This is a genomic window from Sphingomonas sp. Root241 (genome assembly GCF_001428865.1).
In the GTDB taxonomy this organism is placed as follows: Bacteria; Pseudomonadota; Alphaproteobacteria; order Sphingomonadales; family Sphingomonadaceae; genus Sphingomonas.
Window position 1 is genome coordinate 477,094 of sequence record NZ_LMIV01000001.1, and the last position, 114,127, is coordinate 591,220.

Annotated in this window: 102 protein-coding genes, 3 tRNA genes and 4 pseudogenes (2 of these 109 running past the window's edge); 52 read left to right on the forward strand and 57 right to left on the reverse strand. The window is 65.2% G+C overall.

Features of this window, described 5'->3' with window-relative positions:
* Positions 1 to 94 carry the 3' portion of a M16 family metallopeptidase gene (locus ASE13_RS02375; RefSeq protein WP_235536815.1) on the forward strand. It extends 2,759 nt beyond the left edge of the window, so 94 of the gene's 2,853 nt are visible here — the last part of the coding sequence; its start codon lies beyond the left edge, outside the window; it ends in the stop codon at positions 92 to 94.
* A gap of 22 nt (positions 95 to 116) precedes the next feature.
* Positions 117 to 416, forward strand: coding sequence for a hypothetical protein (locus ASE13_RS02380; RefSeq protein WP_056610902.1), 300 nt, complete (start codon positions 117 to 119; stop codon positions 414 to 416).
* 192 nt (positions 417 to 608) lie between these two features.
* Here ASE13_RS02380 and ASE13_RS02385 read toward each other — a convergent pair whose 3' ends face one another.
* The 3 genes from ASE13_RS02385 to gpmA all read right to left on the reverse strand — a co-directional run bounded on the left by ASE13_RS02385 (position 609) and on the right by gpmA (position 3,056).
* Entirely contained in the window at positions 609 to 1,697 is a 1,089-nt protein-coding gene (locus tag ASE13_RS02385; protein WP_056610905.1) for a 5-(carboxyamino)imidazole ribonucleotide synthase, read from the reverse strand.
* Positions 1,694 to 2,179 carry a 5-(carboxyamino)imidazole ribonucleotide mutase gene (gene purE / locus ASE13_RS02390; protein ID WP_056610908.1) on the reverse strand — a complete coding sequence of 162 codons (486 nt, stop codon included), beginning with the start codon at positions 2,177 to 2,179 and terminating at the stop codon, positions 1,694 to 1,696. The genes ASE13_RS02385 and purE overlap by 4 nt, the downstream gene beginning before the upstream one ends.
* Positions 2,180 to 2,369: 190 nt before the next feature.
* Positions 2,370 to 3,056, reverse strand: a complete 687-nt coding sequence (gene gpmA, locus ASE13_RS02395) for a 2,3-diphosphoglycerate-dependent phosphoglycerate mutase (protein ID WP_056610911.1) — start codon at positions 3,054 to 3,056, stop codon at positions 2,370 to 2,372.
* Between the two features lie 70 nt (positions 3,057 to 3,126).
* Between gpmA and ASE13_RS02400 the strand changes: the two genes are divergently transcribed.
* The gene (locus tag ASE13_RS02400) at positions 3,127 to 3,846 is read left to right on the forward strand and encodes a dienelactone hydrolase family protein (protein ID WP_056610914.1); all 720 of its coding nucleotides are present in this window, start codon (positions 3,127 to 3,129) and stop codon (positions 3,844 to 3,846) included.
* 197 nt (positions 3,847 to 4,043) lie between these two features.
* Here ASE13_RS02400 and ASE13_RS02405 read toward each other — a convergent pair whose 3' ends face one another.
* The 6 genes and pseudogenes from ASE13_RS02405 to ASE13_RS19120 all read right to left on the reverse strand — a co-directional run.
* Positions 4,044 to 5,306: a PQQ-dependent sugar dehydrogenase gene (locus ASE13_RS02405; protein WP_082596327.1), complete on the reverse strand. Its 1,263-nt coding sequence runs from the start codon at positions 5,304 to 5,306 to the stop codon at positions 4,044 to 4,046.
* Between the two features lie 441 nt (positions 5,307 to 5,747).
* Positions 5,748 to 6,866: a glycosidase gene (locus ASE13_RS02415; RefSeq protein ID WP_056610919.1), complete on the reverse strand. Its 1,119-nt coding sequence runs from the start codon at positions 6,864 to 6,866 to the stop codon at positions 5,748 to 5,750.
* Complete coding sequence (locus ASE13_RS02420; RefSeq protein WP_056610922.1) at positions 6,863 to 7,639, reverse strand: SDR family oxidoreductase; 777 nt, start codon at positions 7,637 to 7,639, stop codon at positions 6,863 to 6,865. The genes ASE13_RS02415 and ASE13_RS02420 overlap by 4 nt, the downstream gene beginning before the upstream one ends.
* A gap of 46 nt (positions 7,640 to 7,685) precedes the next feature.
* Positions 7,686 to 9,926 (reverse strand): hypothetical protein, encoded by a 2,241-nt coding sequence (locus ASE13_RS02425; RefSeq protein WP_056610926.1) that lies wholly within the window; start codon positions 9,924 to 9,926, stop codon positions 7,686 to 7,688.
* A 206-nt stretch (positions 9,927 to 10,132) separates the two neighbouring features.
* Positions 10,133 to 10,606, reverse strand: a complete 474-nt coding sequence (locus ASE13_RS02430; RefSeq protein ID WP_082596328.1) for a four-helix bundle copper-binding protein — start codon at positions 10,604 to 10,606, stop codon at positions 10,133 to 10,135.
* Between the two features lie 14 nt (positions 10,607 to 10,620).
* Positions 10,621 to 10,737 (reverse strand): annotated as a pseudogene (locus ASE13_RS19120) (plasmid stabilization protein); the annotation flags it as partial.
* Between the two features lie 194 nt (positions 10,738 to 10,931).
* Here ASE13_RS19120 and ASE13_RS02435 point away from each other — a divergent pair.
* From ASE13_RS02435 to ASE13_RS19645, 5 genes are all read left to right on the forward strand, one after another.
* Positions 10,932 to 11,540, forward strand: coding sequence for an SRPBCC family protein (locus tag ASE13_RS02435; RefSeq protein ID WP_056610929.1), 609 nt, complete (start codon positions 10,932 to 10,934; stop codon positions 11,538 to 11,540).
* Complete coding sequence (locus ASE13_RS02440; protein WP_056610932.1) at positions 11,540 to 12,730, forward strand: zinc-dependent alcohol dehydrogenase; 1,191 nt, start codon at positions 11,540 to 11,542, stop codon at positions 12,728 to 12,730. Before ASE13_RS02435 ends, ASE13_RS02440 begins: the two co-directional genes overlap by 1 nt.
* 5 nt (positions 12,731 to 12,735) lie before the next feature.
* Positions 12,736 to 13,521: an SDR family NAD(P)-dependent oxidoreductase gene (locus tag ASE13_RS02445; protein ID WP_056610935.1), complete on the forward strand. Its 786-nt coding sequence runs from the start codon at positions 12,736 to 12,738 to the stop codon at positions 13,519 to 13,521.
* A 562-nt stretch (positions 13,522 to 14,083) separates the two neighbouring features.
* Positions 14,084 to 14,329: a hypothetical protein gene (locus ASE13_RS02450; RefSeq protein ID WP_056610937.1), complete on the forward strand. Its 246-nt coding sequence runs from the start codon at positions 14,084 to 14,086 to the stop codon at positions 14,327 to 14,329.
* A 52-nt stretch (positions 14,330 to 14,381) separates the two neighbouring features.
* Positions 14,382 to 14,528: a hypothetical protein gene (locus ASE13_RS19645; protein WP_200955551.1), complete on the forward strand. Its 147-nt coding sequence runs from the start codon at positions 14,382 to 14,384 to the stop codon at positions 14,526 to 14,528.
* Between the two features lie 900 nt (positions 14,529 to 15,428).
* Here ASE13_RS19645 and ASE13_RS02455 read toward each other — a convergent pair.
* From ASE13_RS02455 to ASE13_RS02490, 8 genes and pseudogenes are all read right to left on the reverse strand, one after another.
* A complete protein-coding gene (locus ASE13_RS02455; protein ID WP_056610940.1) occupies positions 15,429 to 18,371 on the reverse strand; it encodes a DEAD/DEAH box helicase family protein in 2,943 nt (980 codons plus the stop codon).
* A complete protein-coding gene (locus ASE13_RS02460) occupies positions 18,371 to 20,332 on the reverse strand; it encodes a site-specific DNA-methyltransferase (RefSeq protein ID WP_056610942.1) in 1,962 nt (653 codons plus the stop codon). Before ASE13_RS02460 ends, ASE13_RS02455 begins: the two co-directional genes overlap by 1 nt.
* Complete coding sequence (locus ASE13_RS02465; protein ID WP_056610946.1) at positions 20,333 to 20,530, reverse strand: hypothetical protein; 198 nt, start codon at positions 20,528 to 20,530, stop codon at positions 20,333 to 20,335. It lies immediately after the preceding gene.
* A gap of 225 nt (positions 20,531 to 20,755) precedes the next feature.
* Entirely contained in the window at positions 20,756 to 21,520 is a 765-nt protein-coding gene (locus ASE13_RS02470; protein WP_056610949.1) for a DUF4391 domain-containing protein, read from the reverse strand.
* Positions 21,517 to 24,627 carry a helicase-related protein gene (locus ASE13_RS02475; RefSeq protein ID WP_056610953.1) on the reverse strand — a complete coding sequence of 1,037 codons (3,111 nt, stop codon included), beginning with the start codon at positions 24,625 to 24,627 and terminating at the stop codon, positions 21,517 to 21,519. Before ASE13_RS02475 ends, ASE13_RS02470 begins: the two co-directional genes overlap by 4 nt.
* A gap of 321 nt (positions 24,628 to 24,948) precedes the next feature.
* Positions 24,949 to 25,398 (reverse strand): annotated as a pseudogene (locus tag ASE13_RS02480) (IS110 family transposase); the annotation flags it as partial.
* 223 nt (positions 25,399 to 25,621) lie between these two features.
* On the reverse strand, positions 25,622 to 26,305 hold the full coding sequence (locus ASE13_RS02485) for a hypothetical protein (RefSeq protein ID WP_156404692.1): 684 nt from the start codon (positions 26,303 to 26,305) through the stop codon (positions 25,622 to 25,624).
* A gap of 132 nt (positions 26,306 to 26,437) precedes the next feature.
* On the reverse strand, positions 26,438 to 26,755 hold the full coding sequence (locus ASE13_RS02490; protein WP_056610959.1) for a hypothetical protein: 318 nt from the start codon (positions 26,753 to 26,755) through the stop codon (positions 26,438 to 26,440).
* An 85-nt stretch (positions 26,756 to 26,840) separates the two neighbouring features.
* Between ASE13_RS02490 and ASE13_RS19650 the strand changes: the two genes are divergently transcribed.
* The 3 genes from ASE13_RS19650 (at position 26,841) to ASE13_RS02500 (ending at position 30,358) form a co-directional block, all read left to right on the forward strand.
* On the forward strand, positions 26,841 to 27,017 hold the full coding sequence (locus ASE13_RS19650) for a hypothetical protein (protein ID WP_156404693.1): 177 nt from the start codon (positions 26,841 to 26,843) through the stop codon (positions 27,015 to 27,017).
* 69 nt (positions 27,018 to 27,086) lie between these two features.
* The gene (locus ASE13_RS02495) at positions 27,087 to 29,456 is read left to right on the forward strand and encodes an AAA family ATPase (RefSeq protein ID WP_056610961.1); all 2,370 of its coding nucleotides are present in this window, start codon (positions 27,087 to 27,089) and stop codon (positions 29,454 to 29,456) included.
* A gap of 506 nt (positions 29,457 to 29,962) precedes the next feature.
* On the forward strand, positions 29,963 to 30,358 hold the full coding sequence (locus tag ASE13_RS02500) for a hypothetical protein (RefSeq protein ID WP_056614590.1): 396 nt from the start codon (positions 29,963 to 29,965) through the stop codon (positions 30,356 to 30,358).
* Here the strand turns inward: ASE13_RS02500 and ASE13_RS02505 are convergent.
* From ASE13_RS02505 to ASE13_RS02515, 3 genes are read right to left on the reverse strand one after another with little or no spacing between them, the layout of a single operon-like run.
* On the reverse strand, positions 30,355 to 31,401 hold the full coding sequence (locus ASE13_RS02505; RefSeq protein ID WP_235536816.1) for a HEPN domain-containing protein: 1,047 nt from the start codon (positions 31,399 to 31,401) through the stop codon (positions 30,355 to 30,357). The two genes, ASE13_RS02500 and ASE13_RS02505, sit on opposite strands and share 4 nt — an antisense overlap.
* Complete coding sequence (locus tag ASE13_RS02510) at positions 31,367 to 31,582, reverse strand: hypothetical protein (protein WP_156404694.1); 216 nt, start codon at positions 31,580 to 31,582, stop codon at positions 31,367 to 31,369. Before ASE13_RS02510 ends, ASE13_RS02505 begins: the two co-directional genes overlap by 35 nt.
* On the reverse strand, positions 31,579 to 32,490 hold the full coding sequence (locus tag ASE13_RS02515) for an ArdC family protein (RefSeq protein ID WP_056610967.1): 912 nt from the start codon (positions 32,488 to 32,490) through the stop codon (positions 31,579 to 31,581). The genes ASE13_RS02510 and ASE13_RS02515 overlap by 4 nt, the downstream gene beginning before the upstream one ends.
* A 728-nt stretch (positions 32,491 to 33,218) precedes the next feature.
* Between ASE13_RS02515 and ASE13_RS02520 the strand changes: the two genes are divergently transcribed.
* Positions 33,219 to 33,431: a helix-turn-helix transcriptional regulator gene (locus tag ASE13_RS02520; protein ID WP_056610969.1), complete on the forward strand. Its 213-nt coding sequence runs from the start codon at positions 33,219 to 33,221 to the stop codon at positions 33,429 to 33,431.
* Here the strand turns inward: ASE13_RS02520 and ASE13_RS02525 are convergent.
* A complete protein-coding gene (locus ASE13_RS02525; protein ID WP_235536817.1) occupies positions 33,428 to 34,657 on the reverse strand; it encodes a hypothetical protein in 1,230 nt (409 codons plus the stop codon). The genes ASE13_RS02520 and ASE13_RS02525 overlap by 4 nt on opposite strands.
* A 169-nt stretch (positions 34,658 to 34,826) precedes the next feature.
* Here ASE13_RS02525 and ASE13_RS02530 point away from each other — a divergent pair, with 169 nt between their 5' ends.
* Both ASE13_RS02530 and ASE13_RS02540 read left to right on the forward strand, forming a co-directional pair.
* The gene (locus ASE13_RS02530) at positions 34,827 to 35,012 is read left to right on the forward strand and encodes a hypothetical protein (RefSeq protein WP_056610973.1); all 186 of its coding nucleotides are present in this window, start codon (positions 34,827 to 34,829) and stop codon (positions 35,010 to 35,012) included.
* Positions 35,013 to 35,290: 278 nt separating this feature from the next.
* Positions 35,291 to 35,821: a hypothetical protein gene (locus tag ASE13_RS02540; RefSeq protein WP_156404695.1), complete on the forward strand. Its 531-nt coding sequence runs from the start codon at positions 35,291 to 35,293 to the stop codon at positions 35,819 to 35,821.
* A gap of 7 nt (positions 35,822 to 35,828) precedes the next feature.
* Here the strand turns inward: ASE13_RS02540 and ASE13_RS02545 are convergent, their stop codons facing one another.
* A complete protein-coding gene (locus ASE13_RS02545) occupies positions 35,829 to 36,821 on the reverse strand; it encodes a helix-turn-helix transcriptional regulator (protein ID WP_056614598.1) in 993 nt (330 codons plus the stop codon).
* A 65-nt stretch (positions 36,822 to 36,886) separates the two neighbouring features.
* Between ASE13_RS02545 and ASE13_RS02550 the strand changes: the two genes are divergently transcribed.
* The 7 genes from ASE13_RS02550 (at position 36,887) to ASE13_RS02580 (ending at position 46,679) form a co-directional block, all read left to right on the forward strand.
* Positions 36,887 to 40,222, forward strand: a complete 3,336-nt coding sequence (locus ASE13_RS02550) for a TM0106 family RecB-like putative nuclease (protein ID WP_056610982.1) — start codon at positions 36,887 to 36,889, stop codon at positions 40,220 to 40,222.
* Between the two features lie 49 nt (positions 40,223 to 40,271).
* Positions 40,272 to 40,532 carry a hypothetical protein gene (locus ASE13_RS02555; protein ID WP_056610985.1) on the forward strand — a complete coding sequence of 87 codons (261 nt, stop codon included), beginning with the start codon at positions 40,272 to 40,274 and terminating at the stop codon, positions 40,530 to 40,532.
* A gap of 14 nt (positions 40,533 to 40,546) precedes the next feature.
* Positions 40,547 to 41,347: a DUF1883 domain-containing protein gene (locus ASE13_RS02560; RefSeq protein ID WP_056610988.1), complete on the forward strand. Its 801-nt coding sequence runs from the start codon at positions 40,547 to 40,549 to the stop codon at positions 41,345 to 41,347.
* A gap of 25 nt (positions 41,348 to 41,372) precedes the next feature.
* Positions 41,373 to 41,570 carry a hypothetical protein gene (locus ASE13_RS02565; protein WP_056610992.1) on the forward strand — a complete coding sequence of 66 codons (198 nt, stop codon included), beginning with the start codon at positions 41,373 to 41,375 and terminating at the stop codon, positions 41,568 to 41,570.
* Positions 41,571 to 41,872: 302 nt separating this feature from the next.
* Complete coding sequence (locus ASE13_RS02570) at positions 41,873 to 42,274, forward strand: DUF4268 domain-containing protein (protein ID WP_056610995.1); 402 nt, start codon at positions 41,873 to 41,875, stop codon at positions 42,272 to 42,274.
* A complete protein-coding gene (locus tag ASE13_RS02575) occupies positions 42,274 to 45,384 on the forward strand; it encodes an AAA family ATPase (protein WP_056610998.1) in 3,111 nt (1,036 codons plus the stop codon). Before ASE13_RS02570 ends, ASE13_RS02575 begins: the two co-directional genes overlap by 1 nt.
* The gene (locus tag ASE13_RS02580) at positions 45,381 to 46,679 is read left to right on the forward strand and encodes an McrC family protein (protein WP_056611001.1); all 1,299 of its coding nucleotides are present in this window, start codon (positions 45,381 to 45,383) and stop codon (positions 46,677 to 46,679) included. The genes ASE13_RS02575 and ASE13_RS02580 overlap by 4 nt, the downstream gene beginning before the upstream one ends.
* A gap of 76 nt (positions 46,680 to 46,755) precedes the next feature.
* Here the strand turns inward: ASE13_RS02580 and ASE13_RS02585 are convergent, their stop codons facing one another.
* The 6 genes from ASE13_RS02585 to ASE13_RS02605 all read right to left on the reverse strand — a co-directional run bounded on the left by ASE13_RS02585 (position 46,756) and on the right by ASE13_RS02605 (position 51,488).
* On the reverse strand, positions 46,756 to 47,358 hold the full coding sequence (locus ASE13_RS02585; RefSeq protein ID WP_056611003.1) for a hypothetical protein: 603 nt from the start codon (positions 47,356 to 47,358) through the stop codon (positions 46,756 to 46,758).
* Entirely contained in the window at positions 47,355 to 48,143 is a 789-nt protein-coding gene (locus tag ASE13_RS02590; protein WP_156404696.1) for a PD-(D/E)XK nuclease family protein, read from the reverse strand. Before ASE13_RS02590 ends, ASE13_RS02585 begins: the two co-directional genes overlap by 4 nt.
* A 56-nt stretch (positions 48,144 to 48,199) precedes the next feature.
* Complete coding sequence (locus ASE13_RS02595; protein WP_056611007.1) at positions 48,200 to 49,420, reverse strand: tyrosine-type recombinase/integrase; 1,221 nt, start codon at positions 49,418 to 49,420, stop codon at positions 48,200 to 48,202.
* Between the two features lie 163 nt (positions 49,421 to 49,583).
* A tRNA-Leu gene (locus ASE13_RS02600) sits at positions 49,584 to 49,670 on the reverse strand.
* Between the two features lie 542 nt (positions 49,671 to 50,212).
* Positions 50,213 to 50,428: a hypothetical protein gene (locus ASE13_RS19655; protein WP_156404697.1), complete on the reverse strand. Its 216-nt coding sequence runs from the start codon at positions 50,426 to 50,428 to the stop codon at positions 50,213 to 50,215.
* A gap of 652 nt (positions 50,429 to 51,080) precedes the next feature.
* Positions 51,081 to 51,488, reverse strand: a complete 408-nt coding sequence (locus ASE13_RS02605; RefSeq protein ID WP_056611011.1) for a CHRD domain-containing protein — start codon at positions 51,486 to 51,488, stop codon at positions 51,081 to 51,083.
* A 231-nt stretch (positions 51,489 to 51,719) separates the two neighbouring features.
* On the opposite strand from ASE13_RS02605, the gene ASE13_RS19660 reads away from it, so the two are divergent.
* Positions 51,720 to 52,076 (forward strand): GIY-YIG nuclease family protein, encoded by a 357-nt coding sequence (locus tag ASE13_RS19660; RefSeq protein ID WP_156404698.1) that lies wholly within the window; start codon positions 51,720 to 51,722, stop codon positions 52,074 to 52,076.
* A 251-nt stretch (positions 52,077 to 52,327) separates the two neighbouring features.
* On the opposite strand, the gene ASE13_RS02615 is transcribed toward ASE13_RS19660, so the two are convergent.
* The 3 genes from ASE13_RS02615 to ASE13_RS02625 form a co-directional block, all read right to left on the reverse strand.
* Positions 52,328 to 55,639, reverse strand: coding sequence for a polysaccharide deacetylase family protein (locus tag ASE13_RS02615; RefSeq protein WP_056611017.1), 3,312 nt, complete (start codon positions 55,637 to 55,639; stop codon positions 52,328 to 52,330).
* Positions 55,640 to 55,939: 300 nt separating this feature from the next.
* A complete protein-coding gene (locus ASE13_RS02620; protein ID WP_156404699.1) occupies positions 55,940 to 56,257 on the reverse strand; it encodes a hypothetical protein in 318 nt (105 codons plus the stop codon).
* Positions 56,258 to 56,286: 29 nt separating this feature from the next.
* Positions 56,287 to 57,690, reverse strand: coding sequence for a winged helix-turn-helix domain-containing protein (locus ASE13_RS02625; protein ID WP_414885309.1), 1,404 nt, complete (start codon positions 57,688 to 57,690; stop codon positions 56,287 to 56,289).
* Here ASE13_RS02625 and ASE13_RS20455 point away from each other — a divergent pair.
* The 3 genes and pseudogenes from ASE13_RS20455 to ASE13_RS20215 all read left to right on the forward strand — a co-directional run.
* Complete coding sequence (locus ASE13_RS20455; protein ID WP_414885299.1) at positions 57,583 to 57,834, forward strand: SgcJ/EcaC family oxidoreductase; 252 nt, start codon at positions 57,583 to 57,585, stop codon at positions 57,832 to 57,834. The genes ASE13_RS02625 and ASE13_RS20455 overlap by 108 nt on opposite strands.
* 204 nt (positions 57,835 to 58,038) lie before the next feature.
* Complete coding sequence (locus tag ASE13_RS02635) at positions 58,039 to 58,584, forward strand: hypothetical protein (RefSeq protein ID WP_156404702.1); 546 nt, start codon at positions 58,039 to 58,041, stop codon at positions 58,582 to 58,584.
* Between the two features lie 20 nt (positions 58,585 to 58,604).
* Positions 58,605 to 58,790 (forward strand): annotated as a pseudogene (locus ASE13_RS20215) (integrase); the annotation flags it as partial.
* Between the two features lie 128 nt (positions 58,791 to 58,918).
* Here ASE13_RS20215 and ASE13_RS02640 read toward each other — a convergent pair.
* A pseudogene (locus tag ASE13_RS02640) lies at positions 58,919 to 60,134 on the reverse strand (tyrosine-type recombinase/integrase).
* Between the two features lie 146 nt (positions 60,135 to 60,280).
* A tRNA-Thr gene (locus ASE13_RS02645) sits at positions 60,281 to 60,356 on the reverse strand.
* A gap of 201 nt (positions 60,357 to 60,557) precedes the next feature.
* Between ASE13_RS02645 and ASE13_RS02650 the strand changes: the two genes are divergently transcribed.
* Positions 60,558 to 61,808, forward strand: a complete 1,251-nt coding sequence (locus ASE13_RS02650) for a hypothetical protein (protein WP_056611034.1) — start codon at positions 60,558 to 60,560, stop codon at positions 61,806 to 61,808.
* A gap of 85 nt (positions 61,809 to 61,893) precedes the next feature.
* On the forward strand, positions 61,894 to 66,516 hold the full coding sequence (locus ASE13_RS02655; RefSeq protein ID WP_056611037.1) for an NAD-glutamate dehydrogenase: 4,623 nt from the start codon (positions 61,894 to 61,896) through the stop codon (positions 66,514 to 66,516).
* Positions 66,517 to 66,652: 136 nt separating this feature from the next.
* On the opposite strand, the gene ASE13_RS02660 is transcribed toward ASE13_RS02655, so the two are convergent.
* Together ASE13_RS02660 and cobT are read right to left on the reverse strand one after the other, a co-directional pair.
* Entirely contained in the window at positions 66,653 to 66,922 is a 270-nt protein-coding gene (locus ASE13_RS02660; protein WP_056611041.1) for a ribbon-helix-helix domain-containing protein, read from the reverse strand.
* Positions 66,919 to 68,742, reverse strand: coding sequence for a cobaltochelatase subunit CobT (gene cobT, locus ASE13_RS02665; RefSeq protein ID WP_056614601.1), 1,824 nt, complete (start codon positions 68,740 to 68,742; stop codon positions 66,919 to 66,921). Before cobT ends, ASE13_RS02660 begins: the two co-directional genes overlap by 4 nt.
* Positions 68,743 to 68,870: 128 nt before the next feature.
* Here cobT and ASE13_RS02670 point away from each other — a divergent pair, with 128 nt between their 5' ends.
* Entirely contained in the window at positions 68,871 to 69,665 is a 795-nt protein-coding gene (locus tag ASE13_RS02670; protein WP_056611044.1) for a hypothetical protein, read from the forward strand.
* Positions 69,666 to 70,174: 509 nt separating this feature from the next.
* Here ASE13_RS02670 and cobS read toward each other — a convergent pair.
* Both cobS and ASE13_RS02680 read right to left on the reverse strand, forming a co-directional pair.
* Positions 70,175 to 71,182: a cobaltochelatase subunit CobS gene (gene cobS / locus ASE13_RS02675; protein ID WP_056611047.1), complete on the reverse strand. Its 1,008-nt coding sequence runs from the start codon at positions 71,180 to 71,182 to the stop codon at positions 70,175 to 70,177.
* A gap of 82 nt (positions 71,183 to 71,264) precedes the next feature.
* The gene (locus ASE13_RS02680; RefSeq protein WP_056611049.1) at positions 71,265 to 71,960 is read right to left on the reverse strand and encodes a winged helix-turn-helix transcriptional regulator; all 696 of its coding nucleotides are present in this window, start codon (positions 71,958 to 71,960) and stop codon (positions 71,265 to 71,267) included.
* A 77-nt stretch (positions 71,961 to 72,037) separates the two neighbouring features.
* Here ASE13_RS02680 and ASE13_RS02685 point away from each other — a divergent pair, with 77 nt between their 5' ends.
* The 8 genes from ASE13_RS02685 to ASE13_RS02720 are packed head-to-tail and all read left to right on the forward strand — an operon-like array spanning position 72,038 to position 76,928.
* Positions 72,038 to 72,748, forward strand: coding sequence for a DUF899 family protein (locus ASE13_RS02685; RefSeq protein WP_056614604.1), 711 nt, complete (start codon positions 72,038 to 72,040; stop codon positions 72,746 to 72,748).
* A 14-nt stretch (positions 72,749 to 72,762) separates the two neighbouring features.
* Positions 72,763 to 73,203 carry a VOC family protein gene (locus ASE13_RS02690; protein ID WP_056611052.1) on the forward strand — a complete coding sequence of 147 codons (441 nt, stop codon included), beginning with the start codon at positions 72,763 to 72,765 and terminating at the stop codon, positions 73,201 to 73,203.
* Between the two features lie 23 nt (positions 73,204 to 73,226).
* A complete protein-coding gene (locus ASE13_RS02695; RefSeq protein WP_056611055.1) occupies positions 73,227 to 73,709 on the forward strand; it encodes a VOC family protein in 483 nt (160 codons plus the stop codon).
* A gap of 10 nt (positions 73,710 to 73,719) precedes the next feature.
* Positions 73,720 to 74,382 (forward strand): glutathione S-transferase family protein, encoded by a 663-nt coding sequence (locus ASE13_RS02700; RefSeq protein ID WP_056611058.1) that lies wholly within the window; start codon positions 73,720 to 73,722, stop codon positions 74,380 to 74,382.
* Between the two features lie 42 nt (positions 74,383 to 74,424).
* Positions 74,425 to 74,784, forward strand: a complete 360-nt coding sequence (locus ASE13_RS02705) for a DUF1428 domain-containing protein (RefSeq protein ID WP_056611061.1) — start codon at positions 74,425 to 74,427, stop codon at positions 74,782 to 74,784.
* 54 nt (positions 74,785 to 74,838) lie between these two features.
* Complete coding sequence (locus ASE13_RS02710; protein ID WP_056611064.1) at positions 74,839 to 75,609, forward strand: VOC family protein; 771 nt, start codon at positions 74,839 to 74,841, stop codon at positions 75,607 to 75,609.
* The gene (locus tag ASE13_RS02715) at positions 75,606 to 76,256 is read left to right on the forward strand and encodes a glutathione S-transferase family protein (RefSeq protein ID WP_321164344.1); all 651 of its coding nucleotides are present in this window, start codon (positions 75,606 to 75,608) and stop codon (positions 76,254 to 76,256) included. Before ASE13_RS02710 ends, ASE13_RS02715 begins: the two co-directional genes overlap by 4 nt.
* 12 nt (positions 76,257 to 76,268) lie before the next feature.
* Positions 76,269 to 76,928 (forward strand): dihydrofolate reductase family protein, encoded by a 660-nt coding sequence (locus ASE13_RS02720; RefSeq protein WP_056614607.1) that lies wholly within the window; start codon positions 76,269 to 76,271, stop codon positions 76,926 to 76,928.
* Here ASE13_RS02720 and ASE13_RS02725 read toward each other — a convergent pair.
* Complete coding sequence (locus ASE13_RS02725) at positions 76,925 to 77,488, reverse strand: J domain-containing protein (protein ID WP_414885310.1); 564 nt, start codon at positions 77,486 to 77,488, stop codon at positions 76,925 to 76,927. The two genes, ASE13_RS02720 and ASE13_RS02725, sit on opposite strands and share 4 nt — an antisense overlap.
* Positions 77,489 to 77,578: 90 nt before the next feature.
* On the opposite strand from ASE13_RS02725, the gene ASE13_RS02730 reads away from it, so the two are divergent.
* The 4 genes from ASE13_RS02730 to ASE13_RS02745 all read left to right on the forward strand — a co-directional run bounded on the left by ASE13_RS02730 (position 77,579) and on the right by ASE13_RS02745 (position 80,710).
* Positions 77,579 to 77,863, forward strand: coding sequence for a BolA family protein (locus tag ASE13_RS02730; protein ID WP_056611074.1), 285 nt, complete (start codon positions 77,579 to 77,581; stop codon positions 77,861 to 77,863).
* Between the two features lie 2 nt (positions 77,864 to 77,865).
* A complete protein-coding gene (locus ASE13_RS02735) occupies positions 77,866 to 78,567 on the forward strand; it encodes a glutathione S-transferase (protein ID WP_056611077.1) in 702 nt (233 codons plus the stop codon).
* 78 nt (positions 78,568 to 78,645) lie between these two features.
* Positions 78,646 to 79,545 carry a pirin family protein gene (locus ASE13_RS02740; RefSeq protein WP_056611082.1) on the forward strand — a complete coding sequence of 300 codons (900 nt, stop codon included), beginning with the start codon at positions 78,646 to 78,648 and terminating at the stop codon, positions 79,543 to 79,545.
* A 274-nt stretch (positions 79,546 to 79,819) separates the two neighbouring features.
* Positions 79,820 to 80,710 (forward strand): alpha/beta fold hydrolase, encoded by an 891-nt coding sequence (locus ASE13_RS02745; RefSeq protein ID WP_056611085.1) that lies wholly within the window; start codon positions 79,820 to 79,822, stop codon positions 80,708 to 80,710.
* 182 nt (positions 80,711 to 80,892) lie between these two features.
* Here ASE13_RS02745 and ASE13_RS02750 read toward each other — a convergent pair whose 3' ends face one another.
* Positions 80,893 to 81,270, reverse strand: a complete 378-nt coding sequence (locus ASE13_RS02750) for a DUF6157 family protein (protein WP_056611088.1) — start codon at positions 81,268 to 81,270, stop codon at positions 80,893 to 80,895.
* 1 nt (position 81,271) lies between these two features.
* Positions 81,272 to 82,354 carry a DUF2332 domain-containing protein gene (locus ASE13_RS02755; RefSeq protein WP_056611090.1) on the reverse strand — a complete coding sequence of 361 codons (1,083 nt, stop codon included), beginning with the start codon at positions 82,352 to 82,354 and terminating at the stop codon, positions 81,272 to 81,274.
* A 49-nt stretch (positions 82,355 to 82,403) separates the two neighbouring features.
* On the opposite strand from ASE13_RS02755, the gene hisG reads away from it, so the two are divergent.
* The 5 genes from hisG to ASE13_RS02780 all read left to right on the forward strand — a co-directional run bounded on the left by hisG (position 82,404) and on the right by ASE13_RS02780 (position 88,155).
* The gene (gene hisG, locus ASE13_RS02760) at positions 82,404 to 83,054 is read left to right on the forward strand and encodes an ATP phosphoribosyltransferase (RefSeq protein WP_056611093.1); all 651 of its coding nucleotides are present in this window, start codon (positions 82,404 to 82,406) and stop codon (positions 83,052 to 83,054) included.
* Positions 83,051 to 84,340, forward strand: coding sequence for a histidinol dehydrogenase (gene hisD, locus ASE13_RS02765; RefSeq protein WP_056611096.1), 1,290 nt, complete (start codon positions 83,051 to 83,053; stop codon positions 84,338 to 84,340). Before hisG ends, hisD begins: the two co-directional genes overlap by 4 nt.
* Positions 84,341 to 84,396: 56 nt before the next feature.
* Positions 84,397 to 84,858: a transcription antitermination factor NusB gene (nusB, locus tag ASE13_RS02770; RefSeq protein ID WP_056611100.1), complete on the forward strand. Its 462-nt coding sequence runs from the start codon at positions 84,397 to 84,399 to the stop codon at positions 84,856 to 84,858.
* A 141-nt stretch (positions 84,859 to 84,999) separates the two neighbouring features.
* Positions 85,000 to 85,848 (forward strand): thiamine-phosphate kinase, encoded by an 849-nt coding sequence (gene thiL / locus ASE13_RS02775; protein WP_056611103.1) that lies wholly within the window; start codon positions 85,000 to 85,002, stop codon positions 85,846 to 85,848.
* A 102-nt stretch (positions 85,849 to 85,950) separates the two neighbouring features.
* Positions 85,951 to 88,155: a sodium-translocating pyrophosphatase gene (locus ASE13_RS02780; protein WP_056611106.1), complete on the forward strand. Its 2,205-nt coding sequence runs from the start codon at positions 85,951 to 85,953 to the stop codon at positions 88,153 to 88,155.
* A 64-nt stretch (positions 88,156 to 88,219) separates the two neighbouring features.
* On the opposite strand, the gene ASE13_RS02785 is transcribed toward ASE13_RS02780, so the two are convergent.
* From ASE13_RS02785 to ASE13_RS02800, 4 genes are all read right to left on the reverse strand, one after another.
* Positions 88,220 to 89,368 carry an acyl-CoA dehydrogenase family protein gene (locus ASE13_RS02785; RefSeq protein ID WP_056611109.1) on the reverse strand — a complete coding sequence of 383 codons (1,149 nt, stop codon included), beginning with the start codon at positions 89,366 to 89,368 and terminating at the stop codon, positions 88,220 to 88,222.
* 141 nt (positions 89,369 to 89,509) lie between these two features.
* Positions 89,510 to 90,289, reverse strand: a complete 780-nt coding sequence (locus ASE13_RS02790; protein ID WP_056611112.1) for an SDR family NAD(P)-dependent oxidoreductase — start codon at positions 90,287 to 90,289, stop codon at positions 89,510 to 89,512.
* A 10-nt stretch (positions 90,290 to 90,299) separates the two neighbouring features.
* On the reverse strand, positions 90,300 to 91,394 hold the full coding sequence (locus tag ASE13_RS02795; protein ID WP_321164326.1) for a CaiB/BaiF CoA-transferase family protein: 1,095 nt from the start codon (positions 91,392 to 91,394) through the stop codon (positions 90,300 to 90,302).
* A 133-nt stretch (positions 91,395 to 91,527) separates the two neighbouring features.
* The gene (locus tag ASE13_RS02800) at positions 91,528 to 92,679 is read right to left on the reverse strand and encodes an acetyl-CoA C-acetyltransferase (protein ID WP_056611117.1); all 1,152 of its coding nucleotides are present in this window, start codon (positions 92,677 to 92,679) and stop codon (positions 91,528 to 91,530) included.
* Positions 92,680 to 92,893: 214 nt separating this feature from the next.
* Here ASE13_RS02800 and infA point away from each other — a divergent pair, with 214 nt between their 5' ends.
* The 5 genes from infA (at position 92,894) to ASE13_RS02825 (ending at position 94,928) form a co-directional block, all read left to right on the forward strand.
* Positions 92,894 to 93,112 (forward strand): translation initiation factor IF-1, encoded by a 219-nt coding sequence (gene infA / locus ASE13_RS02805; RefSeq protein WP_003049127.1) that lies wholly within the window; start codon positions 92,894 to 92,896, stop codon positions 93,110 to 93,112.
* Positions 93,113 to 93,123: 11 nt separating this feature from the next.
* Complete coding sequence (locus ASE13_RS02810; protein WP_056614610.1) at positions 93,124 to 93,693, forward strand: Maf family protein; 570 nt, start codon at positions 93,124 to 93,126, stop codon at positions 93,691 to 93,693.
* Positions 93,686 to 94,651 (forward strand): ribonuclease E/G, encoded by a 966-nt coding sequence (locus ASE13_RS02815; RefSeq protein ID WP_056611120.1) that lies wholly within the window; start codon positions 93,686 to 93,688, stop codon positions 94,649 to 94,651. Before ASE13_RS02810 ends, ASE13_RS02815 begins: the two co-directional genes overlap by 8 nt.
* A complete protein-coding gene (locus ASE13_RS02820) occupies positions 94,638 to 94,823 on the forward strand; it encodes a DNA gyrase inhibitor YacG (protein WP_056611123.1) in 186 nt (61 codons plus the stop codon). The genes ASE13_RS02815 and ASE13_RS02820 overlap by 14 nt, the downstream gene beginning before the upstream one ends.
* 29 nt (positions 94,824 to 94,852) lie before the next feature.
* Positions 94,853 to 94,928, forward strand: a tRNA-Phe gene (locus tag ASE13_RS02825).
* A gap of 134 nt (positions 94,929 to 95,062) precedes the next feature.
* Here ASE13_RS02825 and ASE13_RS02830 read toward each other — a convergent pair.
* The 10 genes from ASE13_RS02830 to ASE13_RS02875 form a co-directional block, all read right to left on the reverse strand.
* Positions 95,063 to 95,791, reverse strand: a complete 729-nt coding sequence (locus ASE13_RS02830; protein WP_056611127.1) for an SDR family oxidoreductase — start codon at positions 95,789 to 95,791, stop codon at positions 95,063 to 95,065.
* A 14-nt stretch (positions 95,792 to 95,805) separates the two neighbouring features.
* Positions 95,806 to 96,831: an aldo/keto reductase gene (locus tag ASE13_RS02835; RefSeq protein ID WP_056611130.1), complete on the reverse strand. Its 1,026-nt coding sequence runs from the start codon at positions 96,829 to 96,831 to the stop codon at positions 95,806 to 95,808.
* Positions 96,832 to 96,854: 23 nt separating this feature from the next.
* Positions 96,855 to 97,715 carry an amidohydrolase family protein gene (locus ASE13_RS02840; protein WP_235536818.1) on the reverse strand — a complete coding sequence of 287 codons (861 nt, stop codon included), beginning with the start codon at positions 97,713 to 97,715 and terminating at the stop codon, positions 96,855 to 96,857.
* Positions 97,716 to 97,886: 171 nt separating this feature from the next.
* Entirely contained in the window at positions 97,887 to 98,825 is a 939-nt protein-coding gene (locus ASE13_RS02845) for a DMT family transporter (protein WP_056611132.1), read from the reverse strand.
* Between the two features lie 301 nt (positions 98,826 to 99,126).
* Complete coding sequence (locus tag ASE13_RS02850) at positions 99,127 to 99,915, reverse strand: rhamnogalacturonan acetylesterase (RefSeq protein ID WP_056611143.1); 789 nt, start codon at positions 99,913 to 99,915, stop codon at positions 99,127 to 99,129.
* On the reverse strand, positions 99,915 to 101,501 hold the full coding sequence (locus ASE13_RS02855; protein WP_056611147.1) for a family 43 glycosylhydrolase: 1,587 nt from the start codon (positions 101,499 to 101,501) through the stop codon (positions 99,915 to 99,917). Before ASE13_RS02855 ends, ASE13_RS02850 begins: the two co-directional genes overlap by 1 nt.
* A gap of 4 nt (positions 101,502 to 101,505) precedes the next feature.
* Entirely contained in the window at positions 101,506 to 103,839 is a 2,334-nt protein-coding gene (locus tag ASE13_RS02860) for a glycosyl hydrolase family 95 catalytic domain-containing protein (protein ID WP_056611150.1), read from the reverse strand.
* Positions 103,840 to 103,843: 4 nt separating this feature from the next.
* Positions 103,844 to 105,061 carry a family 43 glycosylhydrolase gene (locus ASE13_RS02865; RefSeq protein WP_156404703.1) on the reverse strand — a complete coding sequence of 406 codons (1,218 nt, stop codon included), beginning with the start codon at positions 105,059 to 105,061 and terminating at the stop codon, positions 103,844 to 103,846.
* A 90-nt stretch (positions 105,062 to 105,151) separates the two neighbouring features.
* The gene (locus ASE13_RS02870) at positions 105,152 to 108,616 is read right to left on the reverse strand and encodes a TonB-dependent receptor domain-containing protein (protein ID WP_056614617.1); all 3,465 of its coding nucleotides are present in this window, start codon (positions 108,614 to 108,616) and stop codon (positions 105,152 to 105,154) included.
* Positions 108,617 to 108,966: 350 nt separating this feature from the next.
* Positions 108,967 to 109,659 carry a helix-turn-helix transcriptional regulator gene (locus ASE13_RS02875; RefSeq protein ID WP_056611152.1) on the reverse strand — a complete coding sequence of 231 codons (693 nt, stop codon included), beginning with the start codon at positions 109,657 to 109,659 and terminating at the stop codon, positions 108,967 to 108,969.
* An 86-nt stretch (positions 109,660 to 109,745) separates the two neighbouring features.
* Here ASE13_RS02875 and ASE13_RS02880 point away from each other — a divergent pair, with 86 nt between their 5' ends.
* Positions 109,746 to 110,150 (forward strand): GFA family protein, encoded by a 405-nt coding sequence (locus ASE13_RS02880; RefSeq protein ID WP_056611163.1) that lies wholly within the window; start codon positions 109,746 to 109,748, stop codon positions 110,148 to 110,150.
* Here ASE13_RS02880 and ASE13_RS02885 read toward each other — a convergent pair.
* From ASE13_RS02885 to ASE13_RS02895, 3 genes are all read right to left on the reverse strand, one after another.
* Positions 110,147 to 111,025, reverse strand: a complete 879-nt coding sequence (locus ASE13_RS02885) for an NAD(P)H-hydrate dehydratase (RefSeq protein ID WP_056611167.1) — start codon at positions 111,023 to 111,025, stop codon at positions 110,147 to 110,149. The two genes, ASE13_RS02880 and ASE13_RS02885, sit on opposite strands and share 4 nt — an antisense overlap.
* The gene (locus ASE13_RS02890; protein ID WP_056611171.1) at positions 111,022 to 111,792 is read right to left on the reverse strand and encodes a histidine phosphatase family protein; all 771 of its coding nucleotides are present in this window, start codon (positions 111,790 to 111,792) and stop codon (positions 111,022 to 111,024) included. The genes ASE13_RS02885 and ASE13_RS02890 overlap by 4 nt, the downstream gene beginning before the upstream one ends.
* A gap of 457 nt (positions 111,793 to 112,249) precedes the next feature.
* Positions 112,250 to 113,782, reverse strand: coding sequence for a hypothetical protein (locus tag ASE13_RS02895; RefSeq protein WP_056611174.1), 1,533 nt, complete (start codon positions 113,780 to 113,782; stop codon positions 112,250 to 112,252).
* Positions 113,783 to 113,916: 134 nt separating this feature from the next.
* Between ASE13_RS02895 and ASE13_RS02900 the strand changes: the two genes are divergently transcribed.
* Positions 113,917 to 114,127, forward strand: partial view of a hypothetical protein gene (locus ASE13_RS02900; RefSeq protein ID WP_056611177.1) — the 5' portion only. It continues 191 nt past the right edge of the window; the window shows 211 of its 402 coding nt (coding positions 1-211); it begins with the start codon at positions 113,917 to 113,919; the stop codon falls past the right edge of the window.

The window sequence follows — 114,127 nt, forward strand, 5'->3', positions numbered from 1 at the left end:
GGTCAAGCCGCAGCTTGACAGCCTCGGCCTGCCTGTCGAGGTGGTCCCCACAGCGTCGGTAGCGGGCTCTACCGCTGCCGCCGCGTCGAAGTAATTTCGGGATCAGGAGAGACGATATGGCGAATGTCGATGGCAGCTGGAACACGGTGACCAAGTCGCCGATGGGCGACCAGCAGGCAGTGCTCACGGTGCAGAGCGCGGGCGACAGCTTCACCGGAAATTTCTCGGGCGGCCTCGGCACCACCGACATCAAGGACGGCAAGGTCGATGGCGACACGCTGAACTTCTCGCTCGACATCACCGTGCCGATGCCGATGACGCTCACCGTCGAGGCGACCGTCGATGGCGACAACCTCAACGGCACCGTCACCGCGGGTGCGTTCGGCAGCTTCCCGATCACGGGCACGCGCGGCTGAGGTTTCGCTTGGAGTGAAAGAAAAGGGGCTCGCTTCCGAAAGGAGGCGGGCCCTTTTCTTTTGGGGTGATCGCTAACCAAAATCGTCACCCCGGCCTTGTGCCGGGGTCCACTATGCCGCTGGCGAGGCCCTCACACCTCGAGCCCTTCGCTCGGGTGCCCGGTGGATCCCGGCACAAGGCCGGGATGACGGCTAGCTATCCCGCGCGAGCTGCCGCCTCACCCGCGTCACATGCCCCATCTTCCTGCCCGGCCGGGCATTACCCTTGCCATAGAGATGCAGATGCGCCGCCGGTTCGGCGAGCAGCTCCGCCCATTGGTCGGCATCGCTGCCGATCAGGTTGATCATCTCGACATGGCTGCCGGTGAGCGCTGTGGAGCCCAGCGGCAGGCCGCAGATCGCGCGGATATGGTTCTCGAACTGCGAGGTCTCGGCGCCTTCGATCGTCCAGTGCCCCGAATTGTGCACCCGCGGCGCCATCTCGTTGAACACGGGGCCATCGTCGGTCGCGAAGAATTCGAGCGTCAGTACGCCGACATGACCGAGCGCCTCCGCGACGCGTCCGGCGAGCGTGGCGGCTTCGGTCCAATGCCGCGCGATCTCGGCGGGGGCGGGGAGCGAGGAACGGGCGAGGATTCCCTCCTTGTGTTCGTTCCATGGCGGCGGATAGCTGGTCAGCGCGCCGTCGAGCCCGCGCACCGTGATGATCGAGAATTCGTGGCTGAACTGCACGAACCCCTCGAGGATCGCCGGCCGCTCGCCGATTTCGGCCCAGGCCGCCTCGGCCTCGGCGGCGTCGCGGATGCGCACTTGGCCCTTGCCGTCATAGCCCAATCGCAGCGTCTTGAGGATCGCCGGTGCGCCGATCTGGTCGACGGCTGTCTCCAATTCTTCGAGCGTCGAGACCGGCGCCCAGGGTGCGGTCCGCCCGCCCAGCGCGCCGACGAAAGCCTTTTCGCGCGCACGGTCCTGCGCGATCGACAGGCTCTGCGGGCCGGGCCGCACCGGCACCTTGCCCGACAGATATTCGACCGGTCCGATCGCGATATTCTCGAACTCGTAGGTCACCACGTCGGTCTGGCCGGCAACTTCGTCGAGCACGATGCGGCTGTGATAATCTGCCCGGGTGTAGCTGGACGCGGTCTGCGCGGCGACGCTTTCGGCATCGGGTGCGAGGACGTGGGTGCGGTAGCCGAGCTGCGCCGCGGCGACCGCGAGCATCCGCCCGAGCTGGCCGCCACCGAGAATGCCGATGATCGATCCGGGAGGCAGCGCAGTCATTCCGGGTCGGTCGCCACGTTCTCGGTCTGCGCCGCGCGCCACGCCTTGAGCCGCGCCGCGAGCGCCTCGTCCGAAGTCGCGAGGATCGCCGCCGCCAGCAGCCCCGCATTGATCGCGCCGGGCTTGCCGATCGCCAGCGTGCCGACGGGCACGCCGCCGGGCATCTGGACGATCGAATAGAGGCTGTCGACGCCCTTCAGCGCCTTGGACTCGACCGGTACCCCGAGCACCGGCAGATGCGTCATCGAAGCTGCCATGCCCGGCAGGTGCGCCGCGCCGCCCGCGCCGGCGATCACCACCTTGAGCCCGCGATCGGCGGCCGTGTTGGCGTAATCGTAGAGCCGCTGCGGGGTGCGGTGCGCCGAGACGACCCCGGTCTCGTGCGGCACGCCGAGTTCGTCGAGCACGCGCGCGGCATGGCGCATCGTCTCCCAATCGGAAGTGCTGCCCATGATGATGCCGACTAGAGGTGCGTCCGACATGCCTGCCCCGTCTTCAGGAAGCGTGGGTTGTTAGAGGGGAGGGAACAACAAGACAATCCTCCCCGGGACGGGGAGGGGGGCCATGCGCAGCATGGTGGAGGGGGCTCTCCGCCACGGACTCCCTTGCGACACTCCCCCTCCACCACTCGCTACGCGAGCGGTCCCCCTCCCCGTTCCGGGGAGGATCTGATTATCGCTCGCTCAGATAATAGCGGTCGGTCGCCGTCAGCCCCTCGTCCAGCTCGTAGACGATCGGCTGGCCCGTCGGGATCTCGAGATTGACGATCTCCTCGTCCGGGATCCCCGACAGATGCTTGACCAAGGCCCGCAGCGAATTGCCGTGTGCCGAGATCAGCACGCGCTTGCCCGCGCGGATCTCGGGCGCGATCCGCTCTTCCCAATACGGCAGAACCCGCGCGATCGTGTCCTTCAGGCTCTCGGTCTGCGGGATCGGCACGCCGTGATAGCGCAGGTCCTTCGCCAGGTCCCAGGGCGAACCCTCCTCGGGCAGCGGCGGCGGGATGTCGAAGCTGCGGCGCCAGATCTTGACCTGCTCGTCGCCGTGCAGCGCCGCGGTCTCGGCTTTGTTGAGCCCGGTGAGCCCGCCATAATGGCGCTCGTTCAATTTCCAGCTCTTCTCGGTCGGCAGCCACAGCCGCCCCATCGCCTCGAGCGAAAGGTTCAGCGTCTTGATTGCTCTGGACTGGAAGCTGGTGAAGGTCAGGTCGAAATCGAGCCCCTTTTCCTTCATCAGCTCGCCCGCCGCCCAGGCTTCCTTGACGCCCAGCTCGGTCAGGTCGACGTCCCACCAACCGGTGAAGCGGTTCTCGAGATTCCAGGCCGACTGGCCGTGGCGGATCAGGACGAGCTTGGGCATGGGGCCTCCTTGCAACACTTTGCGCAGGTCCTTAGCGACTGCGGCGGCGCGAACAAGCGGGAGACAGCCAATGGCGATCGTTCGGCAGACCCTGGTCTATGACGGCCCCGGCGGTCCGTTCGAGGGCGTGGCGGCATGGGACGATGCAGTCGCGGGGCCGCACCCCTGCGTGCTCGTATTGCCCAATGTGCTGGGCCAGAAGGAGGCGGATAACCTCAAAGCCGATGCGCTGGCCGGTCTGGGCTATGTCGCGCTCGCCGCCGATCTGTTCGGGCAGGGCAAGCGCACCACGCTGCAGGTCGAAGACCGCAGCCGCTACATGGACGAACTGAACGCCGATCGCGCGTTGCTCCGCGATCGCCTGGCGGTCTCCCTCGCGGCGCTCACTGGACTGCCTCAGGCGGACCCTGACAAGGCCGCCGCGATCGGCTTCTGCTTCGGCGGCAAATGCGTGCTCGACATGGCGCGCGCCGGGCTCGGCATTCGCGGCGGTATTTCCTTCCACGGCGTGTACGACCCACCCGAACATGCCGGCGTATCGCCGATCACGGCGAAATTGCTGATCTGCCACGGCTGGGACGATCCGATCTCGCCGCCCGAGGCGACGGTCGCACTTGCCGAGGAACTCACGACGCGCGGCGCCGACTGGCAGCTCCATGTCTATGGCCATGCCGGCCATGCCTTCACCGATGTCGGCAGGGCGGGTCCGGGCAATATCGCTTACGAACCGCGTGCCGATCGCCGCAGCTGGCAGGCGATGGCGGACTTCCTCGCGGAGTTGTTTCGCTAGGCGCCATCTCGCTGCGGTCACTGGCTGAGCCGTCTAGTCGTCCACCGCACCACCGCGACGTTCAACCATGCGAAGAGGCTCGCCCGAACATCGGCCGTGAGCGGCCGTTCCGCTATCGGCTCATCTGCAGTCGATGGGAGGTAGGCTTCCGAGCATAGGGAGCTTTCGTGATACGCGTGCGGACATGGTCGACTTGATCAACCGCCGCGCTCGGTGGCGAGCCGCAACAGCCGTCCATTGCTGGCATCTTCTAGGAGCCACAACGCACCGTCCGGAGCGACCATGACGGCGCGAATGCGCGCGCCCATGTCCCAGCGCTCGGCCTCCCGCGCGGCCGTACCGGTGAAGGCGATGCGGATCAGCGCCGTCGATGCGAGGCCGCCGATGAACGCCGAGCCGCGCCACTGCGGGAACATGTTGCCACGGTAGAAAGCAAGGCCAGCGGGCGCGATGACCGGATCCCAATAGAGCGCGGGTTCATGGAAGTCGGGGCGGGTGGGGTGCCTGGCGATCGGCGTGCCGTCGTAATTCTTGCCGTACGACACCAGCGGCCAGCCGTAATTGCTGCCCGGCTCGATCAGGTTGAGCTCGTCGCCGCCCTGCGGACCCATCTCGGTTTCCCACAGCCGCCCCTCGGAATCGAAGGCGAGACCATAGGGATTGCGGTGGCCGGTCGACCAAGTTTCGGCGGGCGTCAAATTGGGGCTGGGGATCGCGACCTGGCGCGCCTTCGCCTTGGCGGCGGCGCCGGTATTTTCGGGCGGATCGATCACGCCGATCGTGGTCGATCCGGTCTTGCCCGCGCCGGGATTGCCCGGCGCGGGCTTGCCGTCGAGCGTGAGCCGCAAGATCTTGCCCAGCGCCTGATCTGGGTCCTGCGCCGGATCGAAGCGCTGGCGCTCGCCCGAGGTGAGGAACAGATATTGCCCGTCGGGCGAGAAGGCGATGTACCCGCCGAACTGTCCGCCCGCGCCACGCGGCAGCTGGCGCCAGATCACTCGCAGGTTTTGCAGCACCGGTCCGCCCGCCGCCGTGGCGAGCGTCGCCTTTGCGAGCGCCAGGCCGTCGCCGCCCTCGCCCGGCTCGGAATAAGTGAGATAGATTTGTCGATCCTGCGCGAACGCGGGTGAAGTGGCGACGAACAGCAGGCCGCCTTGCCCTTCGTAATGTACGGTGGGGACGCCGCCGATTTCGGTCTTGCCGCCCGCTGGCGTGACCAGCCAGAGATACCCGGTCTTTTCGGTCACCAGCATCGTCCGGTCGGGCAGGAAGGCAAGCGCCCAAGGCATGTCGAACGTCGCGACAGGCGTCGTCTTGAACGGCTTGTTCGCACTGGGCTTCGACGCGCCGTAATTGACCGGCGGCGAGGCCTTTTCGGCCTTGGGTGCCGGGTCATTGGCGGACGAGCCGCACCCCGCCAGCGAGAGCAGGACAAGACCGGTCAGGGCAGGACGCAACATCGAGGATCCTTCGGCAGGAGTGGAGGACGTACCCGGCAGACGCGATCAGGCCAACGCGGCATCCGGCAGCGCCCGGATCGGTTCGTTCCACAAGGTTAACCCGGATATCACTGCGGCGATCACCGCCAGCACCTTACCCAGCGTTATCCACCTGCGCCGGACTGCCGCAGATTCCGCAGCGCGCGCCTCGGCTTTCGCACTCGCTGCGACTGTGTTCATATTATCAGATGGGCGATGACTCTGGCTCATAATGTCTTCCACCACCTGCCGCGCAGACCGTCAAGCAATCGCCAATAGAGTTCTTGCGCCGGCCGCTGAGCCTCCGGCGGTCGCGGATGGCGAGCCCGGAGGGCCGTCATTCGATCAGCTTTGCGCGGAACGGCAGCCAACGACCCAATCGGTCCGTCGAGGCGATACGCGAAAGCGGTCTTCCCGCCGCATTCAGGCGAACGCGCTCTTGGGAATATGCGTGATGCGGCACGCGAGATCGGCCTCGCCCGACGCGACGACATAGTGGTCGCCGACATCCGCGATCCCGGTCGTGAACACCACGTCCCGGACATACATCTTGTCCTCGATCGGGCGGGTGAGATCAGGCGCCGCTTCCAGTAGCGGCCGATGCTCGGTCCGTAACACCTTCGCCGGGTCGTCCCGATCCAGGATCGACCAATAGGTGCGATAGATGCCGACGATCTCCTTGGGCTCGACACCATGCCAGAGCGTCAGCCAGCCCTGATCGGTGAGGATCGGCGGCGTGCCGCCGCCCATGCGTGCGGTGGCGATCGTTGCGGCGTGCGGTCGAATGCCGGGCTCGCGATGCGGCTTCCAGTGCAGCGCGTCGGGCGAAGTGGCGAGGTTGATCGCAGGGCCGGCGCGCCATTCGCTGCCCGGCGGATAGGCGAAATAGAGATCGCCGAGCGGCCGGGTCTGCGCCCAGAACTTGCCGCCGATCAGCCCCTCGAAGATCAGCATGTCCTTGTTCTGGTGATCGAGCACCACGTCCTCGAAGGCGAAGTCGAGGCCGTTCCGGGAGCTGTACAAGGTAGTGGAATGGCGCTCGGGGCTGACCGAGCAGGTCGTCATCAGCCAGCGATCGCCGACTTTCGACACCCGCGCGTCCTCCACGCCATAGCATTGGAAGCTGCCCTGCGGCGCGATCGCCTTGTCATAGTGCACCGCGACGACCTCGAGTCCGTCGGGTGTCAGTTCGACCGGCAGGATCCACGACAGAGAGGTGAGGGCCATCACCTTCCAGCGTCCACCCCGGATCAGGAACTTCCGCGGATCGGAGGTATCGACGAGCTCTAGCGGCCAGGCATCGAGCACGAACTTGCCTTCGTGCCATCGGATCGCGTGGATGTGCCCGTCGAATATCGGCTGGCGCAAAGCCTCGGCGACGCGGACGAAGATCGCGAGATTGCCGTTGGGCAGCCGGGTCAGCCCCGGATTGAAGGCGCCGAGCACATAGGTGTCGGCGTCCAATTGCCCGGCCAATGGCGAGCGCCACAGGTCTACGTCGTCGGGGCCGAAGACCAGTCGATCGACGGGGAAACCGCTCATTCGGCGATGCGGGGCTCCACCCGCATCGTGGAGACGACGGTGCGCCGCGGCTGCGTGAGCATGAAGTGGGCGGCGGCGGCGATGTCCTCGGCGCGGAGCATCTTCGCCTCGGCGATCATCGCGCGCTGCTTGTCGACCGGAATGTCGGGAAGCTGCATGTCGGTGCCGACCAGCCCGGGCTCGATGATTCCGACCTTGATGTCCTTCTTCGCGAGCTCCTTGCGCAGCGCGTCGGCAAAGGCCTCAACCCCGGTCTTGGTCGCGGTGTAGACCGTCGAGCTGGCCTCGCGGGAGACCGCGGACATCGAGCCGATGATGACGATGTCGCTGCCCGCCTCGAGATGATCGAGCGCACGACGGCCGGTGGTGAGGAAGGAAGTCAGGTTGGTGTCGACGAGGTAGCGGATGTTCTCGACCTCGGCCTCTTCGAGCGCGCCGATCGGCAGGCCGGCGTTGAGCACGAGGATGTCGAGACCGCCCAGAAAGCGCACCCCTTCCTCGACGAAACGGTCGATATCCTCCTGGCGAGTAAGATCGATGTTGATTCCGTCGCCTTCGCCCACTTCGCGGATGCGCGCTAGCGCGTCGTCGAGATGCTCGGGGGTGCGCCCGCAGACGAAGACTTTGGCGCCCTCGCTCGCGAGCAGGATGGCGATCGCCCGGCCGATGCCGGTGGTGCCGCCGGTGATCAGCACGCGCTTGCCGGAAAGCCCCGGCTGCTCGGTATGCGCATCGGACAAGTCGCGGACGGGCGGTTCGGCAAGGTCGGTCATATGCTCTCCTTTGCAGTCGTTACGCCGTGTGCCGCCGTCGGTTCCCTCACCAGGCGAGGGTGATGCGGCTATCGGCCGGAACGCGGTATTCGATGCGATCGGCGGTGCTGTGGCGCGGACGAATCCGGTCGCCATCGGCAGTAGTCACCGTGAAGCTCGGCAATTTGGCGCGACCGATGCGAATCAGGCTCAGGCTCGCCTCCCGGCCCTCGCCGCCGCCCAACTGGAAGCTCAGCGCGCGCTCCGACGGACGTTCGCTGGCGAGCAGGAAATGATCGCAGAACATCCTGAAAGGCGCGTCGCGAACGCTATGGAAACAGCGGCTGGCGAACACGAACGCCGCGCCGGCGCCGTATATCTCCTGCCCGACCTGCCCGGCCTGCTGGCCGTCGACATAGAGATCCTCGACGGGGAAGGAGAGCTTGCGGTCGACATGGCCGTTTTTCTCGCGCTGTTCGGGCGAAACCGCTTCTTCGGGCAGCGCATCGGGATAATAGAACCAGGCCCGATCGAGCGCATGCCGGCAATATTCGCTGAGCAGTAGCCGCACCGCGGGATCGAGGTCGGGGCCGCTGTCCTTCAGATAGCGTTCGAACGCGGCGAAGCTGTCGAAGCATTCGTACATCGCCATATAAGGTGCGTCGTGGAGCGCAGTGACGCCCAGGAAATTGTGATAATGCCGGGCGTGCCCGATCTCGGACTCCCACATCACGGTATTGTGGAAGAAGCTCGCCAGATAGACATAGCTCTGGCGCAGATACTTCTCATGATCGGTGATCCGCCATAGCCGCATGCAGGCCGCGGCGCCCCACGCAGTCAGATTGGCCTGATAGTTGAGCTCGAAGCGCATCCCCTCGGCCGCGTCGATCGCGGTACGGGCTTCGTCGAGATAGCGCTTGTCATCGGTCAGCTCGAACGCCTGGAGCATGACATAGGCGTAGATGCCGCCGACATCGGTCTGGCCGAGCCCCTGGTCGTCGCGGGCTTCGGTGATCACCCGAAAGTCGCGAATATCGTACTGGATCGGCCATTTATAGTTGAAATGGTGGGCGGCCCTGATGCCGAAATCGACCGATTTCTCGAACAGCCGTCTCGTCTGCCTGTCGCCTTCGAGCGCGAGGCGGCCGAGCATCGTTAGCGGATGATAGAGATACCAGCTGTCGACGGCGTTCTTGTCCTTGTCCTTGCCGACATTGGGGAGATAGCGCCGGATCGTACCGAGCCTGGGATCGTAGAATTTGCCGAGCCCGGCGGCGAGCTCTGCGCCGATCGGCGTCTTGGCGCCCGACCAGGCCTCATAGTCGCGGATCGCGGCGAGCACCGAGAGCTGGACCATCGAATCCGGATATTCCGCCGCGGTATAAGGGTGGACATAGCGATGGCCGTAATGGCGTATCGTCGCCTTGGGCGAGCCGGCGAGGTCCTTGAGCGACCGTTCGGCCCGATCGACCCAGTCGTGGAATTCGGTGTCGGGCGCGTCGATATGCCGCAATATCGTGCCCATCAGCGCCAGATAGCGGCGCGCCATGTCGCGCTCGTCGCCATCGACTTCGTCATGAAAGGCGAGCAGCGCGTCCGACAGCAGTATCTCGCGCCCTGCCGGCAAGGGGTCTACCGGCGGCGTTCCCTGTTGGGGTGGCGTGGGTAGCAGATAGCCGATCTCGGGCCAGACTCCGCCGACCGCGCCGTCGGGCTTGGTGCCGGTTTCCTGGAAATACGGATTCAGCGCAGTCAGGTTCTGGAAATAGAGCACACTGCCGAATTCGGGTTCATCGAGCCGGAAATAGATCGCTCCGGTATTGAGCCCGCGCTGCGCCGCCTCGACGGTGCCGCGCGCGCCGAGGGGATCGTCCTGGACATCGAGCGGATAGAGATCGCGCGGTACGAACGAAGTCAGCAGGGGCGCCGACGGCTCGATGCTCGTCGTCACGCGCAGCACCGGAATGGCCCCCTCGTGAAGCGCGATCGCGATCCGATGGACGCCAAGGCCGCTCTCGACTTCGATCCGCGCCGCCTCACCGGCGTCTTTCCGGACGAGGCGCGCGTCGCGATAGCCCGCCGGCAGGAATGCCGCGCGCATGGCGAGGCCGCCTCGGCCTTTCCGACGGACGATCACCCAGATTGCGTCATGGCCGGCACAGAGCGCGATCGCGCGGGATCCGAGCGTGAACGCGCCCAGTTCGCGCATCGTGCCGTCGCGCAACTGTTCGCGCAGCAGCATGATCCCTGGCGTCACCCCCGCGATCGTGTCGGGGGCCGCCGCGAGCTTTCGGGTAACGGCGTCCATGGCTTCAGGCGGGCTGGAGGTTCAGCGTGCGCGGTCCGGCCGGCGGCAGGCCCGCGCTGTTCTCCTGCGCGAGCAGCTCCTCGACCTTGCGATGGTTCGCCTTCGGCAAGGCAATTGTGTCAGTATGCTCCTGATCCGGCATGGAAATTCTCCCTGTAAATGTCGTGCATTGCAAAACGTCCCCGGCATGCGAGTTCCCCTGCGCGCTATTCGCAGGCGATATCATTCATGGCCGGGTGCGAACCTCCGAGCGATTGTGCAGCCCTCGGCTTGGTAGAGGCGTCCCAGCCATATTGGACACTGGCCAGGGCCGAGCGGCAGTCCTGCGCGCATTCGCGGCACATCGCGGCGCAGAGCCGGCAATGTTCGTGGTCATGCCGCTCGCATTCCTCGGCACACGCCTCGCAGGCATGCGCGCAGAGCTCGATCATGGCGCGCAGGATCATCGCATTCCGGCCGGTCTGGCGGACCATCAGCCGCGACGCCGTCTGGCAGATGTCGGCGCAGTCGAGGCAGAGGCGGATGCATTGGCGCATGCCCATCGCTTCCGCCGAGCAGGAATCGGCGCAGGAGGTGCACATCTGCGCGCAGAACATCGCGTGGCGCGCGGCGAGGGCGAGCGCTTCGTTGACGCCGCCATCGGCGTCGGGATGCAGCGCCAGCATCGTCGAGATCGACATCAGGCGTTTCCGCGCTTGCGGCGGGTCTCCCAGCCCTTCTTCCGGCCGACGCCGCGATCCGCATAGCCTTCGATATGCCCGGCCTTGCGCTTCTGCTTGTCGGTGTAACTGCTCTTGTCACCTTGCGGCACGGATCGTCTCCACGGTCGGTTCGACACGCGTTGAACTGTCAATTCGGACGCGGGTTCCGGCACGCGGCTTGTACTTAACCTACTTTAAGTAAAGACTTCTTTTTAGCCGACTCGACCCGGGCACCGGTCGAAGGTACGGAACGACGGCGGCTGCACATCGTTCAAGCGGGAACTCCGAAAAGAGGATTCCGGGCATGGCCGAAACGATCGACCCCACGCGCGCGGACGATGCGCCGCTCAGCACTTCGAAACGGGAAGCCGCGGCTGTCGATGCCGCGACCGAGGCATTGATCGACAAGCCGGGGCAGGGCGACGCGGACACGCTGGTCGGCCGTACCGTCACGATCAACCGACCCCGCGCCGAGCTGTTCGCCTATTGGCGCGACTTCGCCAATCTCGCGACCTTCATGGACAATGTCGAACGCGTCGAAATGCTCGACGAACGGCGAGCGCACTGGGTGGTCAAGGCACCTGCCGGCAAGACGGTCGAGTGGATCGCGGCGGTTACCGAGGAGAAGGATGGGGAATTCATCGCCTGGGCCTCGGAAGCCGGCGCCGATGTTCCCAACAGCGGTCGGGTCGATTTTCGCGACGCGCAGGCCGGACGCGGCACGATCGTCACCGCAACGATCCTCTATGATCCGCCCGGTGGTACGATCGGCAAGCTGATCGCCAAGATGTTCCAGCGCGAGCCTGCCATCCAGGCGCGACGCGACCTCAGGCGCTTCAAGCAGCTCATGGAAACCGGCGAGATCGCCACGGGCGCGCGCAACCGTCGCCTGCAGGAAGAGGGGAAGAACTGATGCGCGCTTTGGCCTGGCACGGAAAGCACGACGTGCGCGTCGACACGGTCGACGATCCCGAGATCCTCAATCCGCGCGACGCGATCATCAAGGTCACTTCGACTGCGATCTGCGGATCGGACCTGCATCTCTATGACGGCTATATCCCGACGATGATGGCGGGCGACATCCTCGGCCATGAATTCATGGGCGAAGTGGTCGAGACCGGGCCGAAGTCGACGCTCGAAAAGGGTCAGCGCGTCGTGGTGCCGTTCACGATCGCGTGCGGTGCCTGCTATCATTGCGGCAAGCACCAATATTCGGCGTGCGACAACGGACTGCCCGCCGACAACCAGGACATCGGGCAGGCGCTGTACGGTCAGCCGATGTCGGGCCTGTTCGGCTACAGCCACATGACCGGCGGCTATTCGGGCGGGCAGGCCGAATATGTCCGGGTGCCCTTCAGCGACGTGGGGCCGATCGTGGTTCCCGACGGAGTCGAGGACGAGAAGGTGCTGTTCCTCTCGGATATCCTGCCCACCGGCTGGATGGCGGCGGAGAATGCCGGGATCGAGCCGGGCGACACCGTGGCGGTATGGGGCTGCGGCCCGGTCGGGCTGTTCTCGATCCAGTCGGCGTTCCTGATGGGTGCCGAACGCGTGATCGCGATCGACCATTTCCCGCGCCGCCTGGAACTGGCGAAGCGGTTCGGCGCCGAGACGATCAACTTCGAGGAGAGCGCCACCTATGAGGCGCTGATGGAGATGACCGGCGGGATCGGCCCCGATGCGGTAATCGACGCGGTCGGCCTCGAGGCGCACGGCTTCTTCGTCGACAACGTCATCGACCAAGTCAAGGCGTCGACCTTCCTCGGCACCGATCGTATCCATTCGATCCGCCAGGCGATCCTCGCCTGCCGCAAGGGTGGGCGGGTCTCGATGCCGGCGGTCTATGGCGGGTTCGTCGACAAGTTCCCGCTGGGCGCCTTCATGGAGAAGGGGCTGACGCTCCAGACCGGCCAGACGCATGTCCAGCACTACATGCCCGGGCTGCTCAATGCGATCCTGGAGGGAAAGATCGATACGACCTTCCTGATCAGCCACACGCTGCCGCTCGAGGAGGCGCCCAAGGGCTACAAGATGTTCCACGACAACCAGAACGACGTGACCAAGGTCGTGCTCAAGCCCGGCCTGGCGCTCGCGGCGGAGTAAGCGGAATGGCCGACAAGCTTGCAATCGTCACCGGCGCATCGACCGGGATCGGCTTTGAACTGGCGACGCTGGCGGCGAAGGAGGGGTACGACCTGATCGTCGTCGCCGACGAGGCCCTGATCGATGCGGCCGCCGCCGACTTCAAGCAGTTCGGCACCGAGGTGCGATCGGTGCAGGCCGATCTCGCGACGATCGACGGAGTCGATACGCTGCTCGCGGCGGCGGGCAGCCGGGCGATCGACCTGCTCGCCGCGAATGCAGGCATCGGCAAAGGTGGCCCATTCCTCGAACAGGAAGTGGCGAGCTGGCGGCATTCGATCGACACCAACGTCACCGGCACTGTCTACCTGCTGCAGAAGGTGCTCCGGAACATGGTCGCGCGAGGGCAGGGCAAGGTGCTGGTGACCGGCTCGATCGTCGGTTACATCCCGGGCAGCTTCAACGCGGTGTACAACGCGACCAAGGCATTCATCGACAATTTCACCGAGGCGCTGCGCAACGAGCTCAAGGACGTCGAGGGCGTCATGCTCACCACGCTGATGCCGGGGGCGACGGATACCGAGTTCTTCGCGCGTGCCGACATGCTCGACACCCAAGTCGGGCAGGACGACGGCAAGGCCGATCCCGCCAAGGTCGCCAGGGACGGCTGGGACGCGCTGATGGCCGGCAAGGGGCACCTCGTCTCGGGACTTTCGAACAAGCTGCAGGTGGCGGCGTCGGGTATCGTGCCGCAATCGGTCCTCGCCCAGATGCATCGCGGCATGGCCGAACGGGGAAGCGGCGAGGAATAATGCGACGGCTCGGCGAAAATGGTCGCACACAGGGCGGCCCGGCACCCGGAGGTCACGGCAATGGCGCGATTCAGGGCTGCGTCTGGAGCGGGCAGATCCCGGATGCCGACGTCAATCGCTATCGCGGCGCCTGGACCGGAAGTGCCTTCCGGCACGCCATCTTTGCGTAGGCTAACCAATCCACATGTTGGTGACGCCAGCATGATTCATGCCCGCAGATTGCGCGGCTTCCGTATCCGACGCCGTTGCTCTCTGGCAGGTTCTGCCGGTCTGCCGGTTCTGGGCGGTCCTGGCATGGATCATATCTTTAACTACGCCGTAGGTCAGGCGATGCCCGACCGTCGTCGTGGCGAGCGGGTGAATATCGGACTGATGATCTTCGGGCCTGACGGCATCGATCTTCGCATCAGCGAGACGCGGAAGCTCGTGGCGCTCGCGACGGGGTCGTGGGATGGCGGCATCGATGCGTTCGAGTCGATGATCAGGTCCGTCGACGATCCGTCGCTGCCCGCGCAGGAGCGGATGGATCGTAACGGGCTGGAGGTGGATTTCGCTCAGCTGAATGGCCCAGTTCCATGTCGCTGCGGTCCTCGACCTGCGCGCCAACAGTCCGCGGCTGGCCCAAGCTGCCCTGAAGGCGGTCGTGCTGGATCGTGCCCAAGCGGTGATCCCGGATTTCAAGGTGCAGAAGATCGGCGTGTTTGCCACTGCGCCCGCGCGTCTCGGCGAGCTCCACGACAACCTAGCCATTCTGCGGCCGTACGCCGACGAGTTGGTCAACTGGGGGGGGGGCCGTCCGAGGAGCTGAAGCGCATCTTCTTCGATGCTACAACTCCCAAGCGCTCGAAATCATCCAGTCGATGGACGCGATCGAGACCGCCTTGGCCCATGAGGACAAGAATGCCGTCCGGGCGGCTTACAACCGCACTGATTATTGGGACGAACGCGTCGAGATGATGCAGTGGTGGTCGGACCGGCTGGACGCGCTTAAGGCGTCAGCAAATTGAGCCAAACCGTTTGGGGCCAGCCGATTTCAGCGCCCCCAAATTGGCCCCCCAAGCCTCGCGGTTAGAGTCAAATACAGGCGAACCGCCATGGATGGCCAATCCACGTTTTTCGCTATTTTCTTGAGGCTTAGCCCCATCCGCGAATATCGCAGGATAGGGTTATGGTCAGAAGAGGACTGGGAGCACCCAGTCAAAGCACTGTATTTGAGTGATATTTTACCCTAGGCGGCGTAGATACCAACACAAGTACCAACAGGTGCTTGGAACTATTTAGTCCATTCTGGTGCGCGGCTGCATAGCGATTGCGCCTCGTCATATGTCCCAGCATTAAGGACCGTGAAAACCGCGGAGATACGAAGATTACCACATTCGGCTTTCCAATACCAAAAATCCCCGGGAGAAATCTCTGGATCTAAGCTAGCAATCTATAATCGCAGCGAGATTTGGTGAGCAGGTTTCGCCTACCCCACACTTTTCCCCACATCAGGTCAGCGATGCCATGGATTGCGCTGGCACGAATGACCGCCTTAGCCCCGAGATTGAGCTATTCCGATCCGGAACATCTTACCCCGATAGCAGGGGTCGCTTATCCGAGGTTCGCGGCCCTGCGCGAGAGTGACGTCGTCAGACCGCGCTGCGGCTCGCCCGCTGGCGGCAACTGCACGACGCCCGCGCGGACGTGGGCGAGGACCGCATCCAGCGCGAGATAATCGAGTTGCGCCCCGGGGGAGGCTATGCTGCGGCGCTAGAAGCGCGGCGGGCTGCACATCTCGGCGCACAGGCGATACGGGCCCCAAATGACGCGACCACACTCACCCCGTGGCTTACTCAGCATGTTGCCTAATCCGTAGGGCGCCAGCTGATACAGACGACCCGTGTCCAGCGACAGCTGGGAACAGGTCAGTCCTCAACCAGCGCTTCTAGAATCTCTTCCGCCGACACAGCCTTCACGTATTCAACGCCCAGCGCTTTGAAATGCGCCTCACCACACCGGATCTTGGCCTCTTCATCATCACGGAGCGTGGTGAAATCGCTCTTCGACTCCGAGACGAGGTGCATCCTGGAGGCGATGGCGGCCACGGCCCAGTCGGGGTTGTAGCGGCCAAGCGGCGTGTCGATCTTGAAGTCGGGCGGGAGCTTGGCGAACACGCCAACTGGCTCCGCTTTGTCCAGCGTCTCCGCGATTGGCCGCTCGATGGTCTTTGAATCGACTCGAACATGAGTCATCGGACTGCGATCCACGGGCACGAGGTCATCGGCGTCCGCCTCAAACGGCTCGAACAGAATCTGCTCGAAGTGCTCGCCCGTCTTTTCGTAGGTGATGCCTCGTGTGAGCACGTCCCGCCGAGCTAGAGTGATCGCCTTGTGCGTTAGCTCGACGAACGCGGACGGATTATCCTTGGCCCAATTAAGCCGGTCGGACTGGATCAGAATCTGGGCGATGATCTTGCGCGGCAGGTTGGTGCGTGCCGCTAATTCGGATAGGATGTCCGGCATTGAGCCAGTGAAGCCGCCGATGTGCCGGGGCGCCGCAATCGTGCCCTTCTTCGTATCGACCCCGTCGCGCGCGATGATCAGTTCCGCGCTTGCCCAGGTGACGCGGGCGGTCGCCGGGTCGGGCATTTTTTGGAGATATTCGACCGCCTTCGCGATCAGATTTTCGTCAGTGAAATCGAGACGATAGCGCGTGCGTGCCGACACCTTCGCCCACAGGTCACGGAATGCATCGGAGGCGATCAACTCCTCGCGCCGCTCCACGAGGACCCTGCTCTCGCTGTTGTGGATCAGGTTCGCCGTAAGCCGCTCGGCCAGGGCTGTCACGGCTATCCTGGCCTCCGGGGAAAGCGTCTGCGGTAAAGGTACATTCTTCGCAGCGACCGCCTCGCGCATGGCGTCGGTGACCCGGCCGAGCCCATCGACCAGCCCAGCTTCCTCCCAGCCCGCGAATACGGCACGGGCTTCCTGCACGCCCAGCACTTGCGGTTCGTTCGCCCCAGCAACCGGGTAGTAGAGCTTGGCGAGCACCTCCACGCTGGCGCGGCCGAACGGGCGCTTGGTTTCCTTCTCGAGCTCGGTCTGCAGCTCATCGGCAAAGGTCGCGTAATCCGTGTCGGCGATAACGGTGAGACGCGCGATCCCTTCGTCTCGCCGGCGCAATCCATGATCGTCCACTGGAAGGCGCAGCCCGCGACCGATCGATTGGCGCCGCGAACGCTCGCTACCCATCTCGCGCAGCGCGCAGATCTGGAAGACGTTGGGGTTGTCCCAGCCCTCGCGCAGCGCCGAATGGCTGAACAGGAAGCGCAAGGGGACCGCCTCATCGAGGAGCTTTTCCTTATCGCGCATGATCAGGTCGAAGGTGCGTTCCTCAACCTTGTCGTCACCGGTGCTCATCGAGAATTCCTTGTCCTCGAATGGCGTCACCGAATGCTTGTCCTGGCTGAAATAGCCGCCGTGCGCTGCCGCTGCGTCGGGCGGCGTCGTGACGAACAGCGTCTTGAACTCGGGCCGCGCGGCCAGCTTGCGGTATTCGCGCTCGAAGACCTCGGCGAGCGGCCCCTTCTTCGGGCCCTCGTCGGTATAGATGCGGTAGTCCGCAACCGAGGGCACGAAAAACAACGACAGCGTTTTAATGCCGAGCGGGCGGTTGCGAAGCTCGGTGCGGAAATGATGTTCGATCGTGCGTGCGATCATCGCCGCAGCCAGACTGTCGCCGGTATCGTCGCCGAACGTCTCACCGCGGCTCATCGTGCAAATGTCGCCTGGCAGCATCAGCTGCATCGTCTTCGCACCGGCATCGAGGTGGCCGACCTCAAGGCCGGCGTAGAGCGCGCGCCCCCCGGACAGCTCCTCGAGCGTGTCGCCTTCGTGCGCCCAGACCTGCTCGGCTTTCGGCCCGGCACCGAACTGCTTGTGTATCCCGATCCGCGCGCGCGGCGCGTGGCCCTTGCGTGCTTCGACGTCGATCAGCCGGACGAAAGAGCTGTTCGTCGCATCGCGGATGCTGGCGCCATCGACCCAGATCCGCTTGACCAATCCCAGCTGAAAGGCGTCAAAGGCGTCGAGCCGATAGAGTGTGTGCACCACGTTCACCGGCGTCGCAGTATATTTGAACATGGCGAGGGGGTTCATGGCGGCGAGCGCCTTGCGACCAGCGCCCTTCAACCCGCCCTCGACCGATTGCGGCTCGTCGACGATCAGGATCGGCCGTGTCTTCGCGACCCACTCGGCCGCGGCCTGGTCGCCCAGCGCTTCCTGGTTAGGGTCGTAGAAGACATTATTCGCGCTGTTGATCGACTGAATGGTGACGATCATGACCTGGATGTCGGCGGCGGTTGCGAACTCGCGCACGCGGCCCAGCTTGCCACGGTCGTAGACAAAGTCCTTCAACCGCACGCCGTCGAACTGGCTCGCGAAATGCTCGCGGGTCTGCTCGATCGACTTCTTGACGCCCTCGCGGATCGCGACCGACGGGACCACGATCACGAACTTGGTGAAGCCGTGGCGGCGGTTCAGCTCGATGATCGTGCGGAGGTAGACGTAGGTTTTGCCCGTGCCGGTCTCCATCTCGATGGTGAAGTCCGCACCGCCGAAGGCTGCGTCCGGCTCCAGAGCGTTCGCCTGCTGAGCCGCCTGGATATGAGGAAGCCAGTCGTCGCCCTCCAACGAGCAGACGTTACCGATGCCTACGCCCTTTTCCGCCAGCTCCATCTGACCGGCGATCTCCAGCGGAGCGACGGTGAAGGTAGCCTGCGAGCCGGCAGTGGCATCGCCGAACACGCCAATCGCCGCGTCGATGGCGGCGCGCTGGTGGGGCAGGTCGCTTTCGAAGACGAACTTCATCAGATGGCGCCCAGCTTCTCGATCGCCTCGTCGCCCAATCGCTGGCGAAGCGTCGCTGCGAGGTTGGCCCGCGCTTCAGCGGCACGGTTGCCGCCGGCGTCGAAGCCACTGTCCTTGAAAAAGAAGGTTGTTGGCGCTGCCGGGGCTAGTGTCTTGAGCCAATCGGCGATACCGTCGCCCAGTTCGCGTGCTTTGCCCGCCGGAATGTCAGCAAGGCAGGCGATCAGCGTGCCGCCGCCTAGCGAGTGAACAGTCAACCCCGCGATCGTCCGCATCTCACTTGGCAACGCTAGGTCGATGCCGGTCTTGAGCAGGAGCTCAACGAGGAGATCATCTTCGGTTCTCCCCAGCAGAACGTTGCTGGTTGCTCCGATCAGGTCGGCGGCAAGGTCCACGCCGGGCTGCCACGGCTTTAGATTGGAGGTGGTTAGCTTATAGACACGAAAGCCGGTATCGACCTCAGCGCCAGCAGCATCCCCCTTCACCTTCGCACCGGCGCGGCGCAGGCGTTCCTTAGTCAGCTCGGCAATATTGCTCGGCTTCCCCAATTTATCGAGAAAATTACGGGCAGGCAGTGTTTTCGGATTACTAGTTTCAATAACCTGAGGAAACTGCACCATGATAAAGCGGCGCTGACCATTATCAGAAGCATTTTTCAACATCAAAGCGTGCGCTGTAGAACCAGACCCAGCAAAGAAATCTAAAACGATATCATTCTTTCCTCCCGCACCTATCTGTAAAAGATGTGACAACATCTTAGTTGGTTTAGGATTAGGGAAGACTTTCGGTCCGAGAAGCTCCTCTAGCTCTTGCGTTCCGTCTCGATTCCGACCGTGAGTTTTCTCTGCCATGAGGCTGCGAGGAGTAACGCCGTCGAGCGACTCCCAAGTTCGGGTGTATACGCGCCACTCACCGTCACGGTCTTTCAAGAAGGTTAATTCATCTCGACGGGTCTCAACAGCCTCCTTTCCCCACCGCCAGATTGTCGTCGGGTTGTCAGCGTTCGGCTGAGGAGGAGAGATGGGGGATCCATCAGGAGCATTGATCTCGAAGTCCATCGAAGAGTTATAAGTCAAACTAGTCTTATCAAGTCTCTCTAAATAATACCTACGCCCATTTTCGGATCGGTTATACTTAGCGGTCATTGCCGGGCTCTCATGCAGAATATTGGCTATTCCCGCGCGCGATTGGTCTTTGGCAAAAACCGCGATGTATTCATGCTCTGCAGCGATATGATCGCTGTCGTCACCGCCGCCAGCTTTTCTCTTCCAAACAAGTGTTCCGATATGCGCGTCTTCGCCAAACAACTCGGCCCCTACGAGGGCGATACGCTCATACTCGTAGTCGTCCACACTAATCATCAATATGCCATCGTCTCTCAGCAAATCTCGCGCTAGCATGAGACGTGGATACATCATGGTGAGCCAGTCAGCGTGGAAACGGCCGCTAGTATCCTTGTTACTCATCAGCCGCGCACCCTCTGCGCCGCGCTGACCGGTAAGCTTTTCATAATTCGAGAGACTGTCCGCGTAATTGTCCGGATATACGAAGTCTTTGCCGGTATTATACGGCGGGTCGATATAGATCAGCTTGATCTTCCCCGCATAGCTCTTGCGCAACAGCTTAAGCACTTCGAGGTTGTCGCCTTCGATGACGATGTTTTTCGTCGTATCCCAATCCTTGCTGTCCTCCTTCGCCGGGCGCAGCGTCCCCAAGCTGGGGGTCAACGCGTAGGCGCGGGCGCGGGCCTTGCCCTTCCAGTTGAGGCCATAGCGCTCAGCGCCTTCCTCCACCGAGTCGCCGAGCAACTGGCGCAGCACGTCGAAGTCGACCTTTCCGTCGGTGACGATCGACGGGAACAGCGCCTTGAGGGCTGCGATGTTCTCTCCGACCACATCGCCGCTGTGCGCCGCCGAATCTTCGCGGGTGATGCGGGGACTGGGGTTGGTCTCGTCAGCCATCTACTTGCTCTTCTTTTCGTTGTTTTTGAGCCACGCCGACACGAGCGGATGGCCCATATTGATGACGCCGGTCGGCAGCAGCACCCTGTCGCCGATTAGCTTTTTCAGCGCATCACGCCGAAGCGCGAGTTTCTTCGGAGCCGACAGGCCGAGCGCCGGCAGCACCGTGTCGCGGTTGATGTTCTGGGCTACGGCCATGCGGTGCTTTCGCAGCACCTTTCCGCCGACGATGGTGCCGGCAACGGTTATCGTAGGTTCTACCGGCGGGCGAGGCAGCCGCGCGGACTTTCGCTCACCTGTCGATCCGACCCGTTCCCTGATCGAGAAATCGGGGTCAAACGACCACGCTCGTCCCGGGCCGATGATCGTCGATCCGCCGTTGTATCCGCCCCTGCCCAGATGCGCCCCCCTTCTTGTGTGCGATTAATCGAGCATGGTCTTGCACTTGTCTAGCTCGGCCTTGGTCTGGCGCAGTGTTTCACCCAGTTCGACCCGCGCCGCCAACCGGCTTTCCTTGCGCATGGCGGCGGCAAGGGCCGCGGTCCTCGCGTCCAAATCGGCGGCGTCGGCCAACGCCATACGCCAGCGCGCCAGCTCATCCGACGATGCGGCCAAGCGAAACGGACGCGCGGCGCGGCGCGCGGCACATAGCGCCTCGATCCGTTCGATCAGCCCAGCATAGAGTGCGCCCAAGTCGCTCGATGGCAACCGATCCAACGCCAGGGCGGTAAGGAAACCGCGATCGTCTACGGTCAGCGCGCCGGTATCGTGCAGGGCGGTGACAACGACACGTCCCACCTCGCGCTCGGCCGCGCGCTTCGAACCGAGCGACACCGCCGCCGGAGCTTCGGGCGCGTCGTCCGCATGTATCAGGACCACGGGTTGCGGGATAGCACGATGGATGATCTCCGCTAGCCGCGGCGGCATCGGTCCGCGGGTGCGCGCAACGAGGACGTTGATGGTGCTCACCTCGAGCCCGTCGACCCCCGCCGCGGCGATGCCCGCCGTCGCAGGATTGATGGCCGCAAGCCAGTCCAGCCGCGCCAGTTTCCCGTCGATCAGCCGCTTGTCGGCGGCGGTCGGGACATTGTCGGCGAGCGACGCCTTAGGAACGCGCCTTGGCGCCGGTCCCGGCGGCAGCGCGAAAGCTCCGATCAGCGTTTCGAGCGTGATCGGCGATCCGCTCATTCGGGGGGCAGGATGGGAAACCAGGCGACGACCTCCCAATCGTCAAGCCCGCTGGCACCGCTCATTCCCTGTAGCGCGCCGGTCGTGAACAGGCTGTCGACCGCGCGCTCCTGCGCGGTGCCGGTGACGCCGACGATGGCCGCCTCCAGCAGCGCTTGCCAGCGCTCCATCTTCGAGCCTTGCCGTGTCTCGCGGTCGAAGCGACGCCACAGCCGTTCGCTGTCCGCCGGATCGATCCGCGCGAGCTTGCGCATATTGTCGAGGATCCGCTTGGGCGCTGTGTGCGGAAGGTGAATGGTGCCGTCCATGAACACATGTACTAGCGCGTGGGGGCTTAGCGGGTCCTTCGCGTCGAGAGCTGCAAGCGCGCCCGGCGTCTCGGCGCGAAGGACAAAAATCGCGCCCGCTGGCAGGTCATCGCTCTCCGTAACGGGCGCATGGACGGTCAGTGGCATCCGCCCAAGCCGTTCCCGCTCCTCATCCGACAGCTGCGCAAGGTCCAGGCGCAGGTCGTTGAGCGTCAGGTCTGTGATGGCGACGCCCTGCGACAGGTCTTCCAGCTCAATTACCTGATCCTGCATCGCCTCCAGTTGCCGCCGGCGATATTCTAGGTCGTTCATGTCGTTGCCGGGATCGGCCTCGATGATATTCTCCTCGCCTGTTGCCGACACGTCGAGCAACTTCATGCGGCCGGAGACGGTGCGCTCCAAGCCGATGTAAGCGTCGAGGTCCATGTTCGGCCAAAAATTGACGAGCTGGATCCGGCTGTTCGTCGATCCCAAGCGGTCGATCCGACCGAAGCGCTGGACGATCCTCACGGGATTCCAGTGAATGTCGTAGTTCACCACGCAGTCGCAATCCTGCAGGTTCTGGCCTTCGCTGATGCAGTCGGTAGCAATGACGAGGTCGATCTCGGGTTCGCCGGCCAGCGAATCTGGCCGACCGCGGGATCGAGGCGAAAAGGCGGTCAGGATCGTCGCCAGGTCAGACTTGAGGCGGCCGCCCGTCACACGGTTCGCCCCCGAGCCCGTCACCAGCGCCGTGATTCCTGATACCTCGTCGGCGAGATTGTCGTGCAGATATGCGGCCGTGTCGGCGAAAGCGGTGAACACGAGCACCTTATGGTTGCCGGGGTTGATCGGCTCGGCGCGCTTGGCGGCAATGATGCGCCGAAGCTCGGCGAGCTTCGCGTCACGATCCGGAGTCACGCCGCGCGCCTGCCGCAGCAGACGCTGGAGCCGCTCGCGATCCGCCTTCAAGTCACGATGCCAGGCGATCAGGTCAGCGTCCGACAGCAGCACCTTAACGCGCTTACCGACACCCAAGGCCTCGATTGTCGGATCGTCCTCTGCCAGATCCTCGATCGTCGGGGCTTCCACGCTGTCGTCGTGTGCGGCGATTCTCGCGATCAGTTCGTCAACGGCTGCAAGCTGGCGCTCAACCGTCAGCGCGAAGGCGTGGACCGAGCTTTCCATCCGCTTGAGCAGGTTTACCCGCATCAGGCCGACCAAGCTCTCCTCGCGGTCGAGCTGACGGAATACGGACTCGCCCGCCTTGGCGGTCTGACTGTAGCGCCGATCGTATTCGGCACGCTTGTTGGCCAGCACATACCGCAGCGGGGCGTATGCTGCGAGCGTCAGCCGCCGGATCTCGTCGTTTACCGCCGATATGGGAGGAAAGCTGCCATCGGACGCGACGTCGGTCTTGCGATTCTGCGGCGGTAGCTTTTCAGGGAACCGGCCAGTCTCGCCGATCCCGTAGTAGCGCTCGATGTGCTTGCGCGACCGCGCGATCGTCAGCAGATCAAGCAGTCGCACATAGTCGAAACCGAGCATGTCGAGCAATCGCTGCGATGTCCGCCGTTCAGCCGGCAGCGCCTGCCACTTGTTAAACGCCGCCTGCGCCAGCCGCACCGTGGCGGCTATGCTCTTGATGCCCGCGTCGGTTAGCGCTGCGTCGTCGCCTTCCGTCGCGAAGGCGATCTGGTTCTTGAGGTCGTTGAGCCGGTTGTTGACCGGTGTAGCGGACAACATCAGCACCTTGGTCTTGATGCCAGACTTGACGATGTCCCGCATGAGCCGGTCATAGCGGCTCTCACCGTCGCGCCCCGTCGGGCGGTTCCGGAAATTGTGGGATTCGTCGATGACGACGAGGCCGTAATTGCCCCAGTTGACGTGATCGAGGTCGATATCACCGGACTGGCCGCCCTCGCGTGACAGGTCCGTGTGGTTGAGCACGTCGAAAGCCAGCCGGTCGCCCGCCAGCGGGTTGCGCACGTCGTTGCGCGTCCACAGTGTCCAGTTTTCACGTAGCCGCTTTGGCGCGAGGACCAGCACACGCTCGTTGCGCAACTCATGATACTTGATGACGGCGAGCGCCTCGAACGTCTTACCAAGGCCGACGCTGTCGGCGATGATGCAGCCGCCCCACTGGCGCAGTTTCGCAATGGCACCGAGTACGCCGTCGCGCTGGAAACGATAGAGCATCTGCCAGACACGGCTGTCTTTGAGACCGAGCCGCTGGTCGGGCAGGGCGTCGGCATCGGCGGCCATGTCAGCGAACAGCGCGCCAAGAGCACGCTGGTAAACGGATGCCGGTCTGTTTTTCGCGGTCGCAGTCTGCAGATCGACGATCACTGGATTATGCTGCGATCCGTGTGACCGGCGCCAAAGCTCGTTGAACCAGTCGGCGACGGGCACAACCTCCGTTTGACCTTCCAGCATCTGGACCATGCCCGACGTCTCGCTTGGAGCCAGACCAAGCCCTGACGTCGTCATGTCACAATCGCCGATAAAGGCCCGGGCGGCATCGTCGCCAAGCAGCAGGGACTGCCGCAGCGGCAGCGAGGTCATTCTGACCTCAGCGCTGTCGAGCCACGTGAGTACCTTAAGCGCGCTGCCGCGGAGCGTAAGCGCGTTGCGCCGCCGACGATCGCCAGCATCTTGCCGCAGACCGGCGTTGGACGACAGAAGAAGGCGCTGAAGGTGAACCGCAGGCAGCATAGCCGCGATGCCTTCGACCGACGCCGCGCTCGTCGCGACATCGATCGCACCGGTTGGCAGGTGGTCGGCGACACGATCCGTGCCGGTGTTGGAAAGCAAGCGCATCTAGCGGTTAAATCGGGGTGTGGCCGGACTGGCAAGCCGACTCGCACTGGACTGTGCTACAAAGGAGGTGTCACACCGTGGCGTTATTGGCACCCTGCCGAAGGCAGTTGGCACCACGCCTTTGCAAAAAGCTGTCGGTCTATACATGGCCCATTTCTTGCGGTTGCCCCCGTAAGGGTCACCATCGTCAAGCAGGAAACGGCAGAACTGCGCCGTTTCGGACGATGTGAACCAGTTGCCTCCCACATTTCGTCCCACAGATTTTTGAAGCTTTTCCGGCATCTTTTGACACGCTTTGAGCCGCTAAAGCGATTCCCACCCCACAATTTGTAGACGGCGGCTGTGGGCACGGATCGCGTTCGAGATCTGCGTACGCTGCCGGTTCAGCATAAGCCGCACCCGGTGCAGCATCATCAGGCTCTGCTGCTTCGGGCTCTTCACCGCGACGAAGCGCATCGTCGGGCGTGTCACCGCCTCGCAAATCGCCTCGGCGTCGGCCGCATCGTTCTTCCCGCGCTTGACGTAGGGCTTTACGTACTGGGCTGGCATCAGCCTCACGTCGTGCCCGAGAGCGGTCAGTTCGCGCGCCCAGTAATGCGAGTTGTTGCAGGCCTCGATGCCAACGAGGCACGGTGGCAGCTTCGCGAAGAAAGGCAGCATCCTCGCTCGCGTCAGCCTGCGGCGGATCAGGACCTCGCCATCCGCAGCCACCCCATGCACCTGGAACACCGACTTCGCGATATCCAGACCGATCGTCGCAACCTTTTCCATCGTGGCTCTCCTTCCAGCTCAACCCCACGATATTACCGCAGGAGGGGTGGAGAGCCGTCCACAGCATCACTAGCCGACTGACTGCTCTGGGGAGAGGACTGAAATAAGCTGCCGGGTAGGTCGGAGCACGCCCTATCCGAGGACAAGGCCGCCGGGGGCTGTGCCATCGCTTCCAAGGCATTCGCCACCAACGACGGAAGGGGGTAGCGGCCGGGGGTAGCGGTCAGGTGTTCCGGGCGATGCTCTGGTCCAGCGCGGCAATCTGTCGCCGCAAGCCGTCGATGGAAGCCTGCTGGGCATCCTTTAGAGCTCGATTAGCCTTCCAAGCAGCGCTGACCTTGGCGGTGGCGAGCTTCTTGCCATCCTCTGCTTTCTGTAGGACCTCGGCCCACTCCTCGTCAGTCATGGAGTAGTTCTCGCCGGATTGGTCGTTGTGTGCAGGCCAATGCACGTCGCTCAGCGTGTCCGTCAGGTCCTTGAGCGCTGCCTTGAGAGCCGCCTTCGCTTCCTCCACCGCCGCGTCCTCGGTCCCCACGAGCGTGGTGAGATACCAGTCTAGGCGGCCAAGAATCATCTGCTCGACGCCATGCGCGTCGTGCTCGCTAATCTCGATCGGCTCGCCGGCCGGGTCGCTCGTCACATCTTGGGCCTTCCACAGCGGGTCATCTATCGCCTTGGCGACCCGGACGGCGCGCTCCTCGGCCTCGCGCAGCCGCATGGCGAGTGTCTCCCGGTGCATGATGCGGGTCTGGAGGTTGCTATCCTTCAGTTGCCGCCAAACGGGAGCTCCGGCGTACCAAGCCGCGCCGATGGCGAGTACGCCCGCGATGAGCGTCTGGTAGTTGTAGATGAAGGTGCCAGCACCGGCCCAGATCACCGACAATAGATGCGAAGCGGTAATTTTCAACTCGATTACCTATCCCCGGAGAGCCTGCCCACTCAACGGGCAGGGCCGGTCGAAACTGTTCCACTTTCCGTGGCCGACTTGCTGGCAACCGCTCGGGGCAGTCGCGGGGGGTAGCGAAGCCGCGCCCACTGCTCAGCTGACCTTCCTCTTGTAGCCAATGGTCCGCAGGAATTCAGGCCATCCACGGTAGCGATCCGCACCGGGGCGAGGCTCCACGCCATGCTTCTCGAGCGCCGCCAGAATGTCAGCGTCAGAGCCGTGCTTCGTCTCATCGGCCGACAGGTCCATCGGGGAGAAGCTCGAGGACATGTACTCGCGAAAGCTCACGGACAGCAGGCGGTCCGAGGGCGGATCAACATGTGTCCATCCGGCGAAATCAATCTTGCTGCTGCCCTGCACCCGACCGCCCGGGGTGAGGTGCATTTCGTCAACCTCGTCACTTGCCGACATGATGCCCGCTCCTCCTGTTGAACTTTGCAGGTGTGATCAAGGACGGAATATTCAACCGGTCCACTCTCATCAGTGCCCCGCTGCCATGCTGAACGAGCCCAGCCGCTGGCCGAGCGTCGCCATCGTCCGCAAGATCGCGCGGCTGTTCGAGGTTCCGGCGGCCGAGCTCCGTGCCTTCTTTAGACTCTGCGAGGGCGCCCACCATCGGCTTTGCCTGCCCTGTACCAACCGCGCCGGGGAGGTGAGCCACTACGCGGTTTGATTGCACCGATACTGAACAAAAACATGAACAGCTTTGACTCCACGTCGATTTGGAGTCAGCTTTTCATGCATGTTCAAGAAGATCGTCATTCGCAACGTGGGGGTATTGAAGGCGTTTGACGCCGGGACCTCTCCGCCACTCTCACAGCTCACGATGTTCTACGCCAGGAACGGCCGGGGCAAGTCCACCCTAACCGCGGTCATGCGCGCGGCCCGGGATGGTTGCTCGAACACCGTCATGGCGCGACGCTCGTTGGGCAACAATGCTGCTGACCCCGAGATCACGCTCATCTCCGACAGCGGAAACCGGCTGTTCAAGGGCGGCAAGTGGCAACACAAGCGCGCACCAATCGAAGTGTTCGACGCCACCTTCATCGCGGACAACGTATTTGCCGGAGAAATGATCGAGCTGCCACAGGACCGGGGCTTGTTCTCGGTCATCATCGGGGAGGAGGGCGTGCGGCTCGCCAATCTCCTCGAGCGCTTCAATGCCCATGCCAAAGCGGCGGCCACGAAACTAAAGGACGCTGAGGCGGCTCTGGAGGATGATTTGCCCTCCGACATCAGCCGCATGGACTTCTTTGCGCTTGCGGCCAACCCTGCGTATGCGGACCGTCTCGACAAGGCCGAGAAGGCGTTGAAGGCCGTGCAACAGGTCGACAAGATCGCGGCGCTCAAGCAACTCGACACCATCGCCGCGCCAACGCTGCCCGCTGACATGGCGACTGCCCTTAGCGCCACGGTCCCGGACATCGACGCAGCGGCCCGAGACCGGCTGGCCGAACACTTCCGGCACTTTAAGCTCGGCAAACAAGGCGAGGCGTGGGTCAACTACGGCATTGAGCACATCCACGACAATGCCTGCCCGTTCTGCGCTCGGCCGAACGCTGACGAGCTCGGCATAGTCACGCTGTACGGACAGATATTCGGTGAGCAGTACAAGGCCCACATGACCACCATTATGGACGCAGCGACCGCGCTGGACGATGCGTTGGCCGAGGACGCGCGGACAGCGATTGCGGCGACACTGACCGCGAACGTCGCGTCGGCAAAGGCATGGGAACAATATGTCCAGCTCGGGGCTGAATTGCCCGACTGCGCTGACCTCGGGACCGACCTCGCGGAGGCCCACACAGCTGCGAAGGAGCTGCTTGATCGCAAGCGCCAGTCCCCACTCGAGGCTGTGGCGGACGCAGAGCTCACCGCGAAGGCCAATGCGGCCCTCTCCCGCGCCGCCGCCACGCTGGCGGCCTACAATCCCGCCGTTGAAGTCATCAACACGGCCACGAAGAACGCGCAGTCAGCGTCAGCGACGATGACGGAGGACGATGCTAAGCTGGTGGTCACGAATGCCAAGCGCCGCATTGCCCGGACAGAGGATCCGGGCGTCCAGCGCCGCATTGAGGAATATCTCGCAGCGTCACGGCACGATGAGCGTGCGAAGAATGCGCGCAAGGTCACGCAGAAGAGGCTCAAGAGTGCCAATGACGCGGCGGCGGACCACTATCACCTTCGCGTGAACCACTACCTCGAGCGCTTCGGGGTCTCGGCTCGGATCACGCGGCCCACGAACAGCATGGCTGGCAACGCCGGGTCCGCCGATTACTCTCTGGTCATCCGGGGTGAGTCAGTTCCGCGCGGCCGTGGGCCCGGAGCCGCACCCATCCCGAGCTTCCGTAACACCCTTTCGACCGGCGACAAGACCACGCTCGCGCTCGCCTTCTTCCTCGCCAAGCTCGACCACGATGGAGCGCTGAACCAGAAGGTTGTCGTCTTTGACGACCCGCTTGCCAGCCACGACAGCCACCGTCGCGGCAAGACGGTGGAGGCCGTCAAAGAGCTCTGTGGTCGGTGCCTCCAGCTCATCGTCCTGTCCCATGACGAGTATTTCCTCCGGGATGTCGAGAAGCTGTGCGCCGGCGCCACCAAGGCGTCCTATCAGATGGAGTACAGCGACGGGGACGAGTGGTCAGCCGCGAAGCATGTCCGACTTGGGGACCTGTGCCGCTCCGATCACACCAAACGCCTCGACAAGCTCGCTGCCTACGCCGACAACCGGCAGGGCGACCCCGACGACATCGTGCTACACGTCCGGCAGGTGATCGAGACGCACTTCCGCCGCTCATACACGGCTTATTTCCCGCACAACCGGAACCTCGGCCAGATGGTGCGGGACATTGACGATCACGTGGGCAGTCACCCTTGCGACGGAGTGCGCGACCGAATGGACGCGCTCAACTCCGCCACTTGCGACAATCACCACGGGGATGATGCGGACGTGATGCCCAAGAAGGGCGTCGATCCCGATGCCTTGAAGGTGATCGTCACTGACGCATTGGAATTGATCGGGGCGCGGCGCCCGGCGGGCTCAACCGCTGCTCTCTCCCCGGCTCCGGGCTCGACCGCTGGCGCCGCCTCATCGGCCGTGACTGTACCCTGAGCCGCTTTCGAGGCGGCCGGGGTAGCGATGAGATCGCTACCCCTCGGCTACCCCGGAAGGACTGGCGGGACCATCTTTCCAGCTGACTACCTGAAAAGATGGCGGGCGCGGCAGGGATTGAACGTGCGACCCCACCCGTGTGAAGTGCAGGGTCGATAGCCAGGTAAGAATGACCGCTTTCGGCTGCGAATGGAGAGTTCACGAGCGTCCGACTTTGGGGCGCTTAACTGTCGTGCGTCCCCCGGCAGTGCGGCGTGCTCTCGACGGACGTGCCAGCGCCTCAGACTTTGAAATCCCGCCAAAACTTTACAGTTGAGACGGCAGCCCGTTGGAGGCGACGGCTGATATTCTCCACCTCTCACAGCCACATGCACCCCGGCCGACGGCGGTGCTTTTATCTCGCCCTCTTATTTGGGCTCTTCCGCCGCGCCCGAACGAGCACCTCCCTGGTTCTTCTCGGCACGATCTGGCATCCATTGAAACTACGCGAGACCGAAGGACGAATCATGCTGCCCGCCCGCACTTTCAGCGTGTCGATCCGGAGCGACTGGCGCTCGCTGTACGGGTGGATTTGGCGCCCCGAGTTCTTCCCGAACTGGGCGTCCGGCCTGGCTGAATCGAACCTTAGAAATGACGGTGATCGATGGTACGCGGACGGTCCGGAAGGGCCGATCCGCATCCGGTTCACACCGCACAACGAGCATGGCGTGATGGATCATTTCGTGGACACTGGAGCAGGTTCCGAGGTTCACGTGCCCCTACGCGTGATCCAGAATTGCGACGGCGCGGAGGTCCTGCTTACCCTGTTTCGGCAGCCCGAAATGGATGAAGACAAGTTCGCGGCGGACGCCCGCTGGGTGAACCGCGACCTGAAGAAGCTAAAGGCGCTGATCGGAGGCTAGGCGGCCTCGGCGAGCTTCTCGATGCGCTGTTCGCATGCCTCTCGGACAAGGGTTTGCAGCACCGTGACGCGCTCCGCGATCCATCCCAACTCCTCGCCCGTAATGCGGTAGGAACGCGAGTAGCGGGCCTTCACATACGCATCTCGAAGCAGCGAATAACAGCGTTTTTGGAAGCGCGTTTCGCGCGGCCAGACCTGCTTGAGCGTCGGCTCGAGCTGCTCGGCCATGTCGCGAAGGCGGTTTAGGTTGTGGGTCTTGGGGCTGTAGAGCGTGCGCACCAAAAAGAGGCAATGATAGAGGCGTTCGACGGTCTGATGCAGGTCGAACGCGGCTATGTTCAGCGCACCATCAGCGACGGCATGTTCGTGCTGCCGATAGAACTGGCCGGCCGTTTGAAACCAGTCTTCGTAGTAGTCCCGCGTCTCCTGCAACGCCTGTTCGGGCGACAGCGGCTGCGGCTCGACGAACGGAAAACCAGACTCCTCGAACAGCACGATTCCGTCGCGCAGGATGTCCATGAAGAAGTAGCGACCGAGCCGCAGCTTCTCGTTCACGTCGTCGATGTCATGATAGATCAGGCTCACCGGCGTGCGCAGCACCTCCGCTGCCGAGAGCTCTTCGAGCAGTTGCGCCTCGGCCTTCTCCCAATATTCCGCGATGTCGGTGAACTCCTCGCGATTGACGACGACGAGCAGGTCGTAATCGGAGAAGTACCGCCCGACCGGATCTTCGACCCAGTCGCCGCGGGCGTAACTGCCGAACAGGATGATCTTGAGGATCTGACCGCCGCGCGTGCGTGTCTGGGTGCGTCGCGCGGTGGCGACGGCGAAGCTGTTTCGCAGCACGTCGACCACATGCGCCAACTCGCGGCGCTTGCCCTCCGGCAGGTGATCGAGGCTCGTCTTCATGGCTCCAGATTCGCGCGTCGCGGGCGAATTGCCAAGCGGATAAGTGATCACGGCGGGCCGCAGGCCCGCCGCGCCGGCGCCGGCGCCGAGTCCTCCGGCATCACTCGCGCTTCCTCCGCCGAGTGTCGCCGCCATCAAGCGCGAGCAGCACCCGCGCGACGACGCGCTCCACTTCCTCGACGCCGCAGCCGTGCCGCTCGGCTGCCTCGACACAGTCGAGATTGTCGAACCGAACCGACCCGAAGATCGCGCGATCGTGCTCCGGAAGCGCACGAAAGGCGCGCCGCATCCGCCGCATTTTAAGCCAACGGATCATGGCTGCGCCTCCTCGCCAGCGACAAAGCCGAGCAGGAAATCGGCAGCTTTGCTGGCTGCGCTGGCTGCCCGGAAGATCGCTTTCTCGTCCTCGCGCAGCACCGCAAGCCAGCTGCCGACATAGTCGGCATGCCGCACGGTCGGCCGGATCGAAAGCGATGCGCAGGTAAAGGCGCTGGCCATCTCGGCAACCAGTTCCTCGCGCGCATAGGCGGCGCTGCCGAACCCGCCGGACTGATCGCGATCCAGCCGCGAGGGGTGTCCGGTCCAGTGCCCCAGCTCGTGCAGCGCGGTGCGATACCAGTTGACCTTTGAGTGAAACGCCAGCTGCGGTGGCACGGCGATATAGTCGCCGGAAGGGCTGTAATATGCCTCGCCACCGCCAATCCGGAAGTCGGCGCCACTTGCTTCGATCAGCGCAAGAGCCTCGGGGATCCGGTCCGCGTCGCTCACCGGTTCGGCTTCGATCTCGGGCGTGAACCGCTCCGGCAATCCTTCGCACTGGTCGATGTTGAACACGGTGAAGCGCTTGAGGAACGCCAGCTGCCGCGCCTCGCGATCCTCATCGCGCGCCCGCTCGGCCTCGTCCCTGGGCGTAAAGCGATCCGCATAGCAGATGGTCGTACCGCGCTCGCCCTTGCGCACGTTGCCGCCGGCAGCCTGTGCCTGCTTGTAGGTCAGCCAGCGCTGCGAGGCGTACTTGCCCTCGATCACGGCTGCCCAAAGGATCAGCACATTGATCCCGGAGTAGCGTCGCCCGCTCACCGCATTGGCCGGCATCGTGCACCCGCACACTGAAGCATCCCAAGGCTGCACCCAGGGCAGCCGTCCCTGCTCCAGCTCGGCAATCACCCGCGCGGTCACCTCGGCATAGAGGCTCACGCGAGACGTATCGGTCCTCGCAATCATCGCTCCTGCTCCTTCAAAACCACCGCAACCGGCGCCGGAGTGGCGGGGGTGGGCAGCAGGAGCGGACCGGCAGTCCCGATTGAGCGGCGGGCTGCACCCGCAGGGCCGCAACGGAGTGGAGGAGCTGGCGCAGCCAGCTTGCGGCTCGCCGCGGCGGGACTAGAGGGTAGCGACGCCCACCTCCCGCCAGTTCGAGTGCCGGAGGCAAACGCCGCGCCGCAAAGCGGCGCGTCCGCAGCCCATCAGCGCGCAGCGCTGCCCAGCGCCAGCGGTGCTGCACGAAGGAGGCTCTCTCGAATCCGGCCGGCCGTCGCGGCGGCGTGCGCGCGGGCCTGTGGGCCAGCCGCCGCCGCGCCTTCCGGCCGGATCGAGCGCGCCACGCGGAAACCAAGACGCTGCGACCTCTGGCGTCTCCGCAGGAGTGCGCCAGTGTGCGCTCAGCTGGTCCCCGCGTTCCGCTTGAGCCGGCACTTGCCGGCACCCGCGTCAGGCGATCGTCATCCGAATGGACCGAGCCGCCACAGAGCGACTCGGCGGCGCGCAGCGGCGTAAAGCGCGGTCACGCCGCAGGCGTGAGACGCCCTGAGACTGCCGAACCGAGGGCTCAACCTCGCCGGCAGTTTCTTTCTACGCGCTACAATAAGACGATCGCACGTCGCCCTTGCGTCCCATGCCCTGCGCCTGATCCTGCGCCGATCCGACCAAGGCAGCGCGAACAGGATCAAAGCATGTCCGACAATCCCGACCGCTTTCTCCGACTCCAGGCCGTGCTCAATCGCACCGGCCTCAGCCGCACCACCATGTACCGGATGATTCGGAACGGCAGCTTTCCCGAGAACGTACAGCTGGGACCCCGCTGTGTCGGCTGGCGCGAGTCCGCGATCGAAAGCTGGATGCGCGAACCGCTTGCCGGCACCAATGCAGACAGACGCGCGCGCTAGCCGTACCAGTTCGGCCGAAAACCATAGTCGTCGGCATCGCCGAACAGCTGCTCGGCTTCGAAACGCGCCTCGAGTGACGAAGGGAGTAGCCGCGCCTCACGCGCCGCCAAATGTTCGCGGCTCCACGCCAGGAAGGCCGAAACCCTTTGGGTCGGCGCTTCTTCTATTTGTCGTTCGAGCAGCGCCAGCTGCACCCGTAGCCGCTCCAGATCGTGAAGTTCGCTCAGGATCGCGCCGACCGCAGCGCCGCGCCGCTCTTCGATATGTCTGGCACGAGCTTCGAGTTCCCGCCGCCGCCGCGCCTCGTCGGCCCGCACCTGCTCGGCGGCGCGCCGCTCCCGTTCCGCAGCTTTCGCGGCGAACAGCACCGCCATGCCGACGGCGATGTCGCTCGCCATCTTCTCCAGACGCTGCACCTTGGCATCACGGAAGCTGCGTCGTGGCGAGTCGCCGCCCCAGACATAGACGCGCTCGAACTCGATCGAGAGACGAGCACTCGGCCGATAGTCCCACTCAGGGATTACCGGGCGATCGAAACTCATCGCGCGCCATGGATCGGTCTTGAAATGGCGATCCTGCTTCGCCTGCCATGCCGCCCGCTTCGCCAACTCCTCCTCGGTGGCAACGTGCTTCACTCGGTCAGCGCCCTCCGAAATGGAGAAGTCGAGCGTGTCGGCGCCGTTGCTGAAATGCGCCGCCGCTTCCTTGGCGACCAGTTCAAACCCTTGGGCTGCGGCGGCCGCGACCAGACGGTTGAGGATGAGGCCAAGCCGGTCGATGCTGGCGGGCGCCACCTCGGCCTTTACGACACCCGCGCCGTGCGCGCCGACCGTGCCGAGCCCCAGCGGCTTGCCCTTCCGCAGCTTTGCAAGCGTACGCTCGACAACCGGATGCGGGATCGCTTCTTCAGCATCTCCGTCGGCAGAAGCAGCGATCCTCGCACGCTCGCGAGCTTCCGCGACCAGCGCCGGCTCGCGCGCGAGCACGCCGGCGGCGATGGTAACGCGCTCCGGGGTGCCAGGCTTCGCCGGCGGACAAGGCGGGGTTACAAGCTCATGCCCCAATGCCTTCTTTGTCCACCATCCCATCGGCGGCTTGGGGATATCGTGCTTCTTGCAGATTTTGTGGAGCGCGGCATCCGATAGCGCGAACTCCTTGGCCAGGTGCGTCATCGGCTTTGACCAAACGAGATCATAGAACTCGAGGCGGGTCAGGATTTTAGCCATATCAGTGTCTCGCCATGGCTGCGAGTCGCAGTCGGTGGTCACCTGGGTGCCTTGTAAACTCCGTCGAATGCAACCACGTGGAAGGAGCGGTTTCGGAACCTGAACGGCAAGCTAGCGCGTTCATTGACCGGAAACTTCCTCGGATGTACACAGTTCGTGGAGCACAAGCATGTTTGAGTTCGGCTATTTTAATCCGGTGGAGCGTCGGCGCGAGAAGGCGCTTGCCCGCGCAGCGGACGACTATGCCCTGCAGAATGGCCATGTTTCGCGCGAAGAGCTCCAGGCTAATAACAGTTTCCTCGCGCCGCTCGCGATCGTCAGTTCGTCCGCTGAGCACCAAAGCGCCTATCTCTGAGCTCCACAGCGCTACCGGCTGATATCGTCCATCGGATTGCGTCCGCTCTGACGCTGTCGGATGGCGCCTTTATAATCGGTGGGCAGGCACTTAATATCTGGGCTGAGCGCTACTACGCGAACACGCCCGAGCTGGCCTATTATGGCCCATATACCTCCAAGGACCTCGACTATTTCGGGCAGGTAGCAGCCGCGGAGAAGCTGGCTGGTCTGATAGGCGGCAAAGTCCTGATTCCCGGACCTGACGATCACACTCCTGAAAGCGCAAAAGTCCACGCGGTGATCGACGGACACCAGATCGAGGTCGATTTCCTGACGCACGTGAAGGGCGTTCCGGATGACCGGCTGCAGAAATCGGCCGCCGACCTCATCTTTCAGATCAAAAAAGGCGAGGAAGTCTCCGAGCTGAAGGTGCCAATCATGCACCCGTTTCACTGTCTGCGAAGCCGAATCTCGAATGTGATCGATCTGGGACGTCGCGACGATACGGCGAAGCGGCAACTCGAAGCCGCCCCGATCGTCCTCAGAGAGTACATTAGCGAGATGCTGGATGCTGGACGCGCGAGCAACGCGACCGGAACGCTCCAGGCCTTGTTCGAGTATCTCCGCTCCGACATCACGGGCCGCAAGGCGCACACAGTCATGAAAAACGATCCAGCCGGCATTCTGGACGTCTTCGCCGACGACGTGAGAATCGACGACCGTTACCGCATCCACAATCTCGCCACCATGCGTCGCAATATTGCCGAACGTCGAACCGCTTGGGGAAAGCTACTGGGTCTTTTCCAGCGCAAACGACCTGCGGACTAGCCCCGCCTCAGGGCAGTACGTCGAAGTCGCGCTGGTGACCGTGCAGCATTTTTCTCAGGGCCGCAGGCTGCAGCACCTCGACCGACTTGCCCCAAGCGTAAAGATGCCAGCACATCTCGATATGACCCGACGCCTGGAAGCGTACGAGGAGTGATCCGTCCGCTTCTTCCTCAACGCTCTGCGTGGGATGGAAAACGAAGCGCCGCGCATGCGGAGCTGCCTTGGCCGAGAATCGCCAGACCACGTCGCCGTGCTCGGCGGCGCTCTCATAAGATCCAAATCCCTTCTCGGCGTGACTGCGAATGTTGAACCCCTCGTCGAGCTCGAAGCTCTCGGTCAGCACCTCCGCCGAATAAATCTCCTCGACCCGGTAGTGCTGCAACGGGGCGCCAGCGGCCTTGGCAGTGTCCCGCGCCACGAGGTATCGACGCACTCCCAGAAGAAGTCCGTGCGGCGCTACAATGCGCTCACGGGCTCGATCCTCCTGGCGCTTGCGGTAGAGGATCTTGAGGAGAAAGGGCCCTTTGAGTGCCTCGGAGATGGCGGCATCGACGTCGCTGCTCATCGCTGGCCGCGGTCCCGGTCGCGCTGCGTGCCCGAGTGCCTCCAGCAGTACCTCCTCATCTACCCCGAGTCGGGTACCGGCTTCGGGCGGGATCAATGCGCGAACCTTGCGCTCCAGCTGCCGAACGGTGGCGGATTCAGTTGTCATGCCGACTGCGTCGAGCTCATTGATCGCCGCCTTCAGCGCGGCGAGCTCCTCTGCAGAAGGTGTCAGCAGTTGCGCGACGGCTCGTGCTGGAATGCGCCAGCGCCGCTTTCGGTCGTCACCATCGTCGGCCTGAGTTTGCGGGAATGCGCCCTCGAGGGCCTCGGTCATACGCTGCGCCGTTCGGTGGACGCAGCCAAACTCCTCAATGATCTCCTCTAGCGACACGCCGCTACGCCGTGTGGCCATCATCGCGAGCTTCAACAGCTCCTGCGCCTTGGCGAATGACATGACCGATCTCTCCATGACAGCTTTTGTCGCGCTCAACTGCTATAGCTCAGGAAAGGGGATTGCGCATGCGCCTGGTTGACAATGGCCCGAGGCTCTCCGCCTCCGACCTGATGCGGTTCAAGGGATGTCGACATGCGACGACGCTCGATCTTCGACTGATCGAAGTCGGTGACGTGAAGCCCGGCGCCGATGGGGCGGAGGCAGAGCTGCTGCAGCGGCAAGGCGACGAACACGAGCTCGCCTTCCTGCAAAGCCTAAAGACCGATGGCCGCGTGGTCGTCGAGATTCCGAAGGAAGGCATCTCGCTGGAGGAGTCGGTCCGGCTCACCCTTGCGGCGATGGCCGAAGGGCCCGATGTGATCTTCCAGGGAGCGCTGCTCGATGGCGTGTGGGGCGGCTATACCGACTTCCTTGAGCGGGTCGAGCGGCCCTCCACGCTCGGCGCCTGGTCCTACGAGGTCGTCGATACTAAGCTCAAGCGTAAGCCCGATCCAAAGCACGTGCTCCAGCTCTGCCTTTACAGCGATCTGCTCACGACCGTTCAGGGCATCGCACCAGAGGCGGCCCACCTTCAACTCGGTGACGGCAGCCGCTTCACGGTTCGCCTGTCCGAGGTGTCGGCTTATGCCCGGTACGCCCGGCGCATGCTGCAGCGGTTTCTTGAAGACCGTCCACGGACGCGACCCGAACCGGTTTCATCGTGCGGTCTATGCCGCTGGAGCGACGCCTGCGCAGAGCAATGGGAACGAGAGGACAGCCTAGCCCTCGTTGCAGGGATCAGCAGGTCACAGCGCCAGAAACTGGAGGCGGTGGGAGTGACAACGACGGCAGACCTGGCGGTCCGCGATGAGCGCATCCCGCGCATGGCAGTCGAGACGCAGCGCAGGCTGGTCACGCAGGCTAGGCTTCAGTCGGCTCGGCGCACGGGCGGGGCTCCCTCATTCGAGCTGCGCGATCCCGAGCCTGGCAAGGGCTTCGGCCTACTACCTGCGCCGGATGAGGGTGACATCTTCTACGATATCGAGGGCGATCCGTACTTCCCGGGAGGCCTCGAATACCTGCAAGGCCTCTGGTATCGCGAAGCCGGCGACTGGGTATTTCGCGCCTTCTGGGCGCACACGCGTGACGACGAAGGCCGAGCGGTTGGCGACCTGCTGAGCTTTCTCGTCGACCACATGCGCCGTCACCCCGCCGCACACGTCTACCACTATGCGAACTACGAGATCGCCGCGCTCCGGCGCCTGACGTCCCAGCACCGCACCGGAGAGGCCGCCATGGACCAGCTCCAGCGTGAACGCCGCTTCGTTGATCTGTTCAAGGTGGTGTCCGGCGCAATGATCGCGTCAGAGAAGGGTTACTCGATCAAGGATCTTGAGGCATTCTACATGGAGAAGCGCGCCGCTGACGTCGCCACAGCAGGCGCGAGCGTGGTCTTCTACGAGGAATGGCGGCAGACCGGCGAACAGCGGCTGCTCGACGAGATCTACGACTACAACCGCACAGACTGCGTATCAACGCAGCTGCTTCGCGATTGGCTAATCTCCGAAGTGCGCCCGGCACAGATGGCATGGCCGGTTCTCGGCGACATCCCCGCAGATGGTGCGCTGTCGAACGTAGCGGCCGAAGACGCCGAGATTGCAGCGTTGCGGGCTCGACTGGAGCCGGTCCGCCTTCGGCTTGGCGAGCGGGTCGCCGACCTGCTCCTCGACCTCAGCCAGTTCCACAAACGAGAGGACAAACCTGCCTATTGGGCGATCTTCGACCGGCTGGCTCAAGAGAGCGAGGAGTTGCTCGACGACCTTGAGTGCATTCAAGGACTCGAGGCATTCGGACCGGCAGAGCAGGTGACCAGGCAGTCGTTCGAGCGGACATATAGATTCCCGCCGCAGGAGACGAAGCTGCGCGCCGGCAAGACGCCGTGCATCAAGCCAGCGGCGATGCCCGAAGACATCAACTTGCGCTCGATCGACCACGATGCTGGCACTCTGGTGCTGCGGCGCTCGACCGCGAAGGGCCCTCTGCCCGACCGCCTCGACCTGCTCCCGCCGAAGCCGCTGCGCAACAACATCCTCCGCGACGCGGTCGCCGCCGTGACCGACGAAATCATCGCCGGTTCGGGCAGGCTTCCCGCGGTCGAGCATCTCCTTGCCCGTTCGACACCGCTATTCAACGACGGTCATCGCTCGACCGGGATCATCCCCGCTGGCGGCGACCTTCCGAGCGCCACGAGCAACGCCATTGCAGCGATGGCCGGCACGACGCTGGCGATCCAGGGCCCGCCGGGCACGGGCAAGACCTATGTCAGCGCACTCTCGATCGTCGACCTGGTCCGCGCCGGCAAGCGCGTCGCGGTCTCGTCCAACAGCCACAAGGCGATCGGAAACTTGCTGGAGGCCGTGGCGGATCGGGCAAGGGCGGAGAGGGTGAACTGCCGCGTGGTCCAGAAGGCATCCGACGATGGCGACGATGATGCTCTTCCTGGAATTATTTTTGTCAGTGACAACGAGGCCCCGGAGATCGCGGCCGCGCATGTGGTAGGCGCGACCGCCTGGCATTTTGCTCGTTATGACATGCCTGCTTTTGACTATCTCATAGTCGACGAGGCCGGCCAGGTCTCGATTGCCAATATTCTGGCGATGGCGCGCTGTGCTCGGAACATCGTCCTGGTCGGCGATCCAATGCAACTGCCGCAGCCGCTGCAGGGCAGCCATCCCGGTGACAGCGGACGGTCATGCCTAGAGTATCTGATCGACGGCCAGCGGGTGGTGGCGCCCGACCGCGGCGTTTTTATGCCGGTCAGCCGGCGCATGCACCCCCGCGTTTGCGGGTTCATCTCCAAGGCCGTTTATGAAGGCCAGCTGGGCAGCGACGATGCGGCGGCCACTCAATCGCTTGTCTCCGCCCAGGGCGCCGATCTCCTAGGAGCGGCTATGCGCGCCGTCTCTCACGAAGGGCGCTCGCAGGTCAGTCCCGAGGAGATCGAAGTCATATCGACGCATGTCGTCGGCCTCCAGGGCGCGAGGTACCGAGACCGCGATGGGCGCGAGCGCACAATAGAACACGCCGACATCCTGGTCGTCGCGCCCTACAACGCGCAGGTCAACGCGCTGCGCGCCCGGCTGCCGCAGGCAGTGCGCGTTGGAACGGTCGATCGTTTCCAGGGACAAGAGGCTCCCGTCTGCCTGGTGTCGATGACCACGTCGAGCGGCGAGGAGCTGCCGCGCGATATTGCATTCCTCTTCTCGCTCAACCGGATCAACGTCGCGGTATCGCGCGCGCAAGGGTCCGCAGTCGTCTTCGCGAGTCCGCTCCTGCTCGAAACTCCCTGCCGCACGGTTGAGGAGATGGCGCTCGTCAACACACTATGTTTGCTCCGCGAGCATGGGGGTGACAGCTTCTGACGTGCCCGCGTGCGAATGTGCTTGCTGTTGAAGCACAGGAGATTCGCGAATGGCATATTGGGACACCGGCTTCCGTCACATCGTCGATGTCGATGGGCAATTGCTCGCGATCGACGCCGAGGTAATCGACACCTCGTCGCTGCTCGCCAAGGCAAACCGGCCTGCGGATTGTCCGCTCTGGCTCGTGCGTGCGGGCGAGCGCTTCGCAATCCAGGCCAAGCAGCTCCTGCGCCTGTCTCAGGACGAGGTGCTCTTCTTCGAAACGTCGGATCCGCTGAAGGCGAGCATGCTTCAGCGGCTCGCCGCCTAAAGCAGGAGGAACCGATGAACTTCACGCACTACAACCTCGGCCATCTTGAACGCGGAAGCGTGGTCGTCGTGACGCTCAGCGGAAGCGCGGCGAACGTCCGCCTCATGGATGGTTCGAACCTGAGCAACTACAAATCCGGGCGCCAGCATCGCTATGTCGGCGGCCTCGCGAAAAGCTCCCCTGTTCGCCTGCAGGTGCCGCATTCGGGCACGTGGCACGTCGCGGTGGACATGCAGGGCTTGCGAGGCACGGTCAGGTCCGGCGTGCAGGTGATAAAGGGGGAGGCCCTGCGGCCACTGCCGACGATCAACGAAGCGCCCCTCCGCAGCATCCCGACGCTCGTGCGCGATGCTGAGCAGGATCTCGCTCCCACGCCCGAGGCGCCGGACGGGCGGGTGTTTGATGTGTTCATTTCCCATGCTTCGGAAGACAAGGATGAAGTGGTGCGGCCGCTTGCGAATGCACTGCGCGATTCCGGCCTCTCCGTCTGGTATGACGAGTTTGAGCTTCGCATCGGCGACAGCCTCCGGCGGAAGATCGACCGCGGCCTTGGCAGCAGCCGCTTCGGCATCGTCGTGCTGTCCCAGGCATTCTTCGGCAAGGGCTGGCCCGAATACGAACTCGACGGCCTCGTGACGCGGGCGGTGTCGGGTGATCAGATTCTCCTGCCCGTCTGGCACAACGTGTCAAAGAGCGAAGTCATCAAATACTCGCCTTCTCTCGCGGACCGCCTGGCACGCAGCACCGGCACGCACACCGTCGAGGAGATCGCCACAGAGATCGCTGAAGTGGTGCGTCTGCCCAAGGCCGCCTGAATAGAAACCCTGTCAGGAGTTCGCGATGAGCAAGCAGGTAGAGGATGAATGGAACGGCTGGGACGGCGACACCATCGTCAGGCTCACCGACGGCTCGGTATGGCGTCAGGAGGAATACCATTACGAGTATCGCTACTCGTACCGGCCTCGGGTCACGCTCGCCGGCAACATGATGCATGTCGACGGAATGACCCGCGCCATCCGCGTCCGTAGGATAGATTAGGAGGATCACCATGCAGTCGCGAGTCGAGGGAGCTTGGACCGGTTGGAGCGGGGATACGATCGTCAAACTGGCGAACGGGTCAGTGTGGCGCCAGGACCAATATTACTATCGCTACCAGTATAAGTATCGCCCGCGCGTCATCATTGATGGTCGCGACATGCACGTAGAGGGAATGCCAAAGGCCGTGCGCGTACGCCGCATCGACTGACGGATAGTCAGACGGGGGACGAAATCCTTCATTCGAAGACCGTTGTCTCCCCCGGGATCGACAATCGGCCGCCGCAGGCAAAGGGTGCATAGACATGACCGACGATCTCCAGCGATACCTCCAGGTCTTCGCCCAAAAGGCCACAGCGGCCGGGCTACCGGTGCGCAATCCGGGCAGCAACTGGGTGCCCCTCACGCCGCTGGCGAGGGGCTCGCACGTCAGCCTCAGCGTCGCGCGAAACCAAATTCAAGTGAACCTCAACAACGACGACGACGCCGACCGGACCAAGTTTGAGTTGCTCCACGCAGACCGCGCCGCCGTGGAGAAGGAGGTGGGGGAGGGGCTCACTTGGGAGAAAAAGGACGGCCGCAAGAAGACCTCCGTCCGAGCGACCATGGATGCTGGCTACGGTGACCGGGAGTGGGACGCGCAGCACGAGTGGGCTCTTCGCATGATCAGTCGTTTCCAGCGCAGCTTCGGGACGCGGTTGGGCTGATGCGCACTGACCCCTTCCGCGCATGGCTTTCCGACCAGGGCCAGGCGGCCTCGAGTGTGTCCACGAGCGTATCCGATGCGCGACGCGTCGAGGCGCATTATGGCGACCTCGACGCTGCCAATGCGCGGGACGGCTTCTCCGAGATCCTGGCGGCGCTCGCTTACACCGCCGCGGACCGCGAGGCGGGTGCACCAAATCCCAGCCGCCTGCCAATACAGGGCGACCTCTACGACAGCTTGGCCTCCTATCGTGCTGCGGTCACCGCCTACCGACGCTTCGCTCTGGAGAACGAAGACGCGACTCCTTCCCAAGCCGACCGCATCCGACGTTTCGCCCTGGATACCGTGATCGCTCCAGCCCGCCTCCGGGGGGAACAGGAGGTTGATATCGTCTCAGGGGACATCCACCGGGCGATGCAGCTGGAAAACGCGATGCCCGCGGTCTGCTCCGCACTCGGCGGACACAAGTTCGAGACGCTGGCCGAGGTGAAAATTATCGACCGGCAGGGACCCGCCAACAGCTCCACGGTACGCATCCGCTACTCGCTCAACGCGCCGGACGCCGCGAACTGGGCAGAGGCGGAACTCCGGAAGCGGTATGGAATCCCCATTTCCGAGACCAGCAAGATGCTCGGGTTCGCGTTGGCAGACGGAAGGCAGCTCGCCCTCCAACGAGACGTTCGCAGCACGCAGGTCTGGCTCGAGGACGATACAGCGAGATCCTCCATGCCCGCCGTGCAGGTCCGGCACTATCTCCCAACCCAGCCACGTCACTCAAATCTCCCGTCCCGTCTGCGTCACCAGGCGGCAGGGGGCGAAGCGCCGCGACGCGTGTCACTCGTAACGGTTGCCGACCTGAAGAGCCTTCGCCAGGTGCTGGACTGGTACGAGGGAGGCAGAGGAGGCCTCAATCGTGGCGCCCTCGAGCGATACCGTCAGCTGTTCACCGCTCGCTATCCCGACTTCGGGAGCTTTGCGGAGACGGATGGAGGTTACCATTCCGAGGAACGCGCCTACAAGGACCGGCTGATAGCGACTGTGGCCGGAGCACTGGAAGGCGAACAGCCGGATCACGAACTCGGCGCCCGTCTCTTGGACATCCTCATGGGACGAGCCGGCGTTCCGAGCGGCCTGCTTGGGTGGCGCACAGATAGCCGACTTGCCGCGCTCCGCGAGGCGAGCCCTGGTACCTTGGAGTCGGCCGCGGCTCGTCTCGCACGCGGTGAGGATCCTAACACGGCCATTGGCGCTTTTGTCGAGGAGGCATGGCCCCTCCTCGCAGATGGCCAGACGAGTAAGCCCTACAGCGAGAGCCGCAATATCCCCACGATGCTTGCGGCGCTGGTCCACCCGAACGAGGCCTTTGGCATCAACACAGACCCGATCCAGCAGACCGCGCAGGCGCTCCTGGGCCGCAAGCTTCTGGGTTGGAACGCGATGACCGCCGAGGAGTACGCAGAGGTCCTCGGCATGGCCAGGGCGATCCAGCAAGTCATGGCCGAAGAATGGAAGTGGGAGCCCCGCGACCTCTGGGACGTCCAAGGTTTCGTCTGGGCGGTGAACCGCGCCGATCAGCCCCCCCTCGCCGACGAGAATATCACACTCGCGCCGCATGCGCCGAAGGACTCGCAGATGCCGACGAACCTCATCCTCTACGGCCCTCCGGGGACCGGTAAGACCTACGCGACCGCCCGCGAGGCGGTCAGGCTATGCGATGGCGAGGCCCCTGAGGCCGAGGCGGAGCTCAGGCGGCGCTACGCCGATCTCATCGCTGCCGGCCAGGTGCGCTTCGTTACCTTCCATCAGTCTTACTCCTACGAAGACTTCGTCGAGGGGCTGCGATCCACCACAGGTGAGGAAGTCGAAGGCAGCTCGAGCGGAGGGTTCAGCCTGAAGCCGGAGCCCGGCGTGTTCCGCGAGATGGCGACCGTCGCCGAGCAGGCGATGCGTTCGGGAGGATCGGGCGCGCCCTTCGACCTGAGCGGGCGACAGGTCTTCAAGATGTCCCTCGGCCGGGCGGGCTCCGAGGACCACATCTTCGACGCTGCGATCGAGGGCGACTACATCGTGTTGGGATGGGGCGGCGACATCGATTGGACGCCGTACGACAGCTACGAGGCAATCCATGCGAAGTGGAATGAGCTGAACCCCGGCACGAACGGAAACGACGCTAATATCATCCAGACGGCGCGCTTTCGGGCAGACATGCGCGAGGGCGACATGGTGGTCGTGTCCTACGGCAATTCTCGCTTTCGGGCCATCGGCGAAGTGGTGGGTCCATACGAGTTCGCCCCGATTGGCGAGCGCGACTACAACCATCGCCGCGCCGTGAGGTGGCTCTTCGTGCCCGACGAGCCGTTGCCCATCACTTTCTACGCCAAGCCGTTCACGATGCGATCCTGCTACCTCTTGCGTCAGGATCATCTGAACCTAGAGGCCCTGGCACTGCTGCTGCCCGGCAGTGGCGTTGGCCAGGCGGCCTCGCCGCCCCAGTTCGTCGTGATCTGCGACGAGATCAACCGGGCGAACATTTCGAAGGTGTTTGGCGAGCTTATCACCCTCATCGAGCCGGACAAGCGGATCGGGGGCAAGTACGAGTTGCGGCTCACGCTACCTTACTCAAAGCAGTCATTCGGCGTTCCGTCCAACCTCCACATCGTGGGGACGATGAATACCGCGGACAGGTCCATCGCACTCCTGGACACCGCGCTTCGGCGCCGCTTCACATTCAAGGAGGTGATGCCGGAACCGGATCTCCTCGGGACTGTAGATGGAGTCGACCTCGGCGCGCTGCTCGGGAAGCTCAACGACCGGGTCGAGTACCTCTTCGACAGGGAACATCAGATCGGCCATGCCTACTTCATGGGGTGTGACACGAGGCAGGCCCTTGACCGCGTGATGCGCCACAAAGTCATCCCACTGCTGGCCGAGTATTTTCACGAGGATTGGGGAAAGATTGCCGCAGTCCTCGGGGATCCCAACGGCGAGCGCCTGTTGGTGCGCGAGGTTCTCTCCGCACCGGAGGGCTTCGAGAGCGAATATGGTGGAGAGCGGTACCGGTGGCGCGTCCGCGAGCCTTTCGGGCCGGATGCCTACGCCGGGCTGCAGTGATCCACCGCAGCGTCACCGAATGGGGCTATGTGCCGATCGAGCCGGAGGGTGAAGGCGCGTTCACGCGCCGGCGCGCCGACCGCCTCATCGCAGTCGCGCGCGCCGCACTCGGGGGCGACGACGGCACCGGAATACTCACCGATCATCACAAGCGGCTGCGGGCGCAGCAGGTCGTCGGCGTGATCGCGGCGGAGGGCTGCACCCTCGAGATCTTGCCCAAGATCGAAGGGCTGGGCACAGGGGAGGATGAAGCGAGCCGTACGCGGATTCGGGAGCAACTCATTCACATGCTCGCGGTGGCCTACGACCTCGATCTCGCCATCGGCGAGGCCACGCCGCTGGGCACGCAGAAGCGCACCTTGCTGGAGGTGCTGATCGGTATCTTCTGCGCCAGGCTGACGGACGTCCTCCGGAACGGCATGCCCCGTCGATACGTGCACCACGAGGAAGACCTGCCGGCCCTCCGGGGGCGACTCGATGTGCAGCGCCAGTTCACGACCTTGGCAGCGACCCCAAACAAACTGGCCTGCCGGTACGAGGCATTCTCGGCAGACATCGCGCTAAACCAGGTGATGAAGGCGGCGGTCACACGGCTTTCGCAAGTAGCGCAGTCCCCCGCCAACCAGCGGCGGCTAAGGGAACTGGCGCACATCTACGCCGACATCGCGGCGGTGCCCGTGAAGGCGCTGCGATGGGACGTGATCGTGCTTGACCGCACGAACCATCGCTGGCGTGCGCTGCGCGACCTCGCGCGACTGCTGCTCGCCGGTGAATACCAGACAACCTCCCACGGGAAAGCGCCCGGCTTCTCTCTGCTTTTCGCGATGAACGACCTGTTCGAGGCCTATGTGGCGCGCGTGCTCGCCCGGGCACTCCGCCACACCGACCTGCGCGTCGTAGCGCAGGACCGGCGACTTTACTGTCTCGCTGAGCCTTCCGGCGCACGGCGTTTCCAGGTGCGTCCAGACATCGTCGTGCGTCGTGGGCAGGAAACGGTGATGGTCATCGACACAAAGTGGAAGCGCATCTCCGCGCGGATTGACGACCCAAAGCAAGGAGTCAGCCAAGCCGATGTGTACCAGATGATGGCCTATGGGCGCCTATACCGCTGTCCGAGCTTGATGCTGCTTTATCCGCATCATGGGGGGCTCCGCGCGGAAGGGGAAACGGGACGCTACCGGGTGAGCGGCTGCAACGACGAACTGGTGACCGCAACCGTCGATCTGGCAGCCAGTGGCATAGCCCATAGGCTTAGGTCACTTTGCGAGGTGCAGCTCCGCGCCGAAGCGGAGTGACGCTTCACATCATAAGGGGCCGGACGCTTCCGAGCGCCCGTCCAGTCTACTGCCTGCCGGTCCGCGAGTACGCGAGTCACCTAGGGAAATATGCTTCAACCTGCATCAGGGCTGCCGATGCCGCGGCCTGCACGCCGACCCAATCAAAATCGGGACGCGCGATCGACATAGGCCAAGTGGCCACGAACCAACCTTCGTAATTGCCGTCTTCGTGCCAAACGAAAGGGCCAATAGCTTCTTTGAGCAGGGGGGCCACATCGTCTTCCAGGGAATAGCCTATCGAGACGGCTTCAGGGTTGAACTCCACAAATGTGTAGAGGAACGTGCTGCCACGCTCCTGATAGAGGCTGAACCACTTGTCCTTCCACACCCCCTCAACAGTCACGACCTGCTCGGCTGACTGGAGCGCGTCGAGGTCGGGAGACACCCAAAGGGAGTCAACTTTGCTGCCCCAGACCTCCCACCATGCACGGTGCAATGCCTGCGCATACTCGTAGCGGGTCAGTTCAGCCGCTGCGCGAGCTGGAAGATATTCGCCCAATTCGTGGACTGCGAGACCGGGGGGCATGTTGCTAATCTTGAATTGAAGCAGCGAGTCGACGGCTGTCCGTATCGCTCGATCCGTCAGGTAGGCGACGATGCTGGGGGTTAGGTCAATGGGCGAGTTGTCAGGACTCATGCGGCACGCTCCCAGATTGTCCGCCGAAATCGACGAAAATCATCGTCGTCTAAAATGCGGGTAAGCTCGCTCTCCCAACGCCGCAGGAACGTATGCCAATTCAGGAAGGACCACCGTCTGTTCCGGCGAAGTCGGGCGCGTGTCGCCGCCTCGTTGCGTTGACCGAGAACGATCAGAACGGAAGTCGCAGTCTCCCGACCGGGCATTCGAAACTGCATCCCAAGCTTCGCGGCGTGCTGAGCGTAATCGGGTAAGGGATTTTGCCGGATGTTGTGGCCGAACTTCGCTTCGACCACCGCGCCCCACGTAACCTCGGCAGCTTTGCCGCTGATCAGGAGGTCAATACGTCCACGTTTGCAAGGAACCTCAGCCTCTACAGTCACCCCGTCAAGGTGTTCCGGCCATGACAAAGTCGGATCGAGTGCGCGAAGGAAAGACAGGGTGAGTTCAGAGCCGCCCTTAGCCAGAAAGCGTTGCAAGCCAAAGGTCACCTGAGGTTCGGTCGGTCGAAACCACCTGATCGGCTCGACATGAAAACAATGGGCCGGGGCGCCCAATCCATGAAATCGCTCGATTGCGGCTCTCTGTCCCGCGTGACTAGGTACCAGATCCTCAAGCTCCGCTCGATGGCGCATGGCCCTTTTCGCTGCGCCTTCCAGACGAAAGGCCCATCGCAGCACTGCCTTCTCGTCGTAATACCGCAACGCGGGGTCACGAAGCGAGGGCGGGCAACACGTCAATGGTGAATCGGCGCCGATGGCGCCTAAGGTGCGATGCTTGTTCACGCCGTGAGTTCGGCCTCTTCGGGAAGCTCTGTCAACACTGCCCGGCCGAGAGGAAGTCAGGCGGCGCGCTTATTTGCCGTCCGGGCCGCTGCTTCGCTTCGAAGACGGTCGAGTTCATCGGACCATGCTTGCATCATACGCACTCGTTCATCCCAGTAATCGCCGCGCGAGTAGATTCGTCGAACCGCGTTGGCGTCTAGGTGGGCGAGCTGTCGCTCAATCGCGTCGGGCGTCCAGCGGCCAGATTCGTTGAGCAAAGTGCTCGCTATCGCGCGAAAGCCGTGGGTCGTCATGCGACCGCCGCCGTACCCCAAGCGCTGCAAAGCTAGATTCAAGGTGTTCTCACACATGGGACGGTCACGTTTACCCTGGCACGGGAACAAATAGCGGTGCTTCCCGCTGACCGGCTTGATCTCATCGATAATCGCCAGCGCCTGCTTCGATAATGGCACATAGTGCGGTCGTCGCATCTTCATCTTGTCGGAGGGAATTGCCCAGACCCGCTCTTCGAAGTCGAACTCGCTCCATTCCGCATGACGCAACTCACCCGGTCGAACGAAAAGGTGGGGCGCCAGCCGTAGTGCGACGTGCGTCACGCGGTACCCGTCGAAGCCGTCGATCGCGCACATCAAGTCGCCGACCTCAGCCGGCTTTGTGATTGCCGCGAGGTGTTTCACCTTCGGAGTAATGAGCGCACCTCGCAGATCGGCGCACACATCTCGCTCCGCCCGGGCCGTCGCGACAGCGTATCGAAAGATCCGACCGCAAGTGCCTCGCAAGCGCCGCGCCGTTTCGTAATGCCCTTTGGCTTCAATGCCGCGCAGCACCTCGTAGACCTCATGCGCCGAAATCCGGTTGATCGGTCGGAAGCCCAACTCGGGATATGCGAAGTCGAGGAGCCACCTCTGCTTCTGCAAGGTGATCTTCGCCAACCCCTCACGTTCGCACTTGCTGTGCCACTCCTCCGCCACCACTCTGAAGGTGATCTGCTCGGCTAGCCTGGCGGCGAGCGCCTCTTCCTTCGCAACAGAAACAGGGTTTTTGCCCTCCGCCAGAATCCTACGGACTGCATCTCGCTTTTCGCGGGCGTCTGCGAGGCCGACGTCAGGGAAGACGCCGAGCGCCATGGTGTGCTGCTTGCCTCCCCACCGGTACGCCAATCGCCAATAGCGCTGCCCGGAAGGTTGTACGAAAAGGTACAGGCCACCTGAATCGCTGACTTTATAGGGCCGCTCCCTCCCCTTTGCGGAGCGGACTTCCAGTGCCGTGAGAGCCATGTTGGTATCTCCCGTGTTGGTACGCCGGAAATACCAACAATCGTGCCAACATAGACTTGGGATGAACTGGCACGCCGCGGGCCTTCCAGAGCCAGTTTATGGCAGAAAACCGCGGTTTTTGCAACGTCCGGGAGAGGTTTTGGTACCCCTTGGAAAGGGTACCTGGTGCCCAGAAGAGGACTCGAACCTCCACGCCCTTGCGAGCGCCAGCACCTGAAGCTGGTGCGTCTACCAATTCCGCCATCTGGGCACGGGGTAGGCGAGCGCGTCTACGGAGGACCTTATGTGCTGTCAACCGCCCCCAGGAGGCAATTTGCCCTTCAACTCGTCGAATCCGATGACATGCAAGCTGGTGAATTGGTCCGCTGCCTCCAGCAGGCGCGCCGACGGAAGATGCTGAGGCTCGAAGCCGATGCTGTCGGAGCTTACAGGACTGGTGCTCAATAGTTAATGAATTGAAATACCTAGATAATACTGCCGACCTCGGGATGGTGGTCCCTCCATGGCCCCACACAAAAATCGGGACCCGAACCTGCCTCGATCGACGAAAAGCCGTCGATCCTCACGCGTCTAGGGACGTCCGATTTTGGGCTGCCAATATCGGGCGCAGCGCGCGGTACTTTTGTCCGGCTCGCGAACCTTCGCGGCGCTCGCCGGCAGATTCACTGAGGCTGTTGCCCGACTGGACACCGGCGGCCATCAGATACTTGGGCCGAATCGAGGCCGGGATGGCAAACCGCGCAGAACGCTAGCAACGCCCTACCGCGCCTCCACCTGCTTCAAAGTTCAGGGCTAAGGCGCACTCGGTTTTGCCGCATTCTTGAAATCACGGAAATCCGTTCCCGGATTTTTGATCAGATTGCCTGAGCCTAGATATCGCGAGGCATGAAATGACTGAATCCAGTAATTCATTTCTCTCTCACGCTGAAGATGGAGGGCGAGCAGTGATCCAGCGGCGGCGAGGATGATCCCCGCCAAAAGTGCAGAAGCCAAATGTCGCTTTTTCATTGATCATACACTCCGGCCACGGTCGCGAATGATCCAGATGTTCCACAATAAAACGATCTTGAGAAACGAGCGTCAGCCAATCCCGCTTCAATAATGGGGCCTCTCGCTTTCGCGTCAAAGTTGAATGTGTCACGAATTCCGACGGCGGATAAGAGCGGCGAGTAGAAGAAGGGCGCTACCCATCCATGTCCCGCGCCGGTTAGCCCTAAGGCGAGGAATTGGGCTATAATTGCGCAACTCGTCCTGATCAAAATCAGTTTCATCTGCATTCAAATAACCACCTTCTCCAGGCGTCCATGTTGAGGGATGCGAGCGGTCGCGTCGAGTGACGGCCGACGTTTTCGTCGTTCTGGACGATGGCTCTGGCCCCGCCCTGGGAGTGCGCGGATCGCCGGCGGTGTATTGCCCCTCCGTTCGACGGCGGCGTCGCGATCGGGTGTTCCTGGAATGGGCGGCGGACCTGGTCCGCGGTGTTCGCCATCGCGAAGCAGCCCGAGAGCGAGCCGCGCAAGTCGAGGATCGGCAGTGAAAGGCTGGCAAGATCGACGGGGTGTGCAGCGGTGCGGATCAGCAGGCCATTTCTGGCCGCGCAAAGAGGGGGCCGGAACGAAGCTCCGGCGCCGCGTGGTTCCTCAGGATCGTGTCCTGAGCGCTATTTGCCCAGCTGCCCGCGGATCGCGCCCTTGGGGAAAGCCGCGTTGTGGACGTTGACATAATAGTCGCCCGGGTTCGTGGCGATCGCGGCGGAGACCTCGGCCGTCACCGGCTTGCAGCCCTCAGAGCTGCCGTTGGTCGGGGGATCGAACGGCACGACCACCGGGCCGGAGGCGCCCGCCGCGCCTTTGTGGATATGCGCCATCGTCGCGGGGTCGATGCCGGATACGGTGAGCTTGTAGCAGACCTCGTTCTTCGTCGTATCGACCGTCACGGTCGCGGCGCCGGTCCCATCGGCATCGGTATCGGCGCTGCCGGCCAGCGTCGCCTTGAGCGTGACGGGATCGGCGGCGAGCACTGGCGCGGCCATCATTGCCGATGCGAGAGTGAGCAGGATCATGCGCATCGCGTTCCTCCTAGGTCGTGCGGGGAACCCGAGCGGGCCCGGCCGACGTTATTGCGGCTCCGTTGTGGGCCTGGCCCAAAGGCCGGTCAATGCTGGAAGGCGCGTGCCGGCCTCGGGTAGGCGTAGACTCATAAATCGCGAATATCCGAAAGTGGGTGGTCAGCGGACGTTGCCACATCCTCGTCACCCCGGGCTTGACCCGGGGTTCCCGCTTCCAATCATCCCGCCTGGATGACGCATCGAAGCGGTTGGATCTACATCATGGCCGATCGCTATCGCGGCACGATGTATATCGGCGTGATCGCGGACCTGCCGGGGCGCATCCATCAGCACCGCACCGGAGAGGGGTCGGATTTCTGCAAGCGCTATGGATTGCACCGGCTCGTGTGGGCCGAGCACACGCCCTCGATTACGGATGCCATCGCGCAGGAGAAGCGGACAGCCGCCGCCAAGAGGTCACCCGCGACGCGCTCATGTTCACGCTCCTCACCTGGGCGCGCACTGGCGAGACGCGATTTGCGGCGCGAGACGAGTTCGACGACCTGGACGGGCCCGAGCCCCTCTGGCGGTTGTCGCCCGGGCGGATGAAGATGGAGCGTGAGCACGTGGTACCGCTGTCTGTCCGGGCGGTCGAAATCGTGCGGCGGCGGCTGAGAGCCACCAACGGCGGCGCACGAATCACATGCCCCGAAACGAGACGGTGATCTGGGCGATCTTCGCCCGTCGCGCACCACGGCTCCAGACGCATTCTCGGCACGATCGCCGGCTCCGCGGGATAGGGAGGCACATCCCGGGCGGCTTCTACGACCCGCGAGCGCATTAAATTGAATGCTCGGCGCCTAGGCGCTGCTTGCGCTGGCCGCGCTTTCGTCCGCGACGTTGCCCGTTCGCTCGAGTTTCCCCCATCCCACGACCCAGCCGCCGATCGCCGAGACGATCGCGCGGAGCACGACCCAATACATGATCTGCCGATAGACGAGCCGCTGCGCGACCAGCAGGTGCGGGTGGTAGCGGGCGCGACTGCCGTCGAGTGCGTAGGCGAGCCAGCCGGACGATATGTCGACGGCCGTGAACGCCAGCCAGTAGAGCATCATGATGCCGGCATCCCCGCTCGTCTGGGCCCAGCCATGCTGCAGGACGCGAAGCGCAGTGCCCAGCAGCGACGCGACGAGCGTCGCATCGATGAGCGGCGAGATCGCGGCAAAGGCGATCTGGAACAGCCAGGCCTGCGGCAGGCCCACCAAAGCGAGGCCGGAGGGCTTGCCCACCCGCAGGACAGCCCGGTGCTTCCAAAGGCATTGCAGCGTGCCGAACGCCCAGCGGTAGCGCTGTCGCGCCAGCGCCTTGAAGCTTTCGGGCGCCTCGGTCCACGCGACTGCGCGCGGATCGTACGTGACGCGCCAGCCGGCCCGCTGGACGGCGATGGTGAGATCCTGATCCTCCGCGAGCGTGTCCTCGGGATAGCCGCCGACCGAATCGATCGCGATGCGACGCCACGCGCCGACTGCGCCCGGCACCACGGTCATGGCATCGAAGCCGGCAAGCGCCCGCCGCTCCAGATTCTGGGCCGTGATATATTCGATGGCTTGCCAACGCGTGACGAGGTTCACGCGATTGCCGACCCGTGCGTCGCCCGCCACCGCGCCGATACGCGGATCGGCGAACCAGCGGACGAGGCGACGAATGGTCTCCGGCTCGAACTGGGTGTCGGCGTCGAGGGCGATGATCACTTCGCCTGTTGCATGGTGCAGCGCACGATTCAGCGTCGCCGCCTTGCCGCCGTTGAGCAGCGTGAGCAGCGTGACGCGCGGATCGGTGCCGAAAGCTTCCGCGACCACCGCGCTGGTGCGATCCTGCGATCCGTCGTCGGCGACGATGATCTGCAGCGCGGGATAGTCGCTGGCGAGGGCACGCGCGATGGACTGGGCGATCACGCGCTCCTCGTTATAGGCGGGGATGATCACCGAAACGGCCGGCTCGAAGGCGGGCGGCTCGGGCCGACGCCGTCGGCTCTGGAACCAGGCCAGGCCCGCCATCAACACTGCGCGTGCGATGCCCAGCGCGATGGCGACGTAGAAGAGCCAGGCGAGCGTCGCCGCGAGGGCGGCAAGAGCGACGAAAATCGCCACGTCGATGCGGACTGCGAGGAGATCGCTCCCCGTGACGACGGGCATCGCCTCTGCCTGCGGAATGCCGGCGAGCTGCGAAGCCGGAACGAAGCGATAGCCCTGCCCCCTCAGCGTCGCGATGATCCGCGGGAGTGCGGCGAGCGTCTGGCTGCGATCCCCGCCGCCGTCGTGGAGGAGGATGACATTCGCCGAAGCCGCGGGCGTCGCGCCATGGACCTGCGCGACGACCTGATCGACGATCGCATCCACGCCGGGGCGCTGCCAATCGTTCGGATCCACATGCAGGCCCACCACTGTATAGCCTGCCTTCTGCGCCTCCAGTGCGGGGCCGAGCTCGTCGGCCGTGGTGGGTTCCGCATCGCCGAAATAAGGCGCGCGGAACAGCGTCATGCGGTGGCCGGTATAGGCTTCGACGAGCCGCTGGGTCGCATTGAGCTCCAGCTGCGTCTGTGTCGCGCTGGCGTTGGCTAGATTGGGATGGGTGTAGCTGTGATTGCCGATCTCGTCCCCGTCGGCGATCATGCGGCGCAGCAGGGCCGGATGCTGCAGCGCATTCTCTCCGATGACGAAAAAGGTCGCCGGCACATGTGCGGCCTCGAGCGTGTCGAGGATCTTCGGCGTCCATGCCGGATCGGGGCCATCGTCGAAGGTCAGTGCGAGCCGCCGCGGCTCGGTGCCGCCGGTACGCTGTACGACATAGGGCGTCGGCACTGCCCCATATGCCTCGTCGCGGATCATCCCCTGGGTGTCGCGAGTGACGGTGCGGCTGCCGTCGGACGGCGTGGCGGCGATCCGCAGAATCTCGCCGGAACCCTCGACATCGGTGCTGAGCAGCGAACGGGGAGTGGAAAGATCGGGCACGCCGCCGCTGCGGAAGGCGCCGAGATCGGACCAGAAGCCGGCATCCTCGGTGCCCAGTCGCCAGAGCGCCACATCGTCGATGCCCATCCGCTTCAAGGCCTGGAGCTGATTCCAGCTGGTCGCCGCATCCATCATCCAGATGCTGTGGTGCTGCCCGTCCTCGTCATAGGCGAAGCCGGCATTGCCGCTGGCGCGATCGAAGGAAATCGGCGCCTCGCTGTCATGGGCGGCAAGCCAGGCCTCTTCGATCGACAACGCATCGGTGGCCTTCCCATGCCAGTCATAGGCATAACTGCCGAGCGCGACGACGAGCTTGTCCGCGCCTATCGATCGACGGGCTGCCCCGACCTGCTGGACGAACCAGTCCTGCGCGGCGATGGGGCCGGGTTCGCCGCCCTCCCAATGCTGGTCATAGGCCATGACGATCACCCGGTCCGCGACGGCCGCCAACGCGGGAAGCGGCCAGCTTTGGTCCTCGGCCGGCGCGGTGACCGCGAGTTGGGACCCGGCCGGCAGCGCCGCGCGAAGTGTGCGGAGAAAGCGCAGATAATCGCCCATGGCGCTTCGCGGCAGCGCCTCGAAGTCCATCACCAGTCCGGCATCGTGCCGCCCCGCGACCATCGCGGCGAGGCGTGCCGCCAGCGCGCGGCGGCGCGCGGCATCGCGCAGCAACGTCGCGGCGCCCGCGCCGTCCCACGCCGCATCGCCGAAATTCTGGACCATGGGCAGGATCTTGGGCGGAGACGCGGCCGCGTGGATCGTTTGGTCGAACTGCGGATCCTGCTCGACTCGCATCTTCGTCCCGGCCACGGTGACGAGCGCCGGCGCCACCCAGTCGAGCGACCCGACGTGCCGGCGGAGCGATGCGAGGCTCGCATCGTCTCCAGGCACGTAGAAGCCGATGTTGAGCGGCGTGTGCGGATCCTTCGAGTGGATCGCCGGCAGCCAGGCGCCGAGGCCGTGGCGGGGACGCGTGCCGCGCAGTTGGGCGGGACGAGACTGCGCAAACGGCAACACGAGCCCTCGCTCGCGCGGAACCGCAACGAGCGTCGTTGCGAACGCCACCGCGCCGATCAGTACGAGCGCGATCCCGATCGCCAGCACACGCTTTGCCCAGCGACCGCGGCGGCCGGTGGGATCGAAGAAGACGGGCGGGCGCATGCCTGGGCTTTCCTGCAAACGTTCGGAACGCACCGTCGCTACGACGCCGAAGATGTCACCGAACTGAGGGCCAGCTTAAATTTCCGTCATGTTGGCGCTGGCGGGCTTCATCTCGTCAGGCCCGATCAGTACCAGCGCTGGATTGCGGGGAGACGGCGCAGTTCGCGCCGGCGGTGACGACAATAGCATGCTGTACGTCGTCGCATCCACACGGCGCTGATGATAACCGATAGCCCGGACACATGACTGATGATCGGGAGATCTGGGAATCTTGAGCTGCGGGATCGCACTATCTGGGGTTCATCGCTGGTTCGGTGCAGTTAGTACGATTCGACGTTCCGCAGCCGCGAATCCCGGCGACTTTCGAACAGCGTCGTAGATCGGCAGCCATAAGGCTATCGCGCCGATCTCGTCGGGTCTTCGTGCCGCAGCCATATTGACGATCGCTTCGCCGGACGCATCCAGCAGCTGGAGAACCTCTTCGATCCCAGCCGTACGCCCATAAAGCAAAAGCTCCTCGAGCCCGGATCTGCCACATGTGAAGGCCGCGGCTCTCAACGACAGGAAGTCATCGAACGTGGAGCCGGGATTCCGCGCGATCTCGATCCAGGCGTACACATCGGCGGCCCTCGACCCCAGCGAGTGCCTCAGGCCGCTGTCATTTTCAGTGAACCGGCCCACTGTCGGCCAATCTCCCGCAGCGGCCGCCCAGCGCAGGCGCGCGGCGAGAAAGAAGGGAAGGTCGGGCCACCGGTCGGCCGCACTTTCCAGCCGGGCCAGGCCGTCCTCAATGCTGCCGTCACAAAGCAAGGCGAGGCTATGATAAAGATGCGGATCTGAAACAGTGGATCGTATCGCTCTGCCGCCGCAAAAAAGTCGAGCGCGTCGGCGATGCGCCCCTGTTCAAGCATCTGGACGCCAAAGGAAACGTCGGGCGATGCCGTTCTTCCGTGGCTCGAAGGTGCTGGTGTTTCGTAGATCCGGTGCCCGCTGAAATCGAAGACGGGACCGCCGACATAGGGGACAAGCCTTGCCGGACCGCAGTCCGGATCGATCGCCAATGCTTTGCGCGCCTCAAGGTTGGCCTGAGCGCGGTTTTCCGGCGAGGGCGCCTGGAAGAAGCCCAATTGTGCCCGAGCCAGTGCGAGATTGCCCCAGCCGTCCGCAAAGTCGGGTGCCAAGCGTACGCATTCCGTAAGCGGCGATACAGCCGTGGCCTGGCTACCCGGATCGATATTGCGCGTGAGCTCGGCGCCACGCAGGTAAAGTTCATAGGCGCGCGCATCGATGCGTTGCGGGCGTCGGCGTGCGGCGAAGGCGCGGTCCAAAGCCACTGCGACGTGCTCGGCCACACGGTCGCCCAAGCCCAGCACATTATCGCTTCGCTCATCGATCCGTTCGGACCAGATGATCGTCTCCGAATCTGCTTCAACCAGCTGAACCGCGCCACGGATCGTGTCTCCAACCTGCTGGACGAAGCCGTCCAGCACGTGCGTGATCCGAAGCGCGGCCTTGGCGATGCCGACAGCCTTGTCTGGCCCACGAAACTGGAAGCTCGACGAGCGGCCGATCACGCGAATGCTGGTGCTCGCGGCCAGCGTGCTCAGAACGGCCTCGGCAATGCCGTCCGACAGCCAGGACGATCCCCGCTTCGCAGGAATAGAGTCGAAGGGTAATACGGCAAGCACCACGCCGGGTGAGCCATCGAGCTTCGATTTGGAGGTCGTGAGCCGGTAGCCCACCTTGGCGATCGTCTCGATCCGAAATCCTGCCGGTCCACCGAGTTGCGAAAGCCGGCGAAGGGCGGAGATCGCGCGGTTGAGCGAATCATCGCTGACCACCCGCCCCGCCCAGCAGGTCTCGTGCAGTTCCGACCTGGAGACCACTTCGTTCTCGCGGCTTTGCAGCACGACCAGGACCTGCATCACCTTGGGTTCGATCTGGTGCGCCCGATCCTCAAGGATGAGAGCCGCGCATGGAATGGAGGCGATGCCGCCGCCTATAGCCAGGCTGTCGCGACGGATTGCGTGTTCACCAACATCTTCGGTCAGGTCTTCGTCGGCAGGCGCGCGTTCGCGGAGCAGCACGCTCGCATCTTCGCCACTGTCTATCGGGGATCACGCCTTGAGCAGAGTATCGAGCACCTGCGTATCGTTCAGCCGGACGTGGCGCTCGTAGAACGTCCGTCACGCTGAGCATTCCGCCGACACCGGCCGTTCCTGGCAGGATCATGCGCACGAAGCTTGCACAAGTCCTGGTACGAAAAGCCGGCGCTTGGGAGATCATATCGTACCACAATGTCGAGGAGCGTCCTGCACCTCCAATCTGACTGTCCCTCCTTCCCGCTGGGCGATGGCACCAATGACCACCGTGACTTCCACGAACCTCTGGAGGAAAATATGACGCACAATCGTCGGCTGGCGATCTCGTTCTCGCTCGCTCTCGCCTCAGCTTTCGTTTTTTCCACCGGATCGGCGGGCGCCGCGTGCAGCCAGTGGGACATGCCGGCCAGGATGATGATCCAGCAAACCAACGAAACCCTGATCGGGCTGGAAGTCAGCCCGGTCGAAGGACAGGTTGACGGCTCCACGGTCCAGTTCACCATCCATTGGGGACGAGACATCTTCAGGCATGTTCCGAACGCCACCGGCATCTACACGGGCACCATTGGTCCACAGGGTCGGATGACGGGCTTTACCTACGATGCATTGAATCCTGATACGAAAGCTAACTGGTACGGAACCGAAGTTCTGACATGCCATGTGGCTGCCGCACCAGCCCCACGGCAAGCACCTTCGATCGCGCTTGGCCGGGTGAAGCCGGCAAACGGCTCCGAACCGGCGCCGCTTCCAGCCATTTGCGAAGCCGCCCGCTCGGCGAGGGCTCGGAACTCGCCCGCGGCTTCCAGTCTCGAGCGGCAATGCGCAGCAGCTGCGCCGAAGTAGCGTGTATCCTTGCGGACCCACGCCTCCGTGATCGGGCGCTGTTTGGTCTTTCCATCCACAGCAAGTTGCGCGGCTGTGACCTCGTCAAAATCAAGATCGCCGATCTGATATCAGGCGCGGAGATCAAAGCCAGGGCGATCGTGACCCAGCAGAAGACCGGACGACCTGTGCAGTTCGAGCTCACGGCTGATGTTCGCGCGAGCCTTCAGCTTCCGAAAGCGGCCCGTCCGCTGTCGGCCACAAACGGACGTTCTGATATCGGGTGGGCATCAATTGGCGAGCGGCGGCAAAGAGCTCACAAGCAGACATGGTGTGGGGGCGGCGGAGTTTCGCTTCACGCACGCTTCTGAAACTTCCCCTTGATCACTTTGCCGCCCACACGAAGTTGATCAAGGTAGTCGGACCACCACTGCGCCATGCGCACGCGCTCGGCCAATGAGCACCTCGATGGTATGCCGCCCTGACCTTGTCTCTCTCGTCATGGGCCAACGCACGCTCGATAGCGTCGGGATGCCAGAGCCCTGATTCATTCAACAGGGTGCTCGCCATTGCGCGAAAGCCGTGACTGGTCATTTCTTCCCGGTCATAGCCAAGTCGGCGAAGCGCGACATTGAGCGTGTTCTCGGAGATGGACCGCTTGGTGGTGTGGAGAGCGGGAAACAGGAACTCGCCCGGTCTCGCCAGCGCGCGTAATTCTTGAAGCAGGTAGAGCGATTGGCGCGAAAGCGGGATGGTATGGGCTTGTTTCATCTTCATTCGCTCGCCGGGAATGCGCCGTACCTTTTCAACAAAGTCGATCTCGCTCCAGCGGCCGCCGCGCAGCTCGCCCGGGCGCAGCAAGACATGCGGCGCCCGGGCGCAGTGCGAAGTATGTTTCGGGCCGACCGGAATAGTCTTCGATCGCGCGCAGCAGTTCGCCGACCTTCTTGGGCTCGATAATCGCAGCGTGGTGCCGGGCTTGCGAGACCGTCAGGGCGCTCCTCAGGATGTCGGCGGGATTACGTTCGGTCCGGAGCGTCGCGAAGCCATAGCGGAACACGCGTCCCGCGAAGGAGCGAAGCCGCAGGGCGGTTTCGTGATGTCCGCGGCGCTCGACGCGCTTTAGCGCATCGAGAAGTTCGTGCGGCGTAACCGCAGCGATCGGTCGCTTGGCGACCCCTGCCAGAAGTTCGAGAAACCAGCGCGCCTTCTTGATCGTCGCGGACGATCGCCCCTCACGCTCCATCTTCGATGCACTCGCCGGCTACGACCTTGAACGTCGTCTGCGCCGCAACCTCTGCCTGGATGCGCCGTTGCCGCTTGTCCTAGACCGGATCTTCGCCGTCGATGACTTGCGCGCGTGCCGCATCGCGGGCGAGGCGTGCCTCCTTAAGGGAAACTTCTGGAAAGCTGCCCAGGGACAGCTTCCGTTCGACACCGAGCACCCTGTAGCGAAATCGCCAGAGCAATGAGCCCGAGGGCTGCACCAACAAATATAGTCCTTTGCTGTCCGCAACCTTGAACGGGCGAGCTGCGGGCTTGAGCGCACGAATCTCCACGGTCGTAAGCATGGTGGGGCCACGCCTCCTGCTAATGTTCGTGGCCCATGGCCCCTTTTTGGCGGGGCCTTGGCGGAACATAGTGAGAAATCGTGGGACCGGCAGGTGCCATTTTACCGCAGATTTCTGCGGTTTTCTACCATGTTCTCAATATGTACTGGTGCCGCTTACAGGACTCGAACCTGTGACCCCCGCATTACGAATGCGATGCTCTACCAGCTGAGCTAAAGCGGCCCGTCCGAAGCATGTCGCCCGGAAGAGAGCGCGCGCTTACCAGCATGATTCGTAGCTGACAAGCGTTGCGATTTGCTTGCCGCGCCCGCAGCCCGGCACCGCAACAATACGTACCCGGCGGGCTTTACGCGTCGTTTACCATGGAGGGTGCACAAGCTGTGGCTCAAGGATCGGGCGGGTTGCCCGCAACGGAGCACGCGCATGGACATGGCTCGCGGTATCAATGAGCCCTTTGACTCGACTCCCGAGGTGTCGAATGACGACGCCGTTTCGGATCGACCGATGGAAATCGGCGCCGACGAGCGCCGCATGCATGTGCGCGCGTACAATTATTGGGTGTCGCTGCTCCATGGCCGCGCCTATCCCTCGATCGAGAATCTCGATCCCGAGAATATCGCCGATTTCGGCCCGCACAGCGTGCTGCTCGATTTCACCCGCGGCGTCTCGGATCCCTCGATCCGCTTTCTCGGCGAATCGCTGCGCGAGGAATGCGGCTTCACGCCGTCGATCCAGACCGTCGGCGAAGTGCCGAGCCGCTCATTGCTCTCGCGCCTGACCGACCATTATCTCCAGATCATCGCCAATCGCGCCCCGATCGGCTTCGAGGCCGAGTTCGTCGGCCAGCGCGGGCACAACACGCTGTATCGCGGCATCCTGATGCCCTTCTCGTCGGACGGCGAGACGATCGACTTCATCTATGGCGTGATCAACTGGAAGGAACTGGTCGACGCCGAGACCCAGGCGCGCCTCAATGCGGAGATCGAGGAATCACGCCGCATTGTCCCGCAGAACCCGGTTGCCGCCGCGGTCTGGGCCGACGGTCCCAGCGCCGGTTTCGATGCGATGGAGACCGTCGAGGCGCTCGTCCACGGCTCGAGCCTCGCCGATCAGCTGATGCTGGCGCGCGAATCGGCTGCCGCCGCGCGCGCATCCGACACGCGCAGCCGTTCGGCGCTCTATCGCGCGCTCAGCCGCGCTTATGATTTCGCGCTCGCCGCAGAGGCGGAGCCCGAGGGCTACCAGCTATTGCTCCGCGACGCCGGCCTCAACGTGCAGGCGCGCGCGCCGATGACGCCGCCGGTCAAGCTCGTCTTCGGTGTGGATTACGACAAGACCCGCCTCACCGAATTCGCCGCGGTGCTCAATTATGCCCGCCGCCAGGATGTGCCGCAGGGCGGGTTCGACGCCTTCCTCGAAGTCGCTCCCGGCGGGATCAAGGGCGTGGTGAAGGCCGAGCGCGACCATCGCCGTCCGGCGCCGAAGCGCGACGTCTTCGCGCAGGCCGCCGAGGAGATGCGCAGCCGTCCGCCGCTCGGCCATGTCGCCATCCCGGCGCAGGGCGAATTCGTCGTGCTGCTCGCGCGCGCGGGCCATGAGGGTCTCGATATCGTCGCCAGTTTCGAAGACGATACGGCGCTCACCGAACGCGCGATCCGCAAGGCTGCCGCCTGAGTTTTTCGACAAACTAGTCGCAACCGTTACTTTTCTTGCGCGCCGAGCCTTGAGGTCGGACGCTGGGCAGAGCATAGCGGCGCCCATGAAAAGCATGATGACGTCGCTCACGCAGGCGTTCGAGGCGCGGCTGCTCGAAGGGGCGCTGCCGGGAGAGCTGGAAGGCTTTGACGAGGGCGAGCGCGCCGAAGCGGCAGGCTTCGTCGCCGAAGCCGCGGCGGTGCGCCCGCCGGGCAGCCCGCAGATCCGGCTGGAGACCTATCTCGACGAAGAACGCCGCAGCATGCGGCTGGCGGTCGTCAACGACGACATGCCCTTCCTCGTCGATTCGATCTCGGGCGCGATCGCCGCGCACGACATCGCGATCTTCCGCCTCATCCATCCCGTGATCGCCGTCGAGCGCGACGGCGACGGCAAGCTCGTCTCGATCGGTCCGGCGGCGGCTGCCGCGCGCCGCGAATCGATGATCTATATTGAGATGGAGCGCAGCGACGCGCGCACGCGCCGCAGCCTGGTGGCCGAGATCGAAAGCACGCTCGCCCAGGTCCGCAGCGCAGTCGAGGACTGGCGCGCGCTCCAGGCCGCGATCGTCGCCGATGCCGATGCGCTGCCGACCGCCGAGGGCACGGCGCTGCTCCGCTGGTTCAACGACGGCGCGATGACTCTGCTCGCGCACGAGAAGTGGCGCACCGACGGCAAGGTCTCCGATCAGCTCGGTCTCGCACGCTACAAGCTCGGCACGCCGATCCTCGCCGACGCATCGCGCGAAGCCGCAGTCGAGCATTTCCGCAAGGGCGGCGAATCGCCCTTGCTGCTCAAGTCCAATTCGATCTCGACCGTGCACCGCCGCGTGCCGCTCGACATCGTCGTCGTGCCGATCCTCACCGGTGCCGAAGTGACCGGCCTGTCGATCCATGCTGGCCTATGGACCAGCGCCGCCTTGTTCGCCGATCCGCAGGACGTGCCGTTGCTGCGCACGCGCCTGGCGGGGCTGGAGAAGAAATTCGGCTTCGATCCCAAGGGGCATACCGGCAAGGCGATGTCGCACGCGCTGACTGCGCTGCCGCATGATCTGACCACGGCGTTCGACGCAGCCTCGCTCGAAAATCTCGTGCTCACTGCGATGTCGGTAGCCGACCGGCCGCGTTCGAAGCTGGTGCTGGTCCGCAGTCTGCTCGGGCGGCACCTTTTCGCTTTCGTCTGGCTGCCGCGCGACGAAGTCTCGACCGGCCGCCGCGAGGCGATCGGCGATATGCTCGCCGAATCCGCCAGCGCCAAGCTGATCAACTGGTCGATCGCGCTCGAGGACGGTGTCGTCGCTTTGCTGCGCTACACGCTCGATCTGCGCGGCGGCGGCGTCATGCCCGATGCCGGCGAGCTCGACGCGCGGCTGGCGCGGATGCTGCGCGGCTGGGTGCCCGCGGTCGAGGCGGCGCTGGTCGAGCAGGCCGGCGGCGCGTCGACGCGCCTCGCACTGCGCTTCGCCAATGCTTTTCCCGCCGTCTATCGCTCGACCAACACGCCCGAGGAAGCCGCGCGCGATATCCTCCGCATCGCCACGCTCGACGGCGCCGGCGATCGCTCGGTCCGGATCACGCCGCATCCCACCGAGAAAGGCCAGTACCGGATCAAGCTCTACGCCCAGGGCGGCGCGCTTGCGCTGTCGGATGCGGTCCCGGTATTCGAGAATTTCGGCTTCCGTGTGATCGAGGAAGTGCCGACGCAGCTCGCCAATGGCTGCTTCCTTCACGATTTCGAAGTCGCATTGACCGGCACTGCACCGGCACTCGCCGACGATCCGACTCTCGTCGAAGACGCCATCGCCGCGGTGCTCGAAGGCCGCGCCGAGAACGACATCTTCAACCGGCTGATCGTCGAGGGCGGCATGCGGCCGACTTCGGTCGTGCTGTTCCGCGCGTGGTTCCGCTATCTCCGCCAGACCGGCATGAACTACGGCATGGGCACCGTGGTCGATGCGCTGCGCCGCGCGCCCAAGGTCGCCGCCGCGCTGATCGAGCGGTTCGAGGCCGCGCACGATCCCGCCCGCGCCGGCAAGGACGAAAGCGCCCTCAAGGCCGCGGCAAAGGCGATCGACGCCGGGCTCGATCAGGTCTCGGCGATCGACGACGATCGCATCCTGCGCACCTTGCGCGGCGTCGTCCTCGCCACGCTCCGCACCAACGCCTTCGCGCCCGCCGCGGCCGAAGCGCTCGCCTTCAAGATGGATTCGGCCAAGGTCCCCGGGCTTCCCGCGCCGCTCCCCTGGCGCGAGATCTGGGTGTACAGCCCGCGTGTCGAGGGCATCCACCTGCGCGCCGGCCCGATCGCGCGCGGCGGACTGCGCTGGTCCGATCGGCGCGACGATTTCCGCACCGAGATACTCGGGTTGATGAAGGCGCAGCGCGTCAAGAACGCCGTGATCGTGCCGACCGGCGCCAAGGGCGGCTTCTATCCCAAGCTGCTGCCGTCGCCGGCAGTCGATCGCGACGCCTGGTTCGCCGAGGGCACCGAAAGCTACCGCGTCTTCATCCGCGCGCTTCTGTCGGTCACCGACAACATCGTCGCGGGCAAGGTCGTCCATCCCGATCAGGTCGCGATCCTCGATGGCGAAGACCCCTATTTCGTCGTCGCCGCCGACAAGGGCACCGCCACTTTCTCCGACGTCGCCAACGCACTCGCGGTCGAACGAAACTTCTGGCTGGGCGACGCCTTCGCCTCGGGCGGGTCGCACGGCTATGACCACAAGGCGATGGGGATCACCGCCAAGGGTGCCTGGATATCGGTCCGCCGGCACTTCCTCGAAATGGGCGTCGACGTGCAGTCCGAGTCCATCCGCGTCGCCGGCTGCGGCGACATGTCGGGCGACGTGTTCGGCAACGGCATGCTGCTGTCGAAGGCGCTGAAGCTCGTCGCGGCGTTCGACCATCGCCACATCTTCCTCGATCCCGATCCCGATCCGGCGAAGAGCTGGGACGAGCGCACCCGCATGTTCGCGCTGCCGCGGTCGAGCTGGGCGGACTATAACCCGGACCTGATCTCGAAGGGCGGCGGCGTGTTCCCGCGGACCGAGAAATCGATCCCGCTCAGCGCCGAAGTCCAGGCGATGCTCGGTCTCGATGTTCCCGAGATCGATCCCAACAGCCTGATCTCGGCGATCCTCAAGGCCCAGCTCGACCTGCTCTGGTTCGGCGGCATCGGCACCTATGTGAAGGCCGCGAGCGAGAACCATGTCGAGGTCGGCGATCCCGCCAACGATCGGCTCCGCGTCAATGCCGAGCAGGTCCGCGCCAGGGCGATCGGCGAGGGCGCCAATCTCGGCGTCACCCAGGCCGCGCGCATCGCCTTCGCCAGCCATGGCGGCCGGATCAACACCGACTTCATCGACAATTCGGCGGGCGTCGATTGCTCGGACAACGAGGTCAACATCAAGATCGCGCTCAACCGCGAGGTGATCGAGGGCCGGCTCGCTTTCGAGGACCGCAACACGCTGCTGGCCGAGATGACCGACGACGTCGCGCATCTCGTGCTCGAGGATAATCGCCTCCAGACGCTGGCGCTCTCCTTCATGGAGAATGACGGCGCGGTATCGCTGCCCAGCTATGTCCGGGTGATCGAGATCCTCGAAAGCACCGGCCGGCTCGACCGCGCGGTCGAGGGGCTTTCGTCGAACGAGGAGCTTCTCCGCCGCGCGCAGGAGGGCAGGGGGCTCACCCGGCCCGAATTGTCGGTGCTGCTCGCCTCGACCAAGCTCGCGCTGCAGGACGCGATCGAGCATGGCCGGCTGGGTGCCGATCCCGAGCTCGAGGACGATCTGCGCGCCGCCTTCCCGCATGCGATGCAGCAACGCTTCGCCACGGCGATCGAGGAGCATCGGCTGCGGGGCGAGATCGTCGCGACCAAGCTCGCCAATCGCATGGTCAATCGCCTCGGCGTGCTCCACCCGTTCGAGCTCGCCGAGGAAGAGGGCGCCTCGATGGCCGATATCGCGGCGATGTTCGTCGTCGCGGAGCGGTTGTTCTGCCTCCCCGCGGTGTGGGAAGCGGTCGAGAACGCACAGATCGGCGAAGGGGCGCGCCTCGCCTTGCTCGACGAAATGGCGGTCGCCGTGCGCGGTCAGGTCGCCGATCTGCTTCGCGTCTGCCGGCCCGGCGCGGGCCCGGCCGAAGTGATCGCCCGGCTCAAGCCCGGCATCGACGCGCTCGACAAGCAGGCCAAGGCGCTGCTGCTCGACGAAGTGAAGAGCCAGAGCGGGCGCATCTCCGCCAAGCTCGAAGCGGCCGGCGCGCCGCCCGAGCTCGTCGCCAAGGTCGTCCGGCTGTTCGAGATGGACGGCGCGGTCGGCCTCGCCGAACTCGGCGTCCGCAAGGGGATCGACGAGACCGTGCTCACCCGTGCCTTCACCCATCTGGGGCAGGCGCTCGGGCTCGATTGGGCGCAGTCGACCGCGGCGCGGATCACCACCGGCGATCCGTGGGAGCGGCTGCTCATCGCCGGCCTCGCGCGCGACTTCCAGCAGCTGCGGCTCGACTTCCTCAGCCGCTCGGAAGACAAGGACCCGCAAGCGGCGGTCGACACGTGGCTGGAGGCGAACCGGCCGCGAGTCGACCAATTCGCCAATCTGGTGCGGCGCGCACGGCAGGCGGCGGTGCCCAACGCCGCGATGCTTGCCCAGATCGCGGGCCAAGCGCGCGTGCTGCTCGGTCGCTGAGAAGAAATGGCCACGGCCCTGCTCGTCGGTATCCCGGTCAGGCTCTCGGGACCCATCGGGACCTGCATTGAGCAAGCGTCGTTACGCGGTCAGCTATTGCGAGGTGTTCTCAGGGCCGATGCCGATGAGAAGGCTCTCAACTTTGTGTCAGATTGCCTCCGGCCGGACGGCTCGCGACGAGCCAGGTGCGGATGGCGCTAGCGAGGTTGGGGGGATCGTCGGTCTGAATGCGCGCATGGTCGATCGCCGCCACCAATGCGTTGAGCGGGAGCGCTTTTTCGGCCGCCGTCGCCTCGAGCAGTTCCCAGAAGACCGGTTCGAGCGTGATCGAAGTCTGATGCCCGGCGATAGTCACCGAACGTTTTACCGGGCCTGCAAACCCTCCGGCAGGCGGAGCGACCTTCATTCGGTGTCGAACAATGCGGCGAGCTGCTCGACCATCGTCCCCGCGAGCTGCTCGGCGTCCATGATCGTCACCGCACGGCTGTAATAGCGCGTCACGTCATGGCCGATGCCGATCGCCACGAGTTCGACCGGCGAACGCGATTCGATCCAGCCAATCACCTGGCGCAGATGGCGCTCGAGATAGGAGCCCGAATTCACCGACAGCGTGGAATCGTCGACGGGTGCGCCGTCCGATATCACCATCAGGATCTTGCGCTCCTCGGGCCGCCCGATCATCCGCTGATGCGCCCATAGCAGGGCCTCGCCGTCGATGTTCTCCTTGAGCAACCCCTCGCGCATCATCAGCCCGAGCGACTTCTTTGCGCGACGCCACGGCTCGTCGGCTTGCTTGTAAACGATATGACGCACGTCGTTGAGCCGGCCGGGCTGGGCAGGGCGCCCCTCCGCCAGCCACTTCTCGCGCGCCTGCCCGCCTTTCCACGCCCGCGTGGTGAAGCCCAGGATCTCGGTCTTGACGCCGACGCGCTCGAGCGTGCGCGCCAGGATGTCGGCGCTGATCGCCGCGATCGAGATCGGCCGCCCGCGCATCGAGCCCGAATTGTCGATCAGCAAGGTGACGACGGTGTCGCGAAATTCGGTGTCGCGCTCGATCTTGTACGACAGCGACTGCATCGGGTTGACCACGACCCGGGCCAGCCGGGCGGCGTCGAGCATCCCCTCGTCCTGGTCGAAATCCCAGCTGCGCGATTGTTGCGCCATCAGCCGGCGCTGGAGCCGGTTGGCGAGCTTGGTCACCGCGCCCTGCAGATGGACGAGCTGCTGGTCGAGATAGGAGCGGAGCCGGTCGAGCTCCTCGGCATCGCACAGTTCGGTCGCGGCGATCACTTCGTCGAACTGGGTCGTATAGGGACGATATTCGAACTGCGGCGGCATGTCGCTCCACGGGCGATTGGGCCGCGTGGGCATCATGCCCTCCTCGCCGTCGTCGCCCGGCTCGCCGTCGGCGTCGTCCATCGCTTCGGACTGGCTGTCCTCGCCTTCCGCCTCGTCGGACTCGCGTTGTTCGCCGCGGGCCTCGACTTCACCTTCGCCCTGCTGGGCGTCGCTGTCGCCGTCCTCGTCGCCTGGCTCGTCCTGGTCGTCGGTGCCTTCGTCCTCGCCGCCGCCCTCATCGGCTTCGTCCGGGATCATCTCGCCTTCGACGAGTTCGAGGTCCTGGAGCAATTTGGTGGCGAGGCTGGCGAAAGCCCGCTGGTCGTCGATCGTCAGTGCGAGCGCGTCGAGATCGGCGCCGGCGCGCTCCTCGACCCAGTCGCGGATCAGCGCCATGCCCATCGCCGCGCTGGCCGGCGCCTCGCGCCCGGTCAGGCGCTCGCGGACCATCAGCCCCAGCGCCGTGGATAGCGGTACTTCCTCGCGATTGCGTGCGCGTGCAATCGGATCGGCCCGCAGCCGCACGCCGAGCGAATGCTCCAGATTCGCGGCGATCCCCGCATAGCCACGCGAGCCGAGCGCCTCGATTCGGGCCGTTTCGATCGCATCGAATACTGCGCGCGCCACCGGCTCGCCGGGCGCGGCCCGCTGGTGCATGCCCACGTCGTGATGCCTGAGGCGCAGCGCGAAGCCATCGGCGAAGCCCCGTGCCTCGGCGACCTGCTCGGCAGGCAGCGTGCGCGACGGCATCGGCACCTTGATGCTGCGCCCGTCCTGGCGCGGCGCCTCCGAAGTGAAGGCGAGCTCGGCTTCGGCCTCGCCCGACAATGCGCGCGCGGTTCCGCCCAGGACGTTGCGCAGTTGCTCGAGGGGGGAATCGGCTGCCACGCGAGTCATGTGGCGGGAAGGCCGCATGAAATCAATCGCGCAGGCCCCCCACGGGAAGTGCGGGCGCCGTTTAGCGAAATACTAATCAACCTTCAGCATATTGCAGCGATCGGCTTTGGGGACGGCGGATGCGGGCACGCGGCAAGTTCGTACTGGCAGTGATGGGTGCAGTGGCGCTGTTCGCCGCACTGGCCGAGCCCGCCGAGGCGCGGCGGCGCTTTCGTTTCGGCAGCTTCGGCGGCTTTGGCGGGAGCAGCGGCTATGCCGAGAAGATCGACAAGGTCTACGACCTGCCCGACACCGGCACCTATTTCCACGACGGCAAATATTACGACCTCGGCGCCTTTTATCAGGTCCGTGACGGTGCCGAGATATATCCCGCCGAGCCGAGCTTCGTGCTCTATAATGGCGATCGCTATGTGAAATTGGGCGGTGCCGAGCTCACGATGCTCACCGTCGAGCTCGGGCTGGATCCCACGGCGACCTATCGCGCCAACTATTCTTCGAAGATCGCGGTGCGGCCGAAAAGCGCCAACGAGATCGAGCGGCTTCCGGGCGAGACGAACGAACAGCTCCTGGAACGCGTGCGCCGCATGGCGCATGCACAGAGCAAGGGCAGCGAGCCGGCGGCCGGCACCGCCGCGAAGGTGGGCGCCGGCTGGACCTTCGCTTTCTTCCTGCCAGTACTGCTGATCGGCGGGATATTCGTGTTCGGGCTGCGGAAGTTCCTCCGCCGGCGCGTCGCCGATGTGCTCGCCGCGGAACCCGAGATGGGCGCTGCCGACGTCAATACCGCCACCTTCGACCAGCGCATCGCGGCGCGGCTGCGCGAGCTCAATGGCGGGCAGGGCGAAGCGACGGGCCAGCCGGCCGCCGCACCGGGGATGCCGGCGCCGCGCACCTTCGGGCGGAAAATGGCCTAGGCGCCTCTCCAACCGCACTGGACCCGCTAGCGCGCCAGAAGGGCTTGGCAGCCGCGGGCCGGATACCGCCGTTGACACGCCGGCGGTTGACACGCTTTCGACTTTCCGCAGGCTGACAAGATACGGTAAGTATCTCGTTTTGAACGATAAAATGAAATGCGCGGTTGACACGGTCTGACTCTTCGCGCCAGTCGCGCGGCATGCGCGTTGACACATGCGCGTTGACACATGCGCGTTGACACATGCGCGTTGACACATGCGCGTTGACACATGCGCGTTGACACATGCGCGTTGCCATGCTGGAGGGAGATCGATCCGACAGTGTCAAAGAGCGGGTGGCGAGACCCCACACCTTGGGGTGAAAACCCAAGCAACCTTGATAAATTCAGTCATCCCGGCCTTGAGCCGGGATCCCGCTTCTTCTGCTCGTCCCAAAGGCCGGGGCGACGAGGGAATGAGGCAAGCAGACGAAATCCTACATTGCAATGCCGAACGACCGGCATTTCAGGCTAGGCCGACTTGCTGACCACGCTCTCGGGCAGGTCCTTGCCGAACACCCGCTGGTAATATTCGGCGACCTGCGCGCGCTCGGCCTCGTCGCATTTGTTGAGGAACGAGAGGCGGAAGGCGAAGCCGATATCGCCGAAGATCAGCGCGTTCTGCGCCCAGGTGATCACCGTGCGGGGCGACATCACGGTCGAGATGTCGCCGTTGATGAAGCCCTTCCGGGTCAGATCGGCGACGCGGACCATGTTCTCCACCGTCTCCTTGCCGCCCGGCTTGTCATACTCGCCCGACTTGGCGAGCACGATCTGCGCCTCGACCGCGGCGGGGAGATAGTTGAGCGTCACCACCACGTTCCAGCGGTCCATCTGGCCCTGGTTGATCTGCTGGGTGCCGTGATAGAGCCCGCTGGTATCGCCGAGGCCGACCGTGTTGGCAGTGGCGAACAGGCGGAACCACGGGTTGGGGCGGATCACGCGATTCTGGTCGAGCAAGGTCAGCTTGCCCTCGGTCTCCAGCACGCGCTGGATCACGAACATCACGTCCGGGCGCCCCGCGTCATATTCGTCGAACACCAGAGCGGTAGGCGTCTGGATCGCCCAGGGAAGCAGGCCTTCGCGGAATTCGGTGACCTGCTGACCGTCCTTGAGCACGATCGCGTCACGGCCGATCAGGTCGATGCGGCTGATATGTGCGTCGAGGTTGATGCGGATGCACGGCCAGTTGAGGCGGGCGGCGACCTGTTCGATGTGCGTCGACTTGCCGGTGCCGTGATAGCCCTGGATCATCACGCGGCGATTGTGCGCGAAGCCGGCGAGCACGGCGAGCGTGGTGTCGGGATCGAACACATAGGCCGGATCGAGATCGGGCACGCGCTCGTCCGCTTCGCTGAAGGCGGGGCATTCCATGTCCGAATCGATGCCGAACAGGTCGCGCACCTTCACCATCTTGTCGGGCGAATCGAGGATCGTCGTCTCGCGACTATCGGGCTGGGTGTTGGGGATGTCGGCCATCATCGCTTCCTGCAAGAACGCCTCGCGAGTTAGTGGGCTGTTTGCCGCACCGCAACGTCAAAGCGCAGGGGGCCTCCGCCTATCAGTCGTTGGAGAAGACGGGAAGGGCAAACAGGTCGACGAAGCGCTGGCCGAGCACAATATCGCCGGTTACGGTCACGCGACCCTCGCGCATCGACTCGATCAGCGGGTCGCGGCCGTAGAATGTCGCCGCCAGATTCGTCGGTTCGCCGGCGAAGATCACATCGGCCCCTTCGGGATCGCGCCGCTCGATTTCGAGCATGCCGTTCACGATCTGCGCGCGGAAGGGCTCGCCGCCGATGCGGAAGCCGAGATCGGGCGCGAAATCGGGATCGGCCGCACCGTCCATCATCGTTCGCAGCGAGAGCATGAAGGCGCCGTTGCTGAGCGGCAGCGTCACGTCGTGCGCGGGCGATCCCGCCGCCCAGCGGCTGAGCGCGAAGATCGGCTCCTCCAGCGCGCGGCCCCATTTGGTGAGCTCATAGACCTGGGCGTTGGTGGGCGAGGGCAGGGTGCGGCGACGCAATATGCCGGCTTTCTCCATGCCTTCCAGCCGTTGGGTCAGGATGTTGGCGCTCAGCCCCTCCAGCGCCCCGCGTATCTCGCCGAAGCGCCTTGGGCCCAACAGCAGTTCTCGGGCGATCAGCAGGGTCCAACGCTCGCCTACCAGATCCATTGCCAGAGCGGTTCCGCAGGCGTCGAGATACCAGCGGCGCGCCTTGCCGAGATCGATGGTAGTTATTTTTTGTGACTCCATAGTTGCTTTTTATAACTGAGTCGCGCATCAAGATCAAGAAAGCGATTCGCGACAGCGGACAAGCGGAGGTTTGCGTGATGATCGAAACGATCCTGGCTCCGGCCGAGATACTGGCGGCGCGCTGCGAGGCGCGCTGGCCCGGCGAAAGCGCCGAATATCGTGCCGCGCGCACTGCGCTGTTGGCGGAGGAAATCGAGCTGCGCCGGCACATCGAACAGGTCGCCGAACAGCGCCGCGCACTTCCGCCGGGACCCGAAGTCACCCGTGAATACAGTTTCGAAGGCGCCGAGGGCCCTGTCACGCTGGAGGCGCTGTTCGGCGACAAGGATACGCTCGTCGTCTACACCTGGATGTTCGGGCCGCAGCGCGAACGGCCTTGCCCGATGTGCACGTCGTTGCTCTCGGCCTGGGAAGGCGAGGCGCTCGACATCCAGCAACGTATCGCGTTCGCAGTGACGGCGCGCTCGCCGCTCGACAAGCTCCGCGCCTTTGCCGAGGAGCGCGGCTGGCGGCATTTGCCGCTCTATTCGGACGCCGAGCAGACGTTCAGCCGCGATTTCGGTGCGCTCGCCCCCGACGGTGGCGACATTCCGCAGCTCCTCGTCTTCTCTCGCCGCGACGGCACCATCCGGTTGTTCTGGGCGGGAGAGATGGACGACAGCACTGCGGACCCGGGCCAGGACCCGCGCGGTGCACCCGATTTGATGCCGCTTTGGACGATTCTCGACTCCACCCCCGAAGGACGCGGTGCAGACTGGTACCCGTCGCTCACGTATCCGACGAAATGAAAAGGAGAAGAACGATGCCCCAGATGATCTTCGTGAATTTGCCCGTGAAGGACGTGGCCAAGTCGACTGCCTTCTACGAGGCGATCGGTTGCACCAAGGATCTTCGCTTCAGCAACGAAGCGGCGAGTGCGATGCAGCTTTCCGACGAGATCGTGTTCATGATCCTGTCGCAAGACTTCTTCAAAACCTTCACGCCGAAGCAGATCGCCGACGCGCATGCCACGACCGAAGTGCTGATCGCGCTGTCGCGCGACAGCCGCGATGCAGTGGACGCGATCGTCGAGGCGGCGGCGGCGGCCGGCGGCAAGGCAGATATCCGGGAGAAGCAGGACATGGGCTTCATGTACGGCCGGTCTTTCGAGGATCCCGACGGCCACATCTTCGAGCCGATGTTCATGGACATGGAAGCGGCGATGGCCGCCTTCCCCGAGGGACCGGCACACGAGCCGGCCTGATCGAGTGAAACAGGAGAGGTAAAATGGACAAGCTGACCACTTGCATCTGGTACAATTATACCGCCGAGGAAGCGGCGAACTTCTACGCGTCGCTGCTTCCCGACAGCCGCGTCACCCGCGTCCAGCGCACGCCGGCCGACACGCCTTCGCAAAAGGCGGGTGAAGTGATCGTCGTCGAGTTCGAGGTGCTGGGCCAGAAATTCGTCGGCCTCAACGGCGGCCCGATGTTCCCCCAGACCGAGGCGGTGAGCTTCATGATCCTCACCGACAGCCAGGAGGAGACCGATCGGCTGTGGAACGCGATCGTCGGCAATGAGGGCGCGGAAAGCGCGTGCGGCTGGTGCAAGGACAAATGGGGCGTCAATTGGCAGATCACGCCCAAGCGGATGATGGAGCTGATCTGGGACAATCCCGATCCCGCCTCCGCGAAACGCGCGATGGATGCGATGATGCAGATGCGCAAGATCGACATCGCGACGATCGAGCGCGCCGCGGCTGCGGCCTGAGGAGAGCGACATGACCGGCCAACCGACCATCAGCGCCTTTTGCTGGGTGCCCGATTTCGCTCGCGGCCTCGTCCGCGACCTGCGCGTCCGCTGGGCGCTGGAGGAAGCGGGGAAGGGCTATGCGGTGCGCAAACTCGATCCAAGGGGCGAGCGCCCGACGGACTATTTCATCGAGCAGCCCTTCGGCCAGGTGCCGAGCTACCGGGACGAGCAGGTCAGCCTGTTCGAATCCGGAGCGATCGTGCTCCATATTGGCCAGTCGAGCGAGGCACTGCTGCCGGCCGATCCGGGCGAGCGCGCCCGCGCCACGGCGTGGGTGATCGCGGCGCTCAACAGCATCGAGCCCTATCTCCAGCAGCTCGCCACGATCGACCTGTTCAGCGCCGGCGAGGATTGGGCGAAGGCGCGGCGGCCCGAAGTAGTCAAGATGATCCAGGGCCGGCTCCAGCGGCTCGCCGATCATCTGGGGAATCGCGAATGGCTCGAGGAGCGCTTCACTGCGGGCGACCTGATGATGGTCACCGTGCTGCGCATCGTACGCGGCACCGGACTGGTCGAGCAATTCCCCACGCTCGCCGCCTATCAGGCGCGGGGCGAAGCGCGCCCCGCCTTCCAGCGCGCATTGGCGGCGCAGTTCGCCGATTTCGAAGAACCGGAACCCGTGGCCCCCTGAGCGGCGCGGATAAAAAGCGGATAAAAAGAGGAGAGAGAGAAGATGTCTTACATTGATGGATTCGTCGTGCCCGTACCCGAGGGCAAGAAGGAAGCTTATCGCGAGATGGCCGCAAAGGCCGCGCCGATCTTCCGGGAATATGGCGCTACGCGCGTGGTCGAAGCCTGGGGCAACGACCTGCCGCGCGGCAAGACCACCGACTTCTTCATGGCGGTGAAGGCCGAGGAGGCCGAGAATGTGGTCTTCTCGTGGATCATCTGGCCTTCGAAGGAGGCGCGCGATTCCGGCTGGGAAAAGGTGATGGCCGACGAGCGGATGAAGCCGCCGGCCGATATGCCCTTCGACGGCAAGCGCATGTTCTGGGGCGGCTTCGAGCCGATCGTCGACGAAGGCGAAGGCTGAACCCCGATCCTCCCCGAGTTCGCCTCGGGGAGGAACTGACAAAGGAGACTCATCATGACCAATCCGCATGGAACGCCGATCTGGTACGAGCTGATGACCGCCGATCCCGACAAGGCGCTGCCCTTCTACGAGAAGGTGATAGGCTGGAGCGCGGTTCCCTATGCCAATGACACGATCGTCGACACCGGCGGCTACACCGTGTTCAACGCGCCGGACAGCCAAGGCGTCGCGGGCCTGATGAAGGTCCCTGATCCGGGGCCGCGGCCCGGCTGGTACGGCTATATCGGCGTCGATGACGTCGATGCCGCCGCGCAGAAGATCGTAGCAGGAGGTGGCAGCATCCATATGCCGCCCACCACGCTGGAAGGCGTCGGCCGGATGGCGATGGTCGCCGATCCGCAGGGCGTGGTCTTCTACGTCATGAAGGGCTCCAGCCCTGAAGGCAGCACTGCGTTCAAGCGCATGGCGCCGGGGCACGGCGAATGGAACGAGCTCCAGACCAGCGACGATCAGGCCGCGCTCGCTTTCTATGGCGACCAGTTCGGCTGGACGAAGGACGGCGCGATGCCGATGGGCGAGATGGGCGATTACAGCTTTCTCGGCCATGACGGCGGCATGATCGGCGCCGTGATGAAGGCGCCTCCGGGCGAGACGCCGGGCTGGAACTATTTCTTCCGGGTCGGCGACATCGACGAAGCGAAGCAGCGCATCGAGGAAGCCGGCGGCAGCATCGTCCAGGAGCCGATGGAAGTGCCCGGCGGCGACTTCGTGATCTATGCCAAGGACCCGCAGGGCGCGAAGTTCGGCGTGGTGGGTTCGCGCTGATGCTCGAGCTCTATGCGCACCCTTTTTCGTCATATTGCTGGAAGGTGCTGATCCCGCTCTACGAGAACGACACGCCGTTCGAGTATCGGATGATCGAGGATCCGGCGAACGCCGCCGAACTTGCCCGGCTGTGGCCGCCGGGCAAGTTTCCGCTCCTCGTCGACGATGGCCGTCCGGTGATCGAATCGAGCGTCATCATCGAGCACCTCCAGCGTTTCCATCCCGGCGCGGTCGCCTTCCTTCCCGAGGGCGACGCGGCGCTCGAAGTGCGAATGCTCGATCGCATCTTCGACAATCACGTGATGAACCAGATGAATCGGGTGGTTGCGGACGCATTGCGCGGCCCGGAGCGGCACGACCCGATCGAGGTCGAGCAGGCAAAGGCGGCGTTGCAGAAGAGCTATGCCTGGCTGGAGACCTGGCTCGAGGGCCGCGAATGGGCGGCGGCGGGCGCCTTCTCGCTCGCCGACTGCGCAGCCGCGCCGGCGCTGTTCTACGCCGACTGGGTGGATCCGATCCCCGAGAAGCTGGTCAATCTGCGGGCCTACCGCGCCCGCCTGCTCGCCCGACCTTCGGTCGTGCGCGCGGTTGAGGAGGCTCGCCCCTATCGCGCCTATTTCCCCCTGGGCGCCCCCGACAGAGACTAGGAGAGAATGTCGATGCGTAGAATCATCGGTGGTGTGTTCCAGTCGCTCGATGGCGTGATGCAGGCGCCGGGAGGGCCGAGCGAGGACTGGACCGGCGGCTTCGCGCTCGGCGGCTGGTCTGCGACCTTTTGGGACGAGGCGATGGGCAATGCGATGGGCGCGATGTTCGGAGGGCCTTTCGACTTGCTGCTCGGGCGCAAGACCTGGGAGATCTTCGCGGCGCATTGGCCCTATGTCGGCCCCGACGATCCGATCGGACCGGCGTTCGACAAGGCCAACAAATACGTCCTGACTCGCGGCGACGAGCCGCTCGAATGGCAGAACAGCCACCGCGTCGGCAGCATCGACGCGGTCGCCGGGATCAAGGCGGGCGAGGGCTCGGACATCCTGATCCAGGGCAGCACCACGCTCTATCCGGGCCTGTTCGCGGCAGGATTGATCGATCGGCTGTTCGTGATGACGTTTCCGGTGGTGCTGGGCGGCGGCAAGCGGTTGTTCGGCGATGGCACGCCGCCCTTCGCGCTCAAGCTGGTCGAGCATCAGACGAGCACCACCGGCGTGGCGATGGCGACGTACGAGCCGGCTGGGGAAGTGCCGATCGGCAGCTTCCAGATGTCCGAACCGAGCGCGCGCGAGCTGGCCCGGCAGGAACGGATGAAGCGCGAGGGCTAGGCGAAGGCCGGCGAGCTTCTGAGGTGCTGGTACGCGGCGATGACGTCCTGCAGTTGCGCTTCATGGCCGCGGTCGCCGCCGTTGCGATCGGGGTGGAAGCGGCGCACCAGCTCCGAATAGCGTTTCCTGAGCGCCATCCGGTCGGCGTCGATTTCGAGCGCCAGCGTACGCATCGCCTCGCGGTCCTTGCCCGACAGCGGCTTGCCGTCCTTGCGTTCGGCGCGGTCCTTCATCCGCTCGCGGAAGCGCGCGCTGATCGCGTCGAGGGGGTCGGAGAAGTCCGCCCAGCGCGGCGGACGATCGGCGCCGCCGGTGGCGTTGAACGCGCGCGTCTCGCGCTCCCAGCCCGCGAAGGGGCGTTGCGCGTCGTGGATCTCGTCGGGGCTCATCCCCTTGAAGAAATTATAGCCCGAATTGAACGCGCGGACATGCTCGAGGCATAGCCAGCGAAATGGCGGCGGGCCGTCGCCGGCGCGGCCGGTGCCTTCGAGCGGCGGCGCGCGGAACTCGCCCGGTTCGGCACAGCCCGGCTCGGCGCACAGCCGCCCCTGCGCCTCCACGCGACCGTGGAAACGGGAATTCGGTCGATCCTTTCTCGGCTGGCCGTCAGGCACGCTACCTCCCTTCAACAAACGGACTATATAGGCGCGATGACCGACCCTGCCAGCGGCGGACTCGCCGACATCATCGCCGCCCGTCTCATCGCCGCGCTCGCCCCGACGCAGCTCGAGGTGATCAACGACAGCCACCATCATGCAGGCCATCTCGGCGACGACGGCACCGGCGAATCGCACTGGACCGTGGTGATCGAGAGCGGAGCCTTTGTGGGCCAGTCGCGCGTTCAGCGGCAGCGATTGGTCAACAACGCGCTCGCCGACCTGCTCGCCGGCCGCATCCACGCGCTCGCGATAAAGGCACGCGCTCCGGGAGAATAAGCATGACGACGTACAAGCTCTGGTACTGGGCCGAGATCCAGGGGCGGGGCGAGTTCGTCCGGTTGGCGATGGAGGCGGGCGACATCGCTTATGTCGATGTGGCGCGCGAGCGTGGCTCGGACGCGCTGATCGAGGACATGAAGGCGCGGAAGCATCGCCCACCCTTCGCGCCGCCCTATCTCGATACCGGCACGCAGGTGATCGCACAGGTCGCCAACATCCTGCTCTATCTGGGCGAGCGGCACGGCATCGCCCCCGCCGACGAGGCCGCGCGGCGCTGGCTCCACGAGGTCCAGCTCACCATCACCGATTTCATCGCCGAAGTGCACCAGGTCCATCATCCGGTGGGCACCGGGCTCTATTACGAGGACCAGCGGGCCGAGGCCACCCGCTTTGCCGAGGAGTTCCGCGAGAAGCGCATGCCCAAGTTCCTCGGCTGGTTCGAACGCTCGGTCGAGGGCGAATGGCTGACCGGCGATCGCTGGAGCTATGGCGACACGTCGATCTTCCAGCTGATCGAGGGACTGCACTACATGTTCCCCAAGCGGATGAAGGCGATCGAGGGGGACTATCCGAAGCTGATCGCCATCCGCGACCGTGTGGCGCAACTCCCCGGCATCCACGATTATTGCGCCAGCGACCGGCGGATCGGCTTCAACACGCAGGGCATCTTCCGCCATTATCCCGAGCTGGATGCCGCCTGATCGGAAAATCTGCCTTTCCAAACTGTGGCTGTCCCGCCCCCCGCCGACTGGCTATTCCGGTGATCGAACGGAGGCAGCATGACCGAAGACCTGATCATCCAGACGATCGAGCCCGTCACCCATGATCTGGGCGGCTTCAAGGTGCACCGCACGCTGCCGTCGCGGCCGCGGACGATGGTGGGCCCCTTCATCTTCTTCGACCAAATGGGCCCGGCGCGGCTCGATGTGGGCACCGGCATCGACGTGCGGCCGCACCCACACATCAACCTTGCCACGGTGACCTATCTCTATGCCGGCGCGATCGACCATCGCGATTCGATCGGCACCTTCGCGACGATCGAGCCCGGTGCGGTCAATCTGATGACCGCGGGCAGCGGCATCGTCCATTCGGAGCGCTCGCCTTCGGCCGAGCGGGCCAAGGGGCCGGAACTCTCCGGCATCCAGACCTGGATCGCGCTTCCCGAGGCGAACGAGGAGATCGATCCGGCGTTCGAGCACGTCGCCGCGGCGGATCTGCCGGTGATCGAGGCGGGCGGCGCGACCGCCCGAGTGATCATGGGTTCGCTGTGGGGCGCCGCCGCGCCGACCACGACTTATGCCGGGACGATCTATGCCGACATCGCGCTCGCGCCCGGCGGGAGCATTCCCGTGGATGCCGGTGCCGACGAGCGCGCGGTCTATGTGTCGATGGGCGAAGCGAGCCTCGACGGGCTCAGGCTCGAGCCGATGACGCTCTATGTCCTGCGTCCCGGCACCGCGGCGACCTTGCGTTCGGAGCGCGGCGGGCGCGTGATGCTGTGCGGCGGCGAGGCCTTCAAGACGCCGCGGCACGTGTGGTGGAACTTCGTCTCGTCGAGCCGCGACCGGATCAACCAGGCCAAGCAGGACTGGACGGCCGGCAATTTCCCCAAGGTTCCCGGCGACGACAAGGAATGGATCCCAATCCCCGAAGTGCCCAAGACGGTGAGCTATCCCTAGGACCAGGCTCAGCGTCTGCCGGCGAAAGGCGGGTTATGCCTCGGAGGCCGATGCGCTGGCGGCGATCCAGCGTTCGGGGCTCGAACTCCGCCTCTATCGCTGCGATCGGTGCGACCGGTTCCACCTGACCAGCCGCACCAAGGGCAAGCGGCTGCCCCAATCGCTCCCCTTCCGCTTGCGGGAGGGGTCGGGGGAGGGCATGAAATGGAACGGGAGGCCAGCCCCTCCCCTAACCCCTCCCGCAAGCGGAAGGGGAACAGAGCAGGAGGGGAATATGGCGGAACTCCAGCGGATAGCCCTTCCCACCGGAGTCGAGCTCGACGTCGCCATCGCGGGCGATCCGGCCAACCCGCCGATCTTCCTGCTCCACGGCTTTCCCGAATCGCACCGGACCTGGCGGCATCAGATTCCGGAACTTGCGAAGGACCATTATGTCGTCGCGCCCGATCAGCGGGGCTTCGCGCGCTCGTCCAAGCCCGAGGGCGTCGAGAATTATACCCCAGACAAGCCGGTCGGCGACCTGCTCGCGCTGGCGGACCATCTCGGGGTCGATCGCTTCACGCTCGTCGGGCATGACTGGGGCGGGGCGATCGCCTGGATGGCGGCGCTGCAGAACCCGCAGCGCATCGCGCGGCTGATCATCGTCAACGCACCGCATCCCAAGGTCTTCCAGAAATCGCTGTTCGACGATCCGGCGCAGCGAAAGGGAAGCCAGTATATCACCCGCTTCCGCGACACGCGGATCGACCAGGGACTGATCGGCGCCGGGCTCGAGCGCTTCTTCGCCTCGACCTTCGCGCAGCACATCGTTGGCGGGATCGCGGGCGAGGACAAGGCGGCGTACATGGACGAATGGGGCCAGCCCGGCGCGATGACCGCGATGCTCAACTGGTACCGCGCCAGCAGCATCGTCGTGCCTGCGCCCGATGAGGATGCGGAACGTCCGGTCTGGCTCGACGCGCCCTTCCCGCCGATCACCCAGCCGACTTTGGTGATCTGGGGCATGCAGGACAAGGCGCTGTTGCCGGTGCAGCTCGAGCTGGACGAATTCGTGCCCGATCTGACCATTACCCGCATCGAGGATGGCGGGCATTTTGTGCCTTGGGAAAAGCCCGAGGCGGTGACCGCGGCGATGCGGGAGTGGCTGCTGGCGCGGGAGGGCTAGCGAAGTTTGCGGACGTTACGCAAAGACGCTGGCCCGGTCCGCGTTAAATTGACTCTTTTCACCGTAACGCGTTCAATCTCGCAACATTATTGCGCGCCGGATCGGACGTTTCAAAGAGCGGCCGGGGATTTTCCGGCACGGCACTCAATCAGGCGAAATCCTACATTGCAAGCTGCTCGTGGTTAGCGCTTGCTGCGCATCCCGGGCGTCTTCTTGACCGAGGCGTCGGCGAGCAGCTCGCGATAGGTCTCGCCTTGCGGATCGAGCAGTGCGATGCGGCCCTCGGCGTCGTGGTGGATGCCCCAACCAAACTGCTTGACCAGAGGCGAGGCGCGGAGACACGCCTGGGGCCTGGCGAAGAAGTCTTCGCGGGTCTTGTCGCCGCCGCGGGCGCGGTGCGTCTCGTAGAGCAGGTCGTCGCTGGTCATCGCGTAAGGCGTGGCGAGCAGGGCGTGCTGGATCGTGGCGATGGTGCCGGGTTTTTCGGGGATCGTGCCGCCGGGCACCGGACAATCCGTCGACACGGTGATCAGCGTGTCGCGATAATTGGTGCTGTGCATCCTAATAGGCCCGCATGACATAGGGGCGGGTCTCATAGGGCGGCGGCAGCGCCTCGACCCAGGCGCCGTGGGCATGGGTCAGCGCGACCAGCTGCATCGGCGTGTCGCCGGGCCAGCCGCGGACGCGGACCTCGTGGCGGTGGAGATCGCGGTTGGGCTCCATCATCACCCAGCCGAGCGGCCGCTCGGGCGTGGCGCGCGCGCGCGCCGCGAGCATCGCGTCGGCGATGCGCTGCTGAGTGGCATCGGGGAGATATTGCCAGACGACCGAATGCATCAGGACGCGCGTCACGCCCTCCGCCTGCGGCTCGGCGAGGCGGACCTCGATCCAGTCGGCGGCATCGCCCTGCACCAGATCGACACCCTCGGCGCGGACCATCGCGATGGTCTTTTCCAGCCGCGCCTGACGCTCGGTGTTCTCGACCCAGCAATAGGCTTGCAGCCGCTCGGCGTCGCGATCGCCCGAGAGATCGAGCGGCTGGATATCGACGCCGCGCGCGGAGAGGATCTCGACCGGCGCATCCGGAGGCGGCGGGCCGCGCCATTCCGGCTTGATCTCGACCGGGGAGCCGGCGGGGCCGGCGCGGACGCCGCCCAGATCGAAGCGATAGCGGCCGATCAGCAGGTTGAGGCCGGCGCTCGATCCGATCTCGAGCACTTCGAATCTGGGGCCGTAGCGTACTGCCAGATGGAGGATGCCGGTCATCAGGCCGGCCGAGCGACCTGCCTCATTGGTCTGGGGCGGGCCGTCGAGCCATGGGAGGAGTTCGGCATCGTGCGCGACGAACACGGCGTTGAGGATCGTGCCGACCTCCGTTTCGTCGGTGATCGCGCCGGTGAAGACGGGCGCGATTTCGGGCACGCCGCGGCGGTGCAGCGCATGCAGACCGCCGATCAGCCGCAGCACCAGCGCGTCGGCCACAGGCTCGCCGGGCCAGTCGAGCACGCGGCGGCCTGTTTCGCTGTCGCGGGTAAGGCTCTGCCCAAGCACGGTCGATACGCGCGCGGTGATCGGCGCGGCCATCGCCGTGCAATAGCCGGCCTGGATGGCGAAACTGTCGCGGTTGGTCTGTTCGTCGGCCATGCGGCGCGTGTTGCGCCCGGGGCACCCCCCAAGTAAAGCCCCGGCACCCATGCAAGAACCGCTCATCCTTGCCGTGCCCAAGGGCCGGATCCTCGACGAGGCGCTGCCGCTGCTCGCGGCGGTCGGCATCGTGCCGGAACCCGCCTTTGCTGATCCGGACAGCCGGGCGCTGCGCTTCAAGACCAACAGCCCTGCGATCGACCTGATCCGGGTGCGTGCGTTCGACGTCGCCACCTTCGTCGCGCATGGCGCGGCGCAGCTCGGCATCGTCGGATCGGACGTGCTCGCCGAGTTCGATTATTCGGAGCTCTATGCGCCGGTCGATCTCGGCATCGGCCATTGCCGCATCTCGGTCGCCGAGCCCGCCGACATGGCGAAGAAGGACGATCCGCGCGGCTGGAGCCATGTCCGCATCGCGACGAAGTATCCGCACATCACCCGTGCGCATTTCGAGGCGCGCGGGGTGCAGGCCGAGTGCGTCAAGCTGAACGGTGCGATGGAGCTGGCGCCGGTGCTCGGGCTGGCGCCGCGGATCGTCGACCTCGTCTCTTCGGGCAAGACGCTCAAGGAGAACGGGCTCGTCGAAGTCGAAGTGATCGCGCAGGTCACCAGCCGTCTCATCGTCAATCGCGCGGCGTTCAAGATGCGCGCGGGCGAAGTGGTGCCGCTGGTCGATGCGTTCCGGAGGGCTGTGGCGTGATCCGTCTCGACGCCTCCGCACCCGGTTTCGCCGCGAAGTTCACCGCCCTCGTCAACGCCCGCCGCGAGGCCGACGAGGATGTCGCGCGCAACGTCACGCACATCATCAAGCGGGTGCGCGACGAAGGCGACGCGGCAGTCAAGGACCTGACCCGGCTGTTCGACAAGCACGATCTCGACCAGACCGGCTGGCAGATCGACCGCGCCGATTGCCTTGCGGCGTGGGAGGGGCTGACTCCCGAACTGCGCGACGCGCTCGAACTCGCGGCGGAGCGGATCGCGGTCTATCACGCCAAGCAGAAGCCGGAGGACAGCGACGGGATCGACGAGCTCGGCATCCGGCTGGGTGCGCGGTGGCGGGCGGTGGATTCGGCGGGGGTGTACGTTCCCGGTGGGCGGGCGGCCTATCCCAGCTCGGTGCTGATGAACGCGATTCCCGCCAAGGCCGCGGGCGTGCGGAGGCTGGTGATGGTGACGCCAACGCCGAACGGCGAGGTCAATCCGCTGGTGCTCGCGGCGGCGCATATCGCGGGCGTTGACGAATTGTGGCGCGTCGGCGGAGCGCAGGCAGTCGCGGCGCTCGCTTACGGCACCGAAAAGATCGCGCCGGTCGACGTGGTCACCGGCCCGGGCAATGCGTGGGTCGCCGAGGCCAAGCGCCAGCTCTACGGCGTGGTGGGCATCGACATGGTTGCGGGGCCGAGCGAGATCGTCGTCGTCGCCGACGGCAAGAACGATCCCGAATGGATCGCGGCGGACCTGCTGAGCCAGGCTGAGCACGACCCGACCAGCCAGTCGATCCTGTTCACCGACGATGCCGGGTTCGGCGACCGGGTGGCAGCGGCAGTCGATGCGCAGATCGAGACCTTGTCGACCACGGCGACGGCGCGGGCGAGCTGGGACGCCAATGGCGCGATCATCGTCGTGCCGAGCCTCGTCGAGGCGATTCCCCTGTGCGACCGGCTGGCGCCCGAGCATCTCGAGCTTGCATGCGACGAAGCGGAGGGACTGTTCGACATGGTCCACCATGCCGGCTCGGTGTTCCTCGGGCGGCATACGCCCGAGGCGGTGGGCGATTATGTCGCGGGGCCGAACCATGTGCTGCCGACCGGGCGCCGCGCGCGCTTTGCCTCGGGGCTGTCGGTGTTGGATTTCATGAAGCGGACGAGCTTCCTGGCCTTGGACGAAGCCGGGCTTGCTGCTATCGGCCCGGCCGCGGTTGCGCTCGCCAACGCCGAAGGGCTGCCCGCGCACGCGAAATCGGTCGCGATCCGTTTGAAACCCTGAACCCGTTTGCCAGGCGCTTCGACAAGCGCGCCGCGAACGGTGTAGTGAAGAGAATTATGCCCAGCCCCAAAGCCAAGACCCGATCCAAGGCCCGCGCCGCCGCGCGGCTGGCCGCCGTGCAGGCGCTGTACCAGCAGGAGATGGAGGGGACGAAGCTGACCGTCCTGCTCACCGAATTCCACCAACACCGGCTCGGCGCGACGATCGAGGATGTCGAATATGCCGATGCCGATGTCGCGTTCTTCGACGACATCGTGAAGGGCGTCGACGCGCGGCGCGAGGAGATCGACCGGCTGATCGCGGATAAACTCGCTGCCGACTGGTCGCTTGACCGGCTCGACAAGCCGATGCGGCAGATCCTGCGCGCCGGGACGTACGAGCTGATGGCGCGGGCCGATGTGCCGGTCGGTGCGGTGATCAGCGAGTATCTCGACGTGACCGACGCATTTTACGACCGGCGCGAGAAGGGGTTCGTCAACGGGATCCTCGACGCGGTGGCGAAGGAAGTGCGGGGTTGAGCCTGATCCTCCCCGGAACGGGGAGGGGGACCGCCGCCGAAGGCGGTGGTGGAGGGGGCTCTCCCCGGTGGATTCCCTCGTGGCGCTCCCCCTCCACCATGCTGCGCATGGTCCCCCTCCCCGTGCCGGGGAGGCGTTAGAGTGGACGAAGCCCAGTTCATCGCTGCCTTGCGCACGCTCCCGCTGCATCCCGGCGCGCAGGATTTGCGCGACGATGCGGCCGTCATCGAGATCGGCGGCGAGGCGCTGGTGGTCACGCACGACGCGATTGCCGAGGGGGTGCATTACCGCCTCGGCACCGATCCTGCCGACATTGCGTGGAAGCTGGTGGCCGTGAACCTGTCCGATCTCGCCGCCAAGGCCGCCGAGCCGATCGGCGTGCTGATCGGCGCAACCTTGGTCGAGGGTGCCGAGCGGTTCGTGGCGGGGTTGCGCGAAGTGCTCGATGCGTATGGCGTCAAGCTGCTCGGCGGGGACACCATCGCGCATTCCGGCCCTGCGACGTTCGGCTGCACGGCGATCGGCCGGGCGACGGTACGGCCGGTTCCGGCGCGAACCGGGGCGCGGGCAGGGGATGCGCTCTACGTCACCGGCACGATCGGCGCGGCGATGCTCGGGTTCGACGCGGGTGACGGCGCGGCCTATCTGCGCCCGCGCCCACGGCTGGCCGAGGGGCTGGCGCTGGGCGGCCATGTCCATGCGATGATGGACGTGTCCGACGGGCTGCTGCTCGATGCGCGGCGGATGGCCGAGGCGAGCGGGTGCACGGCTGCGATCGAACTCGACGCGATCCCGTTTGCGCAAGGTGCGCGCGACCGGCTGGCGGCGGCGAGTTGGGGCGACGATTACGAACTGCTGTTCGCCGCCCCCGACGGAATCGTCCTGCCGGTGCCCGCCACGCGGATCGGCACGATGCTTCAGAAATCCGTGCAACCCCTTCTGCTCGACGGAAAATCCCCGCCCGGACGGCTCGGCTACGAACACCGCTGAGGCGGGTTGCGCCCGCCCGGGGCGCCCGATACCTTCCCGGCTCCGCAAAGACCGGTGGCAAGGCCGGCGGCGGTTCCAGTTCTAGGGGAAGGACTTCGCCTGATGACGATTGTTTATCTCGCCATCGCCTGCGGTTTGCTGGCGGTGGCCTATGGCTTTCTGACGAGCCAGCAAGTGCTCAGGGCATCGCCCGGCAATGAGAAGATGCAGGATATCGCCGCCGCCATCCAGGAGGGCGCCAAGGCCTATCTGGGCCGGCAGTACATGACGATCGGCATCGTCGGCGTCGTCGTCGCGATCGTGCTGTTCTTTACGCTCGGCGGGCTGTCGACGGTCAGCTTCCTGATCGGTGCGGTGCTTTCGGGCGTTGCCGGATATGTCGGCATGAATATTTCCGTGCGCGCGAACGTCCGCACCGCGGAGGCCGCACGCACCTCGCTGCAGGGCGGGCTCACGCTCGCCTTCCGCTCGGGCGCGATCACCGGCATGCTCGTCGCGGGCCTGGGCCTGCTCTCGATCGCCGGCATCTTCTGGTATCTGGTGGAGCAGTCGCATCTGGCGCCCAACAGCCGCGAAGTCATCGCCGCGCTCACTGCGCTCGCCTTCGGTGCCTCCTTGATCTCGATCTTCGCGCGTCTCGGCGGCGGCATCTTCACCAAGGCAGCGGATGTCGGCGCCGATCTGGTGGGCAAGGTCGAAGCCGGAATCCCCGAGGACGATCCCCGCAACCCCGCCGTGATCGCCGATAACGTCGGCGACAATGTCGGCGACTGCGCCGGCATGGCCGCCGATCTGTTCGAGACCTATGTCGTCACGCTCGGCCTCACCATGGTCTCGCTCGCGCTGATGATGCGAAATGTCAGCACCGAGATGCTCACCAAGCTGATGGCGCTGCCGCTGATCGTGGGCGGCGTATGCATCATCACCTCGATCATCGGCACCTATATGGTCCGCCTCGGCAAGGGCCAGTCGATCATGGGCGCACTGTACAAGGGCTTCTGGACCACCGTGATCCTCTCGGTCCCGGCAATCTATCTCGTCACCCAATATGTCGTCGGCGACATGAACGCGATGATCGGCGGGCTCGATCCGGGCGCACTGATCGGCGACGATGCCTTTCTCGCCGAGGGCGCGACCGGACTTGCCGGTCCGCAATTCACCGGCATGAGCCTGTTCTATTGCATGATGATCGGGCTCGTCGTCACGGGCCTGCTGGTGTGGATCACCGAATATTATACCGGCACCAATTATCGTCCGGTCAAGTCGATCGCCAAGGCGTCGGTCACCGGCCACGGCACCAACGTCATCCAGGGCCTCGCGATCAGCCTGGAATCGACGGCGCTGCCCACGCTCGTGATCGTCGTGGCGGTGATCGCGACCTTCCAGATCGCCGGCATCATAGGAGTCGCCTTCGCCGCAACCTCGCTGCTGGCGCTGGCCGGCATGGTGGTCGCGCTCGATGCCTATGGCCCGGTCACCGACAATGCCGGCGGCATCGCGGAGATGGCTGGCCTGCCCGATGACGTGCGCCACAGGACCGACGCGCTCGACGCGGTGGGCAACACCACCAAGGCGGTGACCAAGGGCTATGCGATCGGCTCGGCGGCGCTCGCGGCGCTGGTGCTGTTCGGCGCCTACACCACCGATCTCACGCATTATGCGAAGGAACTCGGCCTTGGCGTCGATCCGATCACGCACAAGGCGATGGTCGATTTCTCGCTGAGCAATCCGTTCGTCATCGTCGGTCTGCTGCTCGGCGCGCTGCTGCCCTATCTGTTCGGCGCGTTCGGCATGACCGCAGTCGGCCGCGCGGCGGGATCGGTGGTGCAGGACGTGCGCGATCAGTTCCGCGACAATCCGGGGATCATGGAAGGGACCAGCCGTCCCAATTACGGCCGCACCGTCGACATCGTCACCAAGGCGGCGATCAAGGAAATGATCGTGCCGTCGCTGCTGCCGGTGCTGAGCCCGATCGCGGTGTATTTCATCATCGCCGCAGTCGCCGGCAAGGAGCAGGGCTTCGCCGCGCTGGGCGCGATGCTGCTCGGCGTGATCGTCTCCGGGCTGTTCGTCGCGATCTCGATGACGAGTGGCGGCGGCGCGTGGGACAATGCCAAGAAGTATATCGAGGACGGCAACCACGGCGGCAAGGGATCCGAGGCGCACAAGGCCGCGGTGACCGGCGACACCGTCGGCGACCCGTACAAGGATACGGCGGGTCCGGCGGTCAATCCGATGATCAAGATCACCAACATCGTCGCGCTGCTGCTGCTCGCGGCGCTGGCGGGGAGTCACGTCGCGGGCTGAACCGGCCTTTTGAACTTCGAACCCCGCCCGGAGCAATTCGGGCGGGGTCTTTTATGCGCCTCCGCTAGAGCGACCGCGCGATCAGCACCTTCATGATCTCGTTCGACCCGCCATAGATGCGCTGCACGCGGGCGTTCCGCCACATCCGCGCGATCGGATAGTCGTTGATATAGCCATAGCCGCCATGGAGCTGGAGGCACTCGTCGACCACCTGGCCTTCGCTGTCGGTGACCCACAATTTGGCGATCGCGGCGGTGGTGAGGTCGAGCGTGCCGGCGAGCTGGCGCTCCACGCAATCGTTGACGAACACGCGGGCGACTTCGGTCTTGGCCTTGCACTCGGCGAGCTTGAACTGGGTGTTCTGGAAATCGAACACGCGCTGGCCGAACGCCTGACGTTGCTTGACGTATTCGGTCGTCACCTCGACGGCCTTCTCCATCGTGATCACGCTGGAGACCGCGATGACGAGGCGTTCGCGGGGGAGCTCGGCCATCAGCTGGCGGAAACCCTGACCCTCGGTCGTGCCGAGCAGATTGTCGGCGGGGACCCAGACCTGATCGAAGAAGAGTTCCGAGGTGTCCTGCGCATCGAGCCCGATTTTGTCGAGCGCCTTGCCACGGCGGAAGCCCTCGGCCTGGTCGGTTTCGACGACGAGCAGCGAGACGCCCTTGCCGCCGGCCGCCGGATCGGTCTTGGCGACGACGATGACGAAATCGGCGATCTGGCCGTTCGAGATGAAGGTCTTGGCGCCGTTGATTCGATAGCCGTTGGCGTCCTTGAGCGCCGTGGTGCGGATCGCCTGCAGGTCCGATCCAGCGCCGGGCTCGCTCATCGCGATCGCCGCGACGCTCTCGCCCGAGCAGAGCTTGGGCAGCCAGCGTCGTTTCTGCTCCTCGGTGCCGTGGGCGAGGACATAAGGCAGGATGATGACGTTGTGCAGGGACAGCGCGAAACCTTCGACGCCGTGGCGGCCGACCTGCTCGACGAGCACGACGTCATGACGGAAGTCGCCGCCGGCGCCGCCATATTCGGCCGGGATCGAGACGCCGAGCAGCCCGGCTTCGCCCGCCTGCCGCCAGAAGGCGCGCTCGACCTGTCCGGCGTCGCGCCACTTCGCGATGCGCTCGGGAGGAGCTTCGCGCTCGAAGAAGCGTGCGGCACCGTCGGCGAGGGCGGTGAGTTCGGGGTCGTCGCGCCAGTTGCGTGAGGACATGCAATTCCCTCCTATCCATCACCCCGGACTTGTTCCGGGGTCCACCATGCGGCTGCGGAAGTGCTCACGTTTCCATCCCTTCCGGTGCGGCACGGTGGACCCCGGCACTTCGGCCGGGGTGACGATTATATTTTGCCTACTTCACCGCGGCGCCATCCGGATCGCGCCGTCGAGGCGGACGTCCTCGCCGTTGAAATACGGGTTGCGCAGCATCTCGAGCGCGAGGCTGGCATAGTCCTCCGGCCGCCCGAGGCGCTTGGGGAAGGGAACCGAGGCGGCGAGCGCTTCCTTCACCTGCGGGGGCGCGGCGTTCATCAGCGGCGTGTCGAAGATGCCGGGGAGGATGGTGTTGACGCGGATGCCTTCGCCCGAAAGATCGCGGGCGATCGGCAGGGTCATGCCGACGATCCCGCCCTTCGACGCCGAATAGGCGGCCTGGCCGATCTGACCATCCTCGGCGGCGACGCTGGCGGTGTTGACGATCGCGCCGCGCTCGCCGTCTTCGTCGGGATCGAGCGTGAGCATGCCGGCCGCCGACTTCACGATGCAGCGGAAGCTGCCGACGAGGTTGACCTGGATCACCCAGTCGAACGCCGCGGCGGGGAATTGGCGGATCTCGCCGGTCGCCTTGTCGCGGCCGACCGTCTTGAACGCATTGCCGACGCCGGCGCAATTGACGAGGATGCGCTCCTGGCCGTGCGCGTCGCGGGCTTTGGCGAAGCCGGCATCGACCTCGTCGTCCGAGCGGACATCGACCTTGCAGAATATCCCATGGATCTCGGCGGCGAGCGCTTCGCCCTTTTCGGCATTCATGTCGAACAAGGCGACCTTCGCCCCCGCCGCGGCGAGCGCCCGTGCGGTGGCCGCGCCGAGGCCCGAGGCGCCGCCCGTCACCACTGCTGCAATGTTCTCGAACTTCATGCCATTCTCCTCAACCGATCGTCCCTGCGGCTCTCAGAGCCGCGATCCGGGGTTCGTCATATCCGAGCCCGGCCAGCACCCGATCGGTCCATTCGCCGGGCTGTGAAGCCTTGGGCGGCGATGCGGGGGTGGCGGCGAAGCGCGGCGCGGGGGCGGGGGCGCTACCCGCGAAGGTGCTGCGTGCGACATTGTGCGGATGCGCCGCCGCCTCGTCGAAAGTGAGGACCGGCGACACGCACGCCTCGGGCGTGAAATGCGCGATCCATGCGTCGCGCGCGCGGGTCGCGAAGATTGCCGCGAAGCGTGCGGTTCGCGCGGGCCAGGCGGCGGCGTCCATCTGGCCGGCACCGTCTTCGCCGAGACCTGCAACCAGCGCGGCATAGAATTGCGGCTCGATCGCGCCGACTGCTACGGTGCCGCCATCGGCGCAGGCATAGGTCCGGTAGAAAGGCGCGGCGCCGCTCAGCAGGTTCGCGCCCGGGCCGTCCTGCCACATGCCGGCGGCCTTGAACCCCCAGCTCATGCTGGCGAGCAAAGCGGCGCCCTCGGCCATCGCTGCATCGACCACTTGTCCGGGCGCGCCCATCTTCACGCCGAGCAATGCGCTCGTCATTCCGAAAGCGAGCAGCATCCCGCCGCCGCCGAAATCGCCGAGATAATTGACCGGGGCGACCGGCGGCCCGCCCGGCGCGCCGATCCCGTCGAGCAGCCCGGCGAGCGCGATATAGTTGATGTCGTGGCCAGGGGTTTGGGCGAGCGGCCCGTCCTGCCCCCAGCCGGTCATCCGGCCATAGACGAGGCGCGGATTGTCGCCGAGCAGCATTTCCGGCCCGAGCCCCAGACGTTCCATCACGCCCGGGCGGAACCCTTCGATGATGCCGTCGGCGTCACGGCACAGCGCGCGGGCGATCTCCACGCCTTCGGGTGCCTTGAGCTCGACGCCGATGGCCTTGCGGTTGCGGGCGAGCGCGTGGGGTCCGAAGCTGGCGCCGGGGCGCTCGATCCGGATCACTTCGGCGCCGTGATCGGCGAGCATCATCGCCGCGAACGGGCCGGGGCCGATGCCGCCGAACTCGATGATGCGGATGCCGGAGAGGGTGCCCACTAAAATCCTCCCCGGCACGGGGAGGGGGACCGCGCCCGCAGGGCGTGGTGGAGGGGGCGTGCCGCACAGGACACCCTTCGCGGCACCCCCTCCCCGTGCCGGGGAGGATCGGGGCGCCGCCCGCGTGCGCCCCTCACAAAGCCTCGACGATCGTCACGTTGGCGATGCCGCCGCCCTCGCACATCGTCTGGAGGCCATAGCGCAGGCCGCGCTTGCGCAGCGCGTGGACGAGCGTCGTCATCAGCTTGGTGCCCGAAGCGCCCAGTGGGTGGCCGAGCGCGATCGCGCCGCCGTTTACGTTGAGCTTGTCCGGATCGGCGCCGACATGCCCGAGCCACGCCAGCGGCACCGGCGCGAACGCTTCGTTGACTTCGTACAGGTCGATATCGTCGATCCGCATCCCCGCGCGCCTGAGTGCCCGGTCGGTCGCGAACAGCGGCTCTTCCAGCATGATCACCGGATCGCCCGCCGTGACGGTGAGGTTGTGGATGCGCGCCAGCGGCGTCAGCCCGTGCGCCTTGAGCGCGGCCTCGCTCACCACCATCACCCCCGATGCGCCGTCGCAGATCTGGCTGGCATTGCCCGCAGTGATCACGCCGCCTTCGACCAGAGTCTTGAGGCTGCCCAAGCCCTCCATGCTCGCATCGAAGCGGATGCCTTCATCCTGCGCATGCCGGGCGGGGCCGTCGGCCGCGTCGATGTCGAGTGCGAGGATCTCGTCGGCGAAGTCGCCGCGCTCGACCGCGGCGGCGGCGCGGCGGTGGCTCTCCAGCGAATAGGCGTCGAGTGCTTCGCGGCTGTGCCCGTATTTCTTCGCGATCATCTCGGCACCGGTGAACTGGCTGAACCCGCGCACGCCGAAGCGTTCTAGCTGGCGATCGCTATAGGGTTTCGCGCCGGCGACACTCGTCCCCATCGGCACGCGGCTCATATGCTCGACGCCGGCGGCGATCACCACGTCCTGGGTGCCCGACATCACCGCTTGCGCGGCGAACTGGATCGCCTGTTGCGAGCTGCCGCACTGGCGGTCGATCGTCACGGCGGGAATACTCGCCGGAAGCCCGGAAGCGAGCACTGCGTTGCGGCCGACGTGGAGCGCCTGCTCGCCCGCCTGGCCGACACAGCCCATGATGACGTCGTCGATCGCGGCGGGATCCACGCCGCTCCGCGTCGCGACCTCGGCGAGCATTGCTCCGGCGAGGTCGACCGGGTGCCAGCCCATCAGCCGGCCGCCCCGCCGCCCACCCGCGGTGCGCGCCGCTGCGACGATATATGCCTGTGCCATCACCCTCTCCTCGCGGCACTGCCGGCCGTCACTTACATCAGTGTAAGTGGCGCGCGACGGCCAAGGCAAGCGCTTGTTCGGCGCTGGACTTTGCGGGCCGGGCACCCCATCTTGGCACATTGGACGTCGCGATCTGCCGTCCACCTTCCCTTTTCATGCGCGGCAGAGTAAAGGCACCGCCACTTTTGCTCGCATTCACTCGAGAGGCATATTTTTGGCCAAAGAAGAACTCCTTGAAATGCGCGGTCAGGTCGTTGAGCTTTTGCCCAACGCCATGTTCCGCGTCCGGCTCGAGAATGATCACGAGATCCTCGGCCACACCGCCGGCAAGATGCGCAAGAATCGCATCCGCGTGCTGGTCGGCGACGAAGTTCTCGTCGAACTCACGCCCTACGACCTGACCAAGGGCCGTATCACCTACCGCTTCAAGTGAGCGTCGGGCCGATGCGGCTCGTCCTCGCTTCCACTTCGCCCCGCCGGCTGGATCTGCTCAAGCGGATCGGCGCCGAACCTGTGCGCATCGCCGCTCCCGATGTCGACGAGGACGTCCATGCCGGCGAACTGCCGCGTGCCTATGTGCTCCGCGTTGCCTTGGCCAAGGCGCAAGCGGTCGCGCGCGCTGAGGACGAGATCGTCCTCGCCGGCGACACCACGATCGCCGTTGGCCGCCGCATCCTCGCCAAGCCCGCGGACGAGCCCGATCTGCGCCGGATGCTGGCGCTGCTCTCGGGCCGGCGGCACCATTGCCTGTCGGCGGTGTGCCTGATCGGGCTCGACGGGAAAGCCCGGACGCGGATCTCGGACACGATCGTCACCTTCAAACGGCTGAGCGACGCCGAGATCGACTGGTACGTCGCCTCAGGCGAAGGGATGGGCAAGGCGGGCGGCTATGCCATCCAGGGCAAGGCCGAAGCCTTTGTCCGCTTCCTCTCGGGCAGCCATTCGGGCGTGGTCGGGCTGCCGGTGTTCGAGACCCGCGCGCTGCTCGAAGGGGCGGGCTACCAGCTTGGCTGAGTGGCTCTACGAGGCCGGCATCGGCGAGAACCGCGCCGCGCTCGTCGCGCGCGGAGTGATCTGGAAGGCGCGGATCGAACTTGAGGGCAGCGCACCGCGACACGGAGCGATTCTGAACGCGCGGCTGGTGGACAAGAGCACCGGCAAGGTCGCGTTCGAAGGCGGCGAGGCATTGTGCGATCCGCTGCCGCAGGGGATCACCCAGGGCGGCACGCTGCGGGTGCGGATCGTGCGCGAGGCGATCCCTGAGCCCGGCCGCGCCAAGCTTCCCAAGGCGGTGCCCGCGGGTGCGGACGCGGTACCCGGCGAAGGACCGGACTTGTTGGCGCGGATCACTGCGACCGAGGTGCCGGTACGGATGCTGCGCGCGCATGAGAGCGACCTGCTCGAGGAGGCCGGCTGGTCCGAAGTGCTCGAAGAGGCAATGACCGGCGAGATCGCATTCCCCGGCGGCGCGCTGCGGCTGTCGCCCACGCCGGCGATGACGCTGTTCGACGTCGATGGCGGCGGACCGCTCGAGCCGCTGGCGGTGGCGGCGGCGCATGCGGTGGCGCGGGCGATCGAGCGGCACGGGATCGCCGGCTCGATCGGGGTGGATTTCCCGACGCTGGCGAACAAGGCGGCGCGGCAGGCAGTAGCGGAGGCGATCGACGCGGCACTGCCGCAGCCGTTCGAGCGCACCACCGTCAACGGTTTCGGTTTCCTGCAGATCGTGCGGCGGCGGACGCGGGCCTCGCTGCCGGAATTGTTGCGTGCCGATCCGGTGGGGGCACAGGCACGCGCCGAGCTGCGCCGCATCGAACGGCTTCCCCCGCCGCCGCCGGCTACCCATATGGTGGACAGGCGAATCGCCAACCGGCTTGCGCAGCGGCCCGAATGGACCGCCGAGCTGGCGCGGCGCATCGGCGGCGCGACGGCGTTCGTCGCCCCTCAAGGAGGTGACATTGGCCAAGCGTGACGGCTGCCCGATTTGCGGCAAACCAACCGAACCCGGATTCAAGCCTTTCTGCAGCCGCGGCTGCAAGGACCGCGACCTGCTGCAATGGCTGGGCGAAGGCTATCGCGTTCCGGGCGAGCCCGTCGATCCGGGGCAACAAAGCGGGCTGGACAGCGCGCGGGACGCCGACTAAGAGGCCCGCTCCCGGCCACGCCGGGCCCTGCCCGGGTAGCTCAGTTGGTAGAGCATGCGACTGAAAATCGCAGTGTCGGCGGTTCGACTCCGTCCCCGGGCACCACTTTCCTCGCCTGTATCCACGCACATACCGGAACCCGTAGATTTCGCTGGACGGAGTATCGCGTCAGGCGGTGAACCGGCGCCGAGACACGCGAGCATCGTCGATCAGATCGAGCGCGAGGCAGATGGGCGCGCTCATGCATTGCTCCAGCCGCCGTCGATGACGTTGATCGTGCCGGTCGTGTACGAAGACAGGTCGCTGCCGAGGTAGAGCGCGAGCTCGGCGATCTCCCGGGCCGATCCGATCCGGCCCATCGGCTGGCGTGCAACGAACTCGGAACGGGCCCTGTCGGCATCGCCGGTCGCCGCGAGCCGCTCGTCGAGCGATGGCGACTGGACGGTGCCGGGGCAGATCGCGTTGCAGCGGATGCCATTGCCCACATAGTCCTGCGCGACCGACTTGGTGAGGCCGACCACCGCCGCTTTCGAGGCGCCGTAGACGAAGCGGTTCTGGACCGCGATCACCGATCCGGCGACCGACGACATGTTGACGATCGATCCCCCACCGCGCGCGATCATGCCGGGCAGGAAGGCGCGGATCATCCGGTATGCGGACTTCACGTTCAGATCGAACGAGAAGTCGAAATCCTTTTCCTCGGTGGTCAGGATCGTGCCCGCGTGGACGAAGCCCGCGCAGTTGAACAGGATGTCGATCTCGCCGACCTTCTCGCCGAACGCCGCAATCGCAGGACCGTCGAGCAGGTTCAGCACGTGCGTTTCGCACCCTTCGAGTGTCGCGAGCGCTTCGGCGTTGATGTCGGCGGCGATGACCCGGGCGCCCTCGCGCGCAAACAGTTCGGCGCTGGCGCGGCCGATGCCCTGGGCGGCGGCGGTAATGACGGCGGTCTTGCCTGCAAGGCGCATCTTTTCGTCTTTCCTCAAAGGGTGATGGAATCGGGAACGGGCGTGTCGGCGCGGATCAGGCCGCGATCCTTGAGGTCGCGCCACAGTGCCGGCGGAATGTCGGTCTGGATGAGCGCTACCGCCTGGGCGACCTGATCGGCGCTGTTCAGGCCGGGAATGACCGAGATGACCTGGGGATGGGCGAGGGGGAGCTGCAATGCAGCTGCGGCCAGCGGCACATCATGCTCGACACAGAGATCCTCGATCGCGCCGACGCGTGCGACGATCGCGGGCGCCGCGGGTTCGTAATTGTAATGAAGCTCGCCGCCGCCGCGCACGCCCCTGGCGAGAATGCCCGAATTGTATGGACCCCCGAGCACGATCTTGACATCGCGCCGCTCGCACAGCGGCAAGAATGTCTCCAGCGCTTCCTGCTCGAGCAAGGTGTAGCGGCCGGCGAGCAGGACGACGTCGATCTCGCCGACCGCCATCACTTCCTCGCACACCTGATATTCGTTGACGCCCAGACCGATGGCGTCGACCGCGCCACCGTCGCGTAGTTCGCGCATCGCGCGGTAGCCGCCTTCCATGAACTCGGCGAAGCGGCGCGGGTGATCGTCGCCATGGGTCACGCGGCCGATATCGTGCGCTAAGAGGATATCGATGCGATCACGCCGCAACCGTGCGCGGCTCGCTTCGTACGAGCGCATCACCGCGTCGTAGCTATAGTCGAACACGCTTTCGAACGGTTCGGGGGTCACGAACGCCTGCCGCGCCACCGAGAGATCGGTGCCGGGCTCAACCGGATCGAGCCGGCGGCCGACCTTGGTCGAGACGATCGCGCGTTGATCCGGATCGATCTCGGCAAGCGCATCCCCGAGGCGCTTTTCGCTCAGGCCGAAGCCGTAATGCGGCGCGGTGTCGTAATAAAGCAGGCCGGAATCCCACGCGCTGCGAACCGTCGCCGCGGCTTCTTCATCGGGGGTAGCGCGATAGAGGTTGCCGATCGCAGCCGCGCCGAAACCGAGCCGCCCCAGGGCATTGAGATCGACCATAAGCATGCGGCTCCCGCTAATCAGGGGTGTCATACGTCATGGGTCAAAGCATAAAAGCTTCTCGCCGAGCCCTCGAACAGCCGTGCCAGCGCGGCGGGCGTCGCGGTGCCAACCAGATCGAGGGTCGCGTCGACCCAATCCGGGTAGCTGTCGCCGGCGTGGCGCAGTACCGGCCAGTCGCTGCCCCACATCAAGCGCTCGCCGAAACACGCCACGAGATGCGCGACATAGGGACGCAGCGTTTCATATGGCTGGCCCGCGGCCTGCTCGGTGCGCAGCCCCGACAGCTTGCACCAGAGATTGGGGAGCGCCGCCAGCGCGGCGATCTCGTCGCGCCACGGATCGAGTTCGCCTCGCGCCGCTCGGGGTTTGGCGGCGTGATCGACCACGATCGGAAGCTCGGGCCAGCGCGTGGCGAAGCGGTGGAGCGTATTCAGGTGCCGCGGCTGGATCAGCGCGTCGAAACGCAGGTCGTGCGCGAGCATCGCCTCGATCGCCGGGTCGAGACCGGATTGCAGGATCCATTCGGTGTCCGCGATGCCCTGGAGCATCGGGCGCAGGCCGCGGATCCTGGGCTGGTCGGCCAGTTCGGCGATGCGGTGCGGCGCTTGCGGATGCGCGAGGTCGACCCAGCCGACGATCGCGTGGATGAGCGGGTCGTCGAGCGCGAGCATCCAGTCGGTATCACGGTCGTCGCCCTGCGACTGGACGAGCACGCCGCCGACCAGGTTCGAGCCTGCGACTTCGGCGCGTAGATCATCGGGCAGGAAATCGCGGTGGATGCGCGGCCATTCGGCGTCGGGCCACGAATGGCCGGGCCCGCCGATCCGCCAGAAATGCATATGCGAATCGAGAATGCGGATCAGCGCGGCGGTGGGGCGGTCGTTCATCGCAGGTGCGTCTCGTTCATGAAGGCGTTCGCCGGCACGTTGCGCGCTTACCGGGAGTGCATGCTCACGTCGATCATTCGCGTGCGACCTCCCTGGATGTTGCGGCAAGGAGGTCGATTAGCACGCCGGCCGACGAAGCATATGATTGGTGTATTCGTCAGTGGCCGGGCATCAGGCCTCGCGGAGACCCTCTTGCGCGGCCATACGCCGCGCCTCACGCGAACGGACGAACGCACTGACGAGGATTCCGCCGAGGATCAGGCCCATTCCGGCGAAGTGATGCGCGTGCAGCTGTTCGCCCAGCGTGACCGCCGCGAGCAGCGCGCCGAACAGCGGCATCAGCGTGATCGCCTGGCCCGCGCTTGCCGGCCCCAGCGTCGCGACGGCGGCATTGAACAGGGCAAAAGCGACGACCGAGGGCAGCAATGCCACATAGAGCACCGCGGCGAACACGCCCGGCGTCCAGTGCATCACGGCGATCTCGCGCCACTCGGTGGCGGCCAGCGGGAGCATCGCGAGCACGCCGATCGCGAAGGTGACCGTGAGGAAGCTCGGGGCATGAAGCTTCGGGCGGAGGCGCAGCAGCGAGGTGTAGAAGGCCCAGGCGACCACGCCGCACAGGATCAGCGCGTCGCCGCGATTAAAGGCGACCTGCGACAGCGCACCAAGCTTGCCCTGGAAGATGATCATCACGACGCCGAACGTAGACAGTGCGACGCCGATGATCGCACCGATCCCTGCACGCGCGCCGAAGATGAGGAAGTCGACGAGCAGCACCAAAGCGGGGATCGCCGCCTGCACCAGCAGGCCATTGCTCGCCGTGGTGTAGCGCAGCCCCGAATAGAGGAAGCCGTTGAACGCGGCGACGCCGAGCAGGCCCAGGAGGAGGATCACCGGCCAGTTGCGCACGATCGCACCGCGATCCTCGGCGAGGTGGCGGACGGCGAGGGGGGCGATCACCAGCAAGGCCCCGGTCCAGCGCAGCAATGCGAGAAACAGCGGCGGTATGTCGTCGCGCACCGCGCGGCCGACGATCGAATTGCCTGCCCAGAGCAGCATCACCAGCACGAGCATGCAATAAGCGGCGGTCTGGGGGCGCAGGCGGATCATGCCCGCCCTCTAGGGGAGGTGGCACCCGTTCGCCAGACGGAAGGGGCAGGAAGACCGCTGACGCCCCAATTGCAGACATGCTTGCAATGTAGGATTTCGCCTGACAGCCTCATCTAGCTCTTTGACATCGTAACGCCCCTCTCATCCTGCTCGTGCGAAAGCAGGAGATAGCGCTGCCTGGTCCACACCATCCTGGATTGCCTGCGCAGGAACACGGCCGGCCAGAACGATGCAATCAGTGTGACCCTAGTGTGACCTTTCGCGGCTAACCACCCGTTCTCCGCCGTGAGGCACCGGGCGGCTAGCGCACCAGCAACGGGCGCATCTCCGGAACCGCGGCGGCCAGCTCGCGCGTGACCATCGCCGCGAAGTAATTGGCGCCCTCGATGCCCAGATGCGTGCGATCGAACGAGAGCTTGGGTTGCGCCATCGGGCGGACCTCTATTTCTGTCGTCGCCGTGGGCCCGATCGGCGCGGAGCCGGGCGGGAGCTGCGCAAAGCGGTCCGCCGCGGCTTCGCCCATCGCCTGCACCGCGGCGCTGCTCTCGACATTGAGATCGAGCAGCGGAACCTTCTTCTCCACGGCGACCTTGCGTATCGCCGCCGCCCAGGGTTCGAGGTCGTTCTGGAGCTTGCCGTCCTTGAACATCCGGCGGGTGAGCGGCGTCAGCAGCACCGGCTTCGCGCCTGCGGCACGGACCTCGTCGACATAGCGCGCCATGTTGGCGGGGAATTCGGTGGCGAGGTCGGTCGAGCGGCCGGGCTTGCCGGGCTGATCGTTATGGCCGAACTGGATCAGCACCCAGACATTCTTGTAGCCCGGCGTGCGCATCTCGGCGAGCGCGAGGTCCCACGAGCCTTCGGCGCGATAGCTGCCCGAGCTGCGCCCGCCGCGCGCGAGGTTCACGCAGGCCGCGAACGAAGTCACGTGATAGGCGCAGAAGCTCGGCCCCCAGCCCCCGATCACCGCAGTGGTCGAATCGCCGACGAGGACGATCTTGGATGCGGCGATCGGACGCTGCGCTTCCGGCGCGGTCTGCGCGGCGGTCGGGGCGGCGAGCAGCATCGCAGTGAAGGCAAGGCTGCGCATCACAGCGCGCGGAACCGGAAGTCGCGGAAGCGCGCCTCGCCTTCGCCTGCCGAATAGAGGCCCGGACGCAGCATCAGGAAACCGCCGCGGACATTGTGGTGATAGCCCGAGACCTCCATGCCGCGATCGAAGCGCTTCCACGTCCGGCCGTCCCCCGAGGTGTGGAAGGAAACGATGTGGCGATTGTTGGTGACGCGCATCTTCATGCGGCGCCCATGCGGATTGGCGGGGCGCCCGCGCTCGATGCCGTATTGGTGCGTGACGAAGCGCTTCTCGTCGAAGCCGAGCCCGGCATAGAGCTTCTCGTCGTAGAAGAGCAGCAGGCCGGCGACGCCGCCTGGCGCGATCTCGATATCGCATTCGAACTGATAGGCCTGGTCGCCGGCGATGAGGAGCAGGGGCGAGGAACTGCTCGGCGCGGTGCCGCTGGCCTTGAGCACGAGCGCGCCGTTCTCGACGCGCTGGCGGCTGCTCTCGTCGGGCGCGGGCTTGAAGAAATTCCAGTGGCTGCCGAGCTGTAGCGGCTTGCTGAAATCGTCGGACAGCGGCTGGCCGTGGGGCAGCGCGGTGCCGCCCTTGGGCTTGCGGATCGGCTGCGACAGATCGCCGCCCTTCATCCGGAACCAGCCGTCCTTCGTCCATTCGATTGGATCGAGCAGGGTCTGGCGGCCGAGCGTCCAATAGCCGTTCTCGAAGCCGTGATAGACCGACCACCAGCTGCCGTCGGGCGCCTCGACCAGCGAGGCATGGCCGCGCGACCACCATTTCTCGTCCACGCTGGTGGTGCGCACCAGCGGATTGGCGGGGCATTGCTCCCACGGCCCGTGGATCGATCGGGCTCGTGCGGCGATGACCATGTGGCCGGTCGGCGGGCCGGCAGTGCCGCCCACTGCGGTGATCATGTAGAAATAGTCGCCGTGGCGGTGGATCTTGGGCCCCTCGGGGGAGAAGCCCTCGACGTCCCAATCGTCGGGATAACGCCATGGATCGTAGACGTGCTCGACTGCGCCGACGGTCGATAGCCCGTCGGCCGACAGGCGGATGCGGTCGCCGCCCGACAAGAACAGCCAGCGCGATCCGTCTTCGCCGACCGCGTGGCAGGGGTCGATATGGCTGTGCAGCCCGAGGTCTATCGGGTCGCTCCACGGGCCGTCGATATGATCGGCCCAGATCACGAAGATCGAGTTCGGCTTCGCCTTGACCGGGATATAGAGGAAATAGCGGCCGTCGTGCTTCTCGAGGCTGACGGCCCAGACCGAGCCGATATTCTTCGTCAGCGCGGCCTTGCGCGGCTGCCAGTTCACCAGATCGCGCGAATGCCAGATCGTGAGCCCCGGATAGGAATCGAAGCTGGAGAAGGTCATGTAGTAATCGGTGCCGTCCTTCAGGATGGCGGGATCGGCGCGGTCGCCTGAGATCAGCGGATTGAGGAAATTGCCGTTGCCGAGATCGGCGATGCGCTGATTGTCGAAGCCGCGCTTCCAGTCAGGCGCGGGCTTGCGCGCGGGCGCCGCCTCGGCAGGAAGCGCCAGCGCGCCGCCTCCGAGCAAGGCGGTGCCGATCGATTCGCGACGCGTGAACTTCATCGGGTTATCCTCGGAAACTGGAGGCGGTGAGAATGAGCGGGCGCCCGGCGCGCAACGTGACCCGGCGGGTACGGCCATGCGCGACGAGCGTACGTTCGCCCGAGATGTCGGGCGTAAGCCGAGCTCGGACGAGCCGACCGCCGCGCCATTCCAGATCGACGCCGCAGCCGCCGCGTGCGCGCAGGCCGGCGATCGATCCTTCCGGCCACGCACCGGGCAAAGCGGGAAGCAAGTGGATCGTCTCGCCGCGGCTCTGCATCAGCATTTCGACCATGCCCGCCGCGCCGCCGAAATTACCGTCGATCTGGAAGGGCGGATGCGCGTCGAACAGATTGGGATAGGTGCGCTCGGGACCGAGCAGGAAGGCGAGGATCGCATGCGCGCGGTCGCCGTCGCGCAGCCGCGCCCACAGGTTGATTCGCCACGCCGTCGCCCAGCCGGTGGCGCGGTCGCCGCGGATCTCGAGGCTCCGTCGCGCCGCGGCGGCGAGATCGGGGGTGCGCTCCGGATCGATCTGGTCCGATGGATAGAGACCATAGAGATGCGAGACGTGACGATGATGCACGTCGCCGGCATCGGCGTCCCAATCCTCCTGCCATTCCTGGAGCTGGCCCTGCTTGCCGATCTTGTACGGCGCGAGCGCGGCCCGCGCGGTTTCGGCTTCGCGCACGAAATCCGCGTCGCGGTTCAGGATGCGTGCGGCGGCGGCGGTCTGTCCGAACAGGTCGCGCAGGATCGCCATGTCCATCGTCGGCCCGGCGCAGAGCGACGAGCCATGGCCATGATCATTCTCGGGGCTGAGCGAGGGATTGGTGACGAGGAATCCGCTCTTCGGATCGCGCTGGAGCGTGTCGAGGAAGAAGCGCGATGCCCCCGCCATCAGCGGATAGGCCGAGGCGAGGAAATCCCGGTCGCGCGTATAGTCCCAATGCTCCCAGAGATGCGTGCACAGCCATGCGCCGCCGGTGGGCCACAACCCGTATTTGGCGCCGTCGATCGGCGCCGTCGCACGCCACAGATCGACATTGTGGTGCGCTACCCAGCCGCGGGCGCCGTACATCGTCCGTGCGGTGCGCGCGCCGGTCTCCGCGATCTCGCGGATCATCTGAACCAGCGGCGCGATGCATTCGGATAGATTGGCCGAATGCGCGGGCCAATAGTTCATCTCGGTATTGATGTTGATCGTGTATTTGGAGCCCCAGGGCGGCTTCAGGCTCTCGTTCCACAGCCCCTGCAACGTCGCGGGCTGCCCGCCCGGCTGCGAGCAGGCGATCAGCAGATAGCGCGCATATTGGAAATAGAGCGTGGCGAGCGCCGGATCGGCGGCGGCGTTGTTGGCGGCGACGCGCCGGTCGGTCGGCAGGTCGGCGGCGGGCGTGCGGCCGAGATCGATCGCGACCCGACGAAACAGGCGGCGGTGCGCGGTGGCGGCATCGGCGGCGATGCGTTCGAAGGACTGGCCGCGCGCGCCTGCAATCGCCGCGGCGGTGAGCGCCTCGGGATCGCCAGTCGCGTCGTCGTAACGCCGATAGTTGGTCGCCATTGCGATCAGCAGCGTCACGCTGGTGGCGCCGCGCAGGACGAGCTTGTCGCCCTCTGCGACGAGCGTCCCGCCCTCGGGGACTGCCGCAAGCCGCGCGGCGAAGCGGAGGCCGGCGGGTTTGGTCTGCTCGGCGGTGTTGGTGCCGGTCATCAGCAGCGCGGCCGTGCCATCCGCGCGGACCACGGCGCTCTTCTGCGGCGAAGTGAAACCGATCGTCACGTCGAGCGCGCCGGGCTTCGACACGCTGAGCCGGACCGCGATCACGTTGCGCCCCGGAGAGGCGATCACTTCGCGGCGGTGCGTGACGCCGTTCGCGACGAAGCGGGTTTCGGCTAGCGCGGCATCGAGGTCGAGCGACCTGCGATAGTCCTGCGTCTCGCCCAGGCCGGTGAAGTCGAGCAGCAAATCGCCGAGTGCCTGATACGACATCTGGCGGAGCGGCGTGGCCATGACCTTGGCATTGGCGAAGGCCTCCGCCTCGGCGAAGCGGCCTTCGAAGATCATCCGGCGCAGCTCAGGCATCGCCTCGCGCGCGGCGGGGTTCACCGGGTCATAGGGCGCACCGCCCCAGAGCGTGGCTTCGTTGAGCTGGAGCCGCTCATGCGCGGTGCCGCCGAAAACCATCGCGCCGAGCTTGCCGTTGCCGATCGGCAGCGCCTCTTCCCAGCGCGCGGCGGGCTGGCGATACCACAAAGCGAGGGGCTGCGCCGCCGCGGTTGTGCCGGCACGTGCGCTCGACGCGGCCAGCACACCGCCGGCGAAAGTCGTTACGGCCTCACGACGATTGAGCTTCATGCGGTCACCTTGCAAAGGGCTGGTCGCGCGCGACGATCACGCGGCCGTCCGGGGCGAAGTCGATGCGGACGAGGCCGGGCTTCTCGCGCCACGGGCTGGCCTCGTCGTTGCCGAAGAAAGTGACCCACCAATTTCCCTGCTTGTCATGCAGGAAATTGCCGCCGCCACAGCAAGGCGGGCCTTCGTGGCGATTGCGCCATGGGCCGGTTGGCTTGTCCGACATCCACATGGCAAAGGAATAGCGGCCTTCGTAGCGATCGACGACGCCGAGATAGTAGATGCCATTCCGCTTGAACATCGTCGCGCCTTCATAGCCGAAATGGCGATAGCCTTTCGCGGCGCATTCGGCGCGGTGATGTTTGGGATCCAGATCATATTCGCCTTCGGCCGCGACCATCTTCTGCCATGGGCCGGCGAACCCGCTCATGTCGTCGTTGAGGCGCACGATCTCGTCGGCCGAGCCGAGCGTGAACCAGACCGATCCGTCGTCATCCTCGAACAGAGTCGCATCGATGCCGCCGCGCAGCGGCTTGTCCGGTGAGAAAGCGTGGACATACGGCCCCTCGGGCTTGCCGGTCTTGCTCCAGAGGATCGCGACGCCGGCGCGGCTCATCGAGTGGACGATGAAGTAATTGCCGCGGATGAAGTGGATTTCGGGCGCCCAGAGCGCGCGAAAAGGCACGCCCTTGCGCATCCGCCAGTTCTTCTCCCACACGCCGTCGCGTTCGATGCTCCAGACCAGCCCCAGATAGTCCCAATCCCGAAGGTTCTTCGAGCGCCACAGCTCGACGCCGTCATTGACGGCCCAGATATTGTCGCCGGTCGAGCCGGTCATATAATAATGGCCGTCGCCGCCCAGGCGGACGATCGTGTCGCGGATATGGACGTCGTGGAGCGGGCGGATCGCGGGGAGCAGTCCGGTGGCCACTGCGCTGCCGCTAGCCGAATCGTCCCATGGCGCTATCGGGTAAGGCGGTTTGCCGGCCCCCTTGAAACGGACATTGGGGAGCCCCGAGACCCAGCCGCCGCCGATGCTCGCCGCATCGGGCTTTCGGCCTGGGCCGCTCCGGCCGGAATAGGGCCAATAATCCTTGGGCGGGGCAGGGACGATCCGGCCGCTGTCGTCGCCCTTCGGATCAAGCTGGCCGCCTGAAAGCGGCGCGGGGCCATAGGGAGCATCCTGTGCCGAGGCCGCCCCACCTAGCGCCGCTCCGCCGAGCAAAAGGCCACCGGCGAGGAGCGACCTTCGATCATATCGATAGTCGTCCAGGCCGGCGGAGGGGACAGGCGGATGGATCGTTCGCCTCCTTGTCTAGAAGCGGAAGCGCACGCCGACGCGGAAGATGCGGCCCGAGCTGGCATATTGGGTGACGGCGTTTTGCCCTTCATAGGCATAGCGATCGCTGGTCTGGTTGGTGAGGTTCAACCCCTCCAGCGTGAGCGAGGCCCAGTCGGTGAAGTTGAAGCTCATCGACGCATCGACGTTGGTGGTCGAACGGCTGTAGACGAAGTCGTTGATCAACGGGCCGGTGCAGGGGCCGCCGGGGACGTTATTGCCGTTAACCGTGCCGGGGCTGGCGGGTATTGGCGAGATAATGCCCGGGCTGCACGAGCCCGCCGCGATCGGATAGGCCGTGCTGTAGCCCTTACGATGCGCCACCGAGACACGCGCACGGAACGGCTTGCTCTCGTAATAGAGCGTGGCGTTGATCGCGTCGGGCGAGACCCCGAGGAACGGCCCCTTGCCGGTCGTCCGCGCTACGGTCGCCGAGCCGGGATCGAGGATGTAGTTCAGTTCGGAATCGATATGCGTGTAGTTCAGCTGCGCGCCGAAATTCTTGAGCAGGCCCGGCAGGAAGGTGAAGTCCATCTGGAAGCTGGCTTCGATGCCGCGCAGCCAGCCGCCCGGCGCGTCGGCGAATTGGCGGGCCTGGAAGTCGTAGCCACTGGTGATGTAGTTCGCCTGCGGCGAGCCGGGAGTGAACTGGGCGAGGATCGCCGCGATCGTCTCCGCATCGGCGAAACGGCTGAGCGGTCCGGTGAAGAAGATCGTTTGCGGGAAGCTGTCGATCTCCTTCTGGAACGCGGCGACCGAGATCAGGCCGCCCGGCGCGAAATACCATTCGACGCTGGCGTCGATATTGGTCGAGCGGAACGGCTGGAGCTTCGGATTGCCTACGGTCAGCGTCGCTCCCGAGACGGCTCCGGCGGCGTTGGGGACCGAGATCGCGGTGAGCGTGGGGGCGAGATTGCCGAGTAGCGGCCGTGCCATCACCTTCGAGGCCGAAACGCGGACGAGCAGATTCTCGATCGGTTCGTAGACGACGTTTATCGAGGGCAGGAAGTCGGTATATTTGTTGGTGCCGACGATCGGCCGGCCCGCGGTGGTTGCCCCGGTCGAGGTCACGTCGGTGATCGCGACGCGCGTGCCGGCATTGCCGCGGAACGGACGTCCGAACAATTCGCTGTTCCAGTCGGCCTGGAAATAGAAGCCGGTATCGACTTCCTCGACGCCGAAATTCTCGCGGCCGCCGTTGCGCTTGTTGGTGAGGCGCCAGTCGCCCCATTTGTTGACGCAGTTGCAGGTGAAATCGAACAGATTGTCGAACCCCTGGATGCTCGGCGCGATGAAGCTGGTCAGCGTGCCTTCGGGCAGGCTCAGCCCCTGGCCGAAATTGATCTTCCGGCTGACGCTGGCGGTGGTGGCGCCGGCTTCGCGCAGCGTCGGGTTGAGCAAGTCGTTGTTGCGCTCGTAGAACTGGGTATCGAAGCTGTACTTGCGGATGTTCGCGCCGAAGCCGAGGTTGAACTCGTCATTGGCCTGCCAGTCGAAGTCGATCTTGGCCTGCTTGTAGGTGTTCTTGACGAAGCGCTGATAGTGGCGAATTCCCGAGAAGCCCTTCACGGTTTCCCAATTCGCCGGATCGGCCGCGTCGAAGCCGAGATCGATCTTGGGCATCGAGCCGCCGTCGCGCTCGTCGTAGACGAAGGAGCCCGGTGAATCCATGCGATTGAACTCGACCAGCAACCCTTGCGTGTAGTTGGTCGATTCCGACAGGCCGGCGGTGATCTCGGTCTTGAACACGTCCGAGAAGGCGTGCTGCAGGTTGAACGAACCCTGCTTGAACTTGGTGGTGTAGGTCGACTGGTCCGCCGCCGAGCGGAAGTCGACGTTGCGCATCACCAGATAGTCGGCGAGGCCGTTGGTGACATTGGCGTCGAGTACCTCGACCGCCGGGCGGCCGATCAGCGCGCCGCGGAAGGCGAGGCGGTTCGAGCTGGGAATGTACCCGACCGAGTTGGGGTTGTTGTAATAATCGTACGGGTCGAGATTGAACGGATTGACGCTGAAGATGGTGGCGTTGGCCGCCGTCGTGCCGCCGGGCACCACCGCTGCGTTGCCGAGGATCGACGGAGCGAGCACGCCGCTGGAATTGAACGCAGTCGCGAAGGCGGGCGTGGTGCCGTACATCTGCTGGCCGCAATCCTGCGAGGGCGCGAGATCGCTATCCGCGGCGGGGGTGCACAGGCCCGGATAGAGCGCGCGCGCATTGACCGGCGTGATCGAGTTGGTCGCGGTGTTATAGGTCGCGTTGGTGTTGTTGCGATTGAGGCCGACCGACGAGACCTGGTTGTAGGTGCTCTGATTCCAGAAGCGCGAATAGGCGCCGTCGATGCTGAGCAGGGTCCGGTCGCTGATCTGCCACTGGTACGACGCGGTCAGGCCGAGGCGCTCGTTGCGCACGTCCTGCTGCTCGATCGACGCGAGCGCCGGAATGCGGACCAGCGAATCGTCGAGGCGGCCCGGCGTGTTGAACGCCCCGCCCGGATAGAGCTTGGCGTAAGCGGCGGGATCGGAACCGGTGAGCGCGGCCAGCGCTGCGGGATTGGTTACTACCGTTCCGAAGCTCGTGCCGGTCGGCGCGGCGAAGCCGGCGCGCTGCGGATTCTCGGCGCCGAGGAAATCCGAGTTGCGATAGAGATAGTCCGACTGGCCGGGTGCCCGGCGATATTGGTCGATCTCGTTCTTCGACTTGCTCCACGCACCCGAGACGAGGAACCCCATCGATCCGTCGAAGAAGCGCGTCGAGGCGAGGCCGGCGAAGCGGGGATTCCACTTCTTGCTGTTCTGCTGATAGCTGCCTTCGGCCGAGACCGCGAGCTTCGGGCCCGCATAGTCGAAGGGTCGGCCGGTCTGCAGATCGATGGTGGCGCCGAGCGAACCTTCGTCGGTTTCCGCCGACGGGGTCTTCTGCACCTTGAGCGAGCTGAACAGCTCCGAAGCGAACGTGTTGTAGTCGAACGCGCGGCTGCGATTGGGGCTGGTGCCGGCGTCGTTGGCGCCCGCGGTGGACAGCGCCTCGAGCCCGTTCAGGCGGGTGCGGTTGAAGTCGCCGCCCAGTCCGCGGACCGTGATGGTACGGCCTTCGCCATTGTCGCGATCGATCGAGACGCCCGGCAGGCGCTGGAGCGATTCGGCGAGGTTGGTATCGGGGAAATCGGCGATGTCCTCGGCGTTGATCGCATCGATCTGGACGGTGGCGTCGCGCTTCTCGCGGATCGCGCTGCGCAGCGCGGCGCGATAGCCGGTGACGACGATCTCGCCTTCTTGCCCGGCACCGGCATCGCCTTCGTCCTGCGCGACGGCGGCCGGTGCCTCGGCGGCGGTCTCTGCCCCCTGGGCAAAGGCGGCGCTGCCCCAGCTCGCGGCCAGCGCGAGCGCGGCAAAGGACGCGCCGGTGCGCAGGATCGTGGCGGTGGCGTTCTTCTTGATCATCATTCCCCTCCCATTGGCGGGGCGCCGCCATCCCCAGCGGTCGTCCCCATCAGATATGTCGTCGAGGAGGGGCGGCATTCGCCGCGATTGCCCGAGCGGTGCGGACGATCGATCGTCGCTGCAGACCCGCGGGCTTTTGCCTCTCCTCGTTTCGCGCGGCCTTTGCGACCGTCGCTCCGGAATCGTCCATAGACACCGGTGGCATAATGGTAGCGCCAACGCCCTTTTCGGGCAACCATAAGTGCCTGGATTAAATTCTAACAAAATCAATCAATTAAAGAAATTGATACCGGTATCAATTCGCGCGACACGGGTATTGGACGGCCTTTGCCGAATCGTTCCGCAGCAAATCAACTGGGTCGAGGCATGCCCAAGGTCGCGCGCCAGCGCCGGCGCATCGTGCCGGGGTCGGCGGGAATGCGATCGGGCAGAATTTCGAGTTCCGCGATCCGATCGAGCCGAAAGCTGCGGAAGTCCGCGCGCAGCTCGCACCAGGCGATGAGCACGCGCACTGCATCGAGATATCCGATCACCAGCGGCCACACCGTCCGCCTGGTCTGCTTGCCCGATGGATCGACATAAAGGAGGACGATCTTGCTGGCCGCGCGGATCGCGCCGCGCAATTCGGCGGCGTCGACGCGATCTTCCACAATGTCCCAGGCGGGCGGTGTCCGCGCGGAGGGGTCTTCGAGGAAGGCGCGCATATCGTCCGGCAAGACCGCCGCGACCTTGGCGAGCACGTCGCGCGCGGCGCGCGCCAGCGCGGGGTCAGCATGGCCGGCGACCCATTGGACGCCCAACGCCACCGCGTCGATCTCGTCGGCTGTGAGCATCAGCGGCGGCAGGTCGAAGCCGCCGTCGAGGACATAGCCGATCCCCGCCTCGCCGCGGATCGGCACGCGCTGGCCGATCAATGCGGCAATGTCGCGATACACCGAACGTTTCGAAGTCTCGAGCTCGACGGCGATCGCGTCGGCGGTCACCGGGCGCGTCGTGCGGCGGAGGATCTGGACGATCTGGAAGAGGCGGTCGGCCTTGCGCATCGATCGGACCCTACTGCCATGCTGCTGACACCATGCTGGCAGCAGCATGGCAGTAAGTCGAGCTTCGAAAGCAAGGGAGACGAACGATGCAGAAGACTTATCACGGCAGCTGCCATTGCGGCGCGGTGCGTTTCGAGGCCGAGATCGACCTCGCGGCGGGGACCGGCAAGTGCAATTGCTCGATCTGCACCAAAAGGCGCAATTGGGGCGCGCTGCTCAAGCCCGACGCGTTCCGGCTGCTCAGTGGTGAGGAAGTTCTGAGCGACTATTCGTTCGGGACCGGGCAGGGTAGCCACCGCTTCTGCAGCAAATGCGGCTGCGCGCCGTTCAGCCAGGGCGACGTGCCCGAGATCGGCGGCGCGTTCGTGTCGGTGCAATTGGGATCGCTCGACGACGCGACCGACGAAGAGCTCGCGGCGGCGCCGGTCAACTATGGCGACGGGCGTAACAATGCCTGGTGGCAGCCGCCCGCGGTGACGAGCTACCTCTAGCCGGGCCTTGCGAGGAGCCGGGGGATCTCTCCCGGCAATTCGCGCGCGAGGAAGCCGAGCGGGCCGACCCGCTCGGCGAGCAACCGTCCTGCCTCGCCGTGCAGCCACACGCCCCAGGCCGCGGCGATGCGCGGTCCGGTGCCGCGCGCCATCAGTCCGCCGATGATCCCGGCGAGCACGTCGCCCGAGCCGCCCGTCGCCAGACCCGGTCCGCCGCCCGGATAGTGCAGCAGGCCCTTGCGCGGACACGCGATCCACGTCTCGGAGCCCTTGAGCAGCACGGTCGCATTGAAGCGCCGCGCCGCCTCTTGTGCGAGGCCCGCGGGATCGGCCGCCACCCGCGCCTCGTCGCAGCGCATCAGGCGCGCCATTTCGCCCGGGTGCGGCGTGAGGACGATGCGGCCGTCATGCGCCTGAATATCGGCAACGTGATCGGCCGCGGCGGCGATCACTGCGGCATCCAGTACCAGCGAGAGGTCGGCGCGCGGCTCGGCGATCGCTGCCTTCAGGACCGGCCCGGCCGAGGCCTTGGCGCCCATGCCCGGACCAAGCACCAGCGCGTCGCAGCGATCGAGATAGCCGCGCAGCGCAGCGCCGGCATCGTCACCCAGCTCGCCGTCCGCATTCGCCGGCAAAGGAAAGATCGCGGCTTCGGGGACGAGGACGCCGAGCGGGATCGCCACGCGCTCGACAGTGGCGAGCTGGAGCTTGCCCGCGCCGGCGCGCAGCCCGGCCTCGCCGGTCAGGCGGAGCGCGCCAGGGACTGTCTCCGAACCCCCGGCGACGAGCACGCGGCCCCGCGCATTCTTGTCGGTATCGGCCTCCGGCCCGGGAAGGGGGTGCGCCGCGAGCCAGGCGGTATCGAGCGGCGTCATCCGCGCGCGGCGACCATCGCGTCGGGTGCGGAAGTGGTCTCGGCGGCCGGATCCTCGTCTACGGGTGCGGTGACGTTGTACCGGATCAGCGTCAGCCCGCCGTCCTTGCCGGCCGCGGGATCATGGACATATTCGGTGATCGAGCAATTGGCGACGTCGCCGCTTGCGTCGATCGCTAGGATCTCGGCCTCGGTCAGGTTCTCGATGATGTAGCGGAGGCACAACACCACCACCTGATGCGCGACGATCATCACGTCGCGGCCGGCATGATGAAGCGACACCGTGTCCATCAGCGAGCGCAGCCGGAAGATCACGTCGCACCAGCTCTCGCCGCCGGGCGGGCGGTGATAGAATTTGCCGAGCAGGCGCCGGAACTCGGCCTGCTCGGGCTGGATCGCGCGGATGCCCGCGGTGGTGAGGCCGTCGAGAATGCCGAACTCCTTCTCGCGCAGCCGTTCGTCGACGCAGATCGTCTCCTGCGGATCGGCGCCGCCGGCGTCGCGGAAGTGCCGAGCCGTCTCGCGGGCGCGCAGATAGGGGCTGGTGAGGATCACATCGGGCCGGCCATTGCCTTCGCCGCGCGCGAACCAGCGGCCGAGCGCCTCGGCCTGGGCGCAGCCCAGTTCGGACAGCGGCACGTCGACGTCGCGGGTGTCGAGCGCGATGCGATGCTCGCCCGTTGCGTGCGCCAGGTCACGCGCGACATTGCCGGCGCTTTGGCCGTGCCGGACCAGCCACAGGCGCGTGGGCCAGCGCGTGAGGGTCATGCGGAGGGGGACCGGAATCGCATGGCGAGAGAAATGCGGGACGCCGGCGCCTGTTCCCTGCTCCCGCCGGAAGGGCGATGCGGCTGGCCGCCCTCGGACTAGGAACGACCGCTATCCACCGTCAACGGGCCTCCCGCCGCACCTCGAAACTTCGCTGGCAATGTAGGATTTGTTCTGCTTTCGTTCGCAGATGGACGAACCACAGAACCTCCACGCCGCCACTCCCCGATCCGCCTTGTCGCTTGACACGAACAGCGCAAAACGCGTCAAGCAAGTTTGCCCGCGTCCGTCTCCACATCGGGCAAGACCCGCGCAAATCCGCCATTTTCCGAGCCAACCAAAAGGTTGGATTCCGCCCGCGTCCGGCGCATTTGCCAACCTTGTGGTTGGATGTCGGTTGACTCCGCTTTCCACGGGGCCGCGGGCGATCCAGCCGTGCCATGCTCGCCGGCGCGGATCACCCGTCGTGATAGAGATCGACGCGGAGGTCGAAGGCGTTGAGCAGGTTCGCGTCGCCGGTCGCCATGGTGGTGCGGATCGCCTGGGCGAGATCGAGCACGCCGCCCGTCTTCTCGTCGACATGGCCCTCGGCGGCCTGGCGCTCGTGATCGACGAGTTTCTGCCACAGCTGATCGACGAAGTTGCCGCCCGCCGTGGTCGCGCCATCCTGGATCTGGCCGGCGGGGATTTTCTCCGCCAGCTTGCCGATCAACTTGTCGGTGACCACGTCGGTGAACTGGCGGACGAAGGCGACCTTCGCCTCGGCCTTGCCCTCGGCATTGGCGATATAGTCGGCGCCGGCCTGCTCGAGCGACCCCATGATCGCGCCGAGCGTGCTGGCGGCGACCTCGCGCTGGTCGGGCGACAGGTTCTTGTTGTCGATCTGCACCGCGAGGCGCGTCATCTCGTTGCTGAGCGCCTCCTGCGACTGTTCGGCGCGGCCGTAATCGGGATCGAGCATGACGTTGCGCATGAAATCCTGGGTCAGGCCGTGATGGAGGTCGCCGGTATTGTCCATCCGCCAGTCGGTCTCGACGAGGCGGGCGACATTGCGATCGAAATAAGTGCCGAGCTGATCGAGCGCGGGCTTGCGATCGCCGCCCTCCTCGAGGCCGCCGACATAGCCTTCGCCGCCGGAGCGCACGAGATCGGCGAACAATTTGTCCTGCGCGGGCTGGTTCGCGGCGTTCTGCGTGGTGGAATTGAGCAGGCCCGAGAGCGCGTGGAAGCCGTCGCGCGCGTAGAGGTTGTTCCATTGGCCGCCGCCCACCGTGGTGGCCATCATCGCCTGGGTGAGCGTCATGTCCTTGCCGGCGACGGGGCCCTTCGCCTCGACGCGCGTGATCTCCGCGAGCACGGCATTGGCGGCGGAGCGATTGCCTCCGGCCGCCGCCATGTTGGCGATGTCGGCGGCGGCGGTGAGCGTCTGGGGTCCGGTCTGGTGATCGTTGATGTCGTAGCCTTGGGCCCGGGCGTCGTCGACCAGCCGGTTGGCGACCGAGGCGAGGGCGGTGCCGTCGCGCACGTCGGTGAGCAACTGGCGCGTGCCGGCGCTGCCGGGTTCCGATACGATCCCGTAGAGATCGTCGGCATCGAGCCGTCCGACGGCCACGCCGCGGGCGATGCCGTCGGTCACCTGATCGCGGAGTTCGGGAGTGGCGGGGTCGGTCCAGGCGGTGCCGATATCGTTCAGCCCGTGGAGCAATTTGTCCGAGGTGCGTTCGTCGACCGAGCCGCAAAAGGTCGATTGCCCCCCGGCCATCTGCACGATCGCGGCGAGATATTCGTCCTTCTGGTCCTGCGTCAGGTCGTTGCGCGCGAGGGTCTGCTGGATCTGGTAGGCCGCCTGGGCGCCATCGGTCTGCTGGCCGAACTGAGTGGCCGCGACGGTCTGCTCGACTGCACCCTTGACCTTGGAGTCGCTGACCACGCACGCCGGAGGCGCCGTGTTGGTGACCGAACCGCCACCGCCTGCATCTGCAATCAACATGGTCTACGCTCCTCGGATCCGCCATCGAGGATAAGGTTCGGGCGCCGCGCCGCCATACTCGAACCGACTAGCCGGCGTGCCGGAACCGTGCGGACCTGCCTTCCGTTGTGACGCTGGTGATATGAGTAACCGGCATGTTGCAGACGATCCTCATTGCGGCATCGATCGGTTTTGCGGGGCCCCATGCGATGATCGATCAGAATGCGCGCGCCGCCTTGCTCGAAGCGGCGCGGGCGCCCGTTCAGGCGGAGCTCGGCAAGGCGCCGAAATTCCGCGTCGATCAGCTCCACCGCGACGGCGACTCGGCGTTCCTGTTGGCGACGCTGCAGGATTCCGACGGCAGGC

Coding starts and splice junctions, on each gene's coding strand:
- ASE13_RS02430 (WP_082596328.1), bottom strand. CDS start 10,606: ATGTCGATCTCGACGATGCTGGCGCTGCATCCCGACGCCGATGGCGGC.
- ASE13_RS02575 (WP_056610998.1), top strand. CDS start 42,274: ATGCGCACTGACCCCTTCCGCGCATGGCTTTCCGACCAGGGCCAGGCG.
- ASE13_RS02810 (WP_056614610.1), top strand. CDS start 93,124: ATGCGGCTCGTCCTCGCTTCCACTTCGCCCCGCCGGCTGGATCTGCTC.
- ASE13_RS02830 (WP_056611127.1), bottom strand. CDS start 95,791: ATGCGCCTTGCAGGCAAGACCGCCGTCATTACCGCCGCCGCCCAGGGC.
- ASE13_RS02550 (WP_056610982.1), top strand. CDS start 36,887: ATGCGCCTGGTTGACAATGGCCCGAGGCTCTCCGCCTCCGACCTGATG.
- ASE13_RS02385 (WP_056610905.1), bottom strand. CDS start 1,697: ATGACTGCGCTGCCTCCCGGATCGATCATCGGCATTCTCGGTGGCGGC.
- ASE13_RS02555 (WP_056610985.1), top strand. CDS start 40,272: ATGGCATATTGGGACACCGGCTTCCGTCACATCGTCGATGTCGATGGG.
- ASE13_RS02750 (WP_056611088.1), bottom strand. CDS start 81,270: ATGCACAGCACCAATTATCGCGACACGCTGATCACCGTGTCGACGGAT.
- ASE13_RS02530 (WP_056610973.1), top strand. CDS start 34,827: ATGTTTGAGTTCGGCTATTTTAATCCGGTGGAGCGTCGGCGCGAGAAG.
- ASE13_RS02730 (WP_056611074.1), top strand. CDS start 77,579: ATGACCGACCCTGCCAGCGGCGGACTCGCCGACATCATCGCCGCCCGT.
- ASE13_RS02605 (WP_056611011.1), bottom strand. CDS start 51,488: ATGCGCATGATCCTGCTCACTCTCGCATCGGCAATGATGGCCGCGCCA.
- ASE13_RS02785 (WP_056611109.1), bottom strand. CDS start 89,368: ATGTCCTCACGCAACTGGCGCGACGACCCCGAACTCACCGCCCTCGCC.
- ASE13_RS02525 (WP_235536817.1), bottom strand. CDS start 34,657: ATGGCTAAAATCCTGACCCGCCTCGAGTTCTATGATCTCGTTTGGTCA.
- ASE13_RS02850 (WP_056611143.1), bottom strand. CDS start 99,915: ATGCGCAGCCTTGCCTTCACTGCGATGCTGCTCGCCGCCCCGACCGCC.
- hisG (WP_056611093.1), top strand. CDS start 82,404: ATGCAAGAACCGCTCATCCTTGCCGTGCCCAAGGGCCGGATCCTCGAC.
- ASE13_RS02650 (WP_056611034.1), top strand. CDS start 60,558: ATGGACATGGCTCGCGGTATCAATGAGCCCTTTGACTCGACTCCCGAG.
- ASE13_RS02470 (WP_056610949.1), bottom strand. CDS start 21,520: ATGAGCGGATCGCCGATCACGCTCGAAACGCTGATCGGAGCTTTCGCG.
- ASE13_RS02835 (WP_056611130.1), bottom strand. CDS start 96,831: ATGCTTATGGTCGATCTCAATGCCCTGGGGCGGCTCGGTTTCGGCGCG.
- ASE13_RS02870 (WP_056614617.1), bottom strand. CDS start 108,616: ATGATCAAGAAGAACGCCACCGCCACGATCCTGCGCACCGGCGCGTCC.
- ASE13_RS02560 (WP_056610988.1), top strand. CDS start 40,547: ATGAACTTCACGCACTACAACCTCGGCCATCTTGAACGCGGAAGCGTG.
- ASE13_RS02680 (WP_056611049.1), bottom strand. CDS start 71,960: ATGGAGTCACAAAAAATAACTACCATCGATCTCGGCAAGGCGCGCCGC.
- cobS (WP_056611047.1), bottom strand. CDS start 71,182: ATGGCCGACATCCCCAACACCCAGCCCGATAGTCGCGAGACGACGATC.
- ASE13_RS02420 (WP_056610922.1), bottom strand. CDS start 7,639: ATGACCGACCTTGCCGAACCGCCCGTCCGCGACTTGTCCGATGCGCAT.
- ASE13_RS02445 (WP_056610935.1), top strand. CDS start 12,736: ATGGCCGACAAGCTTGCAATCGTCACCGGCGCATCGACCGGGATCGGC.
- ASE13_RS02455 (WP_056610940.1), bottom strand. CDS start 18,371: ATGAAGTTCGTCTTCGAAAGCGACCTGCCCCACCAGCGCGCCGCCATC.
- ASE13_RS02790 (WP_056611112.1), bottom strand. CDS start 90,289: ATGAAGTTCGAGAACATTGCAGCAGTGGTGACGGGCGGCGCCTCGGGC.
- ASE13_RS02435 (WP_056610929.1), top strand. CDS start 10,932: ATGGCCGAAACGATCGACCCCACGCGCGCGGACGATGCGCCGCTCAGC.
- ASE13_RS02840 (WP_235536818.1), bottom strand. CDS start 97,715: ATGAACGACCGCCCCACCGCCGCGCTGATCCGCATTCTCGATTCGCAT.
- ASE13_RS02845 (WP_056611132.1), bottom strand. CDS start 98,825: ATGATCCGCCTGCGCCCCCAGACCGCCGCTTATTGCATGCTCGTGCTG.
- ASE13_RS02690 (WP_056611052.1), top strand. CDS start 72,763: ATGCCCCAGATGATCTTCGTGAATTTGCCCGTGAAGGACGTGGCCAAG.
- ASE13_RS02545 (WP_056614598.1), bottom strand. CDS start 36,821: ATGTCATTCGCCAAGGCGCAGGAGCTGTTGAAGCTCGCGATGATGGCC.
- ASE13_RS02895 (WP_056611174.1), bottom strand. CDS start 113,782: ATGTTGATTGCAGATGCAGGCGGTGGCGGTTCGGTCACCAACACGGCG.
- ASE13_RS02685 (WP_056614604.1), top strand. CDS start 72,038: ATGATCGAAACGATCCTGGCTCCGGCCGAGATACTGGCGGCGCGCTGC.
- ASE13_RS02490 (WP_056610959.1), bottom strand. CDS start 26,755: ATGTCGGCAAGTGACGAGGTTGACGAAATGCACCTCACCCCGGGCGGT.
- ASE13_RS02655 (WP_056611037.1), top strand. CDS start 61,894: ATGAAAAGCATGATGACGTCGCTCACGCAGGCGTTCGAGGCGCGGCTG.
- ASE13_RS02705 (WP_056611061.1), top strand. CDS start 74,425: ATGTCTTACATTGATGGATTCGTCGTGCCCGTACCCGAGGGCAAGAAG.
- ASE13_RS02855 (WP_056611147.1), bottom strand. CDS start 101,501: ATGAAGTTCACGCGTCGCGAATCGATCGGCACCGCCTTGCTCGGAGGC.
- ASE13_RS19660 (WP_156404698.1), top strand. CDS start 51,720: ATGACGCATCGAAGCGGTTGGATCTACATCATGGCCGATCGCTATCGC.
- ASE13_RS02440 (WP_056610932.1), top strand. CDS start 11,540: ATGCGCGCTTTGGCCTGGCACGGAAAGCACGACGTGCGCGTCGACACG.
- ASE13_RS02400 (WP_056610914.1), top strand. CDS start 3,127: ATGGCGATCGTTCGGCAGACCCTGGTCTATGACGGCCCCGGCGGTCCG.
- ASE13_RS02615 (WP_056611017.1), bottom strand. CDS start 55,639: ATGCGCCCGCCCGTCTTCTTCGATCCCACCGGCCGCCGCGGTCGCTGG.
- ASE13_RS02720 (WP_056614607.1), top strand. CDS start 76,269: ATGCGTAGAATCATCGGTGGTGTGTTCCAGTCGCTCGATGGCGTGATG.
- ASE13_RS02520 (WP_056610969.1), top strand. CDS start 33,219: ATGTCCGACAATCCCGACCGCTTTCTCCGACTCCAGGCCGTGCTCAAT.
- ASE13_RS02450 (WP_056610937.1), top strand. CDS start 14,084: ATGGCCCAGTTCCATGTCGCTGCGGTCCTCGACCTGCGCGCCAACAGT.
- ASE13_RS02670 (WP_056611044.1), top strand. CDS start 68,871: ATGCGGGCACGCGGCAAGTTCGTACTGGCAGTGATGGGTGCAGTGGCG.
- ASE13_RS02380 (WP_056610902.1), top strand. CDS start 117: ATGGCGAATGTCGATGGCAGCTGGAACACGGTGACCAAGTCGCCGATG.
- ASE13_RS02800 (WP_056611117.1), bottom strand. CDS start 92,679: ATGGCACAGGCATATATCGTCGCAGCGGCGCGCACCGCGGGTGGGCGG.
- ASE13_RS02660 (WP_056611041.1), bottom strand. CDS start 66,922: ATGAAGGTCGCTCCGCCTGCCGGAGGGTTTGCAGGCCCGGTAAAACGT.
- ASE13_RS02475 (WP_056610953.1), bottom strand. CDS start 24,627: ATGCGCTTGCTTTCCAACACCGGCACGGATCGTGTCGCCGACCACCTG.
- ASE13_RS02405 (WP_082596327.1), bottom strand. CDS start 5,306: ATGTTGCGTCCTGCCCTGACCGGTCTTGTCCTGCTCTCGCTGGCGGGG.
- ASE13_RS02885 (WP_056611167.1), bottom strand. CDS start 111,025: ATGACGCCGCTCGATACCGCCTGGCTCGCGGCGCACCCCCTTCCCGGG.
- ASE13_RS02465 (WP_056610946.1), bottom strand. CDS start 20,530: ATGGCCGTAGCCCAGAACATCAACCGCGACACGGTGCTGCCGGCGCTC.
- ASE13_RS02585 (WP_056611003.1), bottom strand. CDS start 47,358: ATGAGTCCTGACAACTCGCCCATTGACCTAACCCCCAGCATCGTCGCC.
- ASE13_RS02500 (WP_056614590.1), top strand. CDS start 29,963: ATGCTGCCCGCCCGCACTTTCAGCGTGTCGATCCGGAGCGACTGGCGC.
- ASE13_RS02875 (WP_056611152.1), bottom strand. CDS start 109,659: ATGCGCAAGGCCGACCGCCTCTTCCAGATCGTCCAGATCCTCCGCCGC.
- ASE13_RS02735 (WP_056611077.1), top strand. CDS start 77,866: ATGACGACGTACAAGCTCTGGTACTGGGCCGAGATCCAGGGGCGGGGC.
- nusB (WP_056611100.1), top strand. CDS start 84,397: ATGCCCAGCCCCAAAGCCAAGACCCGATCCAAGGCCCGCGCCGCCGCG.
- ASE13_RS02415 (WP_056610919.1), bottom strand. CDS start 6,866: ATGAGCGGTTTCCCCGTCGATCGACTGGTCTTCGGCCCCGACGACGTA.
- ASE13_RS02745 (WP_056611085.1), top strand. CDS start 79,820: ATGGCGGAACTCCAGCGGATAGCCCTTCCCACCGGAGTCGAGCTCGAC.
- ASE13_RS19650 (WP_156404693.1), top strand. CDS start 26,841: ATGCTGAACGAGCCCAGCCGCTGGCCGAGCGTCGCCATCGTCCGCAAG.
- ASE13_RS02565 (WP_056610992.1), top strand. CDS start 41,373: ATGAGCAAGCAGGTAGAGGATGAATGGAACGGCTGGGACGGCGACACC.
- ASE13_RS02710 (WP_056611064.1), top strand. CDS start 74,839: ATGACCAATCCGCATGGAACGCCGATCTGGTACGAGCTGATGACCGCC.
- ASE13_RS02570 (WP_056610995.1), top strand. CDS start 41,873: ATGACCGACGATCTCCAGCGATACCTCCAGGTCTTCGCCCAAAAGGCC.
- ASE13_RS02635 (WP_156404702.1), top strand. CDS start 58,039: ATGACGCACAATCGTCGGCTGGCGATCTCGTTCTCGCTCGCTCTCGCC.
- ASE13_RS19645 (WP_200955551.1), top strand. CDS start 14,382: ATGGACGCGATCGAGACCGCCTTGGCCCATGAGGACAAGAATGCCGTC.
- ASE13_RS02425 (WP_056610926.1), bottom strand. CDS start 9,926: ATGGACGCCGTTACCCGAAAGCTCGCGGCGGCCCCCGACACGATCGCG.
- ASE13_RS02780 (WP_056611106.1), top strand. CDS start 85,951: ATGACGATTGTTTATCTCGCCATCGCCTGCGGTTTGCTGGCGGTGGCC.
- ASE13_RS02515 (WP_056610967.1), bottom strand. CDS start 32,490: ATGATTGCGAGGACCGATACGTCTCGCGTGAGCCTCTATGCCGAGGTG.
- ASE13_RS02510 (WP_156404694.1), bottom strand. CDS start 31,582: ATGATCCGTTGGCTTAAAATGCGGCGGATGCGGCGCGCCTTTCGTGCG.
- ASE13_RS02740 (WP_056611082.1), top strand. CDS start 78,646: ATGACCGAAGACCTGATCATCCAGACGATCGAGCCCGTCACCCATGAT.
- ASE13_RS19655 (WP_156404697.1), bottom strand. CDS start 50,428: ATGAAAAAGCGACATTTGGCTTCTGCACTTTTGGCGGGGATCATCCTC.
- purE (WP_056610908.1), bottom strand. CDS start 2,179: ATGTCGGACGCACCTCTAGTCGGCATCATCATGGGCAGCACTTCCGAT.
- ASE13_RS02890 (WP_056611171.1), bottom strand. CDS start 111,792: ATGACCCTCACGCGCTGGCCCACGCGCCTGTGGCTGGTCCGGCACGGC.
- ASE13_RS02860 (WP_056611150.1), bottom strand. CDS start 103,839: ATGAAGCTCAATCGTCGTGAGGCCGTAACGACTTTCGCCGGCGGTGTG.
- ASE13_RS02700 (WP_056611058.1), top strand. CDS start 73,720: ATGACCGGCCAACCGACCATCAGCGCCTTTTGCTGGGTGCCCGATTTC.
- ASE13_RS02595 (WP_056611007.1), bottom strand. CDS start 49,420: ATGGCTCTCACGGCACTGGAAGTCCGCTCCGCAAAGGGGAGGGAGCGG.
- gpmA (WP_056610911.1), bottom strand. CDS start 3,056: ATGCCCAAGCTCGTCCTGATCCGCCACGGCCAGTCGGCCTGGAATCTC.
- ASE13_RS02505 (WP_235536816.1), bottom strand. CDS start 31,401: ATGGCGGCGACACTCGGCGGAGGAAGCGCGAGTGATGCCGGAGGACTC.
- ASE13_RS02880 (WP_056611163.1), top strand. CDS start 109,746: ATGCAGAAGACTTATCACGGCAGCTGCCATTGCGGCGCGGTGCGTTTC.
- ASE13_RS02460 (WP_056610942.1), bottom strand. CDS start 20,332: ATGGCTGACGAGACCAACCCCAGTCCCCGCATCACCCGCGAAGATTCG.
- ASE13_RS02695 (WP_056611055.1), top strand. CDS start 73,227: ATGGACAAGCTGACCACTTGCATCTGGTACAATTATACCGCCGAGGAA.
- ASE13_RS02755 (WP_056611090.1), bottom strand. CDS start 82,354: ATGGCCGACGAACAGACCAACCGCGACAGTTTCGCCATCCAGGCCGGC.
- ASE13_RS02495 (WP_056610961.1), top strand. CDS start 27,087: ATGTTCAAGAAGATCGTCATTCGCAACGTGGGGGTATTGAAGGCGTTT.